103 protein-coding genes, 2 tRNA genes and 1 pseudogene (1 of these 106 only partly in view) are annotated in these 114,256 nt (G+C 62.0%); 46 read left to right on the top strand and 60 right to left on the bottom strand.

The features are described 5' to 3' along the window. The 6 genes in view from A6F68_RS00995 to A6F68_RS00970 are tightly spaced (at most 43 nt apart) and all read right to left on the bottom strand, a layout consistent with a single transcriptional unit that may run on beyond the window. Positions 1–624: the beginning of a spinster family MFS transporter gene (locus A6F68_RS00995; RefSeq protein ID WP_084001485.1), read on the bottom strand. 648 nt of this gene lie to the left of the window's left edge; only the first 624 of its 1,272 coding nucleotides appear in the window; the start codon lies at positions 622–624; its stop codon lies beyond the left edge, outside the window. Between the two features lie 5 nt (positions 625–629). Continuing rightward, entirely contained in the window at positions 630–1,760 is a 1,131-nt protein-coding gene (locus A6F68_RS00990) for an NAD(P)H-dependent flavin oxidoreductase (RefSeq protein ID WP_067675085.1), read from the bottom strand. 27 nt (positions 1,761–1,787) lie between these two features. Continuing rightward, positions 1,788–2,471, bottom strand: a complete 684-nt coding sequence (locus A6F68_RS00985) for a glutathione S-transferase family protein (protein WP_067675082.1) — start codon at positions 2,469–2,471, stop codon at positions 1,788–1,790. 4 nt (positions 2,472–2,475) lie between these two features. Then, complete coding sequence (locus A6F68_RS00980; RefSeq protein ID WP_067675079.1) at positions 2,476–3,111, bottom strand: CoA transferase subunit B; 636 nt, start codon at positions 3,109–3,111, stop codon at positions 2,476–2,478. Positions 3,112–3,124: 13 nt separating this feature from the next. Then, positions 3,125–4,165 (bottom strand): hypothetical protein, encoded by a 1,041-nt coding sequence (locus A6F68_RS00975; protein ID WP_067675075.1) that lies wholly within the window; start codon positions 4,163–4,165, stop codon positions 3,125–3,127. A gap of 43 nt (positions 4,166–4,208) precedes the next feature. Then, positions 4,209–4,916, bottom strand: coding sequence for a CoA transferase subunit A (locus A6F68_RS00970; protein WP_067675072.1), 708 nt, complete (start codon positions 4,914–4,916; stop codon positions 4,209–4,211). Between the two features lie 363 nt (positions 4,917–5,279). On the opposite strand from A6F68_RS00970, the gene A6F68_RS00965 reads away from it, so the two are divergent. Next, on the top strand, positions 5,280–7,625 hold the full coding sequence (locus A6F68_RS00965) for a CDC48 family AAA ATPase (protein ID WP_067675069.1): 2,346 nt from the start codon (positions 5,280–5,282) through the stop codon (positions 7,623–7,625). 3 nt (positions 7,626–7,628) lie between these two features. Here the strand turns inward: A6F68_RS00965 and A6F68_RS00960 are convergent, their stop codons facing one another. From A6F68_RS00960 to polA, 3 genes are all read right to left on the bottom strand, one after another. Next, the gene (locus A6F68_RS00960) at positions 7,629–8,708 is read right to left on the bottom strand and encodes a mechanosensitive ion channel family protein (RefSeq protein WP_067675066.1); all 1,080 of its coding nucleotides are present in this window, start codon (positions 8,706–8,708) and stop codon (positions 7,629–7,631) included. Positions 8,709–8,754: 46 nt separating this feature from the next. Next, on the bottom strand, positions 8,755–10,056 hold the full coding sequence (locus tag A6F68_RS00955) for a sensor histidine kinase (RefSeq protein WP_157096601.1): 1,302 nt from the start codon (positions 10,054–10,056) through the stop codon (positions 8,755–8,757). Positions 10,057–10,121: 65 nt separating this feature from the next. Continuing rightward, positions 10,122–12,980: a DNA polymerase I gene (gene polA, locus A6F68_RS00950; RefSeq protein WP_067675063.1), complete on the bottom strand. Its 2,859-nt coding sequence runs from the start codon at positions 12,978–12,980 to the stop codon at positions 10,122–10,124. Positions 12,981–13,039: 59 nt separating this feature from the next. Here polA and A6F68_RS15270 point away from each other — a divergent pair, with 59 nt between their 5' ends. Together A6F68_RS15270 and A6F68_RS00940 are read left to right on the top strand one after the other, a co-directional pair. Further along, on the top strand, positions 13,040–13,465 hold the full coding sequence (locus tag A6F68_RS15270) for a hypothetical protein (protein WP_232308173.1): 426 nt from the start codon (positions 13,040–13,042) through the stop codon (positions 13,463–13,465). A gap of 87 nt (positions 13,466–13,552) precedes the next feature. Continuing rightward, positions 13,553–14,221 carry a DJ-1/PfpI family protein gene (locus A6F68_RS00940; protein WP_067675057.1) on the top strand — a complete coding sequence of 223 codons (669 nt, stop codon included), beginning with the start codon at positions 13,553–13,555 and terminating at the stop codon, positions 14,219–14,221. Here the strand turns inward: A6F68_RS00940 and A6F68_RS00935 are convergent. The 4 genes from A6F68_RS00935 to A6F68_RS00920 form a co-directional block, all read right to left on the bottom strand. Next, on the bottom strand, positions 14,215–15,222 hold the full coding sequence (locus A6F68_RS00935) for a serine hydrolase (RefSeq protein WP_067675054.1): 1,008 nt from the start codon (positions 15,220–15,222) through the stop codon (positions 14,215–14,217). The genes A6F68_RS00940 and A6F68_RS00935 overlap by 7 nt on opposite strands. Positions 15,223–15,433: 211 nt before the next feature. Then, the gene (gene groL / locus A6F68_RS00930; protein WP_067675051.1) at positions 15,434–17,071 is read right to left on the bottom strand and encodes a chaperonin GroEL; all 1,638 of its coding nucleotides are present in this window, start codon (positions 17,069–17,071) and stop codon (positions 15,434–15,436) included. A gap of 54 nt (positions 17,072–17,125) precedes the next feature. Next, the gene (groES, locus tag A6F68_RS00925; RefSeq protein ID WP_067675048.1) at positions 17,126–17,413 is read right to left on the bottom strand and encodes a co-chaperone GroES; all 288 of its coding nucleotides are present in this window, start codon (positions 17,411–17,413) and stop codon (positions 17,126–17,128) included. A 123-nt stretch (positions 17,414–17,536) separates the two neighbouring features. Then, positions 17,537–18,946 (bottom strand): MATE family efflux transporter, encoded by a 1,410-nt coding sequence (locus tag A6F68_RS00920; protein ID WP_067675045.1) that lies wholly within the window; start codon positions 18,944–18,946, stop codon positions 17,537–17,539. A gap of 109 nt (positions 18,947–19,055) precedes the next feature. On the opposite strand from A6F68_RS00920, the gene A6F68_RS00915 reads away from it, so the two are divergent. The 3 genes from A6F68_RS00915 to A6F68_RS00905 are packed head-to-tail and all read left to right on the top strand — an operon-like array spanning position 19,056 to position 21,876. Then, entirely contained in the window at positions 19,056–19,589 is a 534-nt protein-coding gene (locus A6F68_RS00915) for an acyloxyacyl hydrolase (RefSeq protein WP_067675042.1), read from the top strand. Positions 19,590–19,640: 51 nt separating this feature from the next. Next, a complete protein-coding gene (locus A6F68_RS00910; RefSeq protein WP_084001481.1) occupies positions 19,641–20,087 on the top strand; it encodes a c-type cytochrome in 447 nt (148 codons plus the stop codon). Positions 20,088–20,112: 25 nt separating this feature from the next. Next, positions 20,113–21,876 carry a cation:proton antiporter domain-containing protein gene (locus A6F68_RS00905; protein ID WP_067675039.1) on the top strand — a complete coding sequence of 588 codons (1,764 nt, stop codon included), beginning with the start codon at positions 20,113–20,115 and terminating at the stop codon, positions 21,874–21,876. A gap of 2 nt (positions 21,877–21,878) precedes the next feature. On the opposite strand, the gene A6F68_RS00900 is transcribed toward A6F68_RS00905, so the two are convergent. From A6F68_RS00900 to A6F68_RS15350, 7 genes are all read right to left on the bottom strand, one after another. Beyond that, positions 21,879–22,856 (bottom strand): hypothetical protein, encoded by a 978-nt coding sequence (locus tag A6F68_RS00900; RefSeq protein WP_157096600.1) that lies wholly within the window; start codon positions 22,854–22,856, stop codon positions 21,879–21,881. A gap of 187 nt (positions 22,857–23,043) precedes the next feature. Then, positions 23,044–23,421, bottom strand: coding sequence for a 50S ribosomal protein L7/L12 (gene rplL / locus A6F68_RS00895; protein ID WP_067675033.1), 378 nt, complete (start codon positions 23,419–23,421; stop codon positions 23,044–23,046). Between the two features lie 69 nt (positions 23,422–23,490). Continuing rightward, positions 23,491–24,006 carry a 50S ribosomal protein L10 gene (gene rplJ, locus A6F68_RS00890; protein ID WP_067675030.1) on the bottom strand — a complete coding sequence of 172 codons (516 nt, stop codon included), beginning with the start codon at positions 24,004–24,006 and terminating at the stop codon, positions 23,491–23,493. 318 nt (positions 24,007–24,324) lie between these two features. Then, positions 24,325–24,651: a hypothetical protein gene (locus A6F68_RS00885; protein WP_067675027.1), complete on the bottom strand. Its 327-nt coding sequence runs from the start codon at positions 24,649–24,651 to the stop codon at positions 24,325–24,327. Between the two features lie 135 nt (positions 24,652–24,786). After that, a complete protein-coding gene (locus A6F68_RS00880; RefSeq protein WP_067675024.1) occupies positions 24,787–25,026 on the bottom strand; it encodes a helix-turn-helix domain-containing protein in 240 nt (79 codons plus the stop codon). After that, positions 25,026–25,568 carry a DUF2975 domain-containing protein gene (locus tag A6F68_RS00875; protein ID WP_067675021.1) on the bottom strand — a complete coding sequence of 181 codons (543 nt, stop codon included), beginning with the start codon at positions 25,566–25,568 and terminating at the stop codon, positions 25,026–25,028. The genes A6F68_RS00880 and A6F68_RS00875 overlap by 1 nt, the downstream gene beginning before the upstream one ends. Before the next feature lie 30 nt (positions 25,569–25,598). Then, entirely contained in the window at positions 25,599–25,727 is a 129-nt protein-coding gene (locus tag A6F68_RS15350; RefSeq protein WP_257784454.1) for a hypothetical protein, read from the bottom strand. 455 nt (positions 25,728–26,182) lie between these two features. Between A6F68_RS15350 and rpoB the strand changes: the two genes are divergently transcribed. The 3 genes from rpoB (at position 26,183) to rpoC (ending at position 34,818) form a co-directional block, all read left to right on the top strand. Further along, on the top strand, positions 26,183–30,364 hold the full coding sequence (gene rpoB / locus A6F68_RS00870) for a DNA-directed RNA polymerase subunit beta (RefSeq protein ID WP_067675018.1): 4,182 nt from the start codon (positions 26,183–26,185) through the stop codon (positions 30,362–30,364). A 7-nt stretch (positions 30,365–30,371) separates the two neighbouring features. Next, positions 30,372–30,451, top strand: a tRNA-OTHER gene (locus A6F68_RS00865). Positions 30,452–30,492: 41 nt separating this feature from the next. After that, complete coding sequence (gene rpoC, locus A6F68_RS00860; protein WP_067675015.1) at positions 30,493–34,818, top strand: DNA-directed RNA polymerase subunit beta'; 4,326 nt, start codon at positions 30,493–30,495, stop codon at positions 34,816–34,818. Positions 34,819–34,883: 65 nt separating this feature from the next. Here the strand turns inward: rpoC and A6F68_RS00855 are convergent, their stop codons facing one another. The 4 genes from A6F68_RS00855 to A6F68_RS00840 are packed head-to-tail and all read right to left on the bottom strand — an operon-like array spanning position 34,884 to position 38,376. Further along, on the bottom strand, positions 34,884–36,302 hold the full coding sequence (locus A6F68_RS00855; RefSeq protein ID WP_067675012.1) for an amidohydrolase family protein: 1,419 nt from the start codon (positions 36,300–36,302) through the stop codon (positions 34,884–34,886). A 10-nt stretch (positions 36,303–36,312) separates the two neighbouring features. Beyond that, a complete protein-coding gene (locus A6F68_RS00850; protein WP_067675009.1) occupies positions 36,313–36,816 on the bottom strand; it encodes a prolyl-tRNA synthetase associated domain-containing protein in 504 nt (167 codons plus the stop codon). An 8-nt stretch (positions 36,817–36,824) separates the two neighbouring features. Beyond that, the gene (locus A6F68_RS00845; protein ID WP_067675007.1) at positions 36,825–37,205 is read right to left on the bottom strand and encodes a VOC family protein; all 381 of its coding nucleotides are present in this window, start codon (positions 37,203–37,205) and stop codon (positions 36,825–36,827) included. 58 nt (positions 37,206–37,263) lie between these two features. Continuing rightward, positions 37,264–38,376: an S-(hydroxymethyl)glutathione dehydrogenase/class III alcohol dehydrogenase gene (locus A6F68_RS00840; protein ID WP_067675004.1), complete on the bottom strand. Its 1,113-nt coding sequence runs from the start codon at positions 38,374–38,376 to the stop codon at positions 37,264–37,266. An 88-nt stretch (positions 38,377–38,464) separates the two neighbouring features. Here A6F68_RS00840 and A6F68_RS00835 point away from each other — a divergent pair, with 88 nt between their 5' ends. Continuing rightward, positions 38,465–39,379 (top strand): YwqG family protein, encoded by a 915-nt coding sequence (locus tag A6F68_RS00835; protein ID WP_067675001.1) that lies wholly within the window; start codon positions 38,465–38,467, stop codon positions 39,377–39,379. A 3-nt stretch (positions 39,380–39,382) separates the two neighbouring features. On the opposite strand, the gene A6F68_RS00830 is transcribed toward A6F68_RS00835, so the two are convergent. Next, positions 39,383–40,804, bottom strand: a complete 1,422-nt coding sequence (locus tag A6F68_RS00830; protein WP_067674998.1) for an NAD-dependent succinate-semialdehyde dehydrogenase — start codon at positions 40,802–40,804, stop codon at positions 39,383–39,385. 96 nt (positions 40,805–40,900) lie between these two features. Between A6F68_RS00830 and A6F68_RS00825 the strand changes: the two genes are divergently transcribed. The 7 genes from A6F68_RS00825 to A6F68_RS00795 all read left to right on the top strand — a co-directional run bounded on the left by A6F68_RS00825 (position 40,901) and on the right by A6F68_RS00795 (position 46,147). Next, positions 40,901–41,260 carry a hypothetical protein gene (locus tag A6F68_RS00825; RefSeq protein WP_067674995.1) on the top strand — a complete coding sequence of 120 codons (360 nt, stop codon included), beginning with the start codon at positions 40,901–40,903 and terminating at the stop codon, positions 41,258–41,260. A gap of 90 nt (positions 41,261–41,350) precedes the next feature. Further along, positions 41,351–41,788 carry a hypothetical protein gene (locus tag A6F68_RS00820; RefSeq protein WP_198152643.1) on the top strand — a complete coding sequence of 146 codons (438 nt, stop codon included), beginning with the start codon at positions 41,351–41,353 and terminating at the stop codon, positions 41,786–41,788. A gap of 69 nt (positions 41,789–41,857) precedes the next feature. After that, complete coding sequence (locus A6F68_RS00815) at positions 41,858–42,529, top strand: glutathione S-transferase family protein (RefSeq protein ID WP_067674989.1); 672 nt, start codon at positions 41,858–41,860, stop codon at positions 42,527–42,529. 46 nt (positions 42,530–42,575) lie between these two features. After that, on the top strand, positions 42,576–42,980 hold the full coding sequence (gene msrB, locus A6F68_RS00810; protein WP_067674985.1) for a peptide-methionine (R)-S-oxide reductase MsrB: 405 nt from the start codon (positions 42,576–42,578) through the stop codon (positions 42,978–42,980). Between the two features lie 71 nt (positions 42,981–43,051). Further along, positions 43,052–45,244 carry a transglycosylase domain-containing protein gene (locus A6F68_RS00805; protein ID WP_067674982.1) on the top strand — a complete coding sequence of 731 codons (2,193 nt, stop codon included), beginning with the start codon at positions 43,052–43,054 and terminating at the stop codon, positions 45,242–45,244. Then, positions 45,241–45,675 (top strand): hypothetical protein, encoded by a 435-nt coding sequence (locus tag A6F68_RS15125; protein ID WP_198152642.1) that lies wholly within the window; start codon positions 45,241–45,243, stop codon positions 45,673–45,675. The genes A6F68_RS00805 and A6F68_RS15125 overlap by 4 nt, the downstream gene beginning before the upstream one ends. Positions 45,676–45,700: 25 nt before the next feature. Then, the gene (locus tag A6F68_RS00795; protein ID WP_067674976.1) at positions 45,701–46,147 is read left to right on the top strand and encodes a PilZ domain-containing protein; all 447 of its coding nucleotides are present in this window, start codon (positions 45,701–45,703) and stop codon (positions 46,145–46,147) included. Between the two features lie 72 nt (positions 46,148–46,219). Here A6F68_RS00795 and A6F68_RS00790 read toward each other — a convergent pair whose 3' ends face one another. From A6F68_RS00790 to hflK, 3 genes are all read right to left on the bottom strand, one after another. Beyond that, positions 46,220–47,776 (bottom strand): Do family serine endopeptidase, encoded by a 1,557-nt coding sequence (locus A6F68_RS00790; protein ID WP_084001475.1) that lies wholly within the window; start codon positions 47,774–47,776, stop codon positions 46,220–46,222. 72 nt (positions 47,777–47,848) lie between these two features. After that, positions 47,849–48,697: a protease modulator HflC gene (gene hflC / locus A6F68_RS00785; protein ID WP_067674973.1), complete on the bottom strand. Its 849-nt coding sequence runs from the start codon at positions 48,695–48,697 to the stop codon at positions 47,849–47,851. Beyond that, entirely contained in the window at positions 48,697–49,860 is a 1,164-nt protein-coding gene (gene hflK / locus A6F68_RS00780) for an FtsH protease activity modulator HflK (RefSeq protein ID WP_232308172.1), read from the bottom strand. The genes hflC and hflK overlap by 1 nt, the downstream gene beginning before the upstream one ends. A gap of 273 nt (positions 49,861–50,133) precedes the next feature. Between hflK and A6F68_RS00775 the strand changes: the two genes are divergently transcribed. From A6F68_RS00775 to A6F68_RS00760, 4 genes are read left to right on the top strand one after another with little or no spacing between them, the layout of a single operon-like run. After that, positions 50,134–50,904: an Mrp/NBP35 family ATP-binding protein gene (locus tag A6F68_RS00775; protein WP_232308230.1), complete on the top strand. Its 771-nt coding sequence runs from the start codon at positions 50,134–50,136 to the stop codon at positions 50,902–50,904. Between the two features lie 2 nt (positions 50,905–50,906). Beyond that, positions 50,907–53,183 carry a molybdopterin cofactor-binding domain-containing protein gene (locus A6F68_RS00770; protein ID WP_067674968.1) on the top strand — a complete coding sequence of 759 codons (2,277 nt, stop codon included), beginning with the start codon at positions 50,907–50,909 and terminating at the stop codon, positions 53,181–53,183. Then, positions 53,180–54,202, top strand: a complete 1,023-nt coding sequence (gene hemH / locus A6F68_RS00765) for a ferrochelatase (protein WP_067674965.1) — start codon at positions 53,180–53,182, stop codon at positions 54,200–54,202. Before A6F68_RS00770 ends, hemH begins: the two co-directional genes overlap by 4 nt. 36 nt (positions 54,203–54,238) lie before the next feature. Beyond that, on the top strand, positions 54,239–55,660 hold the full coding sequence (locus A6F68_RS00760; protein WP_067674962.1) for a cytochrome P450: 1,422 nt from the start codon (positions 54,239–54,241) through the stop codon (positions 55,658–55,660). Here the strand turns inward: A6F68_RS00760 and A6F68_RS00755 are convergent. After that, the gene (locus A6F68_RS00755; RefSeq protein ID WP_084001473.1) at positions 55,657–55,812 is read right to left on the bottom strand and encodes a DUF1674 domain-containing protein; all 156 of its coding nucleotides are present in this window, start codon (positions 55,810–55,812) and stop codon (positions 55,657–55,659) included. The genes A6F68_RS00760 and A6F68_RS00755 overlap by 4 nt on opposite strands. Positions 55,813–55,867: 55 nt before the next feature. On the opposite strand from A6F68_RS00755, the gene A6F68_RS00750 reads away from it, so the two are divergent. Beyond that, entirely contained in the window at positions 55,868–57,103 is a 1,236-nt protein-coding gene (locus A6F68_RS00750) for an RsmB/NOP family class I SAM-dependent RNA methyltransferase (RefSeq protein WP_067674955.1), read from the top strand. Between the two features lie 44 nt (positions 57,104–57,147). On the opposite strand, the gene A6F68_RS00745 is transcribed toward A6F68_RS00750, so the two are convergent. Continuing rightward, positions 57,148–58,323 carry a sensor histidine kinase gene (locus tag A6F68_RS00745; RefSeq protein WP_157096596.1) on the bottom strand — a complete coding sequence of 392 codons (1,176 nt, stop codon included), beginning with the start codon at positions 58,321–58,323 and terminating at the stop codon, positions 57,148–57,150. 129 nt (positions 58,324–58,452) lie between these two features. Then, on the bottom strand, positions 58,453–58,995 hold the full coding sequence (msrA, locus tag A6F68_RS00740; protein WP_067674949.1) for a peptide-methionine (S)-S-oxide reductase MsrA: 543 nt from the start codon (positions 58,993–58,995) through the stop codon (positions 58,453–58,455). A gap of 105 nt (positions 58,996–59,100) precedes the next feature. Between msrA and A6F68_RS00735 the strand changes: the two genes are divergently transcribed. The 5 genes from A6F68_RS00735 (at position 59,101) to A6F68_RS00715 (ending at position 62,323) form a co-directional block, all read left to right on the top strand. Beyond that, positions 59,101–59,958, top strand: coding sequence for a class I SAM-dependent methyltransferase (locus tag A6F68_RS00735; protein WP_067674946.1), 858 nt, complete (start codon positions 59,101–59,103; stop codon positions 59,956–59,958). Between the two features lie 122 nt (positions 59,959–60,080). Then, positions 60,081–60,869, top strand: a complete 789-nt coding sequence (locus tag A6F68_RS00730) for an SIMPL domain-containing protein (RefSeq protein ID WP_067674943.1) — start codon at positions 60,081–60,083, stop codon at positions 60,867–60,869. Positions 60,870–60,879: 10 nt separating this feature from the next. Continuing rightward, positions 60,880–61,731 carry an N-carbamoylputrescine amidase gene (gene aguB, locus A6F68_RS00725; protein WP_067674940.1) on the top strand — a complete coding sequence of 284 codons (852 nt, stop codon included), beginning with the start codon at positions 60,880–60,882 and terminating at the stop codon, positions 61,729–61,731. An 11-nt stretch (positions 61,732–61,742) separates the two neighbouring features. Further along, positions 61,743–62,234, top strand: a complete 492-nt coding sequence (gene folK, locus A6F68_RS00720) for a 2-amino-4-hydroxy-6-hydroxymethyldihydropteridine diphosphokinase (protein ID WP_067674937.1) — start codon at positions 61,743–61,745, stop codon at positions 62,232–62,234. A 13-nt stretch (positions 62,235–62,247) separates the two neighbouring features. Then, positions 62,248–62,323 (top strand) — tRNA-Lys (locus A6F68_RS00715). A 76-nt stretch (positions 62,324–62,399) separates the two neighbouring features. On the opposite strand, the gene A6F68_RS00710 is transcribed toward A6F68_RS00715, so the two are convergent. Then, positions 62,400–62,984: a zinc ribbon domain-containing protein gene (locus tag A6F68_RS00710; RefSeq protein WP_157096595.1), complete on the bottom strand. Its 585-nt coding sequence runs from the start codon at positions 62,982–62,984 to the stop codon at positions 62,400–62,402. Positions 62,985–63,071: 87 nt separating this feature from the next. Here A6F68_RS00710 and A6F68_RS00705 point away from each other — a divergent pair, with 87 nt between their 5' ends. Further along, positions 63,072–63,338, top strand: a complete 267-nt coding sequence (locus tag A6F68_RS00705; protein WP_232308171.1) for a helix-turn-helix domain-containing protein — start codon at positions 63,072–63,074, stop codon at positions 63,336–63,338. A gap of 431 nt (positions 63,339–63,769) precedes the next feature. Here A6F68_RS00705 and A6F68_RS00700 read toward each other — a convergent pair whose 3' ends face one another. Together A6F68_RS00700 and A6F68_RS00695 are read right to left on the bottom strand one after the other, a co-directional pair. After that, complete coding sequence (locus A6F68_RS00700; RefSeq protein WP_067674928.1) at positions 63,770–63,964, bottom strand: hypothetical protein; 195 nt, start codon at positions 63,962–63,964, stop codon at positions 63,770–63,772. Further along, a complete protein-coding gene (locus A6F68_RS00695) occupies positions 63,961–64,524 on the bottom strand; it encodes a recombinase family protein (protein WP_067674925.1) in 564 nt (187 codons plus the stop codon). The genes A6F68_RS00700 and A6F68_RS00695 overlap by 4 nt, the downstream gene beginning before the upstream one ends. Positions 64,525–64,670: 146 nt before the next feature. Between A6F68_RS00695 and A6F68_RS00690 the strand changes: the two genes are divergently transcribed. Continuing rightward, complete coding sequence (locus A6F68_RS00690; protein WP_067681780.1) at positions 64,671–65,438, top strand: LEM-3-like GIY-YIG domain-containing protein; 768 nt, start codon at positions 64,671–64,673, stop codon at positions 65,436–65,438. 55 nt (positions 65,439–65,493) lie between these two features. Here the strand turns inward: A6F68_RS00690 and A6F68_RS14930 are convergent, their stop codons facing one another. Continuing rightward, complete coding sequence (locus A6F68_RS14930) at positions 65,494–65,817, bottom strand: hypothetical protein (RefSeq protein WP_157096593.1); 324 nt, start codon at positions 65,815–65,817, stop codon at positions 65,494–65,496. A 127-nt stretch (positions 65,818–65,944) separates the two neighbouring features. On the opposite strand from A6F68_RS14930, the gene A6F68_RS00680 reads away from it, so the two are divergent. From A6F68_RS00680 to A6F68_RS00665, 4 genes are all read left to right on the top strand, one after another. Further along, positions 65,945–66,736, top strand: coding sequence for a HEPN domain-containing protein (locus A6F68_RS00680; RefSeq protein ID WP_157096592.1), 792 nt, complete (start codon positions 65,945–65,947; stop codon positions 66,734–66,736). Positions 66,737–66,968: 232 nt separating this feature from the next. Then, positions 66,969–68,237 (top strand): DNA (cytosine-5-)-methyltransferase, encoded by a 1,269-nt coding sequence (dcm, locus tag A6F68_RS00675; RefSeq protein ID WP_232308170.1) that lies wholly within the window; start codon positions 66,969–66,971, stop codon positions 68,235–68,237. Next, complete coding sequence (locus tag A6F68_RS00670; protein ID WP_067674916.1) at positions 68,230–68,682, top strand: very short patch repair endonuclease; 453 nt, start codon at positions 68,230–68,232, stop codon at positions 68,680–68,682. Before dcm ends, A6F68_RS00670 begins: the two co-directional genes overlap by 8 nt. 31 nt (positions 68,683–68,713) lie before the next feature. Next, positions 68,714–69,952: a type II restriction endonuclease gene (locus A6F68_RS00665; protein ID WP_232308169.1), complete on the top strand. Its 1,239-nt coding sequence runs from the start codon at positions 68,714–68,716 to the stop codon at positions 69,950–69,952. Between the two features lie 64 nt (positions 69,953–70,016). Here A6F68_RS00665 and A6F68_RS00660 read toward each other — a convergent pair whose 3' ends face one another. The 4 genes from A6F68_RS00660 to A6F68_RS00645 form a co-directional block, all read right to left on the bottom strand. Next, positions 70,017–71,174, bottom strand: coding sequence for a hypothetical protein (locus tag A6F68_RS00660; protein ID WP_067674910.1), 1,158 nt, complete (start codon positions 71,172–71,174; stop codon positions 70,017–70,019). Then, positions 71,171–71,383, bottom strand: coding sequence for a helix-turn-helix transcriptional regulator (locus tag A6F68_RS00655; RefSeq protein WP_067674907.1), 213 nt, complete (start codon positions 71,381–71,383; stop codon positions 71,171–71,173). Before A6F68_RS00655 ends, A6F68_RS00660 begins: the two co-directional genes overlap by 4 nt. Positions 71,384–71,463: 80 nt before the next feature. Further along, the gene (locus tag A6F68_RS14925) at positions 71,464–72,060 is read right to left on the bottom strand and encodes a hypothetical protein (protein ID WP_157096590.1); all 597 of its coding nucleotides are present in this window, start codon (positions 72,058–72,060) and stop codon (positions 71,464–71,466) included. Beyond that, the gene (locus A6F68_RS00645) at positions 72,050–73,201 is read right to left on the bottom strand and encodes a tyrosine-type recombinase/integrase (RefSeq protein WP_067674901.1); all 1,152 of its coding nucleotides are present in this window, start codon (positions 73,199–73,201) and stop codon (positions 72,050–72,052) included. The genes A6F68_RS14925 and A6F68_RS00645 overlap by 11 nt, the downstream gene beginning before the upstream one ends. 412 nt (positions 73,202–73,613) lie before the next feature. Between A6F68_RS00645 and A6F68_RS15430 the strand changes: the two genes are divergently transcribed. The 3 genes from A6F68_RS15430 (at position 73,614) to A6F68_RS14625 (ending at position 76,460) form a co-directional block, all read left to right on the top strand. Beyond that, positions 73,614–74,096 (top strand): rolling circle replication-associated protein, encoded by a 483-nt coding sequence (locus A6F68_RS15430; protein WP_067674898.1) that lies wholly within the window; start codon positions 73,614–73,616, stop codon positions 74,094–74,096. Between the two features lie 599 nt (positions 74,097–74,695). After that, the gene (locus tag A6F68_RS00635; RefSeq protein ID WP_067674896.1) at positions 74,696–75,478 is read left to right on the top strand and encodes a DUF3800 domain-containing protein; all 783 of its coding nucleotides are present in this window, start codon (positions 74,696–74,698) and stop codon (positions 75,476–75,478) included. 385 nt (positions 75,479–75,863) lie between these two features. Further along, a complete protein-coding gene (locus A6F68_RS14625) occupies positions 75,864–76,460 on the top strand; it encodes a tyrosine-type recombinase/integrase (protein WP_074428255.1) in 597 nt (198 codons plus the stop codon). A gap of 25 nt (positions 76,461–76,485) precedes the next feature. Here the strand turns inward: A6F68_RS14625 and A6F68_RS14920 are convergent, their stop codons facing one another. From A6F68_RS14920 to A6F68_RS00605, 7 genes are all read right to left on the bottom strand, one after another. Beyond that, positions 76,486–77,121, bottom strand: coding sequence for a hypothetical protein (locus A6F68_RS14920; RefSeq protein ID WP_157096589.1), 636 nt, complete (start codon positions 77,119–77,121; stop codon positions 76,486–76,488). A gap of 30 nt (positions 77,122–77,151) precedes the next feature. After that, a complete protein-coding gene (locus A6F68_RS00630) occupies positions 77,152–77,859 on the bottom strand; it encodes a hypothetical protein (protein WP_067674893.1) in 708 nt (235 codons plus the stop codon). A 68-nt stretch (positions 77,860–77,927) separates the two neighbouring features. Next, positions 77,928–79,091, bottom strand: a complete 1,164-nt coding sequence (locus tag A6F68_RS00625; protein ID WP_198152641.1) for a tyrosine-type recombinase/integrase — start codon at positions 79,089–79,091, stop codon at positions 77,928–77,930. 539 nt (positions 79,092–79,630) lie between these two features. Further along, a complete protein-coding gene (locus A6F68_RS00620; RefSeq protein ID WP_067674887.1) occupies positions 79,631–80,089 on the bottom strand; it encodes a glyoxalase/bleomycin resistance/dioxygenase family protein in 459 nt (152 codons plus the stop codon). After that, positions 80,086–80,982 carry an alpha/beta fold hydrolase gene (locus A6F68_RS00615; RefSeq protein WP_067674883.1) on the bottom strand — a complete coding sequence of 299 codons (897 nt, stop codon included), beginning with the start codon at positions 80,980–80,982 and terminating at the stop codon, positions 80,086–80,088. The genes A6F68_RS00620 and A6F68_RS00615 overlap by 4 nt, the downstream gene beginning before the upstream one ends. Next, a complete protein-coding gene (locus A6F68_RS00610; protein ID WP_198152640.1) occupies positions 80,966–82,030 on the bottom strand; it encodes an NADP-dependent oxidoreductase in 1,065 nt (354 codons plus the stop codon). Before A6F68_RS00610 ends, A6F68_RS00615 begins: the two co-directional genes overlap by 17 nt. Beyond that, positions 82,027–84,108, bottom strand: a complete 2,082-nt coding sequence (locus A6F68_RS00605; protein ID WP_198152639.1) for a TonB-dependent receptor — start codon at positions 84,106–84,108, stop codon at positions 82,027–82,029. Before A6F68_RS00605 ends, A6F68_RS00610 begins: the two co-directional genes overlap by 4 nt. Before the next feature lie 215 nt (positions 84,109–84,323). On the opposite strand from A6F68_RS00605, the gene A6F68_RS00600 reads away from it, so the two are divergent. Then, the gene (locus tag A6F68_RS00600; protein ID WP_067674874.1) at positions 84,324–85,262 is read left to right on the top strand and encodes a LysR family transcriptional regulator; all 939 of its coding nucleotides are present in this window, start codon (positions 84,324–84,326) and stop codon (positions 85,260–85,262) included. Between the two features lie 225 nt (positions 85,263–85,487). Here the strand turns inward: A6F68_RS00600 and A6F68_RS00595 are convergent, their stop codons facing one another. Then, positions 85,488–85,922 carry a thioesterase family protein gene (locus A6F68_RS00595; protein ID WP_198152638.1) on the bottom strand — a complete coding sequence of 145 codons (435 nt, stop codon included), beginning with the start codon at positions 85,920–85,922 and terminating at the stop codon, positions 85,488–85,490. Beyond that, positions 85,915–86,802: a beta-keto acid cleavage family enzyme gene (locus A6F68_RS00590; protein ID WP_067674868.1), complete on the bottom strand. Its 888-nt coding sequence runs from the start codon at positions 86,800–86,802 to the stop codon at positions 85,915–85,917. Before A6F68_RS00590 ends, A6F68_RS00595 begins: the two co-directional genes overlap by 8 nt. A 235-nt stretch (positions 86,803–87,037) precedes the next feature. Between A6F68_RS00590 and A6F68_RS00585 the strand changes: the two genes are divergently transcribed. From A6F68_RS00585 to A6F68_RS00575, 3 genes are read left to right on the top strand one after another with little or no spacing between them, the layout of a single operon-like run. Continuing rightward, a complete protein-coding gene (locus A6F68_RS00585; RefSeq protein ID WP_067674865.1) occupies positions 87,038–88,180 on the top strand; it encodes a fumarylacetoacetate hydrolase family protein in 1,143 nt (380 codons plus the stop codon). After that, entirely contained in the window at positions 88,177–88,935 is a 759-nt protein-coding gene (locus tag A6F68_RS00580; RefSeq protein WP_067674862.1) for an SDR family NAD(P)-dependent oxidoreductase, read from the top strand. Before A6F68_RS00585 ends, A6F68_RS00580 begins: the two co-directional genes overlap by 4 nt. Before the next feature lie 25 nt (positions 88,936–88,960). After that, positions 88,961–90,391: an aldehyde dehydrogenase family protein gene (locus A6F68_RS00575; protein WP_067674859.1), complete on the top strand. Its 1,431-nt coding sequence runs from the start codon at positions 88,961–88,963 to the stop codon at positions 90,389–90,391. Here the strand turns inward: A6F68_RS00575 and A6F68_RS00570 are convergent. From A6F68_RS00570 to A6F68_RS00540, 6 genes are all read right to left on the bottom strand, one after another. Next, entirely contained in the window at positions 90,379–92,469 is a 2,091-nt protein-coding gene (locus A6F68_RS00570; protein ID WP_067674856.1) for an ABC transporter permease subunit, read from the bottom strand. The genes A6F68_RS00575 and A6F68_RS00570 overlap by 13 nt on opposite strands. Continuing rightward, positions 92,466–93,575: an ABC transporter ATP-binding protein gene (locus tag A6F68_RS00565; RefSeq protein ID WP_067674853.1), complete on the bottom strand. Its 1,110-nt coding sequence runs from the start codon at positions 93,573–93,575 to the stop codon at positions 92,466–92,468. Before A6F68_RS00565 ends, A6F68_RS00570 begins: the two co-directional genes overlap by 4 nt. After that, the gene (locus A6F68_RS00560; RefSeq protein WP_067674850.1) at positions 93,572–94,375 is read right to left on the bottom strand and encodes a 3-hydroxybutyrate dehydrogenase; all 804 of its coding nucleotides are present in this window, start codon (positions 94,373–94,375) and stop codon (positions 93,572–93,574) included. Before A6F68_RS00560 ends, A6F68_RS00565 begins: the two co-directional genes overlap by 4 nt. A gap of 19 nt (positions 94,376–94,394) precedes the next feature. Then, positions 94,395–96,617, bottom strand: coding sequence for a CoA transferase (locus A6F68_RS14620; RefSeq protein ID WP_074428254.1), 2,223 nt, complete (start codon positions 96,615–96,617; stop codon positions 94,395–94,397). Then, entirely contained in the window at positions 96,614–97,723 is a 1,110-nt protein-coding gene (locus A6F68_RS00545; RefSeq protein WP_067674840.1) for an extracellular solute-binding protein, read from the bottom strand. Before A6F68_RS00545 ends, A6F68_RS14620 begins: the two co-directional genes overlap by 4 nt. A gap of 94 nt (positions 97,724–97,817) precedes the next feature. Further along, positions 97,818–99,599, bottom strand: coding sequence for an IlvD/Edd family dehydratase (locus tag A6F68_RS00540; RefSeq protein WP_067674837.1), 1,782 nt, complete (start codon positions 99,597–99,599; stop codon positions 97,818–97,820). 110 nt (positions 99,600–99,709) lie between these two features. On the opposite strand from A6F68_RS00540, the gene A6F68_RS14615 reads away from it, so the two are divergent. From A6F68_RS14615 to A6F68_RS14610, 3 genes are read left to right on the top strand one after another with little or no spacing between them, the layout of a single operon-like run. Further along, positions 99,710–102,307, top strand: a complete 2,598-nt coding sequence (locus A6F68_RS14615) for a family 78 glycoside hydrolase catalytic domain (protein ID WP_472575225.1) — start codon at positions 99,710–99,712, stop codon at positions 102,305–102,307. Between the two features lie 59 nt (positions 102,308–102,366). Next, entirely contained in the window at positions 102,367–102,969 is a 603-nt protein-coding gene (locus A6F68_RS00530) for an RraA family protein (RefSeq protein WP_335673628.1), read from the top strand. Continuing rightward, entirely contained in the window at positions 102,947–105,973 is a 3,027-nt protein-coding gene (locus A6F68_RS14610; protein WP_084001460.1) for a glycoside hydrolase family 2 protein, read from the top strand. Before A6F68_RS00530 ends, A6F68_RS14610 begins: the two co-directional genes overlap by 23 nt. Here the strand turns inward: A6F68_RS14610 and A6F68_RS14605 are convergent. From A6F68_RS14605 to A6F68_RS15425, 3 genes and pseudogenes are all read right to left on the bottom strand, one after another. After that, the gene (locus A6F68_RS14605; RefSeq protein WP_074428251.1) at positions 105,955–106,821 is read right to left on the bottom strand and encodes an SMP-30/gluconolactonase/LRE family protein; all 867 of its coding nucleotides are present in this window, start codon (positions 106,819–106,821) and stop codon (positions 105,955–105,957) included. The two genes, A6F68_RS14610 and A6F68_RS14605, sit on opposite strands and share 19 nt — an antisense overlap. After that, a complete protein-coding gene (locus A6F68_RS14600) occupies positions 106,821–107,477 on the bottom strand; it encodes a LysR substrate-binding domain-containing protein (protein WP_232308167.1) in 657 nt (218 codons plus the stop codon). Before A6F68_RS14600 ends, A6F68_RS14605 begins: the two co-directional genes overlap by 1 nt. Positions 107,478–107,525: 48 nt before the next feature. Next, positions 107,526–107,714 (bottom strand): annotated as a pseudogene (locus A6F68_RS15425) (LysR family transcriptional regulator); the annotation flags it as partial. A 245-nt stretch (positions 107,715–107,959) separates the two neighbouring features. Here A6F68_RS15425 and A6F68_RS00515 point away from each other — a divergent pair. The 3 genes from A6F68_RS00515 to A6F68_RS00505 are packed head-to-tail and all read left to right on the top strand — an operon-like array spanning position 107,960 to position 110,704. After that, positions 107,960–108,907, top strand: coding sequence for an acetamidase/formamidase family protein (locus A6F68_RS00515; protein WP_067674823.1), 948 nt, complete (start codon positions 107,960–107,962; stop codon positions 108,905–108,907). Between the two features lie 10 nt (positions 108,908–108,917). Then, complete coding sequence (locus A6F68_RS00510; RefSeq protein WP_067681775.1) at positions 108,918–109,355, top strand: VOC family protein; 438 nt, start codon at positions 108,918–108,920, stop codon at positions 109,353–109,355. Beyond that, on the top strand, positions 109,352–110,704 hold the full coding sequence (locus A6F68_RS00505) for a sulfatase-like hydrolase/transferase (RefSeq protein ID WP_084001458.1): 1,353 nt from the start codon (positions 109,352–109,354) through the stop codon (positions 110,702–110,704). Before A6F68_RS00510 ends, A6F68_RS00505 begins: the two co-directional genes overlap by 4 nt. Positions 110,705–110,716: 12 nt before the next feature. Here the strand turns inward: A6F68_RS00505 and A6F68_RS00500 are convergent, their stop codons facing one another. From A6F68_RS00500 to A6F68_RS00490, 3 genes are read right to left on the bottom strand one after another with little or no spacing between them, the layout of a single operon-like run. Then, positions 110,717–112,012, bottom strand: coding sequence for a type III PLP-dependent enzyme domain-containing protein (locus tag A6F68_RS00500; RefSeq protein WP_084001456.1), 1,296 nt, complete (start codon positions 112,010–112,012; stop codon positions 110,717–110,719). After that, positions 112,009–112,968 carry a cyclodeaminase gene (locus tag A6F68_RS00495; protein ID WP_067674820.1) on the bottom strand — a complete coding sequence of 320 codons (960 nt, stop codon included), beginning with the start codon at positions 112,966–112,968 and terminating at the stop codon, positions 112,009–112,011. Before A6F68_RS00495 ends, A6F68_RS00500 begins: the two co-directional genes overlap by 4 nt. Further along, positions 112,965–114,101 carry a M20 family metallopeptidase gene (locus A6F68_RS00490; protein WP_067674817.1) on the bottom strand — a complete coding sequence of 379 codons (1,137 nt, stop codon included), beginning with the start codon at positions 114,099–114,101 and terminating at the stop codon, positions 112,965–112,967. The genes A6F68_RS00495 and A6F68_RS00490 overlap by 4 nt, the downstream gene beginning before the upstream one ends. Between the last annotated feature and the right edge of the window lie 155 nt (positions 114,102–114,256).

Genomic DNA, 114,256 nt, shown 5'->3' with positions numbered 1-114,256 from the left:
CACCACTTTGATCGCCGGCACCGAATCGTCGCCCTGCACGTCGTGCGTCCCGCGCCCGGGTTCGGCGACGAACACCCAGACCAGCGCGGCGAGCAGCAGTCCGGGAATGCCGGTCACGATGAAAGCCCACCGCCAGCCCCAGATCTCCGCGATGTAGCCACCACCGGCAAGGCCGATGAACGCGCCCACCGGAGGGGCCAGCAGGAGCACCGACATCGCCGACGCGCGCCGCTGCGGCGGGTAGTAGTCGGCCACGACCGACTGGTTCGCGGGCAGGCCGACCGCTTCGCCGACACCGACGGCGATGCGCATGGCGAGGAGCTGGTACCATCCGGTGACGAGGCCGCTCGCGGTCGCAGCGAGCGACCAGAGGAACGTTCCGATGGCCGTGAACGTCAGCCGCCGACGGCTTTCGGCAAGGCGGGCGATGACGACACCCAGCGTGATGTTGAGCGCGGCATAGGCAAAACCGAGCAGCCCGATCTGTGCATCATTGAGGTCGAATTCGGCCTTGAGCGGCTCGACCAGCGCATTGACCACGATCCGATCGACGAAACCGATGGTTCCGATCGCGGTCAGAAGGAACAGGGCGAGCCCCGGCGACGTGCTGCGCATGCGTTTCATGCCGGTCAGCCGAGCGCCCCGGAGAGCCGCTCGACCGCCTCGACGAATTCCTCGCGAAAGGCTTGGACCACCGCCCGTGCGGGGCGGATGTCCTCGACCAGCCCCACTCCCTGACCGACAAAATAGGTCACAAGCTCGCGCGCTTCGGCGTTGCCCGCTTCGGCTGCCCGATCGATCCGCGCGAACGCCGGTTCGGAAACCATGCCCATCAGCGGCATCGGCAAGGCGCCGGGTCCGTCGTCAGCGTCCCACGCTTCGTGCCATGCGGTCTTGAGCTGGCGTGCGGGCTTGCCGGTCCGGCTGCGTGAACGGACGGTGTCCCGGCTGCGGGCGGTGACCATCTTTTCGCGGAAGGCCTCGCTGGCCTCGCTTTCGGGTGTGGCCAGCCAGACGCTGCCGGTCCAGGCGCCTTGCGCGCCTGCCGCCATCATCGCCGCCATCTGGCCGCCCGTCATGATTCCGCCAGCCGCCAGGACCGGGGTCCGGTGGCCCGCGCGGTCGAGCGCGCGAACGACCTCGGGTATCAGGACTAGCGTCGAGACCTCACCGCAATGTCCACCCGCTTCGCCGCCCTGGGCGACGATGATGTCCACACCCGCTTCGGCCTGGCGGATCGCGTGCTCCTTGGCACCGACGAGCGCAGCGACGGCCACGCCGCGCTTCTTGCCCTCGGCGATCATCGCGGGCGGCGCAATGCCGAGCGCGTTGGCGATCAGGCGGATGGGATGTCGAAACGCCACGTCCATCAGCGCCATGCCATTCTCGGGAGTGATGCCCATCCGTTCGCGCAGGGGCGTGACGCTGCGACTGGCTTCGACCCCGTACCGTGCAAGCAGGTCCGCCGCGAATTCGGCGTACTTCGCATCGATCGCCGCGGCGCGCGTGGCGTTGTCGGACAGATCGGCGACGCGCGGATCGATCGTCTCGGGCACGATCACGTCGACCCCGTATGGCGCTCCATCGACATGGGCGTCGATCCAGGCCAGCTCCTCCTCGAGCTGCTCGGGAGAGAAGCGGGTCGCACCCAGCACCCCGAAGCCGCCCGCCTTGCTCACCGCTGCGACGACGTCGCGGCAGTGGCTGAATGCGAACAGGGGAAACTCGGCGCCGGTCAGCGCGCAGACGCGATTGTCCATCACCTCTCCCTGGTCAGGCTTGCTCGCCTATGCGCGATAGTCTGCGATGATTCGCCCCGCCGCGGCAAGTTCTTCCTCGTGGCTCGCTTCGCGCCAGCTTTCGGCGAGCGCGGCCGCTTCCCATTCCTGCATCGCAGGATGCGCGATGACGCGTTCGACCCAGGCCTTTCCGTGTCCGACGTCCAAACCATAGGTTCGCACGCGAAAGGCCACCGGCGCGTAGAATGCGTCGAGCGCGGTGAACGACGCGCCGCCCAGCCACGGGCCGCCGAACCGGTCGAGGGCGGTCTCGAAAATTTCGCGGATGCGTGCGACGTCGCGCGTAAGCGCGGCGCTGTGCGGCCTTGGCTCCACGCGAACGCCCACGTTCATGGTGCATTCGTTGCGCAGGGCGGCAAACCCCCCGTGCATTTCCGCAACGGCGGCCTGCGCGAAAGCGCGCGCTGCTTCGTCGCTCGGCCAGATGCCGTCGTGCCGGTCGGCAAGGTAGAGCGTGATGCCGAGCGAATCCCAGACGGTCGTGTCGCCGTCGATCAGGACAGGGACCTGCCCGGTGGGGGAGAAAGGCCGGAACTCGTCGTAGTTCATGGGCTTGGTGAACGGTTCGATCCGGTCTTCAAATGGGATGCCGAGCGCCTTCATCAGCACCCAGGGGCGCAGCGACCAGCTGGAGTAGTTCCGGTTGGCGGTGATGAGGGTGTAAGACGTCATCGTCTCACTCCTCGTAGTGGGCCGTCGTCTTGCTGGCGACTTCCTCCGCCGACACGCCGGGGGCGAGCTCGATCAGGCGGAACGGGCTGTCGTGGTCCTTGCGCTGGAAGACGGCGAGGTCGGTGATCACCATATCGACCACGTTGCGACCCGTGAGCGGCAAAGTGCAGGACGGGATGAACTTGGGGCTGCCGTCCTTGGCGGTGTGCTCCATTACCACGATGATCTTCTTGACGCCGGCGACGAGGTCCATCGCGCCGCCCATGCCCTTGATCATCTTGCCCGGGATCATCCAGTTGGCGATGTCGCCGTTCTCGGCGACTTCCATCGCGCCGAGCACGGTCAGGTCGATGTGCCCGCCGCGGATCATCGCAAAGCTCGCCGCGCTGTCGAAATAGGCGCTGTGCGGAAGCTCGCTGATCGTCTGCTTGCCGGCGTTGATGAGGTCGGGATCGACCTCGTCGTCATACGGAAATGGCCCGATGCCGAGCATGCCGTTCTCGCTTTGCAGCGTTACGTGCATCCCTTCGGGAATGTGGTTTGCCACCAGCGTCGGGATACCGATGCCGAGGTTGACGTAGTAGCCGTCCTCCAGCTCGCGGGCGGCGCGGGCGGCCATGTCGTCACGGGTCCAGGGCATTCTCGTTCGATCCTCAGTTCGGGGTCAGGGGAGTGGGCAGCAGGAACCAGCCCGCGCCGATCAGCGATTCGAGCGGCGCTGCGGCGGCCGGCTCGCGCAGGTATTCGAACAGTTCGTCGAAATCGGAGCGCGCGTCGCCGGCGATCGCGACGACGCAGTGCGCCTTGGCGAAGTCGTCGCGGCGGGTCTGCTTGCGCTCTTCGGGAAAGCGAAGAAGCACCAGCTGGTCGCGTCCAGCGGGGTCGAGCCCGGAGGCCTGGAGGGCCTTGCGGACAGCGCCCGCCTGGTCGGCGGTCCGGCTTGACGTCCACCCGATCACGACATCCGCCGCGCGCAGGGCCGCCAGCCCGGCCACAAGCTCGCGGTCGGCCGGCAGCGGTCGGGACAGATCGAGCGTGCCCGTCTGTGGATCGAGGTCGACCAGCACCGCCGCGGGGTGGATCGAGCAGTCGCGCGTAACCGGCGCCATGCTTGCGGAATCCGCCAGGACCGCCGACCGGCGCTCGCCGCCGACCACGGGGATCGCTGCCTGCTGGACGGCAAATTTCGCGAAGGCGGTCGCGGTCGTGCCCGAAGCGCCACCGACGGGGGCGAACGAAGGCGGGGGCAATTCGGTGAGATTGGTGAGCCTTACTCCCGCGGCGTTCGGCAGAGAGGCGGCCGGGGCATCGGTTTTCGGGGCAACGGCTTGCCCGCTCGGGACCACAGGTTGTGCGGAGGTCCGACCAACTGGTGCCGCCGCCTCCCCGGATATTCTGGCAGCGGGCAATGCATTGATCACCGTCACCGTCGAACCGTCCGCGAATGTCGCTTCGCGGACCGTTGCTGGAAGCGTTCCGGGAAGCGGCTGCGCCTGGGCCGGAGCAGAGGCGATCTCGACAGGGCGCGGCTCCGCGGGGAGGACGACTGCCGGCCGGTTCCTCGCCGGCTCGTCTCCGTCCATCCGCGTCTTCGCGATTCCTCCGGCTGCGAGCACCGGCAGCGCCGCAGCCACGCAGCCCGACAAGGTAGTGGCCGCCAGCAGCGCCGTCGCCAGGGCTAGTTTGTCCCGCATGCGCCTCATTCTCCCATGATCGACCCGGTCGGCGTGCGAAGGTTCACGCGGCTTCCCGTTCACGGACTGTACGAAACTCGATCTTCTTGTCGTAGGGCGCGCCGACGATCATCCGTTGCACGTAGACCCCGGGCAAGTGGATGCAATCGGGATCGAGACTGCCGACGGGGACGATCTCTTCGACCTCCACGACGCACACCTTCCCGCAGGTCGCGGCCGGCTGGTTGAAGTTTCGCGCGGTCTTGCGGAATACGAGGTTGCCGGTCTCGTCGGCCTTCCACGCCTTGACGATCGACAGGTCGGCGAAGATTCCCCGCTCGAGGATGTATTCCTCGCCGTCGAAGATCTTGCTCTCCTTCCCCTCCGCGACCTTGGTGCCGACGCCGGTTTTCGTGTAGAATCCGGGAATGCCCGCACCGCCGGCCCGCATGCGCTCGGCGAGGGTGCCCTGAGGGCAAAATTCGACCTCGAGCTCGCCTGCCAGGTACTGGCGCTCGAACTCCTTGTTCTCGCCGACGTAGGACGAGATCATCTTCTTCACCTGCGTGGTGCGCAGCAGCTTGCCGATGCCCTCGTTGTCGATGCCGGCGTTGTTGCTGGCGAATGTCAGGCCGGTGACGCCGCTGTCGCGGATCGCGTCTAGCAGGCGCTCGGGGATGCCGCAGAGGCCGAAGCCGCCGCTGGCGATGAGCATGTCGTTCTTCAGGATGCCGTCAAGCGCGGCGGCGGCGCTGGGGTAGATCTTGTTCATCGGGCGGAGTCTCTAGCGGGCGCCAATGCCAGTGTCATCAACCGCGAACGGTCGCACTGACGTCACAGGTTGGTCATGTGACTGCCATGCCCGGCACTTTTTCGGCGACTTGCAAAAAACGGCACAGAGAATGTCCTTTTCGCACTTGCACAATGCGCTGCAGCGCAACATATTCCGACCTGCCTTTCAGGCATCCTCTCCCAAGACTTCCAAGGCCCGGCGGGTTTTCCCACCGGGCCTTTTTTTGTCCGCTTTCCGGGTGGCCGCTCGGCACGGAATCGCCGCCCGTTCATTGGCAAAGCGATGACCGCTTCCTAGCTGAGGGGGGAATCGAGACGGAAGCGACGAGGAAGGGGCCCAGAAATGGCCGACACGGACGCCATCGCGGCGACGGACGAAAGAACCATCCGCCTGCAGGTTGCAGCAGCACGGCAGGAGGAGAGCGGCCAGGGCATCGCGCGCATGCCGCGCTCCGCTTTCCAGCAGCTTGGAATTACCGAAGGCGACGTAGTCGAGATCGCGGGCAAGCGGACTACTGCGGCGATCGCCGCGCCCGCCTACGACGAGGATCAGTCGCTCGAGGTCGTGCGCCTCGACGGGCTCCAGCGCGGCAATGCGGAGATCGGGTCGGGCGAACACGTGATCATCCGCGCCGCCCAGTCGCGCCCCGCGACGCGCGTCGTCTTCGCTCCGGCCCAGCGCGAGATGCGCCTCCAGGGACCGACGCAGGCACTGCAGCGCAATTTCTTCGGCAAACCCCTCGTCGCGGGCGACGTGGTCGCCACGACCGGCCAGCAACCGGTTCAGAACATGCCGCCCGATGTGCGCAGGATGTTCAATGCGCCGGCCTATGCCCTCACCCAGATCAGGCTTTCGGTCGTCTCGACTTCGCCCAAGGGCATCGTCCATATCGACGAGAACACCGAGGTCGAGCTGCGGGCTGAATTCGAGGAGCCGCGCGACGGGCGCGCCGTGGTCAACTACGACGACGTCGGCGGCATCGGCGACACGATCCAGCAGCTGCGCGAGATGGTCGAGCTGCCGCTGCGCTATCCCGAACTGTTCACGCGGCTGGGAGTCGACCCGCCGAAGGGCGTGCTGCTCCACGGCCCGCCGGGAACGGGCAAGACGCGGCTCGCCCAGGCCGTCGCCAGTGAGAGCGACGCGCACTTCATCACCATAAACGGGCCCGAGATCATGGGTTCGGCCTATGGCGAGAGCGAAAAGCGCCTGCGCGAGGTGTTCGAGGAGGCGGCGAAGAACTCACCCGCGATCATTTTCATCGACGAAATCGATTCCATCGCGCCGAAGCGGAGCCAGGTTCCCGGCGAGGCCGAGAAGCGCCTCGTCGCCCAGCTCCTGACCCTGATGGACGGCCTCGAGGCGCGTTCGAACATCGTGGTCATCGCGGCGACCAATCGCCCCGATGCAATCGACGAGGCGCTGCGCCGTCCGGGCCGGTTCGACCGCGAGATCGTGATCGGCGTGCCCGACGAGAAAGGCCGCCGCGAGATACTCTCGATCCACACCCGCGGCATGCCCCTCGGCGACAAGGTCGACCTCGACGAACTGGCTCGGACCACGCATGGTTTCGTCGGCGCGGACATTGCGGCGCTCGCGCGCGAGGCGGCGATCGAGGCGGTGCGGCGGATCATGCCCAAGCTCGATCTCGACGCGCGCGAAGTGCCGGCGGAAGTGCTTGAGGAGCTCTATGTCGGGCGCGAGGACTTCCTCGAAGCCCTCAAGCGCGTCCAGCCCAGCGCTATGCGCGAGGTGATGGTGCAGGTCCCCAACGTCTCGTGGAGCGATATCGGCGGCATGGCCGAAGCGATCGACTCGCTGAAGGAAGGGATCGAGCTGCCGCTCAAGAACCCCGATGCCTTCAGAAGGCTCGGCATCCGGCCGGCCAAGGGCTTCCTGCTCTATGGCCCTCCGGGCACCGGCAAGACCCTGTTGGCCAAGGCAGTCGCCAAGGAATCGGAAGCGAATTTCATTTCGCTGAAGAGCTCCGATCTCCTCAGCAAATGGTATGGCGAGAGCGAGCAGCAGATCGCCCGGCTGTTCCAGCGCGCCCGCGCCGTCGCGCCGTGCGTGCTTTTCATCGACGAAATCGACAGTCTTGTGCCAGCCAGAGGGTCCGGCCAGGGCGAGCCCCAGGTGACTGGACGCGTCGTCAATACGATCCTTGCCGAGATGGACGGGCTCGAGGAGCTGCAGTCGGTCGTCGTGATCGGGGCCACCAACCGTCCCACGCTGGTCGATCCGGCGCTCTTGCGCCCGGGACGATTCGACGAGCTTGTCTATGTCGGAACCCCCGACAAAGGCGGCCGTGAGATGATTCTGAACATCCACACGCGCAATATGCCGCTTGCCGACGACGTCGATCTGGGAGGGGTGGCCGCCGATACCGAGCGCTTCACCGGTGCCGATCTTGAAGATGTCGTCCGCCGCGCCGGCCTTACCGCGTTGCGCCGCGTGGGAGGCGAGGTCGAGTCCGTAACCGCGGCCGACTTCGCCGACGCCCTCAAGGATTCGCGTGCCACCGTCACTCCGGCGATGGAAGAAGAGTACAAGAAGATGCGCGGCGAGTTGAAGAAGCGCGTCGTCGAGGCCGCGACCGGGATTGGCTTCGTGAGCGAAGGCATGCTCACGCCCAAGCGCGAGCACAAGCACGCGCCGGCGTCGGTGGACAGCAAGAAGGACGACTAGGGGCTAGGCCGCCCCGCCGTCCGCTGCGACGGCGGCATGCAGCAGCGCTTCGGGTTGCTCGCGGCGCAGCCAATCGAGCATGTGCTCGCGCACCGCGCAGCGCAGTTCGAACAGCTCGGCTATCGTCGCCGCGCTCATCGCCAGGCGAAGCTCGATCGAACCCGCGCGCGCCTCGGTCATCAGGGCGCTCGCCGTGCGGCGATCCCATTGCGGTTGTTCGGCCACGAAGCGTTCGAATTCGCCCCGGATCGGCCCGACCTGGGCTTCGGGGGCTAGGTGCAGGAAGACCGGCCCGGTCAGAACTTCGCTCGCCCGCGACCAGTTCTCGAAGGTGTTGTCGAGGAATCGCGACGTGGGCACGATTGCCGCCCGCTCATCCCACATCCGCACGACGACGAAGCTCATGCGGATTTCCTCGACCCGGCCGGTATGGCCATCGATGACGACCATGTCGCCCAGACGCAGCGGCTCGGTAATCGCCATCTGCAGCCCTGCGATCAGGGACTTGAGCGCCGGCTGGGCCGCGGCACCCACTGCCAGCGCGGCGAGACCGGCCGACGCAAGCAGGGTCGCGCCTACTTCGCTGACGCCGGGAAGCTGGAACAGCATCAGCCCGACCGTCACGAACACGATCGCGAAAGTGGCGGTGCGCGAGAGGATGGCGACGCGTGTGCGGCGGCTGCGCGCCGCTGCGAGGTCGGTCGACAGTTCCGCTCGGTATTCGAGCGCGGCAGCGAACGCCTTCACCAGGGTGAATGCGATCCATCCGACGAGCGCCGGGACCACGAAGCGGGCGACCGAGTGCCAAGCCGCCGCGATCGCCGCATCTCCCTGGGCAGCGAGCGTGAGACCGATCGCGATCGCCGCCCAGCGGGTCGGACGGCGAAGCTGCTCGACCACCATTCCATCGACTTCGGTTTCGGTTCGCGCGGCGAGCCGGCGGGCTATGGCGAAGACCGTTCGGTGAAGCACGACTGCCAGCAGTACCGCACCCAGCCCATAGATGGCGGCGTGCGCCAATGCAGACCAGTCGATAGTGTAGCGGGAAGGATCGAGTTCGCTGAAGTCTAGATCACTGAACATGGAGGTGCGCCCTATGGCTCCTCCGAAGCGCTGGCAAGCCGTGTGGTCAGGTGGCGGGCAGCTTGATCTTCACGCGCACTCCGTCCTTGGTAAAGGTCCGGTCGATACTGCCGCGCAGTTGCTTGGCCGCGCCAGTCATCAGAAGGCTGCCAAAGCCCTGGCGTTCGGGCTCAACACCTTCGCCGGGGCAGTGTTCGCGCCACTCGATCTCGATCATCTCGTCCACGTGCCGCCACTGGACCGCCAGGGTTCCGCCATGCTGCCAGCAGCCGTATTTCACCGCATTGGTGGTCAGTTCGTGCAGCACGAGGCCGAGGGGGGTCACCTGCTTGGCGGGTAGGTCGACCTCCGGCCCGTCGAGCTCGATCGTGCGCGTCGACGTGAGGTAGGGGCGCACCGTCGTCTCGACGAGCGACCGGAGCGAGGCCACGGGAGTTTCCAGCGTTCCCTGCGTAACCTCGTGCGCGGTCAGCAGCGCATGGATCCGTTCGGCAATCCGGTCCACAACCGGCTTGGCTTCGGGATTGTCGCGCGCGCTCATCCGCACGATCGCGAGGATGACCGCGAAGAGATTCTTGACGCGGTGGTTCAGTTCACGGGCGAGCAGGTCCGCGCGGTCGCGGGCCTCCGCAAGCGCGTTCGCCTGCGCGGCTTCGACTTCCGCCCGAGCGGCGCGCAGCGAAAGGCGCAGTCCCAGCCAGAGGGTGACGAGGACGATGGCGAGCAGGGCGAGCAGGAGGGGAACGACGCGACCCTCGGCGCGCGCGGTTTCCTCGGTCGCGTCCAGCAGGATATCGCGCTCTATCTCTTCCATTTCGCGAACCGCGAGCCGCAGGCGCTCCATGACCTCTTGACCCTCGTCGGTCAGCATCAATTGACGTGCGCTCAGGAGATCGCCCTGCTCGATCATCCTGACTGAACCGGCCAGTTCGGCAAACTTGGCGTCGGCGAGCGTTTCGATCTCGTCGACGAGCTCGCGTTGGCGGACCGTCATGGAGTCGCCCAGCAACGCCCGCAGGCGCGGGACTGCCGGTCGGTACTGCTCCCGGCCGAGGTGGTACGGCTGGAGGTATCGACGGTCCAGCGTGATCAGGTAGCCGCGCTGGCCCGTCTCGGCGTTGATCGCGGCCCGACTGATGTTGCGCAGTTCCAGCATGATTTCGTTGGTCTTGAAGACCTGCGCGCGTTCGCTGCGCTCGGCCTCGATCGTCGTGAAGATCAGGAAAATGGCGCCGATCAGGGCCGCAGCGATGACCACGAAGACGCCCAGCGAGCTCCAGCCGCCGCGCGTGCGAGGCAGGTAGAATGTCGCCGGTTGGCGCGATGGAGTGTCAGTCTCCTCGGTCACGACCGGCAGATACGCCTGAAGAGGGCGGCGCACAAGTTAAGTTTGATCGTAAAAAGCTCATTGTATCAATGGGCTGTGCCCCAGCTTGGTCCGAACCCGATCTCGATCCCGAGAGGTACATCGAGCGCAACGGCGGGAAGCGATGCCTCGGCCATCACCCGCTCTATGACAAGCGAGGCGGCGGCGACGTCGCGTTCGGGCAATTCGAACACAAGCTCGTCGTGCACTTGGAGCAGCATCCGGACATGCCCCAGCCCGGCGGCCTCGAGCGCGGGCATCATTCGCGCCATCGCGCGCTTGATGATGTCGGCGCTGGTCCCTTGGATCGGAGCGTTGATCGCGGCGCGCTCGCTGCCCTGGCGCTCGGCCTGGTTGCCCGACTTGATCCGAGGGAACCATGTCTTCCTACCGAACAGCGTCTCCGAATACCCTTTCTCACGCACGCTCTCGAGCGTGGTGTGGATGTAGCTCTGGATGCCCGGGAAGCGCTGGAAATAGGTGTCGATGATCGCCTGTGCTTCGTCGGCTTCCATCCCGAGGCGACCGGCAAGGCCCCAGCGGCTGATGCCGTACAAGATCGCGAAGTTCACCGTCTTGGCGCGCGCGCGGGTGTCACGATCGACGGTCCCGAACATCTCCATGGCGGTGCGGGCGTGGATGTCCTCGCCCTGCGCGAAAGCGTCCTTCAGCTGCGGGACGTCGGCCATGTGCGCGGCGAGCCGCAATTCGATCTGCGAATAGTCGGCCGCGAGCAGGACGTTGCCTTCTTCCGCGACGAACGCTTCGCGGATCTGGCGGCCGATCTCGGTGCGGATGGGGATGTTCTGCAGGTTGGGATCGGTCGATGAGAGGCGCCCGGTCTGCGCCCCGACGAGACTGTAGCTGGTGTGGACCCGGCCAGTATCGGGATTGATCGCCGCCTGCAGGGCATCGGTATATGTCGACTTGAGCTTGGTGAGTTGGCGCCATTCGAGGACCTTGGTCGCCACTTCTGCGCCTTGCGCGGCGAGCCCTTCGAGGATCGCCTGGTTGGTCGAATACTGCCCGCTCTTGCCTTTGCGCCCGCCCTTGTAGCCGAGCTTGTCGAACAGGACGTCGCCGAGTTGTTTCGGGCTGCCGATGGTGAATTTCATCCCCGCATCGTTGTATATTTCATCTTCGATGCGGGCGATCTCGGTGGCGAATTCATCACTCAGCCTGGCGAGGCGCTGCCGGTCGACCTTGATCCCATCCCGCTCCATCTGCGCAACGACCGGGATCAAAGGCCGGTCGACCCGCTCATAGACCTGTGTCCCGCCTTCGACGGCAAGGCGGGGCTTGAGCGTGGTGTAGAGCCGCCAGGTCACGTCCGCGTCCTCGGCGGCATATTCGGTGGCGCGGTCGAGCGGGACCTCGCCGAAGGGAATCGCCTTCTTGCCGGTGCCGCAGATGTCCTTGAAGGCGAGCGTCGTGTGGCCGAGGTGGCGCTCGCTCAGTTCGTCCATGCCGTGACCGCCGCCGATCCCGTCGAGGCTCCGTCCGGCATCGAGCGCGAAGCTGAGGATCATCGTGTCGTCGATGGGGGCGACTTCGATTCCGGCACAGCGCGTCAGGATGTTGAGGTCGTACTTGATGTTCTGGCCGACCTTGAGAACGGCGTCTCTCTCCAGCAGCGGCTTCAGGGCTGCATAGGCGGCCTGCCGCTCGACCTGCTGCGGCTTCTCGGCGAACATGTCGGCGCCGCCGCCATCGGTGACAATGTGCCCCAGCGGAATGTAGCAGGCGTCGTTGGGACCCAGCGCAAGACTGATGCCGGCGAGCTCGGCGCGCATCGCATCGAGGCTGCTCGTCTCGGTGTCGATCGCGACCAATCGCGCGGCAAAGGCTCGCTCGATCCAGTGCTCAAGCCGCTCCATCGTCGTCACGCACTCGTAAGTCGAGCGATCGAAGGGAGGCATCTCGGGCGGCGGCTGGCGATTGCCGGATGCACTCGCCGCTGCTCCGGCGGTCTGCGGCTTCGCGGGGTTCAGCTGGGTCGGGCGATCGGGGCTGCCCCGCCCCGCGTCGAGGCGCTTCAGCAGGCTGGTGAACCCGTGCTCTGACAGAAACGCGGCGAGCGGCCCGGGAGGCACGCCGTCGAGTTTCATCTCGTCGAGCGGAATGGGAAGCGCGCAGTCTTCCTTCAGCTGGACGAGCACGCGCGACAGTTCGGCCATCTCGCGACCTTCGACCAGGCGCTCCTGAAGCTTCGAAGGCTTCATCGAAGGCGCCGCGTCGAGCGCGGCGGTGAGGTTGCCGTATTCCTGGATCAGCTTGGTGGCGGTTTTCGGTCCCACTCCGTAGATTCCGGGAATGTTGTCCACGCTGTCGCCCATCAGGGCGAGGACGTCGCCGACCAGTTCTGGCGGAACCCCGAACTTCTCGACCACCTCGGGGATGCCGATCCGCTGGTTCTTCATCGTGTCGAGCATGTCGACGCAGCCGCCACCTTCGCCGCATTTGCCGACGAGCTGCATGAGGTCCTTGTCGCTGGAGACGATGGTCACGTCCCACCCGCGCCGCGTCGCTTCGCGAGCATAGCTGGCGATGAGATCGTCCGCCTCGAGGTCGTCTTCCTCGATGCACGGCAGGCTGAAAGCGCGGGTCGCGTCGCGGATCAGCGGGAACTGCGGGACGAGATCCTCGGGCGGGTCCGGTCGATTGGCCTTGTACTGGTCGTAAAGCGCGTTGCGGAAGCTGGTCGAGCCCTTGTCGAGAATCACCGCGAGGTGGGTCGGTCCGTCCGCCTTGTCGAGATCGTCGGCCAGCTTCCACAGCATCGTAGTGTAGCCATACACGGCACCTACCGGCGTCCCGGCCGGGTTGGTGAGCGGCGGAAGCCGGTGGTAGGCGCGGAAGATATAGGCCGATCCGTCGACCAGGTAGAGATGCTGCTTGTCTGCCATCGCTGCCCTGCTAGCAGCCGCGAACAGGATGGTCAGCCGCTTTCGCCGATCGCCGAAAAATGGCGGAAATCCGGCAACTTCATGGCGATTTGCGGCGAAAATTCGGCGAAAATGTGCGAATCGGCTTGCAGTGCCACAAAGTCGCCATTATTTGGGGAGGGCACGGCGGTTTCGCCGGGCTTTTGAAACCGCTGTTCAAGGAACAACGAACTATGCGTAAGATCATCCTCGCCGCCGCCGCTGGCGCCGCCGCCCTGACCCTCTCGGCTTGCTCGGAAAAGACCGAAGACGCCGCCGCTGAGACCGCCGACGCCGCGATGGCCGACGCTGAAGCCAACGCCGACGCCGCTGGCGAAGCCGTCGATGGCGCTGCCGACGCGACCGCCGAAGCTGCTGGTGACGCCGCTGCCGCGACCACCGAAGCTGCTGCTGCCGCCGAAGGCGAAATGCAGGACGAGACCGCTGCCGAAGCCAAGGCCGACTGAGCCTTCGCGTCCAGCGAATCTTTCGGAAGGGCGGTGCCGCAAGGCGCCGCCCTTTTCGTTTGCGCCGAATGCGCGTAGCCCGCGCGCATGACCCGGATCGTCTTCGTCCTGTTTCCCGGCGTGACCCAGCTCGACATGACCGGGCCGGCGCAGTTTCTCTCGCGCCTTCCGGGATCCACCACCATTGTCGCTGCGCCGTCTGCCGATGCGGTGCGTACCGACTGCGGGTTCGCACTCGTGCCCGCTGCTGCCTTCGCCGATACGCCGCAGGCCGACATCCTCTGCGTGCCTGGTGGTCACGGGGTGGCCGACGCCCTCGAATGCAATGAAACGATCGATTTCATAAGGCGCCAGGCGGCGGGCGCCAAATGGGTGACGAGCGTCTGTACCGGGGCCTTCCTGCTCGGACGCGCGGGTTTGCTCGAGGGCAAGCGCGCGACGACGCACTGGGCCTACGCCCACCTCCTGGAGCGCGTCGGCGCAATGCATGAACCGGGTCGGGTGGTCGAGGATGGCCAGACGATCACCGCGGGAGGGGTGACCGCCGGGATCGACTTCGCACTCACTCTGATCGCGCGCGAGGCGGGAGAGGACTGGGCCAAAGCGATCCAGCTCTCTCTGGAATACGATCCGCATCCGCCTTTCGATGCCGGCACTCCTGTGGCCGCCGGGGCAGCGCGGACCGAAGCGCTCAAGGCGCGCGTCTACACAGCCGCAGCCGAACGGATGGCCGAGGCGCTGAAGCGCTCTCAGTAAGTGGCGTTGGCGTAGGCCCTTGCGGGAGCCTGCTGGTATCCATCGTAGAGCGCCCGCGCGATGCTTGCGATCTTCGCGTCGCGCGCCGGCTTGGAGCCCTGGCCGGTCACGTAGATCGCGACAGCGATCGCGCGCCCGTCTGGCGTATGGATGATGCCGATATCGCTGGCGGTGTTTGACAGGGTACCCGTCTTGTGCGCGACGCGCGCGCCATCGGGCAGCATGCCCGGGATCCGCCGGGTGCCGGTACGGCAGCGCTCCATGGCCCCGAGGATGACGTTGCGGCTCGATTCCTTGAGGAACTTGCCCTGGTAGAGACCGGCGAGCAGCTGGACCATCGCCTGCGGCGTCGCGCTGTCGCGCACGTCGATGCGCTGGGCGGGATCGACCTCGCCGTCGTCACGCACGAGCGTCGCGATGTCGCGAGTGATGTTGAAATCGCTGATGCCGTTGCGGCTGGCCCAGTTGTTCACCGCGGCGGGACCGCCGACGACCGCGAGCAGCGCGTCGGTCGCGGGATTGCTCGACCGGGTGATCATAATTTCGATCAGGTCGATCGCCTTCATGTACTGGCCCGGGCGCACGGGCGCCTTGCTCGAGGAGAAGCGTGGCGAAGCGACCGGCACCATCAGCGGGAACTCGCTGGTCAGGCTCCAGCGCCCCTTCTCGACGCCTTCGAGGAAAGTGGCGGCGATCGCGATCTTGCTCGTCGATGCCATGGGGAAGCGCTGATCGCCCAGCACCGAAACTTCGCGACCCGTTGCAAGGTCGACCGCGTAGACGCCGATGCGCCCGGCCGAGCCGTCGGCAATCTGCGCGACGGTTTTCGAAAGAGGGGAATCGTACCGCGCATCGAAGCTTTGCGGCTTGCGCACTTCGGTGCCCAGCATCGCGTCGAAAAGCTGGTTGAACTCGTTGCTCTCGGCAGCGTGTGCCGATGAAATGCCCGTCAATCCGAGCGCAATTGCGGCCCCCAGCCGCGCTATCCGTCCCAGTGCCATAGACCCCACTATGTCCCAGTCATGCTTTGTAATCAATTAACGGGACTGCCGGGTCCGGTTCAACCGACTGGCGACGAAAAGTGGCGTGCGCACGACACGAAGCGTTCCGCCCGAATGCCGATTGATGCCCGGATCATGCCCTCGTGCCCAAAGAAAGGGGGCCGGCGGATCGCTCCGCCGGCCCCCCGGTATGGTTCGCTCGAGCGGGGGCTTAGAAGCCCATACCGCCCATGCCGCCCATGTCGGGCATCGGCGCGGCCGGCTTGTCTTCCGGCTTCTCGCTGATCGCCGCCTCGGTGGTGATCAGCAGGCCGGCGACCGAGGCCGCATCCTGCAGTGCGGTGCGAACGACCTTGGTCGGGTCGATCACGCCGGCGTTGACGAGGTTCTCGTAGACGTCGGTCTGGGCGTTGAAGCCCATGTTCTCGTCGTTGCCGTCGATCAGCTTGCCCGAAACCACCGCGCCGTCGTGGCCGGCGTTCTCGGCGATCTGGCGCACCGGCGCCCAGAGCGCGCGGCGGACGATGTCGATGCCACGGGTCTGGTCCTCGTTGGCGCCGGTCAGGCCCTCGAGCGCCTTGGTGGCGTAGAGAAGCGCGGTACCGCCGCCCGGGACGATGCCTTCTTCGACCGCGGCGCGGGTCGCGTGAAGCGCGTCGTCAACCCGGTCCTTGCGCTCCTTCACCTCGACTTCGGAGGCGCCGCCGACCTTGATAACCGCAACACCGCCGGCGAGCTTGGCGAGACGCTCCTGGAGCTTCTCGCGGTCGTAATCGCTGGTGGTGGCGTCGATCTGGGTGCGGATTTCGCCCACGCGTGCCTTGATGTCGTCGGCCGAGCCGGCGCCATCGACGATGATGGTGTTGTCCTTGTCGATCGAGACACGCTTGGCTTCACCGAGCATGCCGAGCGTGACGTTCTCGAGCTTGATGCCGAGGTCTTCGCTGATCATCTCGCCCTTGGTCAGGATCGCGATGTCCTGCAGCATCGCCTTGCGGCGATCGCCGAACCCGGGAGCCTTGACGGCAGCGACCTTAAGGCCGCCGCGCAGCTTGTTGACCACGAGCGTGGCGAGCGCCTCGCCCTCAATGTCCTCGGCGATGATCAGCAGCGGACGACCCGACTGCACCACCGCCTCGAGGATCGGCAGCATCGCCTGGAGCGACGACAGCTTCTTCTCGTGGATCAGGATGTAGGGGTTATCCAGCTCGACAGTCATCTTGTCGGGGTTGGTGATGAAGTAGGGCGACAGGTAGCCGCGGTCGAACTGCATGCCCTCGACGACGTCCAGCTCGAACTCGAGACCCTTCGCCTCTTCGACGGTGATCACGCCTTCCTTGCCGACCTTTTCCATCGCCTCGGCAATCTTGTTGCCGACTTCGGTGTCGCCGTTGGCCGAGATGATGCCGACCTGGGCGATCTCGTTCGAGCCGGCCACGTCCTTCGAACGCGCCTTGAGGTTCTCGACGACCTTGCCGACGGCGAGGTCGATGCCGCGCTTGAGGTCCATCGGATTCATGCCGGCCGCGACCGACTTCATGCCTTCGCGAACGATCGCCTGGGCAAGAACGGTCGCGGTGGTGGTGCCGTCACCGGCGAGGTCGTTGGTCTTCGAGGCCACTTCGCGCAGCATCTGCGCGCCCATGTTCTCGAACTTGTCCTTGAGCTCGATCTCCTTAGCGACGGTGACGCCGTCCTTGGTGATGCGCGGTGCGCCGAAGCTCTTGTCGATCACGACGTTGCGACCCTTGGGGCCGAGCGTGACCTTGACGGCGTTGGCGAGGGTGTCGACGCCGGCGAGAATGCGTTCGCGCGCGTCGCGCCCGAACTTCACGTCCTTGGCTGCCATTTTCGTTTCTCCTGGAGTTCGTCTGGTTTATCGAAAAGCGTCAGGGACCGGCGATCAGCCGATGATCCCCATGATGTCGCCTTCCTTCATGATGAGGAGGTCCTCACCGTCGATCTTCACTTCGGTGCCGGACCACTTGCCGAACAGCACGCGGTCGCCGACTTTGACGTCGAGCGCGATGCGGTCGCCGTCGTCGTCACGGGCGCCGTCGCCAACGGCGACGATCTCGCCCTCGCTCGGCTTTTCCTGGGCGCTGTCGGGGATGATGATGCCGCCGGCGGTCTTGCTGTCTGCCTCGATACGGCGGACGAGAACGCGGTCGTGCAACGGACGAAATGCCATGATGCTTGCCCTCTCTCGGGTTGGTTGAATGAGTCACCTTGGCACTCTCGCATGGAGAGTGCCAGCGCAAGCGCATTTAGTGCGCCTCAAGTAGGCGTCAAGCGCCCGAGCGGAAGATTTTCGTCAGGCGGCCTGTACGGGAAGCAGGCCGAACCGCTCGCGCAGCAGCCAGCGGCCTAGCAGGCCCGCGGCCACGACCACGAGCGCGACGAGCAGTCCGATCCAGATTCCGAGCCCTTCCAGCGGCGTGCGGAAGCCGAGCCACAGCATCGTCGCGAGGCCGGGAATCCAGAAGCCGACGAGCGCGATCCACATCGGGGCGCTGGTATCCTGCAGCCCCCGCAAGCTGCCCGCGGCGACCGCCTGGAAGCCGTCGAACAGCTGGAACGCGGCGGCCACACGCAGGTAGACCACGGCGAAGCCGACGGTTGCGGCGTACTGCGGCGCCCGCGGATCGATGTAGAGCGACAGGAGGGTCAGTGGCGCGACGAGCATGGCGGTGGCGGTCGTCAGCATGAACCCGGTACCCACCACGATCGCCGCCCAGCCGGCACGCGCGATTCCATCTCGATCGCCGGCGCCGTAAAAGTAGCCGACCCGGATCGTCGCCGCCTGCGAAACGCCGAACGGCACCTGGAAGGCAAATGCGGCGAGCTGGAGCGCCAGCGTGTGCGCCGCAAGCTGGTCCGCGCCGATCAGGCCCATCATGAAGGCCGCGCTGTTGAACAGCCCGCCTTCGGCGACGATCGTCAGGGTTACCGGCGCCCCCAACACTATTAGGCGACGGAAATAGCTCCAGTCCGGGCTCCACCAGCGACCGAAGATGTGAAACGAGCGGAGCCGCCGGTCCGACTGGATGAGGGCGACGTAGGCAAGCACGCCGAGCCACGCCGTGACGCTGCTGGCGAGTGCCGACCCGACCATCCCCAGCGCCGGGAACCCGAAGTGGCCGAAAACCAGGACGTAGTTCGCCAGCGCCGCGACCGCGACCTGAAGTCCGACCACGACCGTCGCGATGACGGGTCGATCGAGGGCGGAAACGTAGCTGCGAAGAACGTTGCACAGCAGCATCGGAATCGCCGCCCAGCCAAGGACCGCGAGAAACTCCCCGGCAAGCGCCGATATCTCGGCCTCCTGTCCGGTCATCAGCATGAAAGCCTCGCCGCGATACATCGCGACGGCCAGGATCGTGGCGCTGATGATGGCGAGCCACATGGCCATACGGGTGGCGCGGCGAACCTCTCGCACAACTCCCGTTCCGCGGCCCAGCGCAGCTGCGATCAACGCGGAGACCATGCCGGTCAGTCCGGTGAGCGACCACATCAGCGTGCCGAACAGGGCGAACGAGAGACTCGCGGCGGCGAGCGGGATGGTGCCCAGCCGCGCAATGAACATCACGTCGATCGCCCAGACCAGCATCTGCAACAGGTTCGCGGCCGCCAGCGGCCAGGCAAGCCGAAGCGTTGCGGCAATTTCCTGCCGCCAGGCCGTACCCCGGTCGGGGGCGGCTGAAAGGATGCCTGTGTCAGACATAAAGCCGGCCCGGATAGGCGCGGTCGAGCGATGCCGAAAGCGAAGCCTGAACGGGGCGGCGATTTTCGCTTCAGCTTGCGGCAAGCGGGCCACAGCTTATGCCGCGCGCATGATCCGCACACTCGCCTTTGCAGCCGCCGTCGCATTCCCCCTGATCGCCAGTCCCGCATCGGCAGGCGAACTGTACGGGGGCGTGTACAAGCACGCCGTCGACACGCCCTTCACCCTCGATACACAGGAAACCGGCGTGGATCTCCAGGTCGGCTACCGGCTGGACCCGATCCTGCCGTTGGCGCGTGTCGAGCCGTATGTCTTCGGCTCGGTGAACAGCAGCGAAGGCGGCACCGACTTCGCCGGGATCGGGATCAGTCGCAAGTTCAGCCTCGGCGGCGCCTATGTGCGGCCGGGTCTGGGGCTAGTGGTCCACAACGCTCCCAGATTGCGCACCAATCCGGTGATCGGCGTGCGCACCGACCTAGGGAGCCGGGTCCTGTTCGAGCCCGAGATCGCAATCGGCGTGCCGATCGGTCCGCGGCTTAGCGTCGAGGCGAGCTGGGTTCACATTTCGAACGCGCGGCTGTTCGACCGGCAGCAGAATCCGGGAATCGACATGATCGGCGTGAGGGCCAATTTGCGCCTTTGACGATCGTGTCCGGAACGCTATCGCTCCCCTACGCCTGCGAAGGGAGAAGCCATGCGTTGCCGAGTTGCCATCGTCCTTCCTTTCCTCGCGCTCGCGGCGTGCGGCCAGCCGTCCGAAGATGCGGCCGCGCCCGAACCTGACGGGGCCACCGCCGCCCAGCCGGAACCGAGCGAAGCGGCAGTGCCTGCAGAAACCGCTGCTGCGGCAGCCCCTGCGCCGACCGCGTTCGCCCAGTGCAAGACGTGTCACCAGGTCGTTCCCGGCAAGCACGGGATCGGACCGTCGCTGGCAGGCGTCTACGGTACCAAGGCAGGCGAGATACCGGGTTACGCGTTCAGCGCGGCCATGAAGGCGTCGGGCCTCACATGGGACGATGCCACGCTCGACCGCTACCTCGAAAGTCCGATGAAAACGGTCCCCGGGACCAAGATGGTATACCCCGGCGTCAAGGACCCGGCCAAGCGGGCCGAGATCATCGCCTACATGAAGACCTTGTGACCGTGTCTACTTTCCGTCGCGGCTGATGGAGCACGAGACCGCCACTCACTTCTTGCGTGACAGCGTCGTCATGCTGGGATTTGCGCTGGGTTTCGTGCTGCTGTTTCGCCGGCTGGGGCTGGGTGCCACCCTCGGCTACCTGGTCGCCGGGGCGATCATCGGGCCGCAGGTGCTTGGCCTGACCGGCGAGGCCGAAGGCAAGATCGCCATCGCCGAGCTCGGCATCGTCCTTCTGCTCTTCGTGGTCGGCCTGGAACTTGCGCCGGCGCGGCTGTGGCGCATGAAGAAGGAGATTTTTGGTCTCGGGCTGGCGCAGGTCCTGCTCTGCGGCGTGGCCTTGACCGGCGCGATCGGGCTGACGACCGGCTTTTCTTGGCCCGCCGCGATCGCGCTCGGCATGCCGCTTGCGTTGTCCTCGACCGCACAGGTGCTGCCGATGCTGCAATCGGCGGGACGTCTCAGGACCCCGTTCGGCGAGCGCGCATTCTCTATCCTGCTGTTCCAAGACCTGTCCCTCATTCCGATGATCACCGTGGTCGCGGCATTGAGCCGTAATCCCGCGGACCAGGCTGGACCGCCCGGCTGGCAGTTCATGCTCATGACGATCGCGGCGATCGCGGGCCTGATCCTGGCGGGGCGGTTCGTGATCCGGCCGCTGTTCCGCCTGATCGGCGGCCTTGGCGAGCGCGAGATGTTCATCGTCGCCGCGCTGTTCACCGTCGCCGCCAGCGCGGCGGTGATGGAGCTTCTGGGCCTGTCGACGGCTCTTGGCGCGTTCATTGCGGGAGTGATGCTCGCCGACACGCCCTACCGGCACGAGCTGGAGACCGACGTCGAGCCATTCCGTTCGATCCTGCTGGGCCTCTTCTTCCTTGCCGTGGGCATGATGCTCGACCTCGGCGCGATCGCCGAGCGACCGTTCTTCGTGCTCATCGCCGCCATCGGTCTCATCGCCATCAAGACGGCCATCATAGCGGGACTCGGCCTCTTGCTCGGCATGGGCGGGCGCACCTCGCTCGCACTGGGCCTCCTGCTCAGCCAGGGCGGCGAGTTCGGCTTCGTGCTATTCGCCCAGGCGCAGCAAGGGCTGCTCATCGAACCGGAAGCGGCCAGCCTGTTCGGCGCGGTGGTGACGATTTCGATGGCCGCGACGCCATTCTTGATGATGCTCTCGCGCCCCTTGCGGCGACCTCCGGAATCGAAGGAACGCCGAGAGGGGCCTCGCTCGGATGGCGCGGCGGTACTCGTCGTCGGATACGGTCGGTTCGGCCAGACCGTCGCCCAGATGATGATTGCGAGCGACATCCAGGTCACCCTGATCGACACCGATACGGAAATGATCGATGTCGCGAGCGAGTTCGGCAGCAAGGTCTATTTCGGGGACGGCACGCGCATCGACCTGCTGCGGCAGGCGGGCGCGGCGGAGGCCGCTGCGATCTGCTTCTGCCTCGACGGCAAGCAGATCGACCGAGAGCTGCTCGAGGCTGTCCGCGAGGCATTTCCGCAGGCCAGGGTATTCCTGCGCGCCTACGACCGCCGCACCCTGATCGACCTGCGCGATGCGCCCCACGACTACGCCGTGCGCGAAGTCATGGAGTCCGCCCTCCAGATGGGCCGTGCCGCCCTCGAGGCGCTCGGCGATTCGCAGCAGGACATCGACGAGGCCGAGGACCATTACCGCAAGACCGATCTCGAGCGGCTCGACGCGCAGCGTGAGGCGGGCGATTACCGCGCCGCGCGCGACATGGTGATCAGGCAGAACGCGCGCCCGAAGCGGACTACGAGCTGACGTCAGGGCGAGGGGCGCTTTGCTGCCCCGGCGCCGATCACGTCGCAGGTGCCGCCGTTGACGAAGATGCAAGGGATCGTGCCGCGAAAGCGAAGCATGACTTCCTGCGCCGCGGGACCCGCGAATTGCACGTCGAGCTTGCCGATCCGTCCGGCGTCGAGCGGTATGTCCAGTGCAAAAGTAGTCTGGCCCGCAGGAAGCGACGCGACGAAAGGATATGTGCCGACCGGCACTGGTGCACCGCCGAATTCCGTCAAGGTGGCTCGCAAGCTACCCTCGATCGCGCGCGTGCCGAAGTCGATCGTCAAGGTCACCGGGCTGGGCGTTCCGCCACCTTCGACGTCGACGAAGCCGGTGTAGGTGTGCCTTCCGGTCATGGGCACGGCGGACAATGGCGTGGCGACCCCGTACGCGAAGGCCCCGTACTGGTTCAAGCGGCGGCCGGGCGAAGGTTCGATCAGCCGGTTCATGTACCACCAGCCGTAACCCGAAAAGTCGAGGTCGAGCGCAGCCGCATCGGGCCGGAGCAGGAGGAGCTCGATCCCCTTGCGTCCCGACGCCTCTTCGGGGCGCTGCGTTGTGAAAGAGGCGGTCCCGGACGCGGGCTTCAGCAGCGTGATCCAGTCGAACGTCGGCAGCAGCAACTCGTGATCACCACTCGCAAGGTAGCGAAATCGCGTGCCGTCGAACTGTTCGACCATGTCGGCGCGGTTCCTGTTCTCGGTGTCGGACGTATAGCTGACGAAGGCGGACAGGACGGTGAATTCGCCGACCGCGGCGATCGCCGGGGGCCCCGACAGGGGAACCGAAGTCGGGGTTGGAGAGGGCGACGGCGTAGGCGAGGGCGATGGTGTGGGAGAGGGCGCCGGTGTCGCGGTCGCAACCGGCGCAGGCGGAGCCGGTGCGCTGTCACCCCCGCATGCGCTCAACAAGCCCAGCACGCCCACGCTGGCGGCGATTGCGAATTTCGATGCTGGCATGTCCCTCTGTCCGGTCGTTTCCGATGGCAGAGGTAGGCACCGGGTTCGGCGAAAAGGCCATGATGGGATGCTGATGATTAGCCGATGATTTCTGTCGGCCGGCCGCCCCGATGCGAAAAAGGGCGGCCCCGGCAGGGACCGCCCTTCGCTTGTCTCGCAAAGGAGACGAGGCTCGTAAGCGAAAGGCTTACTTGAGCTCGACGGTGCCGCCGGCTTCCTCGATCTTCTTCTTGATGTCTTCGGCTTCCGCCTTGTTGACGCCTTCCTTGACGGCCTTCGGCGCGCTCTCGACGAGGGCCTTGGCTTCGGTCAGGCCCAGACCGGTGATGGCGCGGACTTCCTTGATCACCTGGATCTTCTTGCCGCCGTCACCGGTCAGGATGACGTCGAATTCGGTCTGCTCTTCCGCAGCCGGGGCGGCATCGCCACCACCGGCGGGGGCGGCAACGGCAACCGCAGCGGCGGCGCTGACGCCCCACGCTTCTTCGAGCGCCTTCGCGAGGTCGGCGGCTTCGAGGACGGTCAGCTTCGACAGTTCTTCAACAAGCTTGGCGATATCGGCCATGATGTTTCACTCCAAATTGGGCCGGGGCGGAAAATTGCCCCGAGAATTGTTGCTTCAGGGAATAACCGCTTACGCAGCGTCCTTGGCGGCATAGGCGCCGAAGACGCGGGCAAGCTTGCTGGCGGGCGCGTTGACGAGCTGGACGACCTTGGTCGCCGGCGCGTTGACGAGGCCGATCAGCTTGGCACGCAGCTCGTCGAGGCTGGGCATCGAGGCGAGCGCCTTGACCCCTGCTTCGTCGAGCACCTGGCTACCCATCGATCCGCCGACGATCTCGAGCTTGTCGTTCGTCTTGGCGAAATCCACCGCGGCCTTGGCCGCCGCCACCGGGTCGGTCGACCAGGCAAGGCCCGTCGGACCGGTGAGGAATTCCTCGAGGCCCGTGTAGGGGGTGTCGTTGAGTGCCAGCTTGGCCAGACGGTTCTTCGCCACCTTGTAGGTCGCACCGGCGTCGCGCATCTTCGTGCGCAGGTCGGTGGACTGGGCCACCGACATGCCGAGGTTGCGGGTGACAACCACCACGCCGACCTCGTTGAAGACTTCGCTCAGCTCGGCGACCGCATCGGCTTTCTGCGAACGATCCATGCCTTGCTCCTTCTAATGACCCCGCGCGGACGCGGAGCCGGCTCACGTTGCCACGGACGCCGAAGCGCCGTGGGCGGGTCCACCGATGGGGAAGGAGCGGTGCGAACACCGTGACGGCGGGCGCGCGAGGGCGACCGCCGGAAAATCTCGTTTCCCCGTCTAGGCTGGAAATTAAGGCCGGGCAGATCCCGACCACCAACTGTCTCGGACGGACGTCCTGCCAGCCTCGTGCAAATGCAAAGAGGCCCGCCGGACGGGGCGGGCCTCTAGACGAGTGCGCTGCGAAGTCAAGCTTCGAGCGCGGATGACGGGGAAGGCTTAGTCCTTCGCGTCGCGCTTTTCCTGAAGCGCCTTGGCCTGCGCTTCGAGACGATCGGCTTCCGCTTCGTTGACGTCTTCGACGCGGTCTGCGCGTTCCTCGAGATTCTCGGCTGTGGTGTCGAGCTGCTTGGGGGTCATCGAATCGGTCGATGTGGCGCCCGGCGTAGTATCGGTCGGACCGACTGCGCTGGTGTCGGTGGCGAGCGCATCGTCGGTTGCTTCGGCAGTGGCCATGTCACCGTCGGCGGCTTCGGGAGTGCTGTCGGCACAGGCCGCCAAGCTGAGGGCGAACGGCAGGGCGGCGGCAAGGGCAAGCTTCTTCATGGGAAAATCTCCTGATATCTGCGCCTTACAATCGCCACAATTGAACATGGTTCCCGCCGGACTTGCGAATGGCAAGTCCGGCGGGAAGTTCTGCGAGCCGTCGGGGGAGGGACAGGTTGTCCGGCTCGGCAGAATTCAGTCGGTTGCCGTGGCTTGGGCGCGGTAGCTCAGCAGGTCGCCCGGCTGGCATTCGAGTTCCCGGCAGATCGCCTCGAGGGTCGAAAAGCGGATCGCCTTGGCCTTGCCGGTCTTGAGGATCGACAGGTTGGCTAGGGTGAGACCGACGCGTTCGGCGAGTTCCGTCAGCGTCATCCGGCGGGCGTGAAGCAGGTCGTCCAGCGTGACCATGATGTGAGTTCCTTCTTCGGCTGGCATCACACGGTCCCTTCCAGGTCTTCGCGCATCGCTGCGCCTTGGCGGAACACGCGGGCAAGGATGAAGAGGACGAGGATCAGGACGATGGCGCCGCCGGATATTCCGACATCGCCGTTGACGTGAATATTCTCGGCCTCCTTGAACACCTCGGCAAGCCACAGGACCATCGCCCCACCGGGGATGGAAAGAACCTGTGTGCCGACAACGATCCACCCCATTCGGGCTAGCCGGTTTGCATTTTCCGGAACGAAAGGGTCTCCTTTTCCGACCGTGTCTACGATCCGGCGCAGGAGTATAAGAAACCAGATCGCCAAAGCGATGAAGGCGGCGATGCAGACGAGCGTGATGCCGATTGCCCCAAATATTTCGGGGCCCGCAGTTACCCCTTCATCCGCAACAGCGGCGAGTATCCAGGCCTGATTGAGTAGCATCGCCGGGATGCCGACGACGATTGCCGCGATGACGAGGCCGCCGATGGCGATGAAGAAGCCGATGACCAGCCGGGCGGCCGTGAGCAAGGGGTCCTTGGGGCGCAATGACATGATCGATACTCCTTCCTCGATGGACGTGCGTCAGGCGAGCTGGGCGGTGGCGATCGATGGCGTGTGATCGGACGGGATCACGATAGCTTGCTGGAAGGTCGCGAGCGTCAGCAGCAGGGCGATGCAGGCGGCGGCGATGTTGTTGTTGGTCCGGGTCATTTCTCGATCTCCAATATGCTTGATGCCGATAATCGATAAATAAAGGCGGCTTTATCGTCAATCGATAAATATCGAAAAACGATAAGTGCCTGATCGAAAAACGAGAAAATCTCTTCCCGGCCCTATCTTGGGACCCTTGAAGCACTCCTGAAAGGCATCGCGCCCGTTTGACTCGCCCGAGTCGCCTGCCTATATGCCCCTCCGACCGCTCGCTTCGAGCACGGTCCGTCGATGCGCGGCGACGGGCCCAGGATGGAAGCGGCGTTTCCATAATCGCGACGCACGAGGTTCCCATCAAAGTAATACTTTGATGGGTGCCCAAGACCTGCAGCCGGCTCCCGGAAGGGGTGCCTTTGTGCTGCGGGCTTTTTGCGTCTCGCGGTTTCTCGCCCGCGCACGAGACATTGACGGCATGCCGCAACCCGAGCGGCGCAATACAGAGGCGACTTACCTCCATGGCAACCAAGGCGAAGGCCCCGGCTCCTACCCGCGGCAAGCAGACCGGCACCGCGAAGAAGCGCATCCGCCGCATCTTCGGCGACATCCACGAAGTTGTGCAGATGCCGAACCTCATCGAGGTCCAGCGCGAGAGCTATGAGCAGTTCCTGCGCTCGGACAAGAGCACCGGTTATGTGTCGGGCCTCGAGAAGACCCTGCGCAGCGTGTTCCCGATCCGCGACTTCGCCGGCACCGCCGAGCTCGACTTCGTCCACTACGAGCTGGAAGATCCGAAGTACGACACCACCGAGTGCCGCCAGCGGGGCATCACCTATGCCGCGCCGATGAAGGTCACCCTGCGCCTGATCGTGTTCGAGGTGGATACCGAGACCGAGACCCGCAGCGTCCTCGATATCAAGGAGCAGGACGTCTACATGGGCGACATGCCGCTCATGACCGAGAACGGCACCTTCATCATCAACGGCACCGAGCGCGTGATCGTTTCGCAGATGCACCGTTCGCCGGGTGTGCTGTTCGACCACGATCGCGGCAAGACGCATTCCTCGGGCAAGCTGCTGTTCGCCGCGCGCGTCATCCCGTACCGCGGATCTTGGCTCGACTTCGAGTTCGACGCCAAGGACATCGTGAATGTCCGTATCGACCGCAAGCGCAAGCTGCCGGTCACGGCGCTGCTCTACGCCCTCGGCCTGTCCGCCGAGGACATCCTGCATCACTTCTACGACACCATTTCGTGGGAGCGCGCGAAGGACGGCTGGAAGGTCCCCTTTAGCGCCGAAGCGTGGCGCGGCCAGAAGCCTGCGTTCGCGCTGGTCGATGCCAAGACCGGCGAGGAAGTATTCCCGGCCGGCCAGAAGATCAGCCCGCGTGCCGCGAACAAGGCCGCGAAGGACGGGCTCGAGGCGTTGCTGATCCCGACCGAGGAAATCTTCGGCCGCTTCGCCGCCAACGACCTGATCGACGAGAAGACCGGCCGCATCTGGATCGAGGCTGGTGACGAAGTCGGCCCTGACAACCTCGAGGCGCTCGACAAGGCGGGCGTCGACCGGCTCGAGCTGCTCGACATCGACGACGTCAACACGGGCCCGTGGATCCGCAACACCCTGAAGGTCGACAAGGCCGAGAACCGCGAGGAAGGCCTCGAGGCGATTTACAAGGTCATGCGTCCGGGTGAGCCGCCGACCAAGGAAACCGCCGAGGCCCTGTTCGAAGGCCTGTTCTTCGACAGCGAGCGTTATGACCTGTCGGCGGTCGGCCGCGTGAAGCTCAACATGCGCCTCGGCTTAGACGCCGAGGACACGGTGACCACGCTGCGCAAGGAAGACATCCTCGCCGTGGTCAAGGAACTGGTCGGCCTGAAGGACGGCAAGGGCGAAGTCGACGACATCGACAACCTCGGCAACCGCCGCGTGCGTTCGGTCGGCGAGCTGCTCGAGAACCAGTACCGCGTCGGCCTGCTGCGCATGGAACGCGCAGTGAAGGAGCGCATGAGCTCGGTCGACGTGTCGACGGTGATGCCGAACGACCTCATCAACGCGAAGCCCGCCGTGGCCGCGGTGCGCGAGTTCTTCGGCTCCAGCCAGCTGTCGCAGTTCATGGACCAGACCAACCCGCTCTCCGAAGTGACGCACAAGCGCCGCGTCTCGGCGCTCGGGCCGGGCGGTCTCACCCGCGAGCGTGCCGGGTTCGAGGTGCGCGACGTGCACCCGACGCACTACGGCCGCATCTGCCCGATCGAGACTCCGGAAGGCCCGAACATCGGCCTTATCAACTCGCTCTCGACCTTCGCACGCGTCAACAAGTATGGCTTCATCGAGACGCCCTACCGCCTCGTGAAGGACGGCAAGGTGTCGGGCGAGGTCGTCTACCTCTCGGCGATGGAAGAGCAGAAGCACGCCGTCGCGCAGGCTTCGGCGGAGACCAACGAGGATGGTTCGTTCGTCGAGGACCTGATCTCGGCGCGCCAGGCCGGCGAGTTCGTGATGCTGCCCAAGGACCAGATCACGCTGATGGACGTCTCGCCCAAGCAGCTCGTCTCGGTCGCCGCCTCGCTGATCCCGTTCCTCGAGAACGATGACGCGAACCGCGCACTGATGGGCTCGAACATGCAGCGCCAAGCGGTGCCGCTGGTCCGTGCCGAGGCGCCGTTCGTGGGCACCGGCATGGAGGAGACAGTGGCGCGCGATTCGGGCGCGGCCATCACCGCCGGCCGCGGCGGCGTGGTCGACCAGGTGGACGCGACCCGCATCGTCATCCGCGCGGTGGGCGACGTCGAGCCCGGCCAGTCGGGCGTCGACATCTATCGCCTGCAGAAGTTCGAACGCTCGAACCAGTCGACCTGCATCAACCAGCGTCCGCTGGTGAAGGTCGGCGACGTCGTCGAACAGGGCGACATCATCGCCGACGGTCCCTCGACCGAGTTCGGCGAGCTTGCGCTCGGCCGCAACAGCCTCGTCGCGTTCATGCCGTGGAACGGCTACAACTACGAGGACTCGATTCTGATCTCCGAACGCATCGTGAAGGACGACGTGTTCACCTCGATCCACATCGAGGAATTCGAGGTCATGGCCCGCGACACCAAGCTAGGGCCCGAGGACATCACCCGCGACATCCCGAACGTCGGCGAGGAAGCCCTGCGCAACCTCGACGAGGCGGGCATCGTCTACATCGGCGCCGAAGTGCACCCGGGCGATATCCTGGTCGGCAAGATCACGCCGAAGGGCGAAAGCCCGATGACGCCGGAGGAAAAGCTCCTCCGCGCGATCTTCGGCGAGAAGGCGAGCGACGTGCGCGACACTTCGCTCCGCCTGCCCCCGGGCGTTGCCGGTACGATCGTCGACGTGCGCGTTTTCAACCGCCACGGCATCGAGGTCGACGACCGTACCCGCGCGATCCAGAACCAGGAGATCGAACAGCTCCGCAAGGATAGCCAGGACGAGCGGGCGATCCTCAACCGCGCGACCTACAACCGCCTGAAGGACATGCTCGTCGGCCAGGTTGCCTCGGCCGCGCCCAAGGGCATCAAGAAGGGCGAAGCGATCACCGACGAACTGCTCGAAGGCGTCGAGAAGTTCGAGTGGTTCAAGTTCGCGGTCGCCGACGACGGTCGCCAGGCGCAGATCGAGGCGATCAAGGCGCAGTACGACGAAGCGGTGAAGGGCATCGACGAGAAGTTCGAGGACCGTAAGGAGAAGCTCGAGCGCGGCGACGAACTGGCCCCGGGCGTGCTGAAGATGGTCAAGGTCTTCGTCGCGGTGAAGCGCAAGCTGCAGCCGGGCGACAAGATGGCCGGCCGTCACGGCAACAAGGGCGTCATCAGCCGCATCCTGCCGGCCGAGGACATGCCGTTCCTCGAGGACGGGACCCCGGTCGACATCGTCCTGAACCCGCTCGGCGTGCCTTCGCGCATGAACGTCGGTCAGATCTTCGAAACCCACCTCGGCATGGCCGCGCGCGGGCTTGGTCAGCAGATCACCGCTGCGCTCGAAGAGTGGCGCGAGGCCAATCCTGATCCGCAGGCGGCCAAGGCGCCGACCGCGGTCGTCGAGAAGCTGAAGGAAGTCTATGGCGAGCAGTACCATGGTGACATCGACAGCCGTTCGGCCGAGGACATCGTGGAGATGGCGGGGACGCTGAAGAACGGCGTGCCGTTCGGTACCCCGGTCTTCGACGGTGCGCGCGAGGCGGACGTTTCGGCGATGCTCGAGAAGGCGAACCTGCCGACTTCGGGCCAGGTCGTGCTCTACGACGGCCGCACCGGCGAGGCGTTCGACCGCAAGGTGACCGTGGGCTACATCTACATGCTGAAGCTCCACCACCTCGTCGACGACAAGATCCACGCGCGTTCGATCGGGCCGTACAGCCTCGTCACCCAGCAGCCGCTGGGCGGCAAGGCGCAGTTCGGCGGCCAGCGCTTCGGCGAAATGGAGGTCTGGGCGCTCCAAGCCTACGGCGCCGCCTACACGCTGCAGGAAATGCTCACCGTGAAGTCGGACGACGTGGTCGGCCGGCAGAAGGTCTACGAAGCGATCGTCAAGGGTGACGACACCTTCGAGGCCGGCATCCCGGAGAGCTTCAACGTGCTCGTGAAGGAAATGCGCAGCCTCGGCCTCAACGTCGAACTCTCCTCGCTCGGCGAGGATGACGACGACGCCGACGGCTTGGCCATCGCGGCAGAGTAATGATCAGGCCGGTGTGGCGGAACGGTAGACGCACCACTCCAGTGGTCCCCGGCAACGGGGTGCGGGTTCAACTCCCAGCCGCCGGCAACTGATCGAGATACGGATTTCACCCCCAGAGGGACCGAAAAATGAACGAACTGACCAAATTCACCAACCAGATCGCCAAGCCCGAGACGTTCGACCAGATCCAGATCGGCATCGCCTCGCCCGAGCGCATCCGCTCGTGGAGCTTCGGCGAGATCAAGAAGCCGGAAACGATCAACTACCGCACGTTCAAGCCCGAGCGTGACGGCCTGTTCTGCGCGCGCATCTTCGGTCCGGTGAAGGACTACGAGTGCCTGTGCGGCAAGTACAAGCGCATGAAGTACAAGGGCGTCGTCTGCGAGAAGTGCGGCGTCGAGGTGACCGTGACCAAGGTCCGCCGCGAGCGCATGGGCCACATCGAGCTCGCCGCACCGGTCGCGCACATCTGGTTCCTCAAGAGCCTGCCGAGCCGCATCGGCCTGCTGCTCGACATGCAGCTCAAGCAGCTCGAGCGCGTTCTCTACTTCGAGAGCTACATCGTCACCGAGCCCGGCCTGACCCCGCTCGAGAAGTTCCAGCTCCTCACCGAGGACGAGCTGCTCGACGCGCAGGACGAGTACGGCGAAGACGCGTTCACCGCCGACATCGGCGCGGCCGCGGTCAAGACCATGCTGATGGAACTCGACCTCGAAGGCGAGCGCGACGCGCTGCTCGAGGAACTCGAGACCACCAAGTCCACGCTCAAGCCCAAGAAGATCATCAAGCGGCTGAAGGTCGTCGAAAGCTTCATCGATTCGGGCAACCGCCCCGAATGGATGATCCTCGAGGTGATCCCGGTCATCCCGCCCGAGCTGCGCCCGCTGGTGCCGCTCGACGGCGGCCGTTTCGCGACGTCCGATCTCAACGATCTCTATCGCCGCGTGATCAACCGCAACAACCGCCTGAAGCGCCTGATCGAGCTGCGCGCGCCGGACATCATCGTCCGCAACGAAAAGCGCATGCTGCAGGAAGCGGTCGACGCGCTGTTCGACAACGGCCGCCGCGGTCGCGTCATCACCGGCGCCAACAAGCGTCCGCTGAAGTCGCTGTCCGACATGCTCAAGGGCAAGCAGGGCCGCTTCCGCCAGAACCTGCTCGGCAAGCGCGTCGACTATTCGGGCCGCTCGGTCATCGTGACCGGGCCGGAACTCAAGCTGCACCAGTGCGGCCTGCCCAAAAAGATGGCGCTCGAACTGTTCAAGCCGTTCATCTACGCCCGCCTCGACGCCAAGGGTCTGTCGATGACCCTCAAGCAGGCGAAGAAGTGGGTCGAGAAAGAGCGCAAGGAAGTCTGGGACATCCTCGACGAAGTCATTCGCGAGCACCCGGTCCTCTTGAATCGCGCTCCGACGCTCCACCGCCTCGGTATCCAGGCGTTCGAGCCCGTCCTGATCGAGGGCAAGGCGATCCAGCTGCACCCGCTCGTCTGCTCGGCCTTCAACGCCGACTTCGACGGTGACCAGATGGCCGTCCACGTGCCGCTTTCGCTGGAAGCCCAGCTCGAAGCGCGCGTGCTGATGATGTCGACCAACAACATCCTCTCGCCAGCCAACGGCAAGCCGATCATCGTACCTTCGCAGGACATGGTCCTTGGCCTTTACTACCTGTCGATGGACCGCGAAGGCGAACCCGGCGAGGGCATGATGCTGGCCGACATGGCCGAAGTGCACCAGGCGCTGCACGTCGGTGCGGTCACGCTGCACTCGAAGATCGTCAGCCGCGTTCCGCAGACCGACGAGAACGGCAAGGAGTACATGCTCCGCGTCGAGACCACGCCGGGCCGCATGCTGATCGGCGAGTGCCTGCCGAAGCGGCACACGGTCCCGTTCGAGGTCGTCAACCGCCTCCTCACCAAGAAGGAGATCGGGGACGTCATCGACCAGGTCTATCGCCACACCGGCCAGAAGGACACGGTGCTGTTCGCCGACGCCATCATGGCGCTGGGCTTCCGCCACGCGTTCAAGGCCGGCATCTCGTTCGGCAAGGACGACATGATCATCCCCGACAGCAAGGCAGGCATGATCGAGGAAGCCAAGGCGCTGGTTGCCGACTACGAGCAGCAGTACCAGGACGGCCTGATCACCCAGCAGGAAAAGTACAACAAGGTGATCGACGCCTGGAGCCGTACCGGCGACAAGGTGGCCGACGCGATGATGGACGAGATCCGTGCGCGTCCCAAGGACGAGAACGGTCGCGAGAAGCAGATCAACTCGATCTACATGATGTCGCACTCCGGCGCGCGTGGCAGCCCGGCGCAGATGAAGCAGCTTGCGGGCATGCGCGGCCTCATGGCCAAGCCCTCGGGCGAGATCATCGAGACCCCGATCATCTCGAACTTCAAGGAAGGCCTGACCGTCCTTGAGTACTTCAACTCGACCCACGGCGCCCGCAAGGGTCTCGCGGACACCGCGCTGAAGACGGCGAACTCGGGTTACCTGACCCGCCGCCTCGTCGACGTGTCGCAGGACTGCGTGATCGTACAGGACGACTGCGGCACCGAGCGTGCGCTCGAAATGCGCGCCATCGTGCAGGGCGGTTCGGTGATCGCCTCGCTTGGCGAGCGCATCCTCGGCCGCACCACTGCGGAAGACCTCGTCAACGCCAAGACCGGCGAAGTTATCGTCAAGGCGGGCACCCTGCTCGACGAGCCGATGGTCGCCGCGATCGAGGCTGCCGAAGTGCAGTCGGCCAAGATCCGTTCGCCCCTCATCTGCGAGGCCGAACAGGGCGTCTGCGGCACCTGCTACGGGCGCGATCTCGCCCGCGGTACTCCGGTGAACATCGGCGAGGCCGTCGGCGTCATCGCGGCGCAGTCGATCGGCGAGCCTGGCACCCAGCTGACGATGCGGACCTTCCACATCGGCGGTGCGGCGCAGCTCAACGAAACCTCGCACCTCGAGGCGATCTCGGACGGCCGCGTCGAATACCGCGACATGCCGACGATCGTCGACAAGCGCGGCCGCATCCTCAGTCTCGCCCGCAACGGCGAGATCGTGGTGATCGACGCCGAGGGACGCGAGCGCGAGCTGCACCGCGTGCCCTACGGTACCGTGCTGATGCACAAGGACGGCGACACCGTGAAGATCGGTGAGCGACTGGCCGAGTGGGACCCGTTCACCCTGCCGATCATCACCGAGCAGTCGGGTATCGTGCGCTTCCAGGACCTCGTCGACGGCGTGACCATGGAAGAGCGCGTCGACGACGCCACGGGCATCGCCCAGCGTGTCGTGACCGAGCTGCGCGCGTCGAGCCGCAAGAAGAAGGACGACCTGCGTCCGCGCCTCACCCTGCTGGGCGAGGAAGCGGGCAAGAAGGGCGAAGAGACCGAGGCCCAGCGCTACATGCTGGCGCCCGGTACCTCACTCTCGGTCGAGGACGGCCAGATGGTCGAGGCGGGAGACATCCTTGCCCGTGCTTCGCGTGAAGCCGCCAAGACCCGCGACATCACCGGCGGTCTGCCGCGCGTCGCCGAACTGTTCGAGGCACGCATGCCCAAGGACGTTTCGGTGATCGCCAAGATCTCCGGCCGGGTCGAATTCGTCCGCGAGTACAAGGCCAAGCGCAAGATCGCGATCGTGCCCGAGGAAGGGGATCCGGTGGAATACCTGATCCCGAAGACCAAGGTCATCGACGTGCAGGAAGGCGACTTCGTCAAGAAGGGCGACACGCTCATCTCGGGCTCGCCGAACCCGCACGACATCCTCGAGGTTATGGGGATCGAGAGCCTGGCCGAGTATCTCGTGAACGAGATCCAGGAGGTCTATCGACTGCAGGGCGTGAAGATCAACGACAAGCACATCGAGGTGATCGTTCGCCAGATGCTGCAGAAGGTCGAGATCACCAACGGTGGCGACACCGTGCTGCTGCCCGGCGAGCAGGTCGACCGCGAGGAGATGGACGAGATCAACAGCAAGCTGGCCAAGGGCAAAACGCCCGCGACCGGTACGCCTGTGCTGCTCGGCATCACCAAGGCCTCGCTCCAGACGCGCTCGTTCATCTCGGCCGCTTCGTTCCAGGAAACCACCCGCGTGCTCACGCAGGCGGCGGTCGAAGGGAAGAAGGATTCGCTGATCGGGCTCAAGGAAAACGTCATCGTCGGCCGCCTCATCCCGGCGGGAACCGGCGCGGGCATGAACCGCATGCGCATCGCGGCCAGCAGCCGCGACGCCGCGCTGCGCGCCGCCTGGCGCAAGGCGCAGGAGCACCTCATCATGGCGAATACCGCCGAAGAGGAGCATGCGGCCGAGCTCGAGCAGGGGCCCGAAGCAGCGATCGGCGACGATCCGCTGGCCGTGATGGAGGGTGAGACCCACGGCACCGATGCCGATGCGGGCGACTACCTGCAGCAGTCGGACGAGGCACCGGTCGAGGACGCCGAGACCGAAGAGTAAACCTCTTCGCCTATCTTAAAGGAGGCCCCGACGGAGCGATCCGGCGGGGCCTTTTTCTTACGCCGTCATCGCACCCGCAGGTCGGATTGCGGTTTGAGCACGCCCGCCCGCATGACGTGGGTCAGCGAGCGGAACGCCTTTATGTCCTTGCGCGGATCGTCCGCGAGGACGAGGAGGTCCGCTTCTTTGCCGCGCTCGAGCGTGCCGGTCGCCTCGCCCAGTCCGATCGCGCGTGCGGCGGCGCCGGTCGCGGCGACGATGATCTCGGTGGGCGTCATTCCCGCCGCCTGCATCGCCTCCATCTCCCAGTTTACCGAGGGTCCGTGCAGCGTGAGCGGATTACCCGCGTCGGTCGCGAGCACGATGCGCCCGCCCGCGTCGCGCACCGCGCGCAGGTTGCCCGCCATGACATAGGCTTCGCGCCCGACCGCTTCGAACCGGCGGGCGAAGGGCGTGACCTTGCCGCCCCAGTCCTTGAGAAAGGCGGCATGGAGAGCCTGAGGCTTGCCGATGCGTTCCATTATCGCGGTGTCGGCGCACCGGTTGGGATCATCGATTGTCGCCGCTTCTCCGGTCGCAATCGAAAGCGTCGCCCGCGACCAGTTGCGGCCGACCACCAGCGTCGGTGCGTAGGCCGCGTCGTTTGCCTTGAGCAGCGACAGGAACTCCGCATCGACCGGCGCATCCTCGACGCTGTGCACGAGCAAGTGCGCGCCTGCGCGCAAGGCCATCTTGGCATTGCGAAGCTCGGTCGCGTGGACGATCAGGGGAAGCCCCGCCGCGCGCGCCGCGGCGCCGGTTTCCATGAGCAGCGCGTCGAGCTCGTCCTCGCGGCCCTTCGGCGGATCGAGATACCAGACCTTGATCGCCGCCGCCCCCATCGCCTTGAGCCGCGCGACGTCGGCGCGAACCTGCGCGGCGCTTTCCATCGGCAGGAACATCGGCTCGTCCTTGAGAGAACCGTAGGCGTAGAACTCGTTGCGCCCGCCATGCGTGATCAAGGGTCCCGCGGCACGCACGTGCGCCCGGTCGGACCGGTCGGTGTCGCGCGTCTGCGGTCCGGTGACGGTCCACGGCGCGCCGCCGGTATCGAGCACCGCGGTCACCCCGCTGCACAGGTAGGAGCGGTGCCATCGCCCCGGATCGGCGCGGAGAGCGGCCACTGTGGCTTCATAGGGATAAACGGCCTTGTCTTCGAGCCCGTCCGGGCGCCCGTCGATCCAGCCGGTCTGCGCGAAATGGACGTGCGCATCGACGAGGCCAGGGGTGACGAACTTGCCCGCCACGTCGATACGCCTGGTCTTGCGGTCTAGCGGGCATTCGGTCGCGCTGCCGACGCAGGCCAGGCGGCTTCTGTCGATCACGACCACGCCGTTCTCGATCGTGCGGCCCGTCCCGTCGATAATGGTCCCGCCGACGAGGGCCTCGCGCGCGGAAAGAGGCCCGCCGGCCAGCAGGATGGCGGCGGCGACGATCGACCTCATTTGCATGGCTTTACTCCCCCGGCTGCACCGGAATTCCGGCGACAACCGGATCATGCCCCCAATGGGCGAGGAGGCGCAATACGTCCGCGCCGGCAAGCCCGATGGTACCGGTGTTGCGTAAGGGATGGACGTTCATCCGCTCCGCTGCAGCCAGCCCTGCGTCGAGCACGACCGTCACGGTTCCGGGCGCCGCGTTGATCATGGCGAGCGGCGTCACCGAGCCCGGTAGAATGCCGATCAGACGCTCCATGTCTTCGGCCTTGGCAAAGCTGACCCGCTTGCTGCCGATGGCCGTGGGGAGGGCCTTGAGGTTGACCCGGGCTTCGGCAGGGACGGTCACCAGCCAGAATGCGCTGGCGGTATCCTTCAGGAAGAGGTTCTTCGTGCTTTCGCCGGGCCAGTCGCGCTCGATCGCGCGGCTTTGCTCGACGGTGTAGACGGCGGCGTGCTCGTGCGACGCATGCGCGATGCCGAGCGCGGCAAGGTCTGCCAGCAGGCCGGCCTCGCCGCGCATCTGTGGTATCAGGACTGGATGCGGTGCAACGCGCAGAGCTTGTTGCCGTCCGGATCGCGCAGGTAGGCCAGGTACATCTTCACCGCGCCGCCATCGCGCACGCCCGGCGGATCCTCGATGGCCGTACCGCCGTTCGCGACGCCCGCCTCGTGCCAGGCATCGGCTTGCTCGGGAGTCATGGCGAAACCGATGGTGCAGCCGTTTCCGGCGGTCGCTTCCGCGCCGTCGATCGGCTTGGTGACCAGAAAGATGCCGCCGTTGTGCAGGTACACGAGCCGGCCCTTCGGATCGACGCTGCCCTCGCGCCCGCCCATTGCCTTGAACGTCGCATCGTAGAACTTCTTCGACCGGTCGATGTCGTTCGATCCGACCATCATGTGGCTGTACATTCGGCTCTCCTGGTAACTCGGTTGCGACTTGCTACTCGTATCGGCAAGCGGCCGCGCGTCAATAGACCACGACGCTGCGGATCGATTCACCTGCGTGCATCAGGTCGAAGCCCTTGTTGATGTCCTCGAGGCTCAGCACGTGGGTGATCATGGGGTCGATCTGGATCAGCCCGTCCATGTACATGTCGACGATCTGCGGAACGTCGGTCCGGCCCTTGGCCCCGCCGAACGCGGTCCCGCGCCAGTTGCGACCCGTGACGAGCTGGAAGGGGCGCGTCGCGATTTCCTTGCCCGCCTCGGCCACCCCGATGATGATCGAGGTGCCCCAGCCGCGATGGCAGCATTCCAATGCGGTGCGCATGACCTCGGTGTTGCCCGTGGCATCGAAGCTGTAGTCGGCCCCGCCGTCGGTCAGCTCGACAATCTTCGCGACGGTCTCATCGCGGCTCATACCCTTCGTGTTGAGGAAGTGGGTCATGCCGAAGCGGCGGCCCCATTCCTCGCGCTCGGGATTGATGTCGATGCCGAGGATGACGTTCGCGCCTGCGAGCTTCGCACCTTGGATTACGTTCAGGCCGATCCCGCCGAGGCCGAACACGACGACGTTGTCGCCCGGCTGGACTTTGGCGGTCTTGGTCACCGCGCCGACCCCGGTGGTCACTCCGCAGCCGATGTAGCAGCTGGTCTGGAACGGCGCGTCTTCGCGGATCTTGGCGACGGCGATCTCGGGAAGGACGGTGAAGTTCGAGAACGTCGAGCAGCCCATGTAGTGGTAGATCGTCTGCCCCTTGTAGCTGAAGCGCGAGGTGCCGTCGGGCATCAAGCCCTTGCCCTGCGTCGCGCGGATCGCCGTGCAGAGGTTGGACTTGCCGCTGAGGCAGGTTTTGCACTTGCCGCATTCGGGGGTGTAGAGCGGGATGACGTGGTCGCCCGGCCTGACCGAGGTCACCCCCGGCCCGACCTCGCGCACGATTCCCGCGCCCTCGTGCCCCAGCACGCTGGGGAACAGACCCTCGCTATCGAGCCCGTCGAGCGTGTAGGCATCGGTATGACATATACCGGTCGCCATGATCTCGACCAGCACCTCCCCTTCCTTCGGGCCTTCGAGATCGAGTTCGACGATCTCCAGCGGCTTCTTGGCTTCGAAGGCAACGGCGGCGCGGGTCTTCATGCTGCGTGAACTCATGGTAGCGGACGGGAAGGCAACCGCTCGCACCGCGTGAACGGAATGGCAAGCTTGCGCGCGCTAGCCTTTGCGGATGATCGATCGCCGCACCGCCATCGCCACCCTTGCCGTGGCTTCGACCTTGGGGTGGTGCGCGCCGCGCGGCGGAGGAGAGGCAGGCGGCTTGCCGCCCCTCGATTTGCCGGTGGATGACACGCCAGCGGACAAGGAGGCGGTCCGCCGGTTCCGCGCGTGGCAGAAAGAGAATGCGCTTCCGGCGATCTTCCTCGAGCCTGTGGGTCCCGCGTTGTCCACACCCGGCGGATCGCGAATCGGCGGGCCGGTCTGGCTGCCGGCGGGGGAAACCTGGCCCGCAGACGCCAAAGGCGTGCCGATGACGTTCCTCGGGCAAGTCGATTTCGCGAGCTTGCCTCGTCTAGAAGACTACCCCGAAGCGGGCGTGCTGCAATTCTTCATCGGGCACGACATATATTTCGGCGCCGATCTCGATCGCCCGGAAGGCGGGAGCTTCCGGGTGCTGTGGAGACCTGCACTCGACGGTCCCGGGGCGATGCATCTTGGCAAGGTGCGCAACGATCCGAGGCACAACTTCGACCCGAATTCGCCGCTCGAACCACGATCGGTGACGACGGGTTACCGGTTGGCCGGCCGCGCCGGAGTGCACGAACCGACGATCAACGACTGGCGGTTTCATCGCGATCTGCGGGACATCGCGGAAGGGCGCGGCCGCGGCGGGGTCAACCGACTGGTCAACGCGCAATTCACCGCCCGGCCCGAACGCCATCACATCGGCGGGAATCCCGAATTCACGCAGGACGACTGGCGCGGGACGCCCGCGTACAACGATTACGACCGCGTGCTCCTCAACCTGTGGAGCGATCGCACGGTCATGTGGGGCGACATGGGGCAAGGCCAGTTCATGATCCGTCGCGCGGACCTGCTGGCGCGCGACTTCAGCCGCGTCGCCTACCAGTGGGATTGCAGCTGACGCCTACCCTTCGTGCACTGTCTTGGTGACCATGCAGGTGAGCACGCCCTCGCGCCCGTCCTCGCTGCCGTAGCCCGACCACTTCACCCCCCCGAATGGCGCATCCGCAGCGGACACGCCGCCCGTGTCGATCGCCAGCATGCCCGCTTCGACCTCGGCCGCGAGGCGGCGGCGACGCGCAGGGTTCTGGGTCCAGGCATATGCCGCCAGGCCATAGGGCAGCCGGTTGGCTTCCTCGATCATCGCATCCTCGCCCGCCATGGAGTTGAGAATGGCAACGGGTCCGAAGGGCTCCTCGTTCATGATCTCGGCCCCGGTCGGAACCTCCGCGAGCACCGTGGGCGCATGGAACCAGCCCTGGTTGCCGATGCGTTCGCCGCCCGCGAGCACCTTTGCCCCGTGCGTTTTTGCATCGCCGATCATGCTCTCCATGCGCTCGAGCCCGCGCGGGCTGGCCATCGGGCCCATGTCGATATCTTTCTCGAAGCCGTTGCCGACCTTGAGCGCCTTCGTCCGCTCGACGAACCCGTCGCGGAACTTCGCGAAAACGGGTTCTTCCACGAGGAATCGTGTCGGGCTCACGCAGACCTGCCCGGCGTTGCGGAACGCGTTCGCGGTCATCGTGTCGAGTGCCTTGTCGATATCGCTGTCGGCAAAGACGAGGACCGGGGCATGTCCGCCGAGTTCCATCGTCGCGATCTTGAGATCGTCTGCGGCGAGTTTCGCCAGATGCTTGCCGACCGCAGTCGAGCCGGTGAAGGTCACCTTGCGGATGACCGGGCTGGCAAGGAGGTGCCGACTGACCTCGTCGGGGACGCCGAACACGCATTGCACTGCCTCGCCGGGTACTCCGGCATCGATCAGCGCCTGGACCATCGCCAGCCCGCCCGAGGGGGTTTCTTCCGACGGCTTGACGATCGTCGAGCAGCCCGCGGCAAGCGCGCCGCCGATCTTGCGCATGACGTTGAGCGCCGGAAAGTTCCACGCAGCGAACCCGGCGACCGGGCCGACCGGGTGATACTGGACCTCCACCCGGCTGCCTGCCGGACGCACCAGCGTGCGGCCATAAAGCCGCTTGATCTCGCCCGCGTAGAATTCGAGCAGCATCGCGCAGTAGACCGTCTCGCCGATCGCTTCCTTGACCGGCTTTCCCTGTTCGCGCGTGATACTCGCGCCGATGTCCTTCGCGCGTTCACGGATCAGGCCGGCGGCCTTCATCAGCACGGCGCTGCGCTGGTCGGCGGGAGTGTTTCGCCACGTCTTGAACCCGCGTGCTGCCGCGTCGAGCGCGCGGTCGAGATCGGCGGTCGTGGCGTGGACCACGGTGCCGATGGCCTCGCCGGTCGACGGGTCGAGCACGTCGGCCACTTCGCGGCCATCTCCACTCAGGGTTTCGCCGGCGATCGACAGGGGCACTTGGGTCATTCGGACATCTCCTCGATTGCCCTCGCGATGGCGGTGCGCAACGCCATCGTCAATGCGGTCTGGCGCGGTTCAGGTGAGCCGGGCTAGAGCGGCGCCATGATCCTTCGCCTGTTTCCTGCGTTCGCTCTCCTCGCCGTTCCGGCCGTGGCTCAGCCAGTCGTTTCCGAACAGGCGCCGCTGTCACTGCAACAGGCTTCAGCCCTGCGGTGTTCGGCCGCGTTCGCACTCGGCTCGGCGATCCAGGGGCGCGGCGAGAAGACCGACTGGCCCGTTCTCGGGACGCGCGGTCGTGAATTCTTCGTGCGCGCATCGGCGCAAGTGATGGACGAGACGGGACGCAGCCGCGAGTCGGTGGCGGCGTCGATTTCCGAATACGCACGTTTGCTTTCCGACCGGTCGGCGCTCGATGCCGCGATGCCGCCGTGCCTTCTCCTTCTCGACGCGTCGGGGCTCTGACACGGCGGGTTGAACGGGCCGTTCAGCGCGGTGCAAGCGCGCATGAACTATGCTGTTCGCCGATTCGTCAGCCTTTCGATCGCCGGAGCAATGCCCATGCGCGTCCTGACCCGTACTCTTGCCGTCCTTGCGATTGCGGCACCGATGCCCGCGCTCGCGCAGGCGAGCGATACCGAAATCGCTACCTCCGAGATCGAGTCCACGCTCAAGAATCCGGCGATGCAGGCCGCCGTTGCCGAAGGCATGGCCGCGGCGAGCGAAGCGTTGCTCGACCTTCCCCTTGCGCCGCTCGCCAAGGCAGTCGCCGAAGCGGCTGGCGAAGATCCCGACGACGTCGATCCCGATATGACCCTGCGCAGCGTTTCGCCCGATGCCGAGGACGTGCCCGGCAAGGTCCGCGAGAGTCTTCCGCGGATGATGGGCGCCATGGGTTCGATGGCTGGCGGCATGGGCGCGATGATTCCCGCCTTGCGCGAGATGGCCGAGCGCATGCGCGCGGCGATGGACGAAGCCAGCGCGCGTTACTGACGGTTTTCGCCGTCTAATTCTTTCCTGCCGGTGGATTTGCGCCCGTGCGTCGTGCATGAGCGCGGGGTCATGTGGCGCCTCTACCAGTTCCCCCTTTGCCCGTTCAGCCGCAAGGTCCGCCTGCTGCTGAGCGAGAAGGGCGTCGGGTACGAATTGTGGCGCGAGAATCCCTGGGATCCGTCCGAGGGTTTCTGGCGCCTCAATGCAGCCGGCCGCACCCCGGTGCTCGAAGACAAGGGCAAGGGGATCGTCCTCGCCGACAGCCGGGCGATCTGCGAATACTTCGAAGAAACGGTCGACAAGTCGGCGATGATCAACGGGACGGCCGCCAACCGGGCCGAGATCCGCCGCCTTGTCGCGCTGTTCGACGAGAACTTCTACGGCGACGTGGTTGCGCCGTTGCTGCACGAGCGAATGAAGAAGCGCATCGTTCTGCGCCAGCCGCCCGACAGCCGGGTCCTGCGCGAAGCGATGAAACTGGCGCACGAGCACCTGGAGTACGTCGATTGGCTGGTCGAAACCCGCGCCTGGCTTGCAGGATCGACGATGAGCCTGGCCGACCTTGCGGCGGCGGCGCAGATTTCGGTCGCCGACTATCTCGGGGGGATCGACTGGACCGGCCACGACGAGGCGCGAGGCTGGTATGCCGTGTTCAAGAGCCGACCGAGCTTCCGCCCCCTGTTGACCGAGCGGATGGAAGTCATCCAGCCTCCCGCCCACTACGCCAAGGTGGATGGTTGAGGAGCGCCGGTCGGCACCCCATATTCCTCGGCAAGGAGACCTGCCGATGACTATCGATTTCCCGAACCTGACCGCTGAAGAGTGGCGGCAGAAGCTGAGCCCCGAGCAGTTTCACGTTCTGCGTGAGAAGGGCACCGAACGGGCCTTCACCGGCAAGTACGACAGGAATTACGCGCCGGGCGAGTATTCGTGCGCCGGCTGTGGCCAGCGCCTCTTCGAAAGCGACGACAAGTACGACAGCGGCTGCGGCTGGCCCGCTTTCACCGCTCCGGCAGAAGGGAGCGCGATCACGGAGCACCGCGACCTCAGCCATGGCATGATCCGCACCGAAGTCGTCTGCTCCAATTGCGCCGGGCATCTCGGCCACGTGTTCCCGGACGGACCGCGCGACGCGGGCGGCCTGCGTTATTGCATCAATTCTGCAGCGCTGAACTTCGCGCCGAAGGAATAGCCGTTCACGCGGGGTTCCACTTGGCCTATGCACCCCGCGCACGTGGTGGATTGAGGGTGCGGGACAGGTAGATGGCGGAGAGGGGAAGCCGGCGCGCGGCGGCCAAGACGCAGCGACGGCGACAATCGGCGGCACCCAAGGACGAGCCGACCGGCTGGCGTCTGTGGGTGCGCCGCGGTCTCATCTGGGGTGGCGGCGCCACTATCCTGGGGGTGATCTTCCTCGCGCTCGCGGTGGTATTCGCGGCGCGCTCCTTGCCGAGCTATTCGGCGCTCAAGGCAACGCAGCCGGGCCAGACGATCGTCGTGCGTGCGCGCGACGGCAGTGAACTGGTCGAACTCGGGCCAAGCTACGGCAAATGGCTCGACAGCTCGCAGATCCCCGAAGTCATGAAGGACGCGATGGTCTCGGTAGAAGACCGGCGCTTCTTCTCGCATCCCGGCATCGATCCGATCGGGCTCGTGCGCGCCGTGTATGTCTGGATCACCGGCGACCGCCGACTGGGCGCGACCTCGACCATCACCCAGCAGCTGGCGCGTAACCTGTTCCTCAATTCCAACCGTTCGATTGACCGCAAGCTGCGCGAGATCGTGCTGGCGATGGCGCTCGAGACCAAGTTCTCGAAACAGCAGATTCTCGAGCTCTATCTCAACAAGGTCTACTTCGGCGGCGGTGCCTACGGGGTCGATTCGGCCAGCCGCAAGTTCTTCAGTCACGACGCGACCGACCTCTCGGTGGCCGAAGCGGCGATCATCGCCGGGCTGGTCAAGGCGCCGAGCCGCTATTCGCCGACCGCAGACGTCGATGCGGCAGTCGGCCGCGCGAACGTCGTGCTTCGGCTCATGCGCGAGCAGGGACGGATCAGCGCGAGCGAAGCGCAGGTCGACCCTTCGACCGTCAAGCTCAAGAAGGACGCGAGCCAGAACTCGGTCCGTTACTTCACCGACTGGGCGCTGCCGCAGCTCGAGATACTTCTGCCCGAGACGTTCGAACCGATCGAGGTGTGGACCACGCTCGATGTCGGCATGCAGCAGGCGGCCGCGACGGCTATTTCCTCAAACGTCCCGAAGGGGACGCAAGGGGCACTCGTCAGCATGGATCGCGATGGGGCTATCCTGGCGATGGTCGGCGGGACCGATTACGTCACCTCGAACTACAACCGCGCGACCGAGGCTGTCCGCCAGCCGGGGTCTGCGTGGAAGTTGTTCGTCTACCTCGCCGCGCTCGAGGCCGGTTACACCCCTGAAGACCGGGTGAAGGATGTGCCGGTGACGATCGACGGCTGGAGCCCGCGCAATTCGGGCGGAGGGTACGCCGGCGAAATCGACGTGCGCACGGCGTTTGCTTATTCGAAAAACACGGTCGCCGCGCAGTTGGGCAACGAGGTCGGCTTCGGTACGGTCGCCTCGATGGCCCGGCGGTTCGGAATCACGACCCCCGTTTCGACCTATCCCTCGATGGTTCTCGGCAGCAGCGAGACCCGCGTGCTGGACATGACCCGCGCCTTCGCCAGCGTCTCCGCGGGCGGGACCAGCCTGGAGCCCTACGGCATCGTCAAGGTCACCACCACCGATGGCGACCTCCTCTACCAGCACGAACAGCGGAGTTCGACGCGGCTTGTCCCAGATTACGTGGCCGCCGGAATGACCGACCTGCTGCAGACGGCGGTGAGCACCGGGACCGGGCGCGCGGCACAGATCGGCCGGCCGGTCGCGGGCAAGACGGGAACGACCAGCTCGAACAAGGACGGGTGGTTCCTCGGATTCTCGAGCGGTATCACCACCGGCGTGTGGATGGGCCGCGACGACGCCAAGGCGGTGCCCGGACTGCAGGGTGGAACCGCTCCCGCACGCGCCTTCGCAGCCTACATGCGGTATGCGGTCAAGGATCGACCGGTCGAGCAGTTCGAGACCGATTTGAAGCTTCCCGACTGGCAGCTCGAACCGGACGAGGAGTACATGTTCGGGGGCGACCCGGATGACTATTACTACATCGACGACGCGGGCAATCTTGTCGAACCGCAGCGGCCGGGTCCCGGGCAGGGCCCGCAGGCGGATCAGTTCCCGGTGGAAGGGGAGCAGATACCCGGGCAGCCATCGCGTCGGCCTGCCCCGGTCGACGAGGCGACACAGGCGGCCAGCGACGACTTCCTCAATCGCGCTACCGGTGGAAGGCCTCCTGCGCCGCAGCCGTCACCGCGGCCGCGCCAATCGGCCGTGCCGCCTGCGCCACCCGTCACGAGTCAGCGCCAACCGAGCAATTGACGCTCTATATTCTGTCCGCTCAGCTTAATACTTCCTTCAATCATCCGGACGACAATCGCAGGATAACACAAGGTCGCTCTCGATCCTTCAGTGAAGAGAGTGTTGCGATGTCGTCTTTCAAAAATAGCGAGCGGCGCAAGTCGGTGCGTCATGACACGGCGATTGCCGGGTCGCTCAAGTGCAGTCTCGGCTCCCAGGTCCCCATAACGGTGGTCGATCTCTCCGCGGAGGGTTTCAGCGCCGGAATCAAGGCGCGCGCACCCATGGGAGGGCGTTCGTTCGCGGTGCGGTTCGGCGGGCTCGAACTGCTTGGCGCGTCCTTGCGCTGGAAGGACGATGCCAACGCCGGCTTCGAATTCAACAGGCCGCTGCATCCCGCGGTCCTCGATCACGTGGCGCGGCAGAACCCGCCAGACGGTAACGAAGATTGAGCGAGCAGGAAGAGGGTCGCAGCCCATGTCCAGTCAACAGAGCAAGTCTTTCGATGAAGTCGCCGACGCCATGGGGGCGGTGTGTGACAGGCGCTCTGCCGACCGAATAGAATCGGACGCATGTGCGATCGCGCGCATCCCGGCCAGCCCGCACAGGGTCGAGCTGGTCGACGTCTCACGCACAGGCTGTCGCATCCGCACGATGGACGGAATCGCGGTGCCACAGGGGTCGACGGTCCACCTCGACTTCGGTCCCGGCCGGCGGTTGACCGGACAGGTCATGTGGTCTGCAGCGCGCAGCGCAGGGGTTCGCTTTCACCAGTCGCTGTCGGGGCCGCTAGCCGCGACGCTCGGTGTCGAACCGGCGGTCGATATCAACGTCGAAGCCGAGACCGAAGTGCGTCGCGGTCCGCTCGGACCCGCTTCGCTGCTCCCGCATTGGCTGCGGCGCCTGCTCAGGAAGGCAGCCTGACGAGGGCAAACGAAAACCCGCCGCGGCGTGGGCCGTGGCGGGCTTCCGTTTTGCAGTTCCAGCTACTGCGCGTCAGCGCAGCCGGATGGGCACATAGGTGAGCGGCCGCCCGCGTCTCTGGATTCGGAGCAACACGCTCTCGCGACCGGACGCCTTCGCCTGGCTGACGATCGTCTCCAGATCGGCAACGGTGTTGACCGGGCGATAGTTCGCGGTGACGACGATGTCGCCGCGCTGAAGGCCTTTTTGGCCCACGTCGGCGTTGGGATCGACGCCGAGGATGACCAGGCCGCCGCTGTCGGGCGACACGCCGAGCTGCTGCGCGAAGCGCGGCGTCAGCGGCGAGACCTGCAGGCCCAGGTTCTCGGCAAGCGCTTCGCCGCTGCTCGCGCCGGGGGTCGGACGGTTGTCTTCCTGCTGGTTGTCGCCGTTGAACATCTGCGACTGCGCGAGCTCTTCCTCGCTCGGCCGCTTGCCGACCGTGGCGGTCACCGTGCGGCGCTCGCCCTCGCGATACAGTTCGATGGGGATGCGGGTGCCAGGCTCGATGTTGGCGACCAGGAAGGACAGCGTCTGGTCGCTGGTCACGTCCTTGCCGTTGATCTTCGTCACCACATCTCCAGGCTTGATTCCGGCCTTGTCGGCAGCCTGCCCCGGCTCGACCGACTGGACGAATTCGCCACGGTTCTGCGGCAGGTCGAGTGAATCGGCGAGGTCGCCCGCAACAGGCTGGATCTGGATGCCGAGGTAACCTCGCTCGATGTCCTGGCCGCTGCGCAGTTTCTCGACGATCGGCGCGGCGATCTCGGCGGGGATGGCGAAACCGATGCCCACGCTGCCGCCCGAGGGCGAGAAGATGGCGTTGTTGATGCCGATGACGTTGCCCTGCATGTCGAACAGCGGTCCGCCGGAGTTCCCCCGGTTGATGCTGGCGTCGGTCTGGATGTAACGGTCATACGCGCCGCCCGAGCCGGTGTTGCGGTAGACCGCCGAGACGATGCCCGAGGTTACCGTACCGCCCAGCGCGAAGGGATTGCCGATCGCGATCACCCAGTCGCCCACGCGCGCCTGGCTCGAATCCCCAAATCGAACGAATGGAAACGGCTCACGCCGTTCGATCTTGAGCACCGCCAGGTCGGAAGAGGCGTCGTTACCGATAAGCTTGGCAGGAAACTCGGTCCCGTCGGTCATCGTGACCGTGATTTCCTCGACCTCTCCGCGGCCCTGCGGCGCGATCACGTGGTTGTTGGTGACGACGTAGCCGTCGGCCGAAATGATGAAGCCCGAGCCCAGCGACTGCGCTTCGCGGGTCTGGGGCTGGCCTCCGCCGCGATTGCCGAAGAGGCCCTCGAATGGCGTCCCGGCAAAGGGATTGCCGCCGCTCGAAACCTGGATGCGCTGACGGGTGGAGATGTTGACCACCGCCGGCTGAAGCTGCGCGGTGAGGTCGGCGAAGCTCTCGGGCGCGCCGGCGCGAGGCACCATCCGGGCCATCTGACTGTCGTCGTTCTGCGCCACCTGCGCGCCTGCCGGGTAACCGGTGGCCAGCGTGAGCGCCGCGCCGCCAAGCAGCAGCGCCGAGGTCAGTCCGTAGGAATATCGCACGCGGGTCGTATCCTTGTCTTGCATCTTGCCAATATGTCCCCGCCACCAGAATCTCGTGCGCGGGGCTTAACCGCGATTGAACGCATCGACCAACGGTCAACGCCGTCCGCGGAACTGCTTCAGGTACTCGTTGTCGGGCGAAAGTATGATTGAACTGCCCGATTTTGAGTCCGGCGCGAACGTCGTGTCGTAACTCTGCATCGCGCGGTAGAAGTCGTAGAATTCCGGGTCCTTGCCATAGGCGTCGGCGTAAATCTTCGCGGCCTGGGCCTCGGCCTCGGCACGGATGATCTGCGCGTTCTTGAGGCCTTGCGCACGCAGCGTATCGGCCTCCTGCTTGCGCGCGCTTTGCATCCGGCGGAATGCGGATTCGAGCGGGCTGCCGTCGGGCAGGTCGGCGCGCTTGATGCGCACGTCGATCACCTGCGCGCCGTACTTGCGGGCCTGTGCGTCGAGCTTGGTGCGAATGTTGGCCATCGTCGTCCCGCGCTCGGCCGTTAGAAGCGAGGCGAAGCTGCGCCGACCAAGTTCCTGCCGGACGACCGATGAAAGCACCGCCGAAAGCTGGCTGTCCACCGTCGCGAGGGTGCCTGCGGTCTGTACCATGCGCACCGGGTCTATGATCCGGTAGCGCGCATAAGCATCCACGTTCAGGCGGAGCTGGTCCGTCGAGAGAACCGTCTGCGGCTCCATGTCGACGTTGAGCACGCGCTTGTCGATCCGTTCGACGCGCTCGTAGAACGGAATGCGCATCACGATACCGGCGCCCGTTTCGCCATAGGGAACGTCGGGCTTGAAGCGGTTGGCAACCCGGTCCGGGCGACCCGCCTGGATGATGACCGCTTCCTCGGTCTCGGGCACGACAACCATTGTCGACAGAGCCGCCACGATCGCGACGGCGATCGCGATCAGCGAGTTGCGGTGAGTTTCGAAGAAGGTCTCCATCACTGGGCTCCTTCATTCTGGGCAGGACGCTTGCGGACTTCCTGCAGCGGCAGATACGGCGTCACGCCCTGCGCCTCGATCACGGTCTTGTCGTTGTTGCGGAGCACGCGTTCCATGGTCTCGTAGTAGAGGCGTCGCCGCGTCACTTCTGGTGCCAGCTTGTACTGGGCGTAGATCTTGTCGAACGAAGCGGCATCGCCCTGCGCCCTGGCCAGCACCTGCTGGGCATACAGTTCGGCCTTGTTGATTTCCGCGTCGGCATCCTGCTGCGCGGCGGACACGTCCTTGAACGCTTCCTCGACCTCTTTCGGCGGGTCGGTCTTGCGGATTTGCACGCCCTGAACAGCGATGCCCGACTGGTACGCGTCGAGGATCGCCTGCATGCGAGTGAGCACCGAGCCCTCGATGTCAGCCCGGCCGGCGCCCGACAGGACGTCGTCGAGTTGCTTGGTCGCCACCGAGGCGCGCATTGCGGCTTCGGCAACGTCGCGCAGCGTCGCTTCGGGATCGGCGAGTTCGAAACGGAACTGCTTCAGGTCCTTGATCGACCAGCGGACGATGTAGCTCAGGTCGACGAGGTTCTGATCGCCGGTGAGCATGAGCTTCTGCGCGGTGCCTTCGGGAATCTGCTCGATCCGGAATTCGCTGACCTGTTCGATGTCGACGTTCTGGATCGGCCAGGGGAAGGTCACGTTGAGGCCGGGCGTCAACGTGCGCGAATACTTGCCGAAGGTGGTGACGACACCTTCTTCCTTCGGTCCGACCTGGTGGATCATCGAAAAGCCGAGCCAGACGGCGACGATCGCGCCGATTGCGAGCGGAAACCAGCTCTTCCCGCCGGGGCGCTCGGGCAGACGGAAACCGGGACCGCCGCCGCCGCCGATCGTGCGCCGCGGACCTTCGGGTCCGCGATGCTTGAAGATGTCCTCGATGCTGGCGGAGCGGCGTGGCTCGTCGCCAACAGGAAGCCAGGGGTTGCGCGGCCCCTTGCGCTTGGGCTTGTCGTCCGCAGGGGTATCCGCGGCAGGTTTACCGGGCTGCACGGGATCGTCGCCCGTCGAGGGTACCTCCGGCTCGCCTTCCGGCTTCTTGCCGCCACCCCACGGGCTCTTCCCCGCCATTGCGAGGCCGATCACGCGTCCCAACCCATCATTCATGTCCATGGGGCACTTATAGGAAGCCTCGGCGGGAAAAACAGGGGTGGCAGCTTCGATTTTGCTGCTAGTGCGCGGCGGCATATGGATGAGAAGTCGCTTATCGACCGACTGCCCGACAGCGTCGCGGCGCGCGTCCGGTCGCTCAAGACGCGCGACGGCGTCGTAACCGTTATCCTTGACGGGTCGGGGCTCGATGCGTCGACCCGCGCCGATCTGGAAGGCGCCGTCAGGGACCTGGTCGGACAGGCCGAGGGTGTTAGCGAAGTGCGCGTAGCGGTCATGGCCGACAAGCCTGCCGCCCCGGTCATCATCGCGGTCGGCTCGGGCAAGGGCGGGGTAGGCAAGTCAACGCTCACCGCCAATCTCGCTGTCGCCCTGGCGCGGATGGGCCGAAAGGTCGGACTGGTCGACGCCGATATATATGGGCCGAGCCAGCCCACTCTGCTCGATACCGAAGGCGTCAGGCCCGAAGCGCGCGGGGAGAAGCTCGTCCCCGTGCAGAGCCGTTTCGGCGTGTCGATGCTGTCGATGGGTCATCTCGTCGAGCCCGGGAAGGCGCTCGCCTGGCGCGGGCCGATGGCGTCAGGTGCGCTCGGCCAGCTGATCGACGCGCACTGGGACGGTATCGAGGTGCTGCTGCTCGACCTGCCTCCGGGCACCGGGGACGTGCAGATCACGATGCTCCAGAAGCATCGCCCTGCCGGCGCGGTCATCGTATCGACCCCGCAGGACCTGGCCCTGATCGACGCACAGCGAGCTGCAGAGCTGTTCGCCAAGGGGCCGGTGCCGGTGATCGGGCTGGTCGAGAACATGGCCGGATATACGTGTCCGCATTGCGGCGAGGTCAGCGATCCGTTCGGTCGCGGCGGGGTCGAGTCGGCCGCTCAGGCGGCGGGCCTGCCGTTCCTCGGGCGCATTCCTCTTACGCTGAGCCTGCGCGAAGCAAGCGATGCCGGAAAACCACCGGCGGCCGGCGACGGCGAGGTCGCGTCGGTATTCGCCGCCATCGCCGGCAAGGTCTCCGACTGGCTCGACAAGAGGGCGGCCTAGCGATGCATGTCAGTCGCCGGGGCCTGCTTGCGGGCGCCGCGGTCGGCGGCGGGCTGCTTGTGGCTTGGGGACTTTGGCCACGGGACTACGGCACTCCCCTGACCCCCGGGCGCGGCGAGTGGGCCTATTCGGCGTGGCTGAAGCTGGCGCGTGATGGCGTCCTCACCGTGGCGGTGCCGCAGCTCGAGATGGGGCAGGGCGTGTCCACGATCCTGCCGCAGGTGATCGCCGCCGAGATGGGCGCCGACTGGCGCACCGTCGCGGTGGAGCCGGCGCCGGTTTCGGGCGCCTATCCCAACCTGCCGCTCGCCGCGAAGTGGGCGCCGCTGTGGATGCCCTTTGCCGCAGGTCTCGCGGACGACCCGCGCAAGCTCGTCTTGCGTCGCTGGGCCGAGATGACCGGCTTCACGGCCACCGCCGAAGGGACCTCGCTGGCCGCCTACGAACCCCCCGCGCGCGAAGCGGCGGCGGCAGCACGGGCGATGCTCTGCATGGCAGCGGCGGACCGCTGGGATGTCGCGTGGGAAGAATGCGAGGTTCGCGGCGGGCTCGTCTTTCATGGCGACAAGCACTTCTCGTTCGCGGCGCTCGCGGAGGAGGCAGCGGCCTATGAGCCGCCCGACCCTCCCCCGCTCAACCCGGCGCCCTATGCCGAGGTGCCCGATCCGGTGACCGAGGCCGCGGGCCTGCGCTTCCCCCGCCTCGACCTGCCGGCCAAGGTCGACGGGACATTCCCTTTCGCGGGCGACGTGCGGCTGCCGGGAATGCTCTATGCCGCGATCCGGCATGGCCCGATCGGGGACACGGAACTGCTCGGATACGACGAGGCGGCGGCGAAGGTCCGCGGCTTGCGCCATGTGGTCAAGTCGCGGGGCTGGATCGCAGCGGTGGCCGATACCTGGTGGGCGGCGGAGAAGGCTCTCTCCGCAATGGCGCCGGTCTGGCGCACGACGGGGCGCGCGAGTAGCGAGCGGATCGCTACCGCAATCGACGAGGCGCTGACCAAGGGCGAGGCCAGCCGCGTGGTGACGCGCGGCGCGGGAGATGCCGACAATGGCGAACCCACCGTAACCTATCGCTACGAGATCGCTCCCGCCACGCACGCGACGATCGAAACCGCCTCAGCCACCGCGCGCCTCGCGGATGGAAAGCTGGAGCTGTGGATGGCGACCCAGGCGCCCTCCCATGCCAAGGCGGCCGCGGCGAAGGCAGTCGGCCTGTCCGCCGACGACGCCGTGCTCTACCCGATGGCCGCAGGGGGCAGCTTCGACCGTCGGCTCGAGCACGACCATGCGATCGAAGCCGCGGTGATCGCTTCCGAGGTCGGCGCCCCGGTCCAGCTCGTCTGGTCGCGGTGGCAGGAGCACGTGGCGGGTCGCCCGCGCGCGCCGCTTGCCTGTCTCGCGAGCGCATGGACCGCCCAGGAAGACGGGTCGCCGACCGGGCTCCGGCTGCGGGTGGCGATGCCGTCCACCACCGCCGAGTTCGGCGCGCGGCTGTTCGGGAACAAGACTGCGCTGGCGGCGCGACGCGCAACGGACTCCGCGCCCGATCCGCTGGCGTTCGAGGGTGCGCTGGGACCTTACGCTATCCCGGACATTGCGATCGACCACGTCCCGGTCGACGTCGGCCTGCCGAGCGGGCGAATGCGCGGCAACGCCCCGGCCTATCTTGCTTTCGTGACCGAGAGTTTCATCGACGAGCTTGCCGCTCGCGTCGGGCGCGAGCCGCTGTCTTTCCGAATGGCCATGCTCGGCGGGGATCCGCGGCTTGCCGAGTGCCTCCAGCGGGCCGCCCGCCTCGGCCAATGGGATGGCGGCGCAGGCCAGAGCGGCAACGGGATCGCCTGCTGGCGGATCGGCGACCCCGAAATCGGTGGTCCGGTCGCGCGGATTGCCTGCGTCGCCACTGCCCGGGCGGGAGAAGGCGGCGTCCGGGTTGAAAAACTCTCGGTCGCGGTCGATCTCGGCCGAGTGGTCAATCTCGACATCGCCCGCCAGCAAATCGAGGGGGGGCTGGTCTTCGGAACGAGCCTGGCGACCGGATCGGCGCTGGCGTACGAAGCGGGCCTGCCGACCGCCAGCCGGCTCGCCAGCCTGAACCTGCCGCAGCTGCGCGACTGCCCCGAGATAGCGGTCGAGCTCATCCCCGGCGAGGGCGAACCCGCAGACCCCGGCGAAATCGGCGTCGCGGTCGCACCGCCGGCGATCGCCAACGCGCTCCATTCGGCGACCGGCCTGCGCCTGCGCCGCCTTCCCCTGCTGTCCGAGGGCCTATGACCTGGCAACCCCAATCGCTTCCCGCCGAGCACCCTCCCGTAAAGAGCGGCAGCATCGGCGTGCTGCTGGTCAACCTCGGCACCCCGGACGCGCCGGATGCCAGGAGCGTGAAGCGCTACCTGGCCGAATTCCTCTCCGACCGGCGCGTGGTCGAAATTCCGCCGCTTGTCTGGCAGCCGATCCTGCGCGGGATCATCCTCAATACGCGCCCGAAGAAGAGCGCGCATGCATACAGCCAGGTCTGGACCGAAAGGGGCTCCCCGCTCGCAGCGATAACCGCCGAACAGGCTTCTGCACTGCAGGCGCGGCTGGGCGAGGCAGTGCGCGTCAGGCATGCCATGCGCTATGGCAGGCCCTCGATCGGCGACGAGTTGCAGGCGCTCATGGACGAAGGCTGCGAACGCATCCTGCTGGCTCCGCTTTACCCGCAGTACAGCGGCGCGACGACCGCGACAGTCGTGGACAAGGCTGCGGACAAGCTGCGCGCAATGCGTTGGCAACCCGCCTTGCGCATCCTGCCTCCGTATCACGACGACCCGCTGCATATCGACGCCCTTGCGACCGACCTGGGTGCGCAGCTCGATGCGCTCGACTTCGTACCCGAGGTGCTGTTGCTGAGTTTCCACGGCATGCCCGAGCGGACCCTGCACCTGGGCGATCCGTATCATTGCCAGTGCCGCAAGACCGCGCGGCTGCTCGAAGCCGCGCTCTCCCGTCCCGGCCTGCGCGTGGTCACGACATTCCAGAGCCGCTTCGGGCGCGCCAAGTGGCTCGAACCCGCGACCGACGACACTCTCGAAGCAGAAGCCAGGGCCGGCACCCGCCGACTTGCGGTTGCGGCTCCGGGCTTCTCCGCGGACTGTCTCGAGACGCTGGAAGAGCTGGCCATCCGCGGTCGCGAGCAGTTCGTCGAGGCGGGCGGCACCCACTATGCCGCGCTCGCCTGCCTCAACGCGGGCGAGGTGGGAATGACGATGCTCGAGGGTCTGGTGCGGCGCGAGCTTGCGGGCTGGCTCTAGGCCACTTACAACAGGGTAAGTTTCAAGGAGCTACCCATGGCCACGCTCGCCGAACCGCCCATCCGGACTAACCCGACCGACGAGATTCCGCCTGCGAACTGGCGCGTGGGCCATCCCGACGACGCGGCGCTTGCCCACATTCCGGGTGAACGCGGTCTCCCGCTCGTGGGCAATACGTTTCGCCTGCTGGCGGACCCGATCGCTTTCGGCTGGCGCATGTACCGGACCTATGGACCCGTCTACAAGAACTGGGCGCTCGGCGGCTGGCATGTCGCGCTGATCGGCGCAGAGGCCAACGAGATGATCCTGATGGATCGGGACAAGATCTTCAGCTCGGAACAGGGCTGGGGGCCGACGCTGCACAGGCTGTTTCCGCGCGGCCTTATGCTGATGGATTTCGAGCACCACCGCGTCGACCGGCGGGCTTTGTCGATCGCCTTCAAGCCCGAGCCGATGCGCCACTACGCCGCAGCACTCGATCGGGGCATCGCTTCGGAAGTCGCCGGATGGACCGGGGACATGCTGTTCTACCCGGCGATCAAGCAGCTGACGCTTGACCTGGCGGCAGAGAGCTTCCTGGGCGGGGGATTGGGACCGGACGCGCCGAAGATCAACCAGGCCTTCGTCGACATGGTGCAGGCCTCGGTCGCGCCGATACGCCGGCCACTTCCCTTCACCCAGATGAAGCGCGGGGTGGACGGACGGTCTTACCTCGTCGACCTGTTCACGCGCGAAACCCATCGTCGGCGCGCGGGCGAAGGGCTGGGGCAGGACATGTTCAGCCAGTTCGCCACCGCGATAAGAGAGGACGGGTCGCTGCTCCCCGTCGACGCGGTGGTCGACCACATGAATTTCCTGATGATGGCGGCGCACGACACGATCACCTCGTCGGCCACCTCGTTGGTGTGGCTGCTTGCGAAGAACCCGGAATGGCAGGAAAGGCTGCGGCAGGAAATCCTTGCCGTGACCGGCGGGCCCGATGCATCGGGAACTCCGCGCGGCGCCGCATACGATGACCTCGGAAAGCTCGAACTCGTCGAAATGGCCTTCAAGGAAGCGTTGCGCCTGATTCCCCCGGTCCCCAGCCTGCCGCGCCGCGCGCTGCGCAGCTTCGAGTACAAGGGCTTCCGGATTCCCGCGGGAACCGAGGTCGGGTTCAACGTCTACCTTACCCACCGGCTTGAGGAGCACTGGGGCGACGACGTCGAGGCATTCGATCCGTTGCGCTTCACGCCCGAAAAGGTGAAGGCGCGGCACAAGTATGCCTGGGTGCCGTTCGGCGGTGGGGCGCACATGTGCCTCGGGCTCCACTTCGCCTACATGCAGGTCAAGATCCTCATGGCGCAACTGCTTCAGCGCTACCGGATCGAGGTGGCGGACGGGTACGCGCCCGAATGGCAGCCGTGGCCGATCCCCAAGCCGAAGGACGGGCTGAAGATCACCCTCAAGCCGCTCTAAAAGTCGATCGCGATGCCTTTCCTGACCCAGTCGCCATAGCGGGTGGGGCTCAGGTCCTCGTCGTCGCGCGGCGGTGCCGGCGCGGGCGGCGGGTCGTTCGACCAGTGCGCAGGCTTGGCGAACTCCTTCGGACGTCTGGTTGCGCGTTTCATGGCGGCAAGATGGGCGCGCTGGCGCCCAAGCGCAATCGTCGATAGGGGCCGCGGCATGGCCAAGGTTCAGGGACTTCCCGCGCGCGCCGCCGCGCTGCGCATGCTCGACGCGGTTCTCCGCCGCGGCGAGACGCTCGAGATGGCCGAGCGTGCCTTCGCTAAGGGGCTGACGCAGAGCGACCGCGGTCTCGCCCGCGCGATTGCCAGTGAGACCCTTCGCTGGCTGGTCGATCTCGATGCATTGATCGACGGGGCCACGAAGCAGCGCCTGCCCGACGACGCCAAGCCGCGCACCGTGCTCCGCATGATGCTCGCGCAGGTGCTGCGCCTCGACACGCCGCCGCACGCCGCGATCGCGACGGGTCTCGAACTGCTCGACGGCGGGCCCCGACGGCTCGCGCACGGCGTCTTCTCCGCGTTGACGAAGCAAGGCGCGGGTTTGCCCGAGGTGCCGACATTGCCCGCGGCTCTCGTCGTTCGATGGGGCGAGCGCGCGACCGCGATTGCCGCTGCGCTCGCCGATCCGCCCCCGCTCGACATCGCCCTGAAGGACTGGAGCGCGACCGATCGCTGGGCGGGCGAACTCGGCGGCATCTCCCTCGCGCCGGGTCACGTCCGGCTACCGCGCGGGACCGCTGTCGAGCGGCTTGCGGGGTTTGAAGAGGGCGAGTGGTGGGTGCAGGATCTTGCTGCCTCGCTCCCGGCGCGCCTGTTGGGGCGCGGCGAGGGAAGGGCCGTTCTCGACCTGTGCGCCGCGCCGGGGGGCAAGACGTTGCAACTCGCTGCCGCGGGGTGGCGGGTGACCAGCGTCGACAAGAGCCTCAAGCGCCTCGACCGGCTGGTCGAGAACCTCGAACGGACGGGACTGGCCGCCGAGGTCGTCGCCGCCGACGCGCTGACATGGGAGCCGTCCGCACGGTGGGACGCGATCCTGCTCGATGCGCCATGCACCGCGACCGGCACCTGCCGCCGCCATCCGGACGTGCTCCACCGCATCGGTCCGCGCCAGATCGAAGAGATGGCCGAGCTGCAGGCGGCTATCCTCGATCGCGCCACGAGCTGGCTCACGCCCGGCGGCATGCTGGTTTTCGCGACCTGCTCGCTCGAACCCGAGGAAGGCGAGATGCAGGCTGCGCGGGTTTCGCTCGCTCCGTTCCCCGTCGCTTCCGACGAACTTCCCGCCGGCCTCGAACCCACGGCGGAGGGCTGGCTCCGCACCGATCCGGCGATGCTGGCGGACGCTGGCGGTCTCGACGGCTTCTTCGCTGCCCGCTGGCGCCGCGCAGCCTGATCAAGTCAGCCTGAACGGGGAATGCTGCGCCATTCGTATTGCCTTCAGCGTGAGTCGAGGCCGAAGCTCTCGTCGACGATCCGCGCCGCCATCCGGTCGGAGTCGCCGCCCTCTTCGCTTGCCACCACCGCCTCGAGCGGCGCAGTGAGGCGATAGACCAGCTTGCCTTGCTCGATGGTCCGCGAGGCTTGTCCACGCAGCATCGTCGGAACGACCCGGGTCAGCAGCTTCGAGCCGAACCCCTCCTCTTTCGGCTCATCGGAAAGCGCGGGAGCACCGTATTCCAGCCAGACAAGCTCGAACTGGCTGTGTTTTACATCCCAGCTTACCTCTACATGCGCAGTCTCGGCGGCCGAGAGCCCGTATTTCTGGGTATTGGTGGCGAGTTCATGGAGTGCGAGGCTGATTTGCTGCGCGGCTTCCGGGTTGATGACGAGCGGAGGGCCCGCATAGGTGAAGCGTTCGCCGTAAATCTCTTCGAAGACTCCGAGTCCTTCGTCAACGACTGCATCGAGCTCGATGGATGATTCGTTCTTCCGTTCGATCGACTTGGTGGCGTTGGCGAGTGCGCGGACCCGGCCGAGGAAGACGCCGAGGAATTCTTCTGTGCGCTGCGTGCCCTTCGCCGTCTGAACCGCGAGAGAGTTCACTACTGAAAGCAGGTTGCCGCTCCGATGGACCGCTTCACGCGTTTGCACCGCAAGCACTGCATTCGCTTCCTTCAGTTCCTTCGTCCGCTCTTCCACCTGCCGTTCCAGCGTAGCCAGCGTCGCCTGGTGTGCCGCAATCTCATCGATGAGCCTCGTGTTGGCTGCATTCATCGCGCCAGGTGAGGGAAGGGCGATCAGGTCGGGGATCAGCCTGAATAGAACCACCGCGGTCGTGACGGAGACGAGCCCAGTGGCGAGCTTCACCCAACCAACGTAGGGATAGATCGGATACCACAGGGTCACGATGCCGAGCATGTGAGTCAGGCCGCACAGCAGGATGAAGGATGCGAACAGCACCACGAGCCGCGCCTGTGGCACGTCCTTCCGTTTGCGCAGCACGGTGATGAGGGCGAGCGGAATCGCAGTGTAGGACAGGAAGATCAGCAGGTCTGACCCGGCCCATAGCAGCACGAGCCACGGCTGCCACAAAAGGCACATGCCGTGCGGCATGTAGTTTCCGTACTCGATCACGTGTTCCAAACGGGCATCTCCCGACAGGCGGAGTGACACCGGCGGAATGCCGCCACGCCGAAGCCCGTCAAGTGCGTGTTAGCTCATACCCGTTTCAAGACAAATGCGTGCGGCACGGCGCTGTCTGCCGCCACCGCGTCGATCCCGTCGCTTCGCGGGCCGCTTCCGTCAGGCCGTTTCGCCCTTTACCTTGTTCGCGAAACTCTTCCTGAGCTTCATCAGCTTGGGCGGGATGACCGCCAGGCAATAGGGGTTCCGCTGGCCTTCGCCTTCCCAGTACTCCTGGTGGTAGTCCTCTGCCGGATACCACTCGGCTGGGCCTTCGATTGTCGTGACCGCCTGCTGGCCGGGATGCTCGGCATTCCAGCGCGCGATTGCGGCTTCCGCTTCGGCGCGCTGGGCGTCGTCGAGCGGGAAGATCGCACTGCGGTATTGCGTGCCCACGTCGTTGCCCTGGCGATTCAGCTGGGTCGGATCGTGGGTGCCGAGGAAAACGTCGTAAACCTCGGGAAGGGAAATGACCGCATTATCGAAGGTCACGCGGATTCCCTCGGCGTGCCCGGTGCTGCCCGAGCAGACTTCCTTGTAGGTCGGGTCGGGGACGTGCCCCCCGATATAGCCGCTTTCGACTTCGCTTACGCCCATCACGTCGCGGAACACCGCTTCGGTGCACCAGAAGCACCCGCCAGCAACGATCGCCTGCTCGTTCACATCGTATCTCCTTTGCGCCAGGCGAGATAGGAAGCCGCTTGTCGCTTGTCACGGCGAGCAGCGACGATAGTGTGCGCTGACAACGCTTTTCCCGGGAGAATCTTCATGCGCCGTATCGCGCTCGCCGCCGTTCCGCTCCTCGCCCTCGCCACCACCGCTTCGGCCGATCATCACGCAGCCAAGCCCAAGGCGATGCACGCCAGCGCGAAAGTCTCGGTGAACCCCGACCTCGCCGCGGCGGTCGCCAACCCGCTGCGCGATCCCGACAGGGCGCGCGACCAGTGGCGCAAGCCGGCCGAAACGCTGGCGTTCTTCGGTGTGGAGCCCGGGATGAAGGTCGGCGAATACGCGCCCGGTGGCGAGTGGTATTCCCGGCTCCTCGGCCTTTACCTCGGGCCGAAAGGCCAGCTCGTCGGGCTCTATTTCAATCCGACCTCCGGCCCATTCAACGAAAAGGCGCAGGAAGGAATCCGCGCCGGCGCGGCGAAGTATCCGGCGGACATCGCCGGATGGTCGGGCATTCCCGCGGAACGGTTCATGGGCATGACGCTGGAAAGCATCCCCGACGACCAGAAGGGTACCTTCGATCGCATCCTGGTGATGCGGATGCTGCACAACATGATGCGCTGGAACAATGCCGACAGCGAGATAAAGGCCATGCGCGAACTGCTCAAGTCCGGGGGCATGATCGGTATCGAGCAGCACCGTGCGAAGGCAGACGCACCCTATAGCTTCACCGACGGCAGCAAGGGCTACCTGCGCGAGGCGGACGTGATCAAGTTCATGGAGGTGCACGGTTTCGAGCTGGTCGGCAGCGCGGAGTACAACGCTAATCCGAAGGACCCCGCGAACCACGCCGAGGGCGTCTGGGAGATGAAGCCCTCGTGGCGCACGAAGAAGCCGGAACTGGAGAACCTCGGCGAAACCGACCGCATGACGTTGTTGTTCCGCAAGAGGGCGTGAGGCCGCGAGGCCTCCCCGTCGCTTGATGTAACACTATATCATTCACGGAGAGTTCACATTGCGGCGAAAATAAGGCGGCTTGTGGGGCCGTCTGGATCGGCCTCCTTCTGGGAGAGTCGCCGATGCCCCGCAGTCACCTGATTTTCGCCGCTGCCCTGCCGCTCGCGCTTGCCGCGTGCGGCGATGCCCCTGCCGACCCGCGCGGCGTGGACCGCGGTGAGACGTTGCTCTCCGTCAGCGCGTCCGGGCACGCCGAATCGCGCCCCGACAAAGCTGAATTCCAGGCCGGGATCGAGACGTGGGCCGCTTCGGCCACAGCCGCCAGCGCCGCCAATGCAAAGAAGATCGCCGAGATCGTCCGCGCTCTGGAAGCGAGCGGAGTCCGGGAAAAGGACATCCAGACCCGCGCGGTCAGCGTCCAGCGCGTCGACTGGGGTCCGCGCAAGGGCCAGTTCCAGGCATCGAATGTCGTCAACGTGACGCTGCGCGATGCCGCGAAGATCAGCGAGGCGGTGACCGCGGTCACCGAGGCGGGCGCCAATGTCGTCTCCGGTCCGAACCTGTCGATGACCGACCCCGAAAAGGTCGCCAACCTGGCCTACGCCGATGCCTACAAGTCCGCCAAGCGGCGAGCAGAGGCCTATGCCGAAGCGGCAGGCATGGAAATCTCCCGCGTTCTCTATATCCGCGATGCGGGCGGCCAGCAGGGCCAGCGGTACCTGCGCAGCGCCGACGCCATGATGACGATCGATGTCGAGGAGGCCGCGCAGCCCCGTCCCGTCGCCCCGCCGCCGCCGCCGCCGGTGATCAACACCGCTCCCCGGCCGGAGAGCGGACCGCCGCGGGTGATGCTCGGTACCACTGCATCCGACGTATTCATTCAGGTGGACTTCGCGTTGCGGGAGAAATAACCGGGCAGGCATGCCAGAAGTCACCGTCGCCGCGCTCCAGCTCGACCTCTCGTCCGCCGACGAGACCGAGAACATCGCCGCGGTCTCCGCTCTCGTCGAGGAAGCGGCGAGCCGCGGCGCGCAGATCGTTCTGCCGCCCGAACTCTTTTCCGGCCCGTACTTCTGCAAGGTCGAGGACGAGGAGCTCTTTGCGCTCGCACGGCCGACCGCCGCGCATCCCTCCGTCGTGGCAATGCAAAGGCTCGCCGCGAAGCTCAAGGTCGCGATCCCCACCAGCTTCTTCGAGCGCGACGGACACCACTACTACAACACCTTGGCCATGGTCGGCGCGGACGGCGAAATCCTCGGCACCTACCGCAAAAGCCACATCCCCGACGGGCCCGGCTACGAGGAGAAGTATTATTTCCGTCCCGGGAACGACGGGTTCAAGGTATGGGATCTGTTCGGCACGCGTATCGGCGTCGGGATCTGCTGGGACCAGTGGTACCCGGAAACCGCCCGCGTGATGGCGCTCATGGGCGCCGAGCTTCTCTTCTACCCGACCGCGATCGGCTCCGAGCCCTACGACGCCGACCTCGATACCAGCCGAATGTGGCGCCGCGCCATGCTCGGCCATGCCGTGTCGAACTGCATGCCGGTCATAGCCGCCAACCGGATCGGCACGGAAGACGGGCAGAAATTCTACGGCCACAGCTTCATCGCCGACGAATGGGGCGATTTCCTGTGCGACTATGGTGCCGGGGACACCGGAGCCCTCGTCGCGACCATCGACCTTGCACGCGCCGCGAAGCACCGTGCGGGGATGGGCTTTTTCCGCGATCGCCGCCCGCAGCTCTACGGACGGATCTGCGAGGACGTTTGAGGAGGGCCGGAATGCGGCACCGGTTCCTCGTCGCGCTGGGATCGAACGTGCGGCATCCGCGCTTCGGACTGCCGCGACAGGTGTTGCGAGCTGCCCTCGCCGCCCTCGAGGATGCGGGCCTCGCCGTCGACGCGATGTCGCCGATCGTCGACAGCGCTCCCCTCGGCCCCTCCAGCCGCCATTATGCCAATGCCGCGGCGGTGATTTCGACGCGGCTCGAGCCCGAAGAAGTGCTCGACCTGCTGCAGGCGATCGAGCACGCGTTCGGCCGCGTCCGCCGCGGAGCCCGCTGGGGCGCCCGGGTGCTCGATCTCGACATAGCACTCTGGAGCGGCGGCTCCTGGTTCAGCGAGCGGTTGGTAATCCCCCATCCGGAGTTCAACGACAGGCGCTTCGCCGTCGCTCCCGCCGCCAGGATCGCCCGTGCATGGCGCGATCCGCTGACCGGCCTGACAGTCGGGCAGATCGAAGCCCGCTTGACCCGCGCAAGCCCGCTGTCCTAGGGCGGCCGCGGTCGGGCCCTTAGCTCAGTCGGTAGAGCAACTGACTTTTAATCAGTAGGTCGCTGGTTCGAACCCAGCAGGGCTCACCACGTATTTCTGCCATTTTTGGCAACTCCCTTTGTCGGCAGTCAGGGCCCGTGTCCGTCATGTGTCCGACCGCGTTGCTCACCAAGGCACATGCGCCTCGTCGGTCGGCGCTTTCACGCACATCTTCTTCCATGCGTCATCCATCTCACTCGATGATGTCATCTCGCTCTCCAGAAAAGCCAACTTCTCGCCCGAGGCGATAAACCGCTGATACCCGCCATAACCGCCGAAGCCGTTCTTGGAGTTCACCTCACCGCAAACCACAGGCGCTGACCCTCCGGAGTAAAACCGACTATCGCGAAACTCGGCGCTATCAGGGTCGCGCAGCTTCGCCTTAATTCCTTCCTGCGATTTGCCGATCCAAGCCATCTGCGTGCTCTCATTTGCGAGCGGACTTTCCTTCGCTGTCGCGACTGCATTGGCGCTTTTGGCCGCATCATTGGCCGCTTTATCGGGAGTGCAGTAGGCCACCAGCGAAATAATGCCGATGATCCCTAAGGCGAGTGCTGTCTTGAAGTTCCTACCCTCCCGCTCGGCATCGAAGGAGGGTGGGGCTTCTGCGGGATCAATGCTCCTGAACTTGTGACCGCAGTGCTTGCAGAGAGAGGCGGCCCTTTTCACAACCTCTGCACATGCCGGGCAAATCCGTTCGTCAGCCTTCATTTTCACCAACACCATGTTCCGTGTAGACAATGGTCTACACTAGGCGATGTGTGATCGAGGTGAAGTCCCTTTGTAGCCTATCGGCTGGTGACTGGATTTTTGCGCTGTGGTCCATCTTGCTCGATGCGACTGCGCCAAAACCTTGCTGCGAACATCCGTCGCATAAGGTCCGAGCGTGGACTGTCGCAGGACAATTTCGCCGCACTGGTCGATGTCCATCGGACCTACGTCAATCATCTGGAACAGGCTCGGCGCAATCTGACAATCGACGTGATCGAGCGCATGGCCGACCGTCTGGAGATCGACCCTTGCGCCCTTATCGCTGATCCGAAGAAAAGCGGCGAAGCGCGCTGAGTAGGTCGGGCTCGGCTGCGATCCGGAGCGCCTGCTCTCGGGTAATCGGCTTGCGGGGGAATGTCCAAAGCCATGACTTGAGCGATACTCGCGTCTCAAGCAGACGCATCCATTCGCCCGGTCGACCGAAGCGATTGTGCACATGGTAATGACAGGATCGGCAGATAGGCTGGCAAGAAAACTCGCGAGCGTAAATCTCGTGGTGCTGGTGGTCCGCCGCGTTCCCACATCCGCTGCACCGTTCTCTTGGCGGCATGAGGCCAAGTTGCTCGGCAACCCTGACCTTCTGCCATGCTAGCACACGCTCCGCTCCTGTCGCACCCTGATATGGACCGGGAACCGACCAGCCCCATCGCGGCAGTGGAAAGCCCTGCCCGATAGCCTCGACGACTTGTCGCCCAATTACCAGATCGTGCGGTTCTCCCGCTCCCTCAGTCATGGGCGTCTATGGTCATACGGGCTTCGAGCAAGGTTCGAGCCGCACGCTGCAACCCGGTTGCAAGCGCATCGGCAAGAGCGCGGAGCAGTTCAGGCGGCTGACTGGCGACCTGCCCTTCGACGGCTACCCCGTGCATGTCTTCCAGTTCGCCGGTGAGCCGCGCAAACAATTCGGCCGGGTCGCTCACTTCCGGTCTTCCGCAAGAAGGCGATAGACGCTCGCTCGGCTGCAATTCAGGCGGTCGGCGATCTCGGAAGGCCTGACCCCCTCGGCAGCGAGGGCGCGCATCTCAGGAAGCCTACGACGCGCGGTCGGTTGCCGACCTTGATATTTCCCGAGGCGCTTAGCTCGTTCGATGCCTTCCTTTTGCCGCGCGAGCATGATCTCGCGCTCGAATTGGGCCAGCGCGCCAAACATGGTCAGGGTCAAACGTCCTGCCGGAGAACTTGTGTCCATCTCCGTCCCCCCAAAGTCGAGCACGCGGAGCGCCACGCCTTTGGTTTCAAGCAGATCAACAATTCGGAGCAGGTCAGAGGTCGACCTCGCGAGACGGTCGAGGCGGGTGACGGCTAGGGTGTCTCCGTCTCTGACGAAGTCGAGTGCGGCTGACAGTTGCTGGCGTTCCGCGACGGACGAAACCTGTTCGACGAACTGCTTGGTGCACCCCGTTGCTGAGAGTTCGCGCTGTTGGGCTTCTAGCCCCGCCACCTGATCGACAGTGCTTACCCGCGCGTAGCCACACAACATCTTTGGTCTCCTTGCGAGGAGCCTAGCCGGGTGCGGAGTGCGGTCGAGGGTAAAGTGAACGCATCGAAAACGGGCAGCCTGCCGCTTTATCTCGGTTATTTTCAGTGTATCGGTATCCTCTATCTCCCTTGTGGAAGGCTGGGTCGGTGTTTCGTGACGAGGTGATCGAGCAGCTAGGCTTTTACGTGTATCGACTGGTTGACCCGCGCAGCGGCGAGACCTTCTATGTCGGGAAGGGCCGAGGTAATCGCGTATTCCACCACGCGGCTGGAGAGAAGTCTCCGGAGGGCAGCATCCTCTCACCAAAGCTGGCCCTTATTGCTCAGATCAAGACGGCAGGGCACGAAGTGGACCATCATATTCACCGGCATGGGATGGATGAACCAACCGCCTACGAGGTCGAAGCGGCTCTAATTGACGTATACCCCTCGCTCCTGAACTCAGTCGCTGGGCATCGGTCAGATTTGTTCGGTGCGGCTCGCACCACGGACCTCGTAGCGCGCTATCAAGCAGAGCCTGCTTCGTGGGAGCATAACTGCTTGCTCGTCGGGGTGCGCAACACGGTCGATGATCGAGGGACTTATGAAGCCGCGCGGTTCGCTTGGAAGCTGAACCGCAAGCATCTCCCGAAACTCGATCTAGTCGTAGCAGTTCGAGGGGGTTTGATACTCGACGCATTTAGGCCGAATGAGTGGCTGCCCGGCACCTTGGAGAACTTCCCGAACGCCCCTCACGCGATGCCCGACCGCCTCGGCTTTGTCGGTGAGCGAGCGGCACCGGAACTTCGGAACATGTATGTGGGCAAGCGCCTCCCTCGTTGGTGCAAGCTGTCGCAGGCAGGGATCAGGTATGTGGGGCCTGCGTTCCCGCCTAAACAACAGGAAGTCAGCGACGAAATTGACGCTTATCTCTAGGTTATTCTCAGTCGGATCATCGCAAGCGGAGGATCGAGGCCACTCATATTCTGCACTATCGCTCGGGTTGCACGTCTTCGGGAAAGGGCGCGCGCGTTACGAGCGCCCAAGACCTGCCGTTCGAGAGCGATGCTCTTGCGTCGATCTCCAACAACAACTCGGCGGTGGTCTGCTCGTCGGCTCCGATTGAGGCTGCCAGAGCGTCCAGACTGCGCCACGTGTATTTGTCGCTGCTCAACATCTGTCTGAGCCGTTCCTGCCGTCTCTCCACGAGCGAGGACTGTCGTCTAGTCTGGAGCCAGTGGGTCAGAATATTGCCGCCCATTGTGCCGAGTGCACCGATTGCTGCACCTGCTACCCCTGCCCAAGCCGCGTCCATCGCACATCCTCACCTGTCCGAGTTGTCATCGCCCCGCCTTGGTGAGAACGACACCATCGGCTAGTTGAAACGCATGGTATCAATACGAACTGGCAAAGGCACGCAGGTCTACATCGCAGGTCATGGCTTGGCCATTGAAGAACCCGCCGAACTCGCACCGGGCATCAGCGTGTCGCCCAAGGTTATTACTTTCGAAACTTCATTTGGGAGCCGAGGCGGGGAGGAGTTTCAGACGCATGCAGCCGTCCTTTCCATGGAAAGGCTGGCTACCTTCTCGATAGTGGTCGAGCACCCCGATGGTGGCGAGGCTCTCGCTCGAAAGAGTTGGAACGCGATTTGGCTTTTTGGTCTTCTGGCGCTGGCATGCCGGACGCACGTTATCTCGCTATACAGCGGAGTTCCTGAATACCCTCACGAGTTTAGCCTAACGAACCGCCACACGTTCATCCGGCCGCTCCCTTGCGTGGCGATTACCCCGGACCAAGTGAGATGGGCTGCAAATTACTTCGACACCTACAGTGCCTTGCTTGGGGAGCGCAGGTTTAGGGGTGCGCAGCGATACTACAACAACGCTCATTACCTTCCGGACGCTGATGCGAAAATCATGCTTCTGTGGGCGGGCATCGAGAGCCTCCTCGACGTCGACGCGGAACTTCGCAGGAGCATCGCGTTGCACGCGGCAATACTTCACGGAGGAGACAGCGAGGCCAAGGCGGCCCGCTTCCGAGACGTGAAACGAGCCTACGACATTCGATCCAAGGTTGTTCACGGCTCAGATGTCGATGGGGCCAAACTAGAGGCAGCCGTCGAGTTTGCGAGTGATCTGCTCTTGGACCTCCTTCGAAGGACGTTGGAGATTGGTCGGATGCCGAAGGGGGCGGAACTAGATGAAGCTGCCTCGCGCGCGGCCTTCCCATGACTGCGCCCTTGTCCACCGTGGGCCAAAGGATCAGTAAGAACGTCTAACAAGGTCGATAATTGACCTCTGTGAGCCCCTCATACAACGTGGGCAACGTCTATCATGAGGAGGGCCATGCGTGGTCCAGTTAAAGCGTGCACAACCCACAAGAAGGGAACATTAGCGGAACAAATCGCTTGCCCCCTCGGTTTGATTGCGTCAGTGTGTCACCAATCGACACAGGGAGCAGGGCATGGTTTTCCCTCGCATGGGCAATACGGTTCGGAGTGAGTTTCAGCGCCTCTGCGACAATGCGGGGCTGACGCTATCGCAGGCTGCCGCCAAGCTGGAGGTGTCGGAGCGAACCGCATACCGATACGCCAATGGCACGACCCGTCCGTCGCGCCTCGCATTAAGCGTGCTACGGGACGCGGGCCGAGACGGCGGCGATCAGGCCGAACCGGCGTCTTCATTTCGGTTCATTGATCTTTTTGCCGGGATTGGCGGCTTGCGCTTGGGGTTCGAAGCCATCGGCGGACATTGCGTTTTCACGTCCGAATGGGATGCAAACTCTCAGAAGACCTATGCGCTGAACTTCCGTGACAACCATCCAATCGGCGGTGACATTCGCGAGTTTTCAAAAGACCCGGCAACGGTGCCGGAGCATGACGTGTTGCTTGCAGGTTTTCCTTGTCAGCCGTTCTCCATCGCTGGCGTTTCAAAGAAGAACGCCTTGGGCCGTCCGCATGGTTTTCTGTGTGACACCCAAGGCACGCTGTTTTTCGACACGGCTCAGATCATCGCCCACCATCAGCCCGCCGCGTTCGTGCTGGAAAATGTCAAAAATCTGGAGAGCCACGACAAGGGGCGGACGTTCGCTACGATCCTAAACGTCCTGCGCAACGAACTCGGTTACCACGTCCAAACGCGGGTCATCAGTTCGGAGCCGTGGGTGCCGCAGAAGCGCGAGCGGATTTTTATAGTCGGCTTCCGGGAGCCAAGCACTTTCGACCTCGGAAAGCTGGAAGTGCCTGACAAGGGAACCGGGCCAAAACTCGGCAGCATCCTCCAGCCTCACGACGAGGTTGATCCCAAATATACCCTCACGCCGCGCCTGTGGGAGTATCTGCAAGGCTACAAGGAGAAGCACCAGGCGAAGGGCAACGGGTTTGGTTTCAGCCTGTTCGGTCCGAACGACGTCGCTCGCACGCTTTCGGCGCGTTATTACAAGGACGGGTCGGAGGTGCTGATCGAGCAACCCGGCAACCGTCCACGTCGCCTGACGCCTCTGGAATGTGCCCGCCTAATGGGATTTGATCGAGGTGAGCGCCGTTGGCGCATCCCGGTCTCTGATACCCAAGCCTATCGTCAATTTGGTAACGCCGTCGTCGTGCCGGTGGTCGAGTTCATCGCGAAGGCTATGGAGCCCCACATCCGCGCGGCTATCAGGTCCCAGTCGGAGAGGGGTGACGTTGCGACCGTGACCCGCCCCATTCGCGAGCCGGTAATGACAGATGGCTGACATTGTCTCGACTGCCGTGCGCAGCCGGATGATGTCGGGGATACGGAGCACCAACACAAAGCCAGAGATGGTCCTGCGAAAGGGGCTGCATGGGCTGGGTTTTCGGTTCAGGCTGAATGACCGGCGACTGCCCGGCAGCCCTGATCTCGTCTTCCCGAAACATAGAGCCGCACTGTTCGCGCACGGGTGCTTTTGGCACGGACATGATTGCCATCTCTTTCGGCTGCCCTCCACCCGCACCGACTTTTGGTTAGGAAAAATCAATCGCAACCGCGAAGTCGATGCGCGAGCATATACAGCACTGCGCGATCAGGAGTGGCGGATCGGCGTGGTGTGGGAGTGCGCATTGAAGGGTCGAACGCGCCTTCCTCTCGATGGCGTCATAGATCAATGCTCGGACTGGCTGCGATCAGATCGGCCGGAGTTGGAGATTAAGGGGCAATAGCGTGCGCAGAGGATTGTTATCGGATCAGTTCGTGTCGGTCGCCGCGAAACGCCTTGCGGCAGTAGATACCAGCGCATCGCAATCAAATCAGCACGAGGTCACGGGTTCAAAGGTTTTGCTCCGCATCTTAGGAGAGCAAACCCGAAGTTTCCCCCGTGGCGGAGCCGACGCCCGTTTCGAGGCCACCTACATCTGGCTCGGTGCCGAGCAGGAAGCCCTTTCGGAGGAGGGCAAGTTGTCGTGGTATGACAGCCGGGCGAAAGACCCGAAGCGTTCGGCTGAATGGCGGCTCTACTACCAAACCAACACGATCACGGACATGATGCGCCCCGGAGATACCCTGTTTGTTGCGCATCGGCCGGATGATCGACTGTTTTTCATCGTTACGCCGGACGGCACGACTATCCAGAGCCAGTTGCTCTGGCTGTTCGGCCTGTCGGAACAGCCCGGCTTGCAGTTTGAGCAACGCGAACTGACCCCGGATACAAGTGGCGAACTCGACTTCGCTGCGCGCTACATTCTCGACGAACTCGGCTTGGACCCCGACGAACCGGAAGCCGATATGCTGGACGGCCTTATCGCACCTTTCGGGCTCACCTTTCCCACCACGCGAGTGTTTTCCCACCTTGCCCGTAAATCGCTGCCGGGCCTTTCTGCCCGCGACGAGCCGGACGCGACCCTGCTGGCGTGGATGGAGCGCGAAGAACTAATGTTCCGGCGTTTGGAGCGACGGGTCGTAGCTGAGCGCATCGCCAACGGTTTCCTATCCGCAGGAGATGCCGATGTTGAGGGCTTCTTGGGCTTCTCCTTGAGCGTGCAGAACCGCCGCAAGGCCCGCGCGGGACAGGCGCTCGAAAATCATCTCGAAGCCCTCTTTACCGAGAATGGTATCCGATACGTGCGCGGCGCAGAAACGGAAAACAGAAACAAGCCGGACTTCCTGTTTCCCGGTCAACAGGAATATAGAGATGACACTTTCGATCCTGCGAGACTGACGATGTTGGGCGCGAAGTCGACACTCAAGGATCGCTGGCGACAGGTCCTGTCCGAAGCGACGCGCATCCCGGAGAAGCATCTGCTCACCCTTGCACCCGGCATTTCGGAAAATCAAACGGACGAGATGCGGGCGAAGCATCTGCAACTCGTCGTTCCGAAGCGACTACACGACACATACCGCCCCGCACAGCAGGAGTGGCTGATGGACGTAGCTGACTTCCTTAAGCTGGTCGCCAGACGACAAGTTGAGGCTCAGTTCAGTCCGGGCCTGTAATGCAACGGGTTGCAATGCCTTTCAGCGCCGGAGGAGATGTGGGCGGTGGCTAACCGTAATGTGCCTATCTGGGAGCTAAACCCGCAGTCGGACCGAAAACCAATCCACGCGCAGCAGCTTCGTCAATGATTGTCTGGTGTCGCACTTCGAGTTCACAGTCCGTCAGACGCGGGAAGGAGGTGCGAAGCCAAATAGCCGCCTCAAGGGGGTGCTTCTTCGGATCATCGAGGCGACGACAGAACTCGTTCCAGTTTTTGTCGGAGAGACCAACTTCGAGACCATTATCTGCCAACCGCAGCGCATATCCAAGATGCTCGAAGGGCTCAAAAACTGGCGAGACTTGAGACGTGACCTGAAATGGCCCCGCGCGATGGCCGGTGAAGTGCCGAACCAGAGCGTTCTCTGCCCGCTGGGCATGCAGCACACTCGGTGCGAGTAGAATGACATTGTCACAATAGACGAAGCACTGTATTTCTTCGTCAAGGTGATCTGGCAGATCATTTAACAGCACAGAGAATATGGCGTTCGACGCAGGCGAACCCTCCATTAAACCGCACGGGGCCATTTCAAGGTCATCAATCAACACCATGTCACCTCGACTGGCATCGTCGCTTCTGTCCCTGCGAACGAACTCGTGCGTCCGATAGTCAATAGCCCTTCGGATCAGTTGTTCGGGCAGGTAGGGAAGATCGTAAACTGCATCGACATTGACGGTCGAAAAGGCACGCCGAATGTCGGCAACCACCACGGCTTGCCACGGAGAGTGGATAGCGGCGAGCAGTTGGCCCATCTGGTGGTCTCTGCCTCGCCCTCGCCAGTCGCCAATGTGAGGGCGTGCCTCGTGCATCGCGTGGATCAGGTCGTTGATAAGGACGTGCCACATCTTCTCGATAGGACTGAACCGACAGATTTTCCGGTAACCCGACGTGCGGCGTGGCTTGTTGTGCCATTCCACCGGAGCGGTCCGCAGACGCCCATAATGTAGCGGAACCACCGGCTGTTGCTGGGCCACAACCCACGGTGCCATCGCCTTGCAAGCGCCGAGATCGTTACACCAGATGTCGTAGAGCGCCGAACACTGGACCCGGTGCGAACCAAGATAACGGCGTATCTCGCGCTCTAGAAGCGGAGCACCTATCGCCCCTTGTGCGCCTTTGGCGCGCATAGCGATCTTGCGCAGTAGGCGTCTCCTGAACCGCTGCTGCTCTTTCAACTTGGTCATTGCGTGCACCCGGTTTCAGTGAAGCCAACCTCGTGAGCGCGCAGCCATTCATTGAGCGAGGCGTGGCGGTAGAACATGAAGCGTCCGACCTTGACCCGAGGCGGACCCTTCCTGAGGCGGTTCCAACGACTGAGGGTGCGGCGCGACACGCCTAGCAATTCGGCGACGTCATTCGCCGATAGGAGGTCGGGTGCATTGAGATTTTTCATGTGTGCCTCGGTGCTTGAGCGGCTGTTTCAAGCCCCGAATGACTCGTTCTGGCCGCAGCGCACATGACATCGTTGCCACGCTATTTGTCGTGCGAGGCCGCTCGTTCGAGTTCGTTTGAGATCCAAAGCGATTGTTGAATGTCTCTCGGCTCGCCGAACTCGTCCGCAAGCAATGCGTGCATGATCTCGTCGATGCGCTTGGTGGTCTCCCAATTCAACAATACATAGGTGCTGTCGACTACGTCCTCTTGCTGCTCACGCTTCCACGCTCGTTCTACATCCTTCATCCAAGACGCTTCGGCTGCTCCCCCGCTACGTTCTTTGGTTCTCAGGTTCAGTGTCTCGCACGCTGTTCGTATTGCCAGTCGCAACGACGGCGCGGGCTTGGCACGCTCTCCCGGTAAACCGTCACGTCGGAACTCCTCTTTGGCGAAAAACCGCACTACCTCGTCAAGGATGTCGCTCACTTCGCGAGTGCCGCTCGCCGCCTTTCGTGCCGCGCGATCCTTTTCAATGATGCACTCCCAAATTGCCCACGTAGGAGGGCGGTATGGATTTTCTCCGATGGCAAGAGCGACAAATCGAAAGTCGGGCTTTCCGCGCTGAACCGATTGCCTGAAAAGCCGCTCGGCATTGATGATCTCGTTAGGGCCACTCAGAAGTCTCTTATTTCCCATTGGACAGCACCTTTCGAGCAAGCTGGTTGGCAGCGAGCCGGAGTGGCTCATCCGCCAAGTGTGAATAGCGATTGGTTGTCGCGACTTGGGTATGACCTAACAGGCGACCAATAATCGGCAACGATGCGCCATCGGACACAAGGAACGATGCGGCCGAGTGCCGCAAATCGTGCACCCGAAGGTTGGCCAAGCCTGCTTCCGCACAGATCGAGGTAAAGACGGTTTTGATGGTGGTGAGGTGCCCATCTCTCGCCCCCGGAAAAACAAACTCGGATCGGCGCAGGTCCGCTACTCGTTGAAGCACCGACAACGCATCGTCGGAGAGTGGGACGCGGTGAACCCTGCGTTGCTTGGTATGACTACTGGGTTTTGTCCAAACGCCGAGATCGAGGTCGAACTGATCCCACGTGGCCTTCAACGCCTCCCCGCTACGCGCGCCGGTGAGCAGTAGGAACCGAATAAGAAGCGTCGAAGGTGTGTCACCCCGCGCATCGAGTGCAGCGATAAGTCGCTCGGTCTCGGCTGTATCAAGATAACGCTCCCGACCCACTTCGGAGTTGCGCTGGACCCCGACCGCTGGATTGTGGCTGATAAGCCGCCAGCGGATAGCTGTCGCGAAGACATGTTGGACGCTAGAAAGCGCGCGATTTGCCTGCGCAGGCGTCTTCCGGCTGATGCGATTGTGCAAGTGGTCTATGTCACCGGCTTCGATGTCGCGAAGGCGTTTCCGACCGAGGTCGGGAAGGATCAGGCGTTTCCACATCGAACGCTCATTGGCCTGCGTTCGCTCCGCCTTGCGCGGCAGGATGTCACGAGCGTAGCGATCCCAAAGCTCCGACAATGTAGGCTCTGCGCGGATTTGGCGGCGTTCGATTAGAGGATCATTTCCGATGTCGGCCAGTCGCCGCAGCCTTTTTGCTTCATCCCGCGCACCTGCGACCGACCATGCAGGGTGTGATCCGATTGTGTAGCGGCGCTCGACGCCATTGCAGACGTAGTTGACAACGAAGGACGTGCACCCAGTTGCTGTCTTCCGAACAGCAAAACCAATCACAAGATCGTCGCGAACGATGATCTGCTTTCCCTTAGAAGGTGCGGCGAGTTCTCGAACAAGCCGGTCAGTTATGCGCTGTGTTGCCATGTCCGTCTCATGTCCGTCACTTTCGCGCCGTTGATGGCGCGCAATGGCTTCTGCTGGCCGGCTAGGACCTCGCGGGACAGGACATCAAAGCGAGCATTTCTGTCACTTAGGCGTAAATCAACGCGCCCGCTTCGATCAGCGGAATGGACATCTGGCACACTTTTAATCAGTAGGTCGCTGGTTCGAACCCAGCAGGGCTCACCAACATGTTCAATAAAAATTCAACGAGTTATCGGTACCTCGCAGTCCGGTGCTCGACCTGTTGAAAGTTATACACAGGTGTAAACTCAACCTGTGGCGTCGCCATTTCTCCCCCGCTTCTCGACCCACGTCGATTTAATCAAAAGAACCGCAGTCGGGAGGTCGAGTCCGCATAAATATTCCGTCTTTACCGGAGATTTATGCTTTTCCAATGACTTACAATGACAAACTCCTCCAACGAGCGATCCGGGGGTGGGTTCAGAATGTGGATTGGGTGCGACCCTTCGCAGTGACGCTCACGTTGAAGCAGTGCCTACCTCTTCCTGGAGGGGCACTGGTCAAGATCACCCCCGACCTCGCGTCGCGAAATATGCGGCATTTCCTGAATCTTCTAAATCGCCGAGTTTATGGCTCCGCATATCTGCGGCACGGGCAACGGCTCCCATGTTTGGTCGCCTTGGAAGGAACGAACGACAAACGGCTACACTACCATATCCATTTGGATTGCCCCCGAGAGGATCTGGTTCCGACCTATCCGAGGCTGATCTCGGAGCTCTGGGAGCGAACGGACTGGGGGCACCGAGAAGTGGACGTACAATCCGCCGACGAAGGCTGGGTTGGATACATCACCAAGCTACGGGACAAGGCCGACTACTCTGCCGCCTTCGATTGGCAGCTTAGTCACTTCATCTGAAGCAGCGTAATGCGGATCGCTGAGTATAGACTCCTTTCCTCCGCCTTCAGTCAAAATCAATCAACGAAGGTGCCGTCCTAGACGGTGCCTTGATTAGATGTAACAAAAGGAAATTACACAGATGAAAAAAACGAAGTTAGCAAATTTTCGTACTCCAAATAAATTGATAGATTCGTTCGACGCTGTGTGTGCCGCAAACGATAAATCGAGGACGTCAGTGCTCATCGAGTTGATGGTAAAATACGTAATCGAAGAAGGGGTTCGCATTCTAGACGAGCGGAAAAGGGCAGAAGCGCTAGGTGACAGCGTACGAGATCGAAATATTCTTAGTTTTCGCGAGTGGATTACAGCAACCGAGAATGAGAGTCGGACTAAGACAAAAATATCGACTGATCCTTCGGCTTCCGAACCACCAAGACCGGAATTGGACGACCACCACTGGTAACGATTCAACGCGCCGCTGACGTTCACTTTAAACAGTTGCCACGGGCGCTCGTGAAAATCTGATATCGGTCCCGACAGTCCAGGGCCTCCGCGGCCTCCGCAAACTTGTCGAATTCGCAGTCCGCTTTGCCTCGCGTTTCTGCCATATGGCTTAAATGTACCGACTCTACATAGACGAAGTCGGCACCGATGATGTGCAGTCGGTGTCAGAAGACAACGAGAGATACCTTAGCCTCACCGGCGTAGCTATGCAGGTCGCAGAGGCTCGAGATGAACTCGCGCCTCGGTTTGCAGCCATAAAGGCAACCGTATTCAATCACGACCCTGATGACCCCATCATCTTCCATCGGAAAAAGATCGTCAAATCGAACGGCGCATTCTCTGGGCTGCGTGAACAGCAGCGCCGTGACGAATTCGACGCGCTGATCCTATCGGCTATGGCTGACTGCCAATACCGCGTCATAACGGCATTGATCGACAAAAAGGCTATGTTGGCGAAGTGGCGATGGACCAACAAGCAGCCTTACCATTATCTCATAGAGGTCTTGGTCGAAAAATATGTTCAGTTCCTTGAGAGACAGGGCGCAATTGGAGACATTATGCCCGAGGGTCGCCTCGGCAAAAAGGACGAGAGACTGCAAAGCGCCTTCATAGAGGTCAAGTCGAAGGGCACCTTCTACGTTTCACGGGATCGGATGAAGGAACGGATACCATCGTCCCATCTTAAATTTCGTTACAAAAGAGACAATGTTGCCGGGCTCCAACTCGCAGATTTGATCGCGCACCCGAGCCACATGCTCATTCGGGCACGAATGGGCCATGAAGTGTCACTTGGAAGCTTCTGCAAACAGGTCGAGGCGCTACTTAAGAGTCAAAAGTACGACCGGTCACCCAGCAGCGGAGCAATCGTCGGATACGGTATGAAATGGCTGCCATAACAAAAACGGGGCTTTCGCCCCGTTCGATGGATTATGTACCATCTCATACCGACCGCCTAAGCATCGGATTGCCATGACTGTATGCGTTTTTTCTGCGAAAGTCAATGGCTTAAAGTGATTCAGTAACAGGCACTTAGCTGCAAACTCTTCGAATTCGGCGGCGCTTCGGAAAGATGTCGACGGCGACGATCCATTCACGTGACGGTACAGTTGGCCCCGTTTAAGAGAAGTAGCTCGAGAGTCTGATTATAGAATATCGATTCCATAATCCAGTCGGTTAAACGTCTGTAAATCTTGGTGATTTCTCGGGGTGGAGCGCCGTGCCTTGGATGGGAGATTATACTAGGCTGTCGGCATTAACTTCTATCATCGGAACTCCCCATCAATGCCGCTCGGAAAACAGGCGAAGACGCTCTCCCAAACACAGGTGGACGCCATGTGTGCGTACCTACGGACCAAGAGGAACGGCGTTCGCAACGAACTGATCTTCCTTCTTTCGGCCAAGGCGGGTTTACGTGCAAAAGAGATCGCTTCTCTTCGTTGGACAATGGTCACCGATGCCGATGGTGAACTTGCCGACTCAATCAGCTTACCGAACTCCGCATCCAAAGGTTGTTCGGGGCGAAGCGTCCCAATCTCAAAAGCGTTGAGACTGGCACTGGGAGCAGAACGCTCAAGAAGGCGGTCAGAGTGGCCTTTCCCCGCCAGTGCTCATGTGGTGGCGAGTTCACGAAGCGACAGGGTCGCTCCGCAGGTCATCGTGAATATGTTCTATCAGTGGTACAGGCAGGTTGGATTCGACGGATGCTCATCTCACAGCGGTCGTCGAACCTTCATTACCAACGCAGCTCGGCGAATTTCGACCGTTGGAGGATCGCTAAGAGATGTACAGGTCTTGGCCGGGCACTCGTCGTTGCAAGTCACCCAAAGGTACATTGACTGCGATTCCGCCGCGCAGCGCAGGGTTGTCGACCTAATCTGACTTCGTCCGCTTCAGAGCTGATCCCTCACAGGCTCGTCCCCGAGCAGCGATGCCAATCGGCGTCACCGGCCCACTGATCCTTCTCTCCGTAGCACCAATTCGCCTTCTTAAGAGATTGGCCTAGTGCATCTCTCTTCTCACAAGCTGCCCAAGTCTCCGCGTCATCTCCCGAGCCACCTCGACAGCGACCGTTGTACTCTCTCCAGTCGTCTATCATCGATCCAACCGAGGGGGCATCGGTCGCCGCCGTTTCGGGCTGATTAGCAGGATTGCACTCGATAGCGTCACCGCTCTCGGGGCTGAGCCAAACGATTTTACGCCCTGCCTCTGCATCCTTCCAGAAGAGCTGATCATTGACTACAAAGTGATCATCGAATTCCGCCACCCATCCCTTTCCCTCATCGCCCCAAGGAGAGGGCGTTAAGTACTCAACTGAGCCGACCTTAAATGGCAGGTCCTTCGATCGGATGGGGTCATTTTTTAGAACCATTTCGAAGGTGCCCGGCGAACCGTTGCAAACGAATTTGAGGCTCATAGCTTCCCCGTCGAGTGCTGAAGCTTTCGCGGTTGGACGGAGCTCGTTCCGCTCTTCATTAGTGGCTTGGTCGCAACCTGCCAGGAGTATGCTGAAGGCCACTGCGGCCAAGATCGTTTTCCTCATCTTCCCCCCGTTTGATGATCAGAACAAACCCTAGTTGGGAGCAGCTGCCGTCTGAAGCCAACCACAATCCCGAAGCACTTTTCGAAACGCGTCCTCCTGTATGTCCAAGGTTGCGGTGCCTTCGGTTCCGCGCTCCGTCTCGTAGCGAACCTTCAAAGTCTTGGCTGAACGCGCCTTCTCAAATAATGCGCGTTCGACCGCTTCTTCTGGAAGACGTTTAAATTTGCCTCCGCTCATCCCCTCCATCATTGCGCCAGTGAGTCCGACTGCGAATCCGCTGAACGGATTGGCTTCCTCCGCAGCTCCCAACAGAAGCACGTTGGCGCGGAGATTGGGGTCGAGCCCGGCGAGAACCGCGAATAGATAATTGAGCGTCAACTCGTTACTGTACTCAGAAGTGTCGTATTCGGTTACCTCATCCCATTCTATGGGAGGCGCGTCATCCAGTTTAATCGCAAAGTCCTTAAGCGGATCACCCTCGCCACGCCTAAAGGCGCGGAAGCTTATGGTAGCGTTTTCGATTGGATCCGAAGCCGTTTCGGGGTTGCGACAGGTGACAGACACCTCCAAAATGTTCTTGATATTGCCATCGCCCATGACTCTTGCCTTGGCCTCGCTGATGGTCCCTCCTTCGAAATCATCCGTCCTTGAGGTATATGCAAACTGGTCAGTCGATCCACATGCACCCGCGACCAACGCCAAGGGGAGCACAACCCATTTCGCGTAGAGTCCAACCATTGACACCCCCTGTGTCTAATCAAGAAGGTGGCTGAAAAGTTCTGTACGGTCAAGATTTTGGTTTGGGACTACTCGTGTGAGCCAAACTGCTGAAGATTTATGGCCATTTCTCGGCTCATAGGAAGATGCCGCGCGTAGAAGCGCTCTATTTGCTCGACGGACGTTCCCGCATTTTTGGCTAGGGTGAATATGTTAACCTTGCCGTGAGAATTGATTATTCGCATACAGATGGCGGTGTGTCTCAGTGAGTACATGCTGTATTTAGCGGGACTTTCGCTTAGCCCAGCCTCCTCCAAGACGACCTTGAACTGCCGTTGGACGAGCCTCGCGGCAGTCACTCTGTTCAGGTACTGAGGATAAAACAGAAAATCACTAGGCTCAGCGTTAGGATAGCGCTTCTTTATCCTGTCAAAGACATAGGCGGCACCTGGCATTGTACGTGCCGAGCGGTAGCCGGTCTTTCCATCGCGAATTTGAAGCACCAGCCCACGTGGATCATCCGCAACAGTCACATCTGAATGCCTCAGTGCGTACAGTTCAGATATGGTGGGACGCATAAACGAGTGAGCCGTGAAGACGACGAGATCGTAGAGCTCCATGGTGATCGCTCTGCCACGCACTTTGCGGCCTTCGCGGCCGAGGGCCTTAGCTGTCAGAAGTACCTTCCGATACACGCTGTCTTCCTTGGAGACCAAGGGATAGAAGGGGAAGAATGAACGCGGCGCGTCCTTCTGTTTCGCTCTTGGGGTCGCTGGGAGAGCGTCGATCAGTCCGTCGTCCCTTGCCTCCTTCAGAACGTTTCGGAAGGCTGCTGTGATAATGCGTCGAGTAGAGCCGGTGATGTTCGGACGAATCCCCCGGATCCACTCATTGTACTCGTAGTAATCGCGGGTCTTAACTTCCCTGATATCTCGATCGCCGAAAAATCGAAGGAGTCCCCAGTTGGGGTTCTCCAGCAGATAGCGAAGGTCCTTAGCGTAATTCGGATTCCGTTCGCCGTTCTTCGCCATGGTCATGGCTTTCGTTAGGAACCGCTGCGCGTAGTGGGCAAAAGTACTAGATTTTTCTACTGACCTTACGCCCAGAAGTATTTCCTCCGCGATCTCCTCGGCGGCCTTCCGAGCCGAGATTCGCGAGGTTTCCTTGGTCGACCGAACGATGTATCCTCCGGTCCGGGTGTTCCGAACACGTACCTGCCAGTAGGGACTCGCCCCGGTTTTATAGATGGCCAAGCCGCGGCGGATTGCGATGATTCCTTCAGAGAGCGCATGTCGGCTCTTCGCAGTTTGCTTGGCCACGGATGTGCACCCTCCCCGGAGAAAAGGTATAAACGCTGAGTATAAACTACCCTCTAACCTATTCGAAAACAAGGCCGCCGCTGTAACTTTTAATCAGTAGGTCGCTGGTTCGAACCCAGCAGGGCTCACCACGCATTTCTGCCATTCTTGGCAACGCGCCACTAGGCGATGGCAAGAAGCGGCTGGACCGCGCACGCAAAGTGCCCGACATTTTCATGGGCATTCCTCGCGTATGGGAGAGAGAGCCCTTCGGGCTCTCGGACCCCCAGGCGAAGACCGATACCGCCACGCGTTTAACATAAGATCAGTCATCGGCCATCTGAAAGATATCGAGGTGGTCCAGAGGAATGCGGACTAGGCCGGTGCGGAGAGAGAAAGCATCCCGACGTCGGGAGCTTTCGCAGCGAGCGGCGCATTGGCGATGGTGCGCAGTACATCCGACACTGACAGCTCATGCCGCCCCGAAACTTAGTTCAGGGCAAGCGACGCTCGCTTGCTTCCCAGTATAGACCGTCACGATCGCGCAAACTTACCGTAAGCAGGGTCAATACCGACCCTTGTGCCGATGGCACTTGCCAACTCACAGGACCCATCACCTGTATATCGGGAAACGCGCGGGCCCGGCGGGCGAGACTATCTGCGTCTTGCGTTTCCACCACCAGAACCGCAGAGCCGATCCTCATCGCATCGGCCACCGGAGCTGGGAAGAACGCGCAGTATGAGAGGAAACCGATCATTCCGATCCGCGGATCGTCGGCTTTTAGAATGATCAGGCGTGCGATGCTGCCATCGGGCGCGATCGGCGGAAAACGCCCATCAACCGCTAACTCGTCATCGTAATAACGGCTCCACCCGAAAATTTCTTCGTAGCGTTCGGCTGAGCGCTGGGCGTCTGCGACTACGAACGTCGTTCTTTTCAGCAGGGGAGTCACGGCACAAAGGTGCCATCGAAAAACCGACGGACGCGATCTGCCATTTCCTCTGGCGCAGCTTCGAAGACCGCGAACCCGAAGTGCGGCATGTCCAGTCGTTGGGCATGGGGTATCGCCGGTAATACGCGCAGGCTGATGTCCCATAGGTCGTCACGGGGGCGTATGAATAGGATCGGTGCCTTCACGTCCGCCAAGGCTGCGATCGTCGGATAGCGCAAGGCGGCCCGCGCCCCCCACCAAGCGGTAGGTCCGTTGGCGATTTTCTGATCGAACCACCGCCGCATCGATGAGTCGCTCTGTCTCGGGCCCTTCCAGCGTTGCGTGCTGCGCCATGACTCGGCGACGGCATTTCCTGCCCCATCGAATGGCGTCGGCCAAGGTTGTGCTTCAAACGCCGCCGCCTCTTCGGGTGTGAAGGCGGGAATTCCCACAAGGATCACCCGCCGGACGCGCTCCGGATACCGACGCGCGAGCTCGATGGCGATCGCCGCGCCGGTGTGATACCCGAGCAGGTCTACCTGTCCGAGGCTCTGGGACTCCAGAAATTTGGCAATCGTTCGCGCATAGTCGGCAATCTCGGGAACTGCGGCAGGCAAATCGGACTCACCGAACCCGGGGGTATCAGGCGCGAAAACTTGCCTGTCCCGTCCGAGTTCCGCCATGAATTCCACATAGATCTGGCTTGAGTTAGGGCTCTGGTGCAGCAATACGACGGGAGCATGCGGACCCGCCTTTCCCGCCTTGCGGAAGTGAATCTGACCGTCCGGCAGGTCCGCAAAATGCCGGGTGACCTCGGCAGAGCGACCGATGAACCGCGAACGGTCGGCGGGTTCTGCCACGGCCGCTGCAGGGAGCGCCACGAGCAACCAGAAGAAGCTAAGCCAGCGGATCATCGCCGATCTGTACCACGCACTTTCCGAAGTTGGCGCTTTCAAACAGGCCTCTGAGGGCTTCGGGCATCGTTTCAAAGCCGCTGCGCCGATCTTCTGCCGGCGCGAGCCGGCCCTCTTCGATCCAGGTCGCGAGCCGCTCCTCCGCTTCTCGGAACCTGTTTTCGTAATGATAGATATGGAAGCCGTGCATTCGGGCATTGCGATAGACGAGGTCGAAGTAATTACTGGGACCTCGCTTGTCCTCGCCCGAAAGATACTGGCTGATTGATCCGCAAACGACGATCCGACCATCGTTACGGATGTGGTCGATGGCTGCCTCGAGCAGAGCGCCACCGACATTGTCGAAGTAAATATCGATCCCGTCCGGAAGCGCCTCCCGGATCGCACTTGCAAGGTCGGCCCCTCGATAGTCGATCGCGGCGTCGTACCCCAGCGCGTCGACAATCCAGCGGCTCTTGTCGCGCCCTCCGCAAGTGCCAACCGTGCGGCATCCTGCGATGCGGGCAAGTTGACCGGCGACCGAACCCACACCTCCTGCAGCGCCGCTTACGAGTACCTGATCGCCTGCGGTAGGGCGTCCGATGTCGAACAGACCGAAATAAGCGGTGAATCCGGTCAAGCCGAGAGCGCCGAGGGCGAGCGAGGACGAGCCGACACGTGCGTTAAGTTTCAAGACCCGCCCGCTGCCGTCACTGATCGCATAATCCTGCCAGCCGAACGGTCCATGGACGATGTCCCCGACCGCGAACCCGGGGTGATGTGACGCGATGACCTCCCCCACACCCCTGCCCCGCATGACCGAACCGATGGGCAATCGTTCCTCGATGACCCCTCCGTCAACGATGTAGGCCCGCATGACCGGAGCGAGGGACAGAAAGATGAGCCGGACGCAAAACTCGCCTTCGCGTGGTTGCGGCACGGGACATTCAGTCAGTTCGAACGTGTCGCCGTCGACTATTCCGACGGGGCGGTTGCGCAGACGCCATTGCCGGTTTGCGGTACTGGACTGATGGCTGGCCGTGGAAGCCATCGCGGCGGACGCGCTCAACTGCCGAAACGGTAAGTCAACGAGATGCCTCCGCGCCGACCTTCCCGCGCGGTGACCAGCCAGGCGCGCTGGAACGGCGGAAGTCCGGTGTAGGTCCCCGTCGCGTCAAACCAGCGAACGCCCACGTACGGGTTGCGGTCGTCGAACAGGTTGCGCACCCATCCCGCTACCTCGACCCGCCCGAACTCCACACCGACTCGGGCATTGACGTTGGTCAGGCTGCCGGTTCGAGCGAGATTTGCCGGCGTGGAGAACTGGTTTGACTGGTAGGAGCCATCGATTCGGGCGTACCAGCTCGAACTGGCGCCGATTGCCCCTTCGTATTGCAGGGTGGCATTCAGCGTGTGCTTGCTCGTCCGCGGAATGCGATTACCCGACACGTCGGTTCCGATGGGAACGAAGGCCAGATCCTGATCCTGAAATTCGAGAAACTCGGCATCGATCAAGGCATAGCCGATGTTGCCGGAAAAGCCGTTGTGGGAAGCATAAGCGAGCTCAAGCTCCAGTCCGCGCGAGCGCGACTGCGCTGCGTTCGTGGTGAACTGGTTGTTCGACGGGGCACGGGTCGAAAGGCCGATGACCTGCTGGTTGCTCCAGTCCATCCAGAAGAGAGCGCCGTTGATCGTAACGCGCGGCGCGAGTTCGGTCTTGGCGCCGACCTCGTAGGTCCAGTTTGTTTCCGGCTCGTAAGTGCGCTCGGTGTCGAACAGGCTGGCGAAACTGTTGTAGCCGCCTGCCTTGAACCCGCGCGCGATGCTCGCGTAAATCATCGTGTTCCCAGCACCGGGGAAGTAGGATGCGGTGAAGCGCGGGAGCCATGCATCCCAGTCGGCCTCGAGATCGAGCGGGACTCCCGCTTGATTGACGAGTTGCGAGTCGAAGGTCGCTGCCTCGTTCTGCCACCGAAGTTCGCCCCGCAGGCTCACCTGCGAGCTCGGCTTCAATTCGAGCGCGCCATATGCCGACCATGTCCTCGTTGTTCGGGTTGTAAGTGTACCGACAGGAAGCGTTTGCCCGAAGCCGGGCAGATAGTTCCGCGCCAGCAGGTCGTCAGTGAGGTAGTAGTAGCTACCCCCCACAAGCCAATTGAAGGTCGCATCACCATTCTCACCACTGAGGCGCAAATCCTGCGAAATGTCGTACCGGTCGAATTCTTCGAGAGTCCGGTTGAAGAATCTCGCAGTGTAGTCGGCGTCGAAGTCGTAAAAGCCGTCGCTGGCGTTGTACCCGGTCAGTGACTGCAGGAGAATCTTGTCACCGAGCCGGAGATCGACGTTGGCCGACAGGCGCAGCGCCTCCCGTTCAACGCCTTGATGTTCGGGGTTGGTGAAAAAGCCGGCGCCCGACTGTGGTAACTCACCGGTGTAATAGCGGGGGAACCCGGTGCGCTGGTCGGGCTGGCTGTTCGCCGGGACGAGGAAATGCGGGGGCGCCCCGTCCTTTTCGTCGGTGTAGAGAGCCTTGACGTAGACTGTTAGCGCATCGCTGGGTTCCCAGTTTGCGGCGGCAAGCGCGGCAACAGTCTTGTTGCTGCCGACCTCGGGTCCGCCCGAAACGGAATTCCTGAAAAACCCGTCATCGGTCCGGTAGAGAAGACCGCCGCCGAGCGATAGCGCGCTCGAAATGGGCCCGCTGACCTCGAGTTTGCCTTCATAAAGATCCTGGGTCCCGGCGGTGAGCTGGGCCTTGCCTTCCAGTCGATTGCCGGGCCGCTTCGTGATGTAATTCACTGCTCCGGCAAAAGCGTTGCGACCGTATAACGCGCTTTGAGGCCCTCGGGCGACTTCGATCCGCTCCAGACCGAAGAGTGTACCGTTGAGCGCAGTTCTTCCGGAAATGTAGACGCCGTCGAGGAAGAATGCGACCGGCTGCTCCTCTCCGAGCCCGGCGTTTACTATGCCTCGGATCGAGGGCGACGCATTGATGCGGCCGAATGGCGACGAGGACACGAGACCGGGCACCAGAGCTGCGACATCTTGAAGGTCATTCAGCTCTGCGCGCTCGAGGGTTTCGTTGTCGAGCTGGGTAATCGAAATCGGAACGTCCTGCACGTCTTCTTCGCGCAGGCGAGCGGTCACGATAATCGGCTCGGATTCGTCTGCTGCCGGGGGCGCGCTCTGGGCGTGTACGGGCACGGCGGGCAGAGCCACCAAGATAACTGCTCCGGACGTAAACCGAGTAATTCGCAGCATCGAAGTCTCCTGATCTGGCAGGAGCATCGACTGGTCGAGTGGGCTGCAGAAGTGTGAATTTCAGCATTTGTGTTATGCGTGTTTCGTTATATCCCATACCCATGAAAATTCGCGATCTCGAGACTTTCGCGCTCGTTGCGAACCTGGGCAGCATCTCGCGGGCTGCAAGCGAACTCAACAGTTCCCAGCCGGCGGTCAGCAGGATTGTCGGCGCTGTCGAACATTATTTCGGCGCCCCCTTGTTGCACCGCACTGGCCGTGGGGTTGCGACCACGCAAGCGGGGAAGACTGCGCTCAGAGCGATAGAGGATAGCCTGACGCAGCTCGCCGAATCCCGCGAAGCGGTGCGCGCATCCTCGCGCTATACATCGGGCCGAGTGACCCTCGGCATCACTCCCATGGTGGGGCAGACGATCGTGGCGCGGACTATCGAACTGATGCGGCACAACCACCGCCAGGTCGATTTGCGCGTTCTCGAAGGCAACGGGCCCGCGATCATCTCCTGGCTGGCGAAGGGGACGGTCGATCTCGCGTTGACCTATATCCCGCCCGCCCAGATCGGAGACCATGAGCTGGCCGAAGTCCTCCTCGAGGAACGCCTATGTCTTGTATCCAGCAAGCCGTTCGAATGTGCCGCAGTGCCATTTTCTGAAGCTTGTTCGAGATCTCTGGTCCTACCGGGGCGGAGCAGCGGCATGCGGCGGCACCTTGACAAGCTCGCGTCCGCGCAGAGCTTGACGCTTACGCCCGCTCATCAGGTCGACTCATTTCCAACCTGCATGGGTCTCGTAATCGAAGGTGCCGCATTGACCATCGCGCCCGAAGCCGCGGTTTCATCCTTGGTGCGGGCCGGCGCAGTTCACATGGCTCTTATCGATTCGCCTGAAATTCATGCCCGACTATCCATTCACCGCTCACCCAGAAAACCGCTCACACGGGCGGGCCGTGCACTCATCGAGACGCTCAAGTTAGCGCGTTCTGAACCTGAGTCGCCTGGTTCTCTTCCGTGCGCGACGATGGGGGGCTCATGGTCTGCCTAACTGATTGGGTAGTCCTGCGCGATCTGGGACAAGCGCGGACACCGGCTCCGCATAATCCTGCAGACTTTCAACGTCCATCCCATCACTCGCGGCGACGTTGATGTTGGGCATTGAGCAAAATTTGTCGGGCGACCAACTCGTCTCACTCAGGAGTAATGCAAAACATCCCCGGCTCGCTGCATCTATCGACAATGGATTAAAACCCCGTCCTCTCATCAATTGCGACTAGAGGCGATTGAGAGTCAGTAATGTGTGCATTGGTTGCAAAAGTGTTTGGAGCTGCGCTCTAGTTTTCTCGCTGAAGGCTGCCGCTCTCCGCGAATGGGGGTCGAAGCAGATCGCGAGGACGTCCACGCGACACACGAGCACGCTGTGTCGCTCGATCCAGTCGCTAACTATGAAACGCTTCTTGTCGTAGGCAACAAGGAAGCTCCGGATTTCATAGGAATCGCCATAAAGAAGTTCAGAGAAATAGCAAACGTGCGTCTCTAACGTAACGAACGTTAAAGCATCGATTTCAACATTTACTGACTCCCAGAAATTGGCAGTCGCGCGATCCGCCTCCGCTTGATAGGCGAGGAAGTTCATATGGCCACGGTCATCAACCATGTCGGCAGAGACCGTCCCAACTATACTGCCGAGCGAAGTTCTGTCAGGCATCTGGCGCCTTGCGGAGTTGCAGGATTTCTCTGGCCTCATCAGGTGACGCAATGTCGGCACCCAAAATACGGATAATATTTGCGGCTTGGTCTACTAGTTCTCCGTTTGTAGCGAGGACGCCACGCTTGAGGTATAGATTGTCTTCAAGTCCGATGCGCACATGACCGCCAAGCAGGACCGCTTGCGCTACCATAGGAAATTGCTGTCGTCCGATACCGAAGGCTGCCCAGATAGAACCATCGGGTAGTGAATCCCTCATCGCTTTCATGCCTTCCGTGGTCGCCGGAGCTCCGTAACGCACGCCAAGGCAGAGTTGAAACAAGGTGGGTTCGACGAATTCCCCTTCGGCCATCAAAGACTTGGCAAGCTCTATATGTCCTAGATCGAAAACCTCGATCTCTGGCCGTACTCCTGCTTGACGAAAGGCGCGTGCAATTTTGCGAGAAAAAGCCGGTTTGGTTGCATAGATAACATCGTCGAAATTCATTGTTCCAATATCGAGTGACGCTATTTCCGGTTTGAGCTCAAGGATGTGAGGAATGCGGTCCATCGGTGCGACACAATCCGTGCCAAGCTGAAAATCTAGCGGATCGTCATCACCCAAGACAATGTCAGCGCCCATCCCGCCAGTCAGGTTGAGGATCAGAGAATTATTACGAACACGGATCCGCTCAACGACTTCGCGGTAAAGCTGTACGTTCCGACTTGCGACAGAGGTGACAGGGTCACGCACGTGGATGTGACAGATTGCGGCTCCGGCATCGGCCGCCTGAAGGCACGCGTCAGCAATCTCGACTGGGGTGACTGGCACATGCTCACTTTTACCAGGTGTGTCACCGGCGCCGGTGACGGCACATGTTATGATCACTTTCGGATTCATCGCCGGTCCTTCGGTTAAAAATCGAAGATTGAAACTGCGGGCACGCTTCCACCACCGAAAAACTGCGTGCCCACTCCAAAAAATTTTCAGGACAAGGTGCTCCACTATATGAGCACGACTCATGGCAGCGCCGGCTGGGCCAATTATTTTTCAGCACATATGTGTAGAACTGTTGTCTCGGCGGCCATGACCGTATCCTGCTTGAGACTTCTCTTCTGATGGAGCCTTCGTCGCTATGGCCGTCGATGAAAATTATGGCTTGTTGCCCACTGATTGCGAAAATGCCGTCCTAGTGGGCCGAGTATGGGACGACGCCGTGGGAGGGCCTACGCCCGTCGCCATTCGCAATAGCGAAATGGTAAATCTTAGCCATCTTGCCCCCACGATGTCGGAAATACTGGAAAACTGCAGTGCAACAGAGATTTTGAGTGCGAATGGGCCCATTCTCGGTTCCGTTCGGGATATTGAGGGCGGTGCAGTAAGGGTACTGGCGCCGGTTGACCTGCAATGCATAAAAGCTTGTGGCGTTACCTTCGCAGTATCCGCGCTCGAACGGGTCATTGAAGAACGAGCGATGGGCGATCCAGGCGCGTCGCGCGAAATCCGCAAAGAACTTGAGGCTTTGATTGGTGGCGAGTTGCGGACCGTTAAGGCTGGCTCTGAGGCAGCGCTTTGCCTCAAGGAACGCCTGCAAATTGACGGCTACTGGTCGCAATATCTGGAGGTTGCGATAGGTCCTGACGCAGAAGTCTTCACGAAAGCGCCCTGCCTTGCGGCGGTTGGTTGGGGTGAGGAAGTTGGTGTGCGGGCTGACTCGAACTGGAACAACCCGGAGCCTGAGGTCGTCCTGATCTGCGACAGTCGGGCAAACATCTTAGGTGCCACGCTCGGAAACGACGTCAATTTGCGAGACTTTGAAGGTCGTAGCGCCTTGCTACTTGGCAAAGCTAAGGACAACAATGCTTCCTGTGCGATCGGCCCCTTCATTCGACTGTTCGATGATCAATTTACGCTCGATGATGTCCGCGACGCCGATGTGACACTCGAGGTGGTCGGCGAAGATGGATTCAGACTTTGTGAGACGGTTTCGATGCGCGAAATCACACGGGATCCAAAAGATCTGGTGGCCCAAACCTGCAGCGGCGACCACCATTACCCAGATGGGTTCGCGCTATTCCTCGGCACTCTTTTTGCCCCTGTCCAAGATCGGGATGTCAGAGGGCAGGGTTTTACCCATCACTTGGGGGACGAGGTGCAGATTCGCTCTCCCCGTCTCGGGACGCTTCGCAACCGGGTCAATCATTCTCACTTGACCCCACCGTGGACCTTTGGATTGGCGGCGCTGATGCGAAACTTAGCGAACAGAGGTCTGCTATGAGCTCTTCTTCGCATATCTACACCTGTCTGAGGGGGCGTCGAGCATTCGTCAGCGGGGGGGCCTCAGGGATCGGCCTCGCAATCGTCGAGCGTCTCGTAAAAGAAGGGGTAAGCGTCGGCTTCGTGGACATCGACGAGGATGCTGGAACGATGGCGTCAGAGCGGCTTGGTAAGCTGGCCCACTTCCGCTCGTGCGATCTACGCGACCTTGGCTCACTCGCCATTTCGCAAAAAGAATTGCGTGATGTGCTTGGCCCGTTCGACATCATTGTCAACAATGCCGCTCGGGATGACCGGACGCCCATCTCCACGGTCGACCCGGCCTCTTGGGATGAGCTTATAGCGACGAATCTGCGTCATTACTTTTTCGCTGCTCAGGCTGCTGTGCCCGATATGGTCGCGGCCGGCCGTGGTGTGATTATCAATATAGGTTCGATCAGTTGGCATGTCGGCCTTGGGGGTATGCCGGTCTATGCGACCGCAAAGGCGGCGATCACCGGCCTAACCAATGCACTTGCACGCGATCTAGGACCTAGCGGCATTCGCGTCGTGTGCGTCATACCCGGGGCTGTCTCGACACCACGCCAAGAAGAATTGTGGGTCACTCCCGAAACCTTGCAGGAAATTCTTTCAGCTCAGTGCTTGAAAGAAAGGATCAAGCCGGAGCATGTCGCATCGATGACGGCTTTTCTCGCTTCCGATGAAGCGGCCATGTGCACCTCCCGCGAGTATCATGTTGACGCGGGATGGCTCTAGGCATCGGTAAGCAGGAGACCGAATAGTGGAGACTCAGTGCAATTTTATCGGAGGGGAATGGGTTGGGGCAAGTACGGCGCAGCCGAATATCAACCCATCCGACACTTCCGACATTGTGGGCCATTACGCTCAAGGCGGCACGGAAGATGTTAATCGGGCGATTTCGGCTGCTCGCGAAGCATTGCCAACATGGTCGCGTGCCACGCCTCAGGAGCGCTGCGACATTCTGGATCGCGCTGGAGCCCTGATTCTTGAGCGAAAAAACGAACTTGGGCGCTTGCTGTCGCGCGAAGAGGGCAAGACGCTGGCGGAAGGTATCGGCGAAGCTGCCCGTGCGGGACAAATTTTCAAATATTATGCGGGCGAGGCATTGCGCCTAAGTGGCGAGTTGCTTCGATCAACTCGGCCGGCGATCGACGTGGAGATCCGCCGTGAGCCGGTGGGTGTCGTCGCTCTCATTACTCCTTGGAATTTTCCGCTTGCAATTCCAGCCTGGAAAGCAGCACCAGCGCTGGCCTTTGGCAATACCGTCGTTCTGAAACCAGCTGAACTCGTTCCAGCTAGTGCGCATGCGTTAACGTCAATACTTGCCGAAGCAGGTATGCCCCGTGGCGTTTTCAATCTCCTCATGGGGCCAGGACACACTCTCGGCGATGCACTCGTAAAAAGCGCCGAGGTCGATGCAGTTAGTTTCACCGGATCTGTGTCAACGGGACGCGCGATTGCGGCTACGCGTGCTGCATCCGGGCGCCGGGTCCAGTGCGAAATGGGAGGCAAGAATCCCATGGTGGTGCTGGACGACGCTGACATTGATGTCGCCGTGAATTCTTGTTTGAACGGTGCATTCTTTTCAACCGGACAGCGGTGCACGGCCTCTTCGCGGCTGATTGTCACCGCCGGCATTTACGATAGGTTCGTCGAACTACTGGTTGAGCGGATGCTTGCACTTCGGGTGGGTCATGCCCTTGACGTCGCTACCGAGATTGGTCCCGTCGTCGATGAGCGCCAGCTCAAGCAAGATCTTTCCTATATTGACCTCGCACGGAAGGAGGGCGCCCGGATTGTTGGCGGCGACCGACCGAAACTGGCCACTGACGGTTATTACCTCACGCCGACGTTGTTTCTCGAAACTGACCCAGAGATGCGGATTAATCAGGAGGAGATATTTGGGCCGATCGCGAGCGTGATACGTGCAGATGATGACGATCAAGCCCTCATGTTTGCGAACGCCGTTCCGTTTGGCCTGTCTGCTGGAGTTTGCACAACATCGCTTGGGCGCGCTCGCCGCTTCCGCGATGAACTACAGGCGGGCATGGTTATGATCAATCTTCCCACTGCGGGCGTTGACTATCATGTGCCGTTTGGGGGAACAAAAGAATCGAGCTTTGGTCCGCGGGAGCAGGGCAGTCATGCCCGGGAATTCTACACAGTGACCAAAACTAGCTACGTAGCCTGACTTCTTCTTTGCCTCAGTGATTCAGCAATCTGTGCGAAAAAGTACAGAGTCGAAAAGAGGGCCATTACTAGACAGCCTGCTGCAAGAACCGTGGGATTCATTTCATCGCGAACACCCGAAAACATCTGGCGGGGGAACGTGAATTGATCCGGGCTGAACGTCAGGAACTGGACGATCACCGTTTCGTCAAAGGAACCGAGAAAAGCAAACAAAGCGCCTGCCGCGAAGCCGGGCGCTGCAATCGGAAGTGTGATGGAAAGAAATGTGCGCATTGGCGGTGAGCCGAGGCTCGCTGCTGCGCGTAGAAGGTCGAAGCCAGATCCAGCGAGCGACGCACGGACATTGAACACCACTGCTGGCGAGATAAGCGCGACATGGGCCAGCACGAGACCGACCATAGTGCCGACCAGGCCGAGTTTCGAAAACAGCAGAAAAGTGCCGGTCGCAAACAGGACGATTGGGACAATCAACGGTGAAAGGAACAGCGCGGCAATGAGGCCTCGCGCAGGCGTCGTTGGCCGGGAAAGACCCAATGCAGCCAATCCTCCGAGCACGGATGCGACGATCATGGAACTGGTCGCGATGATAAAGGAGTTCGAAAAGGCGGTTCGCCACCGAGGGTCGGATAACACCGCTTCGTACCAGCGTAGCGACCAGCCATCGCCTTGCCACATTTCAGGCGTGAACGTGAAAAATGCGCTCTGACCGAACGAGAGTGGGATGATGACGAGCACTGGGGCGATGAGGAAGATCAGAATCAGCGTCGAACCCGCGCACAGCGCAGCATACGCAATCTGTGCCGATCGCGTGCGAGGTGGGGGAGCCGTATTGCCAGTGACTATTGCTATGTCCGCGCCATTGCCCAAAGAAATATCCGCCCCGCTCGTAAGCCTTGAATAAACGAGATAGAGAACCAGCACAGCTATCAACAGCAACGCGCCTATGGCCGATGCCAGGCCATAATTCAGGGTCGAGGTCGTGTATGCGGCAATCAGGGTTGAAATCAACTGGCCATCCGACCCGCCGAGCAGGGCCGGAATGATATAGAAGCCGATTGCTTGAATATAACCGAACAATACCGCCACGGCGACGCCAGGGAGCGTCATTGGCAGATACACGTTCAAGAATGCAACCCACGGCTTGGCGCCCAGCGACTGCGCAGCGCGCATTTGCGATTTCGGAACCCTGCGCATTACGGCCAAAAGGGGCAGGATCATCGACGGTAGCATGAAATGCACCATCGCGATGATCAGGCCGGTAAGATTATAGACGAGTTGAACGCGGTCGTCCGGGCCGAGTATGCCGAGCGCGATCAACAGATCGTTCACCAGTCCGCGAGACTGCAGGAGGACGATCCAGGCGCTGGCTCGTACCAACAATGACAGCCACAGGGACATCACAAGCACATACACGATAAGTCGCGCCGTCTTTGGGCGCAGGCCAGCGATGAAATAGCTCATCGGATACGCAAGCAACAACGTCAGCACGGTAATCATCCCGCCGAGCCAGAGCGTCTTCCAGAGCAATGACAGGTGCGGATATTGGCCCGGAATCGCTGCCACAAGCTCGCCATGCGCGTTTACGCGATGATCGAGAGCGCGGATAAAAAATGTAAACGTCAACGCATGCTCACCGCGCTTGATCGCGGCCCAGATGTCCGGTTCGCCCCATCGGGGATCAACCGCAGAGAGAGTGCCTATTTCCCAGCGTCTCGGCACATCTAGTGCCAATCTCCGCAAAGTGAGGGTAAGCAACCCCCCGCCACCTGGCACTTCGAAGTCGAGCCGGTCTGCAACTTCCCCGATCCGCTCACGCTTCAGTAATTGAACACCTTCTCGAACAAGAGCGTCGACTGCCGCCTGAGGGACCGGCCGATCCGGTGACCAGTCAGACAGGGCCGCTGCCGTATCTGGCAGGTCGCGTGAGATTGAGGGCTCGTATACGCTCTGCACGAGCATACTTGCCAATGGCCCGGCGAGAAATACGCCAAGGTAGAGCAAAAGCGGAAGCAACAAGGAAAACCCGATCAGGCCATCCTGTCGGCGCTGACGATCGATTGTGCGCGCAATCTCTGTCACGGCTCGCGGACCAGCGCAACCGCATGATCGGCTTGCCAGCCGATCGCTATCGCAGTCCCTGCAGCCAGCGAAGCACTGGCTCCTGGTCGGCACAGTGCCACGATGGCCTCGCCGTCCGCCAACTCGATCGACACCTGGAAATGCTGCCCATGGTAGATCATCTCCCTGACAGTCCCGGTTGTCCTGTAATCGCACGCCACCGCGAGATCGCCAATCAGCACATCCTCGGGGCGAACCAGCAGGACAACGTCGGCGCCGGGATTATGTGCTTGGGGGAACTGGCATCGGACGATATCGCCCGATGCAAGTTTGACTTTGCCAAGTCCGACACTGCTTTTTTCGACGACCTTGCCAGCGAGCTGATTATTTTCCCCGAGGAAGCAGGCAACGAAAAGGTTGCCCGGCCGATCGTAGATCGTTCGCGGGGAATCCAGCTGAATAATCCTGCCTTTCTGAAACACAGCAATTCGGTCTGACATCGTCAATGCTTCCGACTGGTCGTGCGTCACATACACGATAGTCACACCCAGCTGACGGTGTAACGCCTTGATTTCGTACTGCATTTCCTCGCGCAAATTCTTGTCCAGCGCGCCGAGTGGCTCGTCCATGACAATCAGCGATGGGTTGAAAACAAGCGCGCGGGCCAGCGCGATCCTTTGTTGTTGCCCGCCAGACATCTGGCCCGGTCGGCTGCTCCCCATCTGATCCAGTCTGACCATGGTAAGTGCGTATTCGACGCGGGCTTCGACTTCGGCTCGGGAAAGCCTTCTAACCTTAAGCGGAAAAGCGATGTTCTGTGCCGCAGTCATATGGGGGAACAGTGCATAATTTTGGAAAACAACGCCGATATCGCGTTTGTGCGCAGGCTGGTCTGCGACATCGCGTCCTTCGAGCAGAATACGGCCAGATGTCGGACGCTCGAAGCCTGCCAGCATCATCAAGGCGCTTGTTTTTCCGGAACCAGATGGGCCTAAAAGGGTCAGGAATTCGCCGCGTCTGATCTCGAGATCGAGATTGTCTACCGCCAGTCTCTTGCCGTCGTAGCTTTTCGCAACAGATCGAAATTCGGCGATCGATTCGTTGTACCGTGGATGAGGAACGCTCATATGATCATCTGCCCCCCATCGACTGGGAGAGCGACACCGGTGATGGACGCTGCTGCATTGCTGCACAGGAACAGAGCCGTCGCGGCGACTTCGTCGACCTCTACGAACCGCCGGGTCGGCTGGAGAAGCAGGAAATGATCACGCGCGGTTTCCTCACGACTTAATTCCAGGCGTTCTGCAGCAGCGTCCAGCTGCCGCGATGCGAGGGGAGTTAACACCCATCCGGGGCAAATCGCGTTGCATGTCACGCCGTCTTCCGCAGTATCGAGCGCCGTCGCGCGGGTTAGCCCGATCAGGCCGTGTTTTGCCGAAACATAAGCTGCCTTGTGAAGTTCCGCCACAAGACCAAGCGTTGACGCGGTGTTGACGATACGTCCCCAGCCGCGCTTGCGCATGCCAGCCACCGCCCTGCGGGTAGCGAAAAAGGCAGCCGAAAGATCCACGGCGAGTACGCGCTTCCACGCTTCGGGGGGAAAATCCGCAATATCCGAAACGTGTTGAATACCGGCATTGTTAACGAGAATGTCTAGTCGACCATACTTGCGGATGACCTCGTCCACTAGCCGATCGCCGTTTTCGGCGTCGGTCAGGTCATGGTCAAAATAGGCAACTTCGCGTCCGCTAAGACAATGCAATTCATCTACGAGGTTGCCGATTGCCTCGGCCTCGCCGAGGCCATGAAGGGCAACAATTGCGCCGCTGCGCGCAAACGCCCGCGCGATCGCTTCGCCCATCCCGCTCGTCGAGCCGGTCACCAACGCGACCCGACCTGATAAATCTACTTTGACATCCATCTCCATGGTCGACCCTGACTGGTTGCTAAACAGGAAGAAACTGAGTGTGCTGCGGCCAGCTTTCCGCGACCACCCCGGCTTGTTTCAAGTCTTCGAACTTAGCATCGCTGCAACCTAGCTCGGCGCAAATGGCACGGGTCGACTGCCCATATTTCTCCAGCCGAGCAGGCGCGATGATCGGTCGCTCGCGGCGAACTGCAGTCTGCTCCAGTAGTGTAAGCGATGTCGCGACGGGATGGCCGGTGTCAGTCGTGAACGCCGCCATCCCTTTAGTCATCGCGTCGGGCAGATCTTCGCGATTGGTAGCGAAGGTTGCTCGAAGCTCTTGGTAAGAAGTTACGCGGTGACCTGCCCAGTCGTGCGTCGCCACGCGCGCGTCAAGTTCCGCCACGCAAAGAGTCGCCGGATCAGAAATCGGCGGGACATCTTCATCGAGGTAATAAAAGCCATCGGCCAGTGTCTCGATCCGTCCCCCAACACCCGATTCGCCACAAAGCAAAGGCAGTTGGATAAGCTGCGCTCCGGCCGCCAGAGATGTCGCCCATGAGGCGCCACGGGAGAGTATTGCTGCCATAGTCGCACAAGAGCCCAGCAAGCCGGTCAACACATCGACGCAACCAAATTGGGCAAATTCTTCGGGGGGATAGTCCCCCTCCCTGTGGGCGGCCATTATGCCTGTCGCTGCCTGAAGGATTTCGTCATAACCGCGGCAATCCGATTTGGGGCCTGTATAGGGACCACCATATGCGCTGACTTGGACCAACGCGGCACGAGGGTTAAGAGCTCTTAAATTGGCTGGCGCGATACCCAGAGCGCCCGGTTGCGAAGGCGCGCCATTATAAGTGATCACGTCCGATTTGCGCACTAATTCGTGAAACAAGTCCCGGCCGGGCGGTGTGCGTACATCAAGCAGCATACTGTCCTTGCCACGCCCATATTGCAGTGCAAGAACCACTGTGATGTATGGGTCGAAGTTTGGCGACGGCGCATCGATTTTGATGATTCTCGGTCCGAATCGCGCCAGTGCGCCGGCGCACGTAGGACCCGCAATCACGTTGGCCAGATCTAGAATGGTGACGTCGCGCATATTGGACACAGGGTCGGCTTCGCCTCTTGGCCCATCGTCAATCGGCCAGAGCAGCACGCCGGGCATACCGCTCTCCTGATCGATCAGCCCGCTCTGCAGGGCATGAGGATCTGCACGCCACTCCTCTCGCGTTTGTACGATCTGGCCGCTGAGTCCGGCTTGCCGAAAATGGTCGGCCCAGGCGCTGGCCGGTCGTTCGGCAAAGCGTGAGACCAAGCCGTCATAAAGCTTGTCGAACCATCGATCAGCCAGCTGAGGAGGCCCGAAAATGGAGCCTTCTTCGCGATCTTTCCAAAGATCCGAGGCTGCATAAGGATAATCGAGTGGTAAGCCTGATGCGATCAGTTCGTCCCAGAGGCCCAAGGCGGATAAGGTGCGCGGGACAATGTCGCGGTGTGGCGGTGTTGCCAGATAGAAATATCGACCATCGGCGCAGCGATATGAACGGTACACCGGATCAAGTAGGCGTTGGAGTGTCGTTTCGTCGCACTTAGCCCCTTTGCGCACCCATCGGGCACGCCGATCGACATATCGATTAGGCAAGTCTTCGAGCTTCAGGTGGTTGTAGCTCAGCCCTTCGAGCAGCGCATTATGAAGTGAAACTTCGATTGTATCGCCAACACCATCTCGCCGTCGTTCAAGCAGCGCCACTAGCACGGCAAGCGTTCCAAAGGCTGTCGCATAGGCAGATGCCATCGGCATGTCGGTGATCGCAGGTCCGTTACCGCGAAGGGCATGCGACCAGCCTCGTTCTGCATAAAGGCCTGCCGCTGCACAGATAACGCCTTCGCTCGAGCGAAGTTTGCTGCGTGGATCGGTGGCAGGAAACCCAGGCAAAGACAGGTGGACAATTTCCGGGCGCACATTGCGCACTGCCTCGGCGTCGAGCCCGAATCGCGACAGCCGTCCTGGTCGACCATTCTCGATCACGACATCCGTAGTCTCGAGCATCGCTTCAATGTTAGCTTCGGAAAGGTGCTGAAATCTAATTCCCTTGCCCCGGTCCAGCCAAAGTTCAGCGGGGGTTCGCTCATAATTTGGATGGATAATTTTAGTGATGCTGGCACCTAAATCAGCCAGGATCCGTCCAACACCAGCGCCGGCTTGCCGTCCAGCAATTTCAAGGACTTTCGTCCCGACCAGGGGTTGTACAACACTCACTTGCTTTCGAGCCACGCGTAGAACTGCGGCAGGATTTCACCTTCATGATCTGCCCAAAATTGATCGTTGATGCGTATTGGTTCGACGAGATTTTCCGGAGCTGTTGGCAGGAGCGGCCGCATTTCGACGCCAAGGGTAGGGCTCTTGCCAACCAATTTAAGGGCAGAGATTCGGCTGGGCGAGTATGGAAGTCGCTCGGCCATTCTAGCCTGCACATCTGGACGAGTGGCTACCTTCAGGAAATCAATTGCGGCCTTTTTGTTTTTCGATCTTTTGGGAACAACCCACACATCCTGCGTCAGGATTTGGTTTCTCCATTGGATGCAAATCGGAAGCTGTTCCCCAACGGAAGCGGAAATGATCCGGCCTGCCGGTGCGAGGGTCATTGATACTTCTTGGTCGGCGATCAATTGCGCAGCTTGCGCCCCCGAATCCCACCACACGATTTGTGGCTTGATCGTATCGATCTTCGCGAAGGCCCTAGCTACCCCGTCCCTCGTCGCCAAAACTTCATACACTTGTTCAGGCGGCACGCCATCGGCGACCAGAGCCAGCTCGAGTGTATAAACCGGCCAGCGTTGAATTCCGCGTCGTCCAGGGAATTTCTCAATGTCGAAAAAATCGGCGGCACCTTGTGGAATCCCCTCTGGTGAATCGCAGCGATAAGCCAGCACAAGTGACCACATTGTGGACCCGATAAAGCATGGGGAAACGGCCTGCTCTACGAAGTCATCTTCAGCGATAGTACCGTCATTCCCAGGAAGCATATCTGCAGGGTCCAGCTTCGCGAGGATCCCGCGCTCGCACGCGCGCGTTGCGGAGGAGGGGTTCGCGATTACCGCGTCCCAGAGAACATTTCGGGCACGATCTTGAGCGTATACCTCGACCAGATTGCCCCCGATACTTTCCCCCCAAACCACCCGCTTGCCGCCAACCTCACGATACGCGGAACCGATTACATCGACCTGAGCTGCTCGCATGGCTCCACCGCTTGTGATCACCACAAGGGGGTTATCTCCTGCACCAGCATCGCACGCGGTAAGTGACGCCAGACATAGGCTGAAGGGCAGGAAACCTTTCAGGGCAAACCTGGCCTGCGTGCTCATCCGGTTTTGCCTTTCCTCATGACTGGATGCGACCACTAGGGATTGTCCGTTGCAACCGAATTCGATGGATCTGGGTTGAGGAAGATTCAGGCATCTAGTGATTGTGGCGCGGCACTTTTGCGCCGACGCCTCGATATTTCACGGCGAATTCCATGACGGCCCCGTCCTCCATCTGGCCGACGGTCTGCCTGAACATTTCCTGCCAAGGCGTTTCGCTTTCACGTATTTCAGGGGATCCTGCGGAAAGCCGCCGACATATTTCTTCGGGCGCAACAAGAGCGTCGCAACGACCGGAGTTCAGATCGACACGGATTGTGTCACCCGTTCGCAGCCATGCCAATCCGCCACCGGCCGCGCTTTCCGGCGATACATTGAGAATTGACGGGCTGTCCGCAGTTCCCGACTGGCGGCCGTCACCGAGTGTCGGAAGGCTCATTATTCCTTTCTGTATCAGAGCATCGGGTGGTTGAAGGTTCACTACTTCGGCCGAGCCAGGCCAGCCGATTGGACCAGCGCCGCGAATGACAAGGATGCATGACTCGTCGATCTGGAGCGTGGGATCGTTGATCCGCTCGTGATAATCATCCGATCCGTCGAAGACGATGGCCCGTACTTCAAAGATCCCCTCCTGACCCGGTTGGGAGAGATATGATTTGCGGAATCGATCGGAAATAACGCTGGTTTTCATGATACCGAAATCGAACAGGTTGCCCGTAAGCACCCGGAATCCGCCATGAGTCGCCAAAGGCTCTTCGGGCGTAAGGATCATCTCGCGGTCCCGGGATTCCTTACCAGCCAAGCCTTCTGCGATGGTCTTACCGGTGCACGCTAGCGCGGTGCCATCTATTCGATTGGTGCGCAGCAACTCAAAAAGTACCGCCGGAACTCCACCGGCACGGTGGAAGCGTTCACCCAAGTAAGCGCCAGCGGGTTGCATGTTGACGATCAGCGGGACGTCCCATGCTTTCTGCCAGTCTTCCGATTTGATCTTGTATCCCGCGTGCCTAGCCATTGCGTTAATGTGCGGTTGAGCGTTCGTCGAACCACCGCATGCAGAAACTAGGGCGATTGCATTGAGGAACGAAGATCGGCTTAGTATGCGAGAAGGGCGCAGGTCCTCTGCCACCATCTCCACGATCCGGCTACCTGTCGCGTAGGCCATTTGGCCGCGTTCGCGATAAGGAGCTGGTATGGCTGCGCAGCCGGGCAAGGAGAGGCCAAGTGCTTCTGCGACAGCATTCATAGTAGATGCCGTGCCCATGGTGTTGCAGTGGCCAGCCGACGGTGCAGACGCGGTTGCCCGGCTAATGAATGTTTCATCGTCGATCTCGCCCGCTGCAAGCAGGCGCCGGGAACGCCAGATAACCGTTCCCGAACCAACGAGTTCTCCATCGTGCCAGCCATCGAGCATAGGGCCGCCCGAAAGGACGATCGCAGGAATGTCGACCGTAGATGCGGCCATAATTGCGGACGGGGTGGTCTTGTCACAGCCAGTGGTCAGCACCACTCCATCGAATGGATATCCGTGCAGCAGTTCGACGAGCGTCATGTATGCAAGGTTGCGGTCCAGTGCCGCAGTCGGCCGTCGGCAATTTTCCGCGATCGGATGGGTGGGAAAAACAAGCGGTACACCACCTGAATCGCGTATGCCGTCGCGGACACGATTGACGAGATCGAGATGGATACGGTTGCAGGGCGACAAGTCGCTGCCGGATTGCGCAATGCCGATAATGGGCCTTCCGGAACGCAATTCGTCTGGCGTAATTCCCTGGTTCATCCAGCGTTCCAGGTATAGCGCGGTCATGTCTATTCGGCCCGGGTCATCAAACCAGGCTCTGGACCGGAGCCGAGGCCGATCTTCCCCTCTTCCTGCCATTCGTTCGGCTCCTTCGCTGTCGTCGGGCCGATGCTAGCAGACCGCGTCCTTGGATTCGTATGAAGATTATTGTCGAGTCCAAAACCTGATAAATTGCTATGGCATGAGGCGTGGCAGTGAACGCGAAGCCTCTAGAGCCCACTCTCCGAATTCTGACTGAGCAGCGCCCGAATCCGATCGGTCTGGCAACGCGTAAGCCGCGTTTCTCTTGGTGTCTCGATCAAGTTGGGTGGGCGCAGGAGGCGTTCCGAATCCGCGCGCGAATAATCAGTCGACATGGTGGCGAGCGGGGCCACTGGGACGGCGGTTGGATGTTAAGCGCTCAGAGTCATTTAGTACCTTGGGGTGGACCGTCATTGTTGAGCGGGGATCAGGTTTTCTGGCATGTTGCGCTGAGGGAGAATGATGGGCGGGAGCTCTTTTCGGAAGAAGGTAGCTTCGAAATAGGGTTGCTGGACCGCTCGGATTGGTCGGCGGTGTGCGTTGGTCTCCCTGCGCCTGTGCATGCGCACGATGATTACCGACCTTGCCCCCACCTGCGGCGAATTTTCTCCCTCGGCGGAGCAGTAAAGCGCGCGCGTCTGCACATTACATCAGCGGGATTGGCCGAACCTTGGTTGAATGGCCAGCGCGTCAGCGACCGTCTGTTTCGGCCTGGGTGGACCGATTATCGCAAACGCCTGTTGGTCGACACTTATGATGTTACCGATTTGCTGGTGCCGGGAGAAAATTGTCTGGGCGCTATCCTTGGCGAAGGCTGGTTCGCAGGGGCGATCGGATTCGAAGGACGGCGCAATGTGTACGGCAAGCAGACGGGGTTGCTGGCGCAGTTAGAAGCTTGTCTGGAAAATGGCGAGATCGTTTGCATCGTTACCGATTCCGAATGGACGGGACGGTTCGGACCGATTTTGGCCTCGGATAGGTACAGTGGAGAAGTCTTCGATGCGCGGTGGGAACTTGATAATTGGTGTCTGCCGGAATCCTCTTGCGAAGCATGGCGCCCTTGTAGCGAAGTGCCGCTACCTGCAGGCAGCTTGGTTCCCTCGCCGGGCCCGTTCGTCCGGGTGCAGAAAATGCTGGCGCCATCGTGTATTTCGACAACTGAAAACGGGGATATCCGCGTCGATCTCGCAAAGTCGATTACAGGCTGGGCAAAGCTAGAATTTGCAGCGCCGTACGGACGGATTGTAAATCTCGCATTCGCCGAAGCGCGTCGTATAGACGGGAGTCTTGAAACAGGCACTCTCGGGAATGCGCGGTGCAGAGACACGGTAACCGTTGGCTCTTCACTGCTCGAATGGCAGCCGCACTTTACTTATCGCGGATTCAGGCATTTCGACATCAGCGGACTCGATGGGGAGCATCAGCTAAAACGCGTGCTGGGCGTGTCCGCGCACAGCGACGTCGAAGAGATCGGTCAATTTTCCTGTTCCGATCCTGTCATGAACAGTTACTTCGATATGGCTCGGCGGACGTTGAAGATGAACCTCTTCGACATTTTCACCGACTGCCCTCAACGCAATGAGCGCCTTGGATGGCTCGGTGATGCGGCGCAATTCATGCCGTCTGCATGCAAGATGCTCGAGATGGCACCTTTCTTAGAAAAATGGATTGGGGACATTCTCGATGCGCAAGACAAGGATGGCGTATTCCCGCCCCAAGCGCCCGCCTATGAACAACCCCCGCCGCCCTTCCGTACGGTCAGCCCGGACCTGACGGGACTGGGCCGAGCAGTAAGCGACGGCGCTGTGCTTATACCTTGGACTACATATGAACATGCTGGCGATCTTCGATTGCTGGAGAACGTTTTCCCGGCGGCGCTCCACTTCGTAAGGCACTCGCTGAACGCAGCTCCGGATTATATTTGGCATCCTGAAGATACTTCCCTGCTCAATATCGATTGGTTGGCGCGAGACGAAGGCACGGACCCTTCCTTGCTCTGCACGGCTTACCTCTCACAGACCATCGATCGGGTCGCGCGAATGGCCGCAGCGCTCGGCCATGATGCCACTGCGGAACTTTGCGATCATCGGGTAAAGGCGAAGCAGGCATTTGCTGGCGAGTTCATTAATTCAAATGGACTTGTCGGGACAGGTTCGCAGACCAGTTTCGCCCTCGCAATCAGCATGGGCTTGGTGCCGCAAGAAAAGTCGGATTCCGTCTGTAGGCAGTTCGCAAGGGTTGTCGAACAGGAAGGTCAGTTCACGAGCGGCATTTACGGCATCGCGCATATATTACCGGCTTTGACGCAGATCGGACGGGCCGATTTGGCGTATTCGCTGTTCCAGTCGCAGTCGCGGCCGGGCTTCGCCTATTGGCAACGCAGCGGGCTGACCACTATTCCCGAGCTTTGGGATCCGTTCGACGACGACGGAGAGCTCAAATCGGATTGGGGCAATTCGCTCTGTCATGTCGCGCTTGGCTCGTGCACCGACTGGCTGTTTTCTAGCGTTGCGGGACTGGCGCCAGATGCTCCCGGCTGGCGTAGACTGCGCTTCGCTCCAAGGCCTGGCGGCAAACTCGAACACGCATCGGCAAGCGTCCGTACCCCGTACGGCACGGCGCGATGCGGCTGGCATCTTAATTCGCGGAGTCTGGAGGTCGAACTGCTGGTGCCGCCGAATTGCTCCGGCAACCTTCACTGGAACGGCGAAGTACATCGGATCGAAGCGGGTGCGACCGTGCTCTCACTTAGCAATGGAGGGTAATTTTGTCTGAAACACAGGAAACTTGGTCGCAAAGATTGCAGGGCTGTTATTCAGGTGCTGTGTTCGACGTGTTGCGAGAACGCGGCCTTACTGACTGCCTTCTGCCATACAGAATCGTACCCCTTGACCGCGCCATGGTAGCTTCCGGACCGGCCTTCACGGTCCGCGGTCGCCCAGAGCCGAGCATTTCCCCGCATGAGAGTCTGCTCCGTTGGACAGAGATGCTCTCTGCCATACCGAAAGGCTCTGTCGTGGTATGCCAGCCGCAGGATTCTGGCCGAGCATTGATGGGGGAGCTTTCTGCTGAGACGCTTCAATTTCGCGGCGTGCGAGGCTTCATAGTGGATGGCGGCTGCCGCGATACAAGCTTCATTAGGAAGATTGGTTTCCCCGTCTTTTCAAGTTTCCACACGCCGCGAGATATCGTGGGGGCATGGGTGCCAGAGGAATTCGACGCACCGATCAGTATCGGAGGCGTTATCGTTCGCTCAGGTGATTTCGTTCTCGGCGATTGCGACGGAATCGTGCGTATTCCAGCCGAGATGGTGGAGGATATCATCACTGAGTCAGAGCGTGTGATTGCCACGGAGAGCCTCGTACGCAAGGCAATATTGGGAGGCATCGATCCGAAGGAGGCTTATGTCCGCTACGGCAAGTTCTGAAACGATCCTCCATGGCCTGCTCGATCTGTCACAAGGATGGTATATCTGGCCCGATCGTGAGGCTGGCTGGCGCAACGACACCCTTCATCTTCCGGGAACTTTCGATCTAGCGGAGTTGCAACAACGCGCTCCCACGGGGGGATGGTCTGTACTCGATCAGAAAGCGGCCAATGGCGAGGCGGCGCACGCGTGCCTGCCGGCGACGGTCGAGCAGTATTTCTGGGGTCGGTGGGGTAAGACTCGACTTTCGAGCCGCGAGTACTTTTTTGCCAAAAACGACCCGCTTGACGAGAACGGCATTTATTATGGTGTCAGCTGGTTCTGGCACGATTTCGAATTGCCTGTCGACTGGACAGGGCGCACGTTCGAACTGCATGTTCCTGCAGCGCGATTACGGGCGGAAGTATTCCTCAACGAACAACTAATCGGCTATGATGTGATTGGCGAAACGCCATTCAGTTGTGACGCTACAGCTGCGGTTCGGCTTGGTGCGCGCAATCGCCTTGCTATACGGATCACAAATCCTGGTGGACGCCTAGACTGGTGCGACTTTCACGATCGCGCCGGAGCTGACGAGCCTCCAACCGCTCTTGCACTAGTTTGGGGAGAGCAGATACTTCCTTTAAGCCACGGCTTCGGAGGATTGGACAGCGGCATTGAGCTGCGAGCGACCGGGCCGTCGCGTATTGTCGATATTTTTTTTCGCAATCGCGCCGACGCTGGCACGGCCGACATTGATGTGCAGCTTTCGGGGGACGCCACCTGTCGATGTATTCTAAGACCGTGCAGCGATGAGACTGTAATCTGGCGAAACGAACTCATCACGCGTGAATGTAAGGCAAGCTTTGAGGTGCGGGATGCTGCCGTCGCTCTCTGGTCGCCCCTCTCCCCTACGCTTTACGAGTTAACCGTAGAATGTCTGGTCGGCAACACAGTCAGCGACCGACGCTCAGTCAAAGTCGGGTTCCGTTGGTTTACGGTCACAGGTATCGGCGACCGCGCAATGTTTCGGATCAACGGAAAACGCATCCGTCTCAGATCAGCGATCAGCTGGAATTATTGGCCGGGCAGCGGACTTTTCCCGAGCGAAACCGCTCTCAAAGCGGAAATTAAGGCAGTTCGCGAATTAGGATTCAATACGCTGACTGCACACCGCAATATCGCCAATGCGCGCGCTATCGCAGCGGCTGACCGTGCAGGCCTGCTTCGATGGCAGGAGCCGGGTGCAGGTCGAGCGGCGTGGACCGGAGCCAGCGCGTTCGAACGTGGTTACATGCGCGAGAAGATCGCGCGGATGATCCGTCGCGATCGAAATAGTCCATCGCACGTAGTCGTCGGAATTCAGAACGAACAGGTAGAGGAATCTGCGCTCGACCCGGCGGTTCGTGACATTCTGGAAATGGTTCGCGCGACCGATCCAACCCGAATTGTCGTCTTAAAGTCCGGATTTGCCGGTGCTGAGAACGTACCGGAGGATATGCGACACTACGCTGACCAGCAAGCATATGTTCTACCTGGAGACCCATCATATCATCACGATCGCGGCGATGGCTGGTCGGGCTGGTGGGACAATCACACGGTTGGCGGTCCCGGCGTATGGCAGGACTGGATTTATCGCTCGCCGCAAGATTTCAGCCATGCATCGGACAATCGGTCCGAGATCGTTTTCTGGGGTGAAGTGCTCGGTTCGGGTTCGCCCGATCCGCTAGACTGTACCGCTTCAACTGGCTGGCAATCGGATCGCGAGGAATTGCTGCGCAAGGGTTATGACGACTTTCTCGGTCGTCGTGGATGGAGACCATTTTTCGCTGACCACGCCGCGCTGTCACGTGAAGTAGCAGTGCGAAGCGCGCATTTCTGGGCGCGTGTCATCGGCAACATGCGGATTTCCGACAACGTCGATGGTTTCGCGCTGAGCGGTTGGGAAAGCGAGCCATTTGAACAGCATACCGGGATCGTCGACTTGTATCGAAGGCCCAAGGCGCCTCCCACGGAAATCGCGCGCGCAAACCGTGCGTTGCAACTGGTAATCAAGCCGCGTGGCCTCGTACACGCCACGTCCACGCGAGTGATAGTGGACGTTTACCTAGTGAATGATTGCGGTGTATCTGGGAGCGGAATTTTGCAGCTCTCGGCGGGCGCGCAAGAGGTTGCCAAGCGCAGTGTCACAATCAGCGGCGGCGAAGTGTATGCCGAATTGCTCCTCGAAGGAATCGAGATCCTAGTTGGTGGGCCGGGGTATCTCGGCCTGCATTCAGGGGCTACTTTCCAGGATACTGAACTCACGGCGACGGAGGACATATTCATAGTCGATTGGCGTTCGGGGCCTGATATTGCTGCCACCATCTTGGAGGAAGGTTGTAATTTGGCCTCCTTCCTTCGAGAGATCGGGGTCGCGCCAGTGCAGTTGTTCCGGGCGCCTGTGATTGTGATACAAGGTCGCCAGGCGCTCACTCAAGCCATTATTGATTACGCAGAAAATGGCGGCCGCCTTGTGATTCTAGCCGATGGCAGCGCGGAAACAAAACATTGGGCCCGTCAGTTTCAGAATACTGGAATTCTACCCAATCGGGGTACATTAGGGCCAGCAATGGCGAGTTGGACGGGCAGTTGGTACATAGCCGGGGAAGATTCCGCGGTATTTGCGGGCCTTCCTAGCCGATGTGCCCTCGGGTGGGAGTACCAAGCTGATCCGCGCGGCGCTGGCGCTTGGTTTGCTCCAGACCAACTGGGGCGTTTCGCGGATGGCTTGTTGCTCGATAACGACGATGCTCAAGTTCTTGTGGTCTATGGTCGCGATCACCAGCCAGAACTTGCCGCGGCAATGGTCAGGATCCCTATTGGAAAGGGCGAACTCCTGTTTTCTTCAATCGCCGGACTGTACAGTTCGCTTTCAGGGACAGCCAATGGCGTTCATCCCGATATTGCTCGTAAATGGGTGCGCAACCTTCTGACTGTACAAGTTGACACACCATTCGGGCACCCTCACGCAAATAGGTGCTGAGGGAGCCCTTTTACTCCCGGATCACAGACAAACAAACCGCCAGCGAGCGGCTGTCGTAGGAGATCTATATCCGATAATCCCTTGCGGGCTGTTGTTATGAAAAGTGTGTCGAGGTTCCTTCCCCCGAAGGTGCAGGCTGTGACATTCGCGGTTGGCACTTCCAGTTTTGTAATCAGTCCCCCATCAGGCGCAAACCGCAACAGTCCCCAGCCGCCCCACAAGCCCGACCATATGCACCCGTCTGCATCGACAGTCAGCCCGTCCGGGCAGCCTTCCTCTTCATCGATTCTCGCAAAGACCTTGCGATTGAAGACGTTTGTCTCTTCAATATCAAAACGATATATCACACGCCTAAGTGTATCGGTGTGATAGAGAGTTTTCCCGTCGGGACTGAACGCAGGGCCATTTGTGATGCAGTAGCCCCGATCGACCGTTACGAGTTTGCCGTCGGGCGATAACCGATAAAGCGCACCTGTCTCTGCTTTCTCCGAATTGTCCATCGAACCGAACCACAGATTGCCGTCGGCATCTACGATCCCGTCGTTAAGCCGATTGCCCGGGAGATCGGGTTCGGGACAGGCTATTCGCTCTCCACGGATACCGTTCCGCCCAATCCGATAGATCCCGTCAGAGAACCCTCCCAGCATTTCGCTGTTCTCCGAAAAGCCGACAAAGCCGATTTCGTCTGGCATAACCCATGATTGGGTCTTGCCGGTCTCGGGATGGATCCGATGGAGGCACGGCTTCTTTATGTCGACGAAGTAAAGACTTTGCTCGTTAGTGGACCAGCGCGGCCCTTCTCCCAGAGTTGACGCGACGGGCCAAAGACATTCCAACTTCACGCTCATTAACCGATTGCCTCGTTTGCACATTCAAGAAGCCAGTCCCGGAAAGTAAGAACACTCCGCCGTAGGGTAACCTCGGGATCCCAGGACAAAAAATAGCCGAACTTTTCTTCGACTTGGCAGTCGAACAGTTGGACAAGTGTATGCGATTTCAAATGTCGGCTGATGATAGCCTTGTGAACTAGCGCCACACCGTCGCCCGCGAGTACGCTTGCAAGGAGTAGATTTCCATCCGTCAAGACACGCCCGCGCTCGGCCAGCTCGGGTTCGATACCATTGGCGCTAAACCACGCGTTCCACGGATCGTATGATTCCTCGTGGAGGAGGTCGTGACCGGTCAGGTCAGATGGTTGTAATATGGGCCCCTTGCGGTCAAGATAGAGCGGACTGCATACCGGAACGGTCGCCCCGTTCATCAGTGGCGCGCGCCCTCGTGTTGGTACGTTCGAATCTTCTTCGAAGCCGATCCATAGATCGTGATCAGGAAATTCGCGAACGTTGGGTGGTGAATATGTAAGTGCCACATTTATTGTTGGATGCCGAGCCCAGAAATCCGGCATACGTGGCAGCAACCAGGCTATTCCGAACATTGGAAGTGCGCTTACGCGCACAGATGAATTATCTTGCTCCTTCCTGAGGTATTGCGTTTCGATGGCCATTCGCGCGAAAGATTCGCAGACTGGTACGCGATATCGCTTTCCCGCTTCAGTCAGTTCCAGACCTCTGGGCCCACGGACAAAGAGCGGTACGCCCAGCCAATCCTGCAGTTGCTTCAGCTGGTGGACAATCGCCGAATGCGTGACGCACAGATCGTCGGCCGCGGCTGACAGAGAGCCAAGACGCGCTACCGCCTCGAAAGCCCGAAGCGCGTGCAAGGGTGGTAATCGGACAACCATAGTCAGATATCTCTCCGTCGCTCAAACTCGGTGAATTGACATGCATGCCAGTACCCCAAGATCAGCGTTGGCATAACAACCACAGTAGGTCAGGCGGGCCAAAACGGCGATCAAATACGGAAATGTGATAACAAGCGCGATTCATATTGCCTGCGTCGTTTTCGCTCGGGCGGCGACCAGTTCGAATATATCTCTGCTGTGTGAAGGCGTGGCGCACACCCGATTCAGTTGCGAAGATTGGCCCAATGGCCAGGCCCATAAACCTGCCCGCTTCTCCTGCGACGACACATTGGGGCTTCTTGGATCCACACTTGCCAGCAGTAGTTACAGTAAACCCGGGCGACGTGGTCGTGGTCAATACCGTTTCGAGCGGCGAAGATCGAATGCCAAAAGACCGTGAGCGTTTTGGGATACTGTCCGACCACCTTGAGATCGTCGCTACAACTGCGTCGGATATGGGGCCGCACATCCTTACCGGGCCGATTGCGATCGAAGGAGCGCAGCCCGGCGATCTTTTGTCAGTTAGTGTGCTGGACATTCGGTTACGGCAGAACTTTGCCTGGAATGAAATCGGTCCCGGAAGCGGCGTGCTGCCCGAACTTGAGCCAGACGTTGACTTACTGATCTTACCCGTTGACCCGCAGGGGGGCACGATTGAGTTCCCGTGGGGCAGCACCGTCAAGGCGCGGCCGTTTTTCGGCGTTATGGCAGTGCAACCCCCAAGCGAGCTAGGGAGGGTATCGTCTTTAATTCCGGGCGTTTTCGGCGGAAACATGGATATCCGATTATTCGGTCCGGGAGCCACAGTGCATTTTCCGGTGTATCAGTCCGGCGCCGGTTTTTCGTGCGGAGACGGGCATGCCATCCAAGGGGATGGCGAGGTGAATGGGACGGCGGCTGAGACCGCTCTTTCCGGAACATTCCGTTTCGATCTTGTGCCTGGCGGCGCGCTCCTTCCTTTTCCGTGGGGCGAGCGCGACGGTATTCTAATCACGATGGCTGTCGACGAAGATCTAGAACTCGCGGCAAAGCAGGCGTTGCGTCAGGCGGTTCTCCTGCTTGGAGATCGCTTCGGCTTATCGAGTGGCGAAGCCTATCGGCATGCAAGCCTAGCGACCGATCTTTCGATATCTCAATTGGTGAACGTGCGCAAAGGTGTCCATTGCGCAATTGATGTATCCATGCTCGTATAGGAGGAACGTGATGAGCGTAGATCTCTCCCCATTCCATGTCGCGTTTCCGGTGCACGACATCGCTGCCGCACGAGCCTTCTACGGCGGGACGATGGGCCTCGCGGAAGGCCGAAGTGACGACGCATGGGTCGATTTCGATCTGTTTGGCCATCAGATCGTTGCCCATCTCGATCCGAATTTGGCTGAGAAACGACAAGGAGATTGTCATCACAATCCAGTGGATGGACATGATGTTCCGGTGCCGCATTTCGGCGTCGTGTTGGACATGGAAAGGTTTTCGCACCTAGCAGATCGTCTGCGTGATGAAGGCGTGGAGTTCGTGATAGAGCCATATATTCGCTTTGCCGGAGAGGTGGGCGAACAAGCGACCATGTTCTTTCTCGATCCATCCGGCAATGCGCTGGAATTCAAGGCCTTTAAAGACCGTAGCCAGCTTTTCGCCACGTGACCTTCCGGCGCCGTGAGATCGTATCGGGGGCACTGGGGAGCGCCTTTCTACCTGTCACTAGCGCCATCAGCGCCGGCCGCAGTCAAGACCGGCCTCCGAACATAATCGTTTTCCTTGCTGATGACCTCGGTTGGGCGGATCTTAGCTGTTACGGTTCTCGCCTCGTCAGAACGCCTCGTATCGATCGGCTTGCCTTCGAAGGCGTGCGGCTGACAAACTGCTATGCTGGACAGAACCTATGCTCGCCCTCGCGTGCGGCGTTGCTGACCGGGCGCTATGCCATTCGAGCCGGCTTGGCGAACGAAGTCGTGATGCCCAATGCCAATTATGGTATGCGCCCCGATGAAGTAACTATTGCCAGCCTTTTGCAGCGAGCAGGCTATGCCACTGCTTTGATCGGCAAGTGGCATCTTGGCGGCGCACGACCGGAATTCCTGCCGCAGTCGTTCGGGTTCGAATACGTCTCGACTTCATTGCACGGGAACGAGGGGCCGCGCCCGCTGACACTGCTGCAGCAGGGCAGCGGCGGCCACGGCTCGATCGAGATCGATCCACGAATGATGACGGCAAGCTTTAATGCCTCAGCCCACGATTTCATCCAGAAGAACCACCACAGGCCTTTTTTTCTCTACCTTCCCTATACTGCGCCGCATTTGCCGCTTGATCCGCACCCCGCCTTCAAAGGAAAATCATGGGCACACGCCTTCGGAGACGTGGTGGAGGAGATGGATACAGGCGTGGGCGCGATAATAGATCAACTGGCTGCGCTGGGGATAGATGATAATACCCTCATCATCTTTACGTCTGACAACGGACCTTGGTTCGAAGGATCAGCCGGCGAATTGCACGGGCGCAAGGGTTCCGCGGGCTATGAAGGGGGGTACCGTGTTCCATTTATTGTGCGTTATCCCAAAAAGATACGCCCGGGGCGCATATCGGACTCGATCGCAATGGGCATCGATATCCTGCCCACCGCGCTCGGCTATGCTGGCGTGTCCTTGCCTGAAGATCGCGAATTCGACGGCCGGAACATCGCCGATGTGCTGGAGAACGGCGCGCCTAGTCCTCATGAACAGCTTATCCTGTTCGACAATGCCGAAGTCGCAGGAATTCGTACGCAACGCTGGAAACTCGTTCGTCGGTTCAATTACCGGGTATATGCTTACGCTTTCGAGCGGCAGGATTATCCGCCGCTTTTCGACATGCTTACAGATCCTTCTGAATCCTACAACGCGGCACAGAGCTATCCAGAAATCTGGGAGGACATGAAAGCGCGCTCCAATGCGGCCGTAGCCGAGTTTGCGCCGCTCAGGGACCTTCAGCTAAGAGATCCGGTAAGCGGCGCGTAAAGTGACGTAGAGTCAGAAGTATGTCCGGATCGCTCCGGTGACGTCATATTCGTCGTCAACCAGGTAGATCAGCGACCATTTGTCGAACGTCGTGCAGACATGACTGACGCCCAATCCGACATAGTCCCCGACCGATAACTGGCTGTCGTCCGGGATGCGCAGGAAAATGTGCTGGTCGTTAAGGCGGAAGCACTCATAGTCTTTGCCGAGCCGCTCCGGCTGCGCTCCACCGGACGACCACCATTTCGCCATGGGAAGGTCGAAATCGAACGAAACGTCTCGCTTGCCCGCGGTAAGCAAGGCAAGATTCGGCTCCGGACGCGACTGAACGCAGGTCCACACTTCTAGCGCGGGCTGCAGGCGCGGCGTAATCCTTTCCAATTCCGGGGTGCGCTGGAGCATGCGCTGAAACGCATGTTCATATGCCAGATCATCGTGAGTCAGGTAGCATCCGCTCCGGATGATGCAGGTCCTGCGCCTGTTGGTCGACCTGGCCATGGTTCTGGCGGCGAGGTCGAAGAATTCCGTTCCGCCGGCCGTTATCAGAATGTCACCCGGTGCGAACAGATTTTCCACTTCGATAGCGTCGGCAAGCATCATCATGTTCGCGAACAATTTTGCCGAGAGCTGGACACGTTCAGCAGGCGTCGCCGTTGGAAAAACACCTTCGTAACATTCGACACCGCACAGCCTCACATGCGGCGCAAGGCGTTGCAGCGATTTGGCAAGCGTCAGACCTTCTTCGACACTGCGGACACCGGTTCTTGCCCCGCGTGCGCCTATCTCGATAAGTACGTTGAAGCCGCGTTCTAAGCCGGCCGCCTGCGCGCCATTGGCCAGCATTTCTGCTGCGGCGACGGAATCAACCAGCGTATAAAATTCGAAATTTTCGTCTCGCACCAATTCGTTCGCGATAAACGCAATGTTGGCGCGACCGACGAGTTGATTCGCCATCAGGATGCGATTGATGCCGAATTTGCGATAGACGGCGATCTGATTGGCCGTCGCAGCGGTAAGTCCCCAAGCTCCGTCGTCCAGTTGCATTGCAAACAATTGCGGGCTCATGGTCGTCTTGCCATGGGGTGCAATCAGCGCTCCGCTCTCGGTGAGGAATTGGCGCATCCATTCCCGATTGGTCGCGATGGCCGATTGCTTCAGCACCGCGACGGGGAAGGGCAAATCGCCAGCAGTGATCGACCATTCCTTTTTGCCCAATTGTGAAAGGGCGACGGCTGGATGACCGGGCGGCATGCCCTTAATGCTGCCGTCGACCTCCGGATCTTCGCCTATCACTCGCAGTTCAATCACGCACGCGCCCTTGCGAGCAATGCAATTTCCGCGTCCTGAACCCCCAGTCCGGTAAGATCGCACACGGTGATAGCATCCTGCGCTCGCGCCAGCGGGCGTGAGCCGGCCACGATCTCGCCGATCTCCACGGCCTCCAGCGACTCGCTCACGACCCCAGCCCGGATCGCGGCGTGCCACTCGCCCAGTGTGCGACATTGCTCTCGCGAATCGCAGACATAGGGCGCTGCGCGTTTGATCAGTGCAGGGTCAAGTTCTTGCTTGCCGGGGGCGTCGGACCCCATGGCCGTGATATGGGTGCCCTGGGCCACCCATTCGTCCATGATAACAGGCGATCGCGCCGGCGTGGTGGTAACGATGATTGCCGCTCCGCGCACAGCTTCCTGCGGAGAAGCTGCGGCTTCCACCGTAAAGCCCAGCTGCTTTGAAAGTTCGTCAGCGGCCAGCCTAGCGTTGTCGTAAGTAGGTGACCACAATCTTGCAAAACGGATATCGCGAACCAGGGTCAACGCTTCGAGCTGCAGGCGAGCCTGCTTGCCTGCGCCGATGATGGCCGCACTGTCAGCATCCGGACGCGACAGCCATTTTGCGGATACAGCTCCAGCTGCGGCGGTACGCATCGCGGTGAGATAACCATCGTCGAGCAGGATCGTATCTACAAATCCGGTCTGCGCATCGAACACCAGCATTAGGCCACTTGTTTTGGGAAGTCCCAGCCGTCCGTTGTCATGAAAGGTCGACGCGGCTTTGGATACGAAATATGGATCGCCTGTTACATAGGCTGATTTGACGCAGGTCTGACCGTGATAGTCGTCGACCAAGATCTGATGCACGGGGGGCATGATCACATTGCCGTTGGCCAGTTTTGCGAATGCCTGCTCTACCGCCGTGATTGCGCTTTCATCGAGCTTGACCACCTCGCGAATGCGCTTGCAAGAAACGATCACCGGACCTGTCACAGCAAGGCGCGCCTTGCGATTTCGACATAGGCTTGCTGGGCGAGGGCCAGCTTGTCGAGGTCGACGTACTCATCGATCGAACCACTCTTACCGACGTCGCCCGGGCCGAGGATGACCATCGGAATGTGAAGCGCCGGCGCAATGATCGCACCGTCGGTGTAATATGGCACCCCTGTCAATTCTGGAGCGGAGCCGAACACGCTTTCGCAACTCGCCATGCACAGTTCGACGAAAGGGTGATCATCCGCCGTATCGACCACCGGCTTGAAATCAACGTATTCGATAGTGACATACTCGCCAGCAATCGCCTCGAACGCCTTTATGATCGCATCATTGGTTAAGCCTGGGACCGTTCGAATATCGATGGAGGCCGAGCAAGAAGGCGGGATCAGGGGACGGGAAATCCCGCCTTCGATCAGACCCACATTGATGGTTGGAGGGCCCAAGTGACGGTGAACCGGTGCATCGAGCTCGAGATCACGCACTCTGGTCAGGAATTCGGCCATGCGGATGATTGCATTGCCCCGATCACCATCGCGATCCTCCGAGAAGGCATTGTGCCCGTACACGCCGGTGGCACTCGCCCGCAGCCACAGTGCACCTTTCTCGGTGACGAAAACCTTGAGCGAGGTCGGTTCGCTAATCAGAAGTGCACCGGCACCCTCTAGGATCCCGCTCTCCACAAGCAGATGTGCACCTCGGCAGTCGGTATTCTCTGCGGCGGTGAAAGCGAGAACCAGATCGCCTTTGAGCGGTTGTCCGCTTTCTTTTAGTTGGATCGCAGCAGCCACCATCGCGGCCATCGCCGCCTTCATGTCGGTCGATCCGCGACCATATAACCGGCCGTCCTTCACTTCGCCGCCGAAGGGATCGACCGACCACTCATCGGCATTTACAGGAATGGTGTCGAAATGCGCCGAATAGATAAGAGCGTCCGCTTCGCCCGATCCCTTCACACGAGCGACGAGGTTCGATCGCCCGGGGCCGATCGACTGAAGTTCCGCATCGATCCCATATTCGGCCAGCGCTTGGGCGACCACGCGCGCAGCGGCTTCCTCATTGCCCGGTGGATCGACCGTATCAAGCCGGATTAGCTTTTGAGATAGTTCGACCGTCCAGTTATCGTCGATCACGGGTTATTGTTTCCCTGTTGCCATAGGAGATCACGATCCGGTCTAGGCCCGGCACGGAGCCTTCTCAAGATCGCGAAAGAATAGTGAGGTCAGTGATTATAACACTCAAACTAAACGAAAAAAGGTCCCGCCAACTATCCGTATGAGCCCGATGT

This window comes from Tsuneonella dongtanensis (assembly GCF_001698205.1).
In the GTDB taxonomy this organism is placed as follows: domain Bacteria; phylum Pseudomonadota; class Alphaproteobacteria; order Sphingomonadales; family Sphingomonadaceae; genus Tsuneonella; species Tsuneonella dongtanensis.
This window is presented reverse-complemented; position numbering and strand designations above follow the sequence as displayed.

Excerpts from the sequence above, each read along its gene's own strand:
- A6F68_RS00600 (WP_067674874.1), top strand. The coding sequence starts at position 84,324 with ATGAAAATTCGCGATCTCGAGACTTTCGCGCTCGTTGCGAACCTGGGC.
- A6F68_RS00615 (WP_067674883.1), bottom strand. The coding sequence starts at position 80,982 with ATGATCCGCTGGCTTAGCTTCTTCTGGTTGCTCGTGGCGCTCCCTGCA.
- A6F68_RS00910 (WP_084001481.1), top strand. The coding sequence starts at position 19,641 with ATGCGTTGCCGAGTTGCCATCGTCCTTCCTTTCCTCGCGCTCGCGGCG.
- A6F68_RS00985 (WP_067675082.1), bottom strand. The coding sequence starts at position 2,471 with ATGACGTCTTACACCCTCATCACCGCCAACCGGAACTACTCCAGCTGG.
- A6F68_RS00560 (WP_067674850.1), bottom strand. The coding sequence starts at position 94,375 with ATGGAGATGGATGTCAAAGTAGATTTATCAGGTCGGGTCGCGTTGGTG.
- A6F68_RS00820 (WP_198152643.1), top strand. The coding sequence starts at position 41,351 with ATGCCCATGCGCGTCCTGACCCGTACTCTTGCCGTCCTTGCGATTGCG.
- A6F68_RS00935 (WP_067675054.1), bottom strand. The coding sequence starts at position 15,222 with ATGGCACTGGGACGGATAGCGCGGCTGGGGGCCGCAATTGCGCTCGGA.
- A6F68_RS00730 (WP_067674943.1), top strand. The coding sequence starts at position 60,081 with ATGCCCCGCAGTCACCTGATTTTCGCCGCTGCCCTGCCGCTCGCGCTT.
- A6F68_RS00970 (WP_067675072.1), bottom strand. The coding sequence starts at position 4,916 with ATGAACAAGATCTACCCCAGCGCCGCCGCCGCGCTTGACGGCATCCTG.
- A6F68_RS00755 (WP_084001473.1), bottom strand. The coding sequence starts at position 55,812 with ATGAAACGCGCAACCAGACGTCCGAAGGAGTTCGCCAAGCCTGCGCAC.
- A6F68_RS00565 (WP_067674853.1), bottom strand. The coding sequence starts at position 93,575 with ATGAGCGTTCCTCATCCACGGTACAACGAATCGATCGCCGAATTTCGA.
- hemH (WP_067674965.1), top strand. The coding sequence starts at position 53,180 with ATGACCTGGCAACCCCAATCGCTTCCCGCCGAGCACCCTCCCGTAAAG.
- A6F68_RS00540 (WP_067674837.1), bottom strand. The coding sequence starts at position 99,599 with ATGGCAGGAAGAGGGGAAGATCGGCCTCGGCTCCGGTCCAGAGCCTGG.
- A6F68_RS00710 (WP_157096595.1), bottom strand. The coding sequence starts at position 62,984 with ATGAAGGCTGACGAACGGATTTGCCCGGCATGTGCAGAGGTTGTGAAA.
- A6F68_RS00585 (WP_067674865.1), top strand. The coding sequence starts at position 87,038 with ATGGCCGTCGATGAAAATTATGGCTTGTTGCCCACTGATTGCGAAAAT.
- A6F68_RS00825 (WP_067674995.1), top strand. The coding sequence starts at position 40,901 with ATGATCCTTCGCCTGTTTCCTGCGTTCGCTCTCCTCGCCGTTCCGGCC.
- A6F68_RS00645 (WP_067674901.1), bottom strand. The coding sequence starts at position 73,201 with ATGGCAACACAGCGCATAACTGACCGGCTTGTTCGAGAACTCGCCGCA.
- A6F68_RS00850 (WP_067675009.1), bottom strand. The coding sequence starts at position 36,816 with ATGCGCGGCGAGGCCGGCCTGCTGGCAGACCTTGCCGCGCTCGGCATC.
- A6F68_RS15350 (WP_257784454.1), bottom strand. The coding sequence starts at position 25,727 with ATGACCCGGACCAACAACAACATCGCCGCCGCCTGCATCGCCCTGCTG.
- A6F68_RS00630 (WP_067674893.1), bottom strand. The coding sequence starts at position 77,859 with ATGGTTGGACTCTACGCGAAATGGGTTGTGCTCCCCTTGGCGTTGGTC.
- A6F68_RS00775 (WP_232308230.1), top strand. The coding sequence starts at position 50,134 with ATGGCCGACAAGCCTGCCGCCCCGGTCATCATCGCGGTCGGCTCGGGC.
- folK (WP_067674937.1), top strand. The coding sequence starts at position 61,743 with ATGCGGCACCGGTTCCTCGTCGCGCTGGGATCGAACGTGCGGCATCCG.
- A6F68_RS00915 (WP_067675042.1), top strand. The coding sequence starts at position 19,056 with ATGATCCGCACACTCGCCTTTGCAGCCGCCGTCGCATTCCCCCTGATC.
- A6F68_RS00960 (WP_067675066.1), bottom strand. The coding sequence starts at position 8,708 with ATGTTCAGTGATCTAGACTTCAGCGAACTCGATCCTTCCCGCTACACT.
- A6F68_RS15430 (WP_067674898.1), top strand. The coding sequence starts at position 73,614 with ATGACTTACAATGACAAACTCCTCCAACGAGCGATCCGGGGGTGGGTT.
- groES (WP_067675048.1), bottom strand. The coding sequence starts at position 17,413 with ATGGCATTTCGTCCGTTGCACGACCGCGTTCTCGTCCGCCGTATCGAG.
- A6F68_RS00660 (WP_067674910.1), bottom strand. The coding sequence starts at position 71,174 with ATGACCAAGTTGAAAGAGCAGCAGCGGTTCAGGAGACGCCTACTGCGC.
- A6F68_RS14920 (WP_157096589.1), bottom strand. The coding sequence starts at position 77,121 with ATGAGGAAAACGATCTTGGCCGCAGTGGCCTTCAGCATACTCCTGGCA.
- A6F68_RS14625 (WP_074428255.1), top strand. The coding sequence starts at position 75,864 with ATGCCGCTCGGAAAACAGGCGAAGACGCTCTCCCAAACACAGGTGGAC.
- A6F68_RS00655 (WP_067674907.1), bottom strand. The coding sequence starts at position 71,383 with ATGAAAAATCTCAATGCACCCGACCTCCTATCGGCGAATGACGTCGCC.
- dcm (WP_232308170.1), top strand. The coding sequence starts at position 66,969 with ATGGTTTTCCCTCGCATGGGCAATACGGTTCGGAGTGAGTTTCAGCGC.
- A6F68_RS00510 (WP_067681775.1), top strand. The coding sequence starts at position 108,918 with ATGAGCGTAGATCTCTCCCCATTCCATGTCGCGTTTCCGGTGCACGAC.
- A6F68_RS00790 (WP_084001475.1), bottom strand. The coding sequence starts at position 47,776 with ATGCAAGACAAGGATACGACCCGCGTGCGATATTCCTACGGACTGACC.
- A6F68_RS00770 (WP_067674968.1), top strand. The coding sequence starts at position 50,907 with ATGCATGTCAGTCGCCGGGGCCTGCTTGCGGGCGCCGCGGTCGGCGGC.
- rpoC (WP_067675015.1), top strand. The coding sequence starts at position 30,493 with ATGAACGAACTGACCAAATTCACCAACCAGATCGCCAAGCCCGAGACG.
- A6F68_RS15270 (WP_232308173.1), top strand. The coding sequence starts at position 13,040 with ATGGCGGAAATCCGGCAACTTCATGGCGATTTGCGGCGAAAATTCGGC.
- rpoB (WP_067675018.1), top strand. The coding sequence starts at position 26,183 with ATGGCAACCAAGGCGAAGGCCCCGGCTCCTACCCGCGGCAAGCAGACC.
- A6F68_RS00735 (WP_067674946.1), top strand. The coding sequence starts at position 59,101 with ATGCGCCGTATCGCGCTCGCCGCCGTTCCGCTCCTCGCCCTCGCCACC.
- A6F68_RS00835 (WP_067675001.1), top strand. The coding sequence starts at position 38,465 with ATGATCGATCGCCGCACCGCCATCGCCACCCTTGCCGTGGCTTCGACC.
- aguB (WP_067674940.1), top strand. The coding sequence starts at position 60,880 with ATGCCAGAAGTCACCGTCGCCGCGCTCCAGCTCGACCTCTCGTCCGCC.
- A6F68_RS14930 (WP_157096593.1), bottom strand. The coding sequence starts at position 65,817 with ATGGACGCGGCTTGGGCAGGGGTAGCAGGTGCAGCAATCGGTGCACTC.
- groL (WP_067675051.1), bottom strand. The coding sequence starts at position 17,071 with ATGGCAGCCAAGGACGTGAAGTTCGGGCGCGACGCGCGCGAACGCATT.
- hflC (WP_067674973.1), bottom strand. The coding sequence starts at position 48,697 with ATGGAGACCTTCTTCGAAACTCACCGCAACTCGCTGATCGCGATCGCC.
- A6F68_RS00845 (WP_067675007.1), bottom strand. The coding sequence starts at position 37,205 with ATGTACAGCCACATGATGGTCGGATCGAACGACATCGACCGGTCGAAG.
- A6F68_RS00965 (WP_067675069.1), top strand. The coding sequence starts at position 5,280 with ATGGCCGACACGGACGCCATCGCGGCGACGGACGAAAGAACCATCCGC.
- A6F68_RS00750 (WP_067674955.1), top strand. The coding sequence starts at position 55,868 with ATGGCCAAGGTTCAGGGACTTCCCGCGCGCGCCGCCGCGCTGCGCATG.
- polA (WP_067675063.1), bottom strand. The coding sequence starts at position 12,980 with ATGGCAGACAAGCAGCATCTCTACCTGGTCGACGGATCGGCCTATATC.
- rplJ (WP_067675030.1), bottom strand. The coding sequence starts at position 24,006 with ATGGATCGTTCGCAGAAAGCCGATGCGGTCGCCGAGCTGAGCGAAGTC.
- A6F68_RS00905 (WP_067675039.1), top strand. The coding sequence starts at position 20,113 with ATGGAGCACGAGACCGCCACTCACTTCTTGCGTGACAGCGTCGTCATG.
- A6F68_RS00975 (WP_067675075.1), bottom strand. The coding sequence starts at position 4,165 with ATGCGGGACAAACTAGCCCTGGCGACGGCGCTGCTGGCGGCCACTACC.
- A6F68_RS00940 (WP_067675057.1), top strand. The coding sequence starts at position 13,553 with ATGACCCGGATCGTCTTCGTCCTGTTTCCCGGCGTGACCCAGCTCGAC.
- A6F68_RS00695 (WP_067674925.1), bottom strand. The coding sequence starts at position 64,524 with ATGTTGTGTGGCTACGCGCGGGTAAGCACTGTCGATCAGGTGGCGGGG.
- A6F68_RS00795 (WP_067674976.1), top strand. The coding sequence starts at position 45,701 with ATGTCCAGTCAACAGAGCAAGTCTTTCGATGAAGTCGCCGACGCCATG.
- A6F68_RS00840 (WP_067675004.1), bottom strand. The coding sequence starts at position 38,376 with ATGAAGACCCGCGCCGCCGTTGCCTTCGAAGCCAAGAAGCCGCTGGAG.
- msrB (WP_067674985.1), top strand. The coding sequence starts at position 42,576 with ATGACTATCGATTTCCCGAACCTGACCGCTGAAGAGTGGCGGCAGAAG.
- A6F68_RS00880 (WP_067675024.1), bottom strand. The coding sequence starts at position 25,026 with ATGCCAGCCGAAGAAGGAACTCACATCATGGTCACGCTGGACGACCTG.
- A6F68_RS00580 (WP_067674862.1), top strand. The coding sequence starts at position 88,177 with ATGAGCTCTTCTTCGCATATCTACACCTGTCTGAGGGGGCGTCGAGCA.
- A6F68_RS00980 (WP_067675079.1), bottom strand. The coding sequence starts at position 3,111 with ATGCCCTGGACCCGTGACGACATGGCCGCCCGCGCCGCCCGCGAGCTG.
- A6F68_RS00515 (WP_067674823.1), top strand. The coding sequence starts at position 107,960 with ATGGCCAGGCCCATAAACCTGCCCGCTTCTCCTGCGACGACACATTGG.
- A6F68_RS14605 (WP_074428251.1), bottom strand. The coding sequence starts at position 106,821 with ATGAGCGTGAAGTTGGAATGTCTTTGGCCCGTCGCGTCAACTCTGGGA.
- A6F68_RS14925 (WP_157096590.1), bottom strand. The coding sequence starts at position 72,060 with ATGGGAAATAAGAGACTTCTGAGTGGCCCTAACGAGATCATCAATGCC.
- A6F68_RS00830 (WP_067674998.1), bottom strand. The coding sequence starts at position 40,804 with ATGACCCAAGTGCCCCTGTCGATCGCCGGCGAAACCCTGAGTGGAGAT.
- A6F68_RS00805 (WP_067674982.1), top strand. The coding sequence starts at position 43,052 with ATGGCGGAGAGGGGAAGCCGGCGCGCGGCGGCCAAGACGCAGCGACGG.
- A6F68_RS00855 (WP_067675012.1), bottom strand. The coding sequence starts at position 36,302 with ATGAGGTCGATCGTCGCCGCCGCCATCCTGCTGGCCGGCGGGCCTCTT.
- A6F68_RS00990 (WP_067675085.1), bottom strand. The coding sequence starts at position 1,760 with ATGGACAATCGCGTCTGCGCGCTGACCGGCGCCGAGTTTCCCCTGTTC.
- A6F68_RS00885 (WP_067675027.1), bottom strand. The coding sequence starts at position 24,651 with ATGAAGAAGCTTGCCCTTGCCGCCGCCCTGCCGTTCGCCCTCAGCTTG.
- rplL (WP_067675033.1), bottom strand. The coding sequence starts at position 23,421 with ATGGCCGATATCGCCAAGCTTGTTGAAGAACTGTCGAAGCTGACCGTC.
- A6F68_RS14600 (WP_232308167.1), bottom strand. The coding sequence starts at position 107,477 with ATGGCCATCGAAACGCAATACCTCAGGAAGGAGCAAGATAATTCATCT.
- A6F68_RS00760 (WP_067674962.1), top strand. The coding sequence starts at position 54,239 with ATGGCCACGCTCGCCGAACCGCCCATCCGGACTAACCCGACCGACGAG.
- hflK (WP_232308172.1), bottom strand. The coding sequence starts at position 49,860 with ATGGACATGAATGATGGGTTGGGACGCGTGATCGGCCTCGCAATGGCG.
- A6F68_RS00900 (WP_157096600.1), bottom strand. The coding sequence starts at position 22,856 with ATGCCAGCATCGAAATTCGCAATCGCCGCCAGCGTGGGCGTGCTGGGC.
- A6F68_RS00920 (WP_067675045.1), bottom strand. The coding sequence starts at position 18,946 with ATGTCTGACACAGGCATCCTTTCAGCCGCCCCCGACCGGGGTACGGCC.
- A6F68_RS00545 (WP_067674840.1), bottom strand. The coding sequence starts at position 97,723 with ATGAGCACGCAGGCCAGGTTTGCCCTGAAAGGTTTCCTGCCCTTCAGC.
- A6F68_RS00595 (WP_198152638.1), bottom strand. The coding sequence starts at position 85,922 with ATGCCTGACAGAACTTCGCTCGGCAGTATAGTTGGGACGGTCTCTGCC.
- A6F68_RS14610 (WP_084001460.1), top strand. The coding sequence starts at position 102,947 with ATGTCCGCTACGGCAAGTTCTGAAACGATCCTCCATGGCCTGCTCGAT.
- A6F68_RS00670 (WP_067674916.1), top strand. The coding sequence starts at position 68,230 with ATGGCTGACATTGTCTCGACTGCCGTGCGCAGCCGGATGATGTCGGGG.
- A6F68_RS00635 (WP_067674896.1), top strand. The coding sequence starts at position 74,696 with ATGTACCGACTCTACATAGACGAAGTCGGCACCGATGATGTGCAGTCG.
- A6F68_RS00590 (WP_067674868.1), bottom strand. The coding sequence starts at position 86,802 with ATGAATCCGAAAGTGATCATAACATGTGCCGTCACCGGCGCCGGTGAC.
- A6F68_RS00815 (WP_067674989.1), top strand. The coding sequence starts at position 41,858 with ATGTGGCGCCTCTACCAGTTCCCCCTTTGCCCGTTCAGCCGCAAGGTC.
- A6F68_RS00875 (WP_067675021.1), bottom strand. The coding sequence starts at position 25,568 with ATGTCATTGCGCCCCAAGGACCCCTTGCTCACGGCCGCCCGGCTGGTC.